Origin of the sequence: Vibrio rotiferianus CAIM 577 = LMG 21460, from assembly GCF_002741985.1 — a bacterium.
Lineage (GTDB): Bacteria > Pseudomonadota > Gammaproteobacteria > Enterobacterales > Vibrionaceae > Vibrio > Vibrio rotiferianus.
The window spans coordinates 1-91764 of sequence record NZ_APHW01000036.1 but is presented as its reverse complement, the minus strand read 5'-3'; the positions used below and the strand labels follow the sequence as shown (position 1 = coordinate 91764).

Genomic DNA, 91764 nt, shown 5'->3' with positions numbered 1-91764 from the left:
GTAAGACAAAAGCCAAGAACACTTGAATGTGTTGTATTGGTGTTTGTCTTAAAGACAAACATTGAGAACTTTACAATCAACAATAAATTGTTGATTTGTCAGCTTTCCAAATTGTTAAAGAGCTATGTTAGCTACAAGCTTTCGCTTGTGAACTATCAATCTGTGTGGACACTCATCGTGAATAATCATCGTATAAGGAGGTGATCCAGCGCCAGGTTCCCCTAGCGCTACCTTGTTACGACTTCACCCCAGTCATGAACCACAAAGTGGTAAGCGTCCTCCCGAAGGTTAAACTACCTACTTCTTTTGCAGCCCACTCCCATGGTGTGACGGGCGGTGTGTACAAGGCCCGGGAACGTATTCACCGTGGCATTCTGATCCACGATTACTAGCGATTCCGACTTCACGGAGTCGAGTTGCAGACTCCGATCCGGACTACGACGCACTTTTTGGGATTCGCTCACTCTCGCAAGTTGGCTGCCCTCTGTATGCGCCATTGTAGCACGTGTGTAGCCCTACTCGTAAGGGCCATGATGACTTGACGTCGTCCCCACCTTCCTCCGGTTTATCACCGGCAGTCTCCCTGGAGTTCCCGACATTACTCGCTGGCAAACAAGGATAAGGGTTGCGCTCGTTGCGGGACTTAACCCAACATTTCACAACACGAGCTGACGACAGCCATGCAGCACCTGTCTCAGAGTTCCCGAAGGCACCAATCCATCTCTGGAAAGTTCTCTGGATGTCAAGAGTAGGTAAGGTTCTTCGCGTTGCATCGAATTAAACCACATGCTCCACCGCTTGTGCGGGCCCCCGTCAATTCATTTGAGTTTTAATCTTGCGACCGTACTCCCCAGGCGGTCTACTTAACGCGTTAGCTCCGAAAGCCACGGCTCAAGGCCACAACCTCCAAGTAGACATCGTTTACGGCGTGGACTACCAGGGTATCTAATCCTGTTTGCTCCCCACGCTTTCGCATCTGAGTGTCAGTATCTGTCCAGGGGGCCGCCTTCGCCACCGGTATTCCTTCAGATCTCTACGCATTTCACCGCTACACCTGAAATTCTACCCCCCCTCTACAGTACTCTAGTCTGCCAGTTTCAAATGCAATTCCGAGGTTGAGCCCCGGGCTTTCACATCTGACTTAACAAACCACCTGCATGCGCTTTACGCCCAGTAATTCCGATTAACGCTCGCACCCTCCGTATTACCGCGGCTGCTGGCACGGAGTTAGCCGGTGCTTCTTCTGTCGCTAACGTCAAATAATGCAGCTATTAACTACACTACCTTCCTCACGACTGAAAGTGCTTTACAACCCGAAGGCCTTCTTCACACACGCGGCATGGCTGCATCAGGCTTGCGCCCATTGTGCAATATTCCCCACTGCTGCCTCCCGTAGGAGTCTGGACCGTGTCTCAGTTCCAGTGTGGCTGATCATCCTCTCAGACCAGCTAGGGATCGTCGCCTTGGTGAGCCATTACCTCACCAACTAGCTAATCCCACCTAGGCATATCCTGACGCGAGAGGCCCGAAGGTCCCCCTCTTTGGCCCGTAGGCATTATGCGGTATTAGCCATCGTTTCCAATGGTTATCCCCCACATCAGGGCAATTTCCTAGGCATTACTCACCCGTCCGCCGCTCGACGCCGTTATCGTCCCCCGAAGGTTCAGATAACTCGTTTCCGCTCGACTTGCATGTGTTAGGCCTGCCGCCAGCGTTCAATCTGAGCCATGATCAAACTCTTCAATTTAAGACTTTGTTCGGCTCAATGAATACTGAACATTACATAAGTAATGTTTGAATTGACTGTGCTGAGTCTTTCGACTCAATGGTCACTTCGTTTCATTGAAACCTAATTTGATACCGAAGTATCTAATTGGATTATCATCAACGAGTGCCCACACAGATTGATAGGTCTATATTGTTAAAGAGCTTTCCTATTGAGCTTTGCTCAAATCGGACGGCCATTTTAGCGAGTTAAAGTTTAGTGTCAATCACTTTTTTCAAACTTTTTTCAAGCGTTTCCGCTTGGCTAATTGGCTTGCCAACTCAACCTCGTTTCTTTCGAAGCGTTGCCGTGTCAGCGAGGTGGCATTATAGAGATTGCGATCACATTGGCAAGCCCTTTTTGACGTTTTATTTGATTTTTTTATTGTTCGAGCAAAAATCCATCAAAGGCAGTCAAAAAAGCACGTTATTTCTACAGTTCTTTGAATTTATCTGCGAAAAGAGCCACTTTTTCCCAATTGGTGTATTCAACTTCTTTGGTTGTATCGGTTTCACCACCTGTCATCGACATAATAAACTTGATCATGGTTTTGTCGAACCAACTATAACGTGGGTAATAAAGTGCACCAGCGAACACACCTATTAACGTTGGCTTCCAAGGTGACTTAATTAGGAACTTGCGAATGTAAGCGCTGCCTTCTGGCGTATCCTTTCCTTGGTCTTCTTTACGAGCAGTAAGGTTTACGCAGAAAAACGCCACTTTACTTTGCTCTAGCTGACCTAGGTTTCGCTCAATAAACTGGTATAGCTTCTTATTAAGGTGGCCATAACGAATAGAAGCTCCAATCAGTACTCTGTCGTATAGGCTAAAATCAATCGTCTCTACATTATGTAAATCCACCAGCTCACAATCGAAGTCTGGTAGTTGCTCATCTATATAGTGGAGAATTTTTTTTGTCTGCCCTTCACGGGAAGAGTATAGAAATAACGCTTTTGCCACGATTTCCCCTTAGCTACGCCAAAACGTCGGCGTAAGTAGAATAAGTAAGGTAAAGATTTCCAAGCGGCCAAACAGCATAGAAACAATCAATACCCATTTTGCTTTGTCATTCACGTCACCAAAGTGAAGTGCCACTTCCCCCAAACCTGGGCCGAGGTTGTTTAGAGTCGCCGCCACCGCCGAGAACGCACTTAGCTCGTCCATCCCAGTTGCAATCAAACCCAACATACAAACCACAAATACCAGTGCATATGCAGAGAAGAACCCCCACACCGCATCAACGACACGTTGCGGTAGCGCACTACCACCTACTTTAATGGTGTAAACCGCACGCGGGTGAACCAAACGCTTTAGCTCACGCGCACCTTGTAAAGTCAGTAGCAAAATACGGATCACTTTCATGCCGCCGCCTGTCGAACCAGCACAGCCACCTATAAAAGAAGAGAACAATAGCAACACTGGTAAGAACAATGGCCAATCAGCAAAGCCGGTCGTTGTAAAACCTGCAGTTGTAGATATAGACACGGTTTGGAAGAGCGCTTGGTCAAAAGCGTCATATGGCGAGTCATACGAGTGGTGGTTCAATAATAATAAGAAGCACACTAAAAACAGGACAACTTGTATAAAGATGAAGGCGCGGAACTCTGGATCTTTCCAATAATATTTAGGATGCACGCCGCCAGACGCAAATGCGGCGAAGTGCAAAGAGTAGTTACATGCCGAAATCAACAAGAAGACAACGGTAATCATGTTAATCGCATAGCTATCGAAATAGCCCATGCTGGCATCGTGGGTAGAGAAACCACCAATAGCAATGGTTGAGAAGCTGTGACTAATGGCATCAAATGGCGTCATGCCCGCCAACCAAAACGCCACAGCACACGCGATGGTCAAACTTAAGTAGATGTACCACAGCGCTTTTGCTGTTTCTGCAATACGTGGAGTCATCTTAGTGTCTTTGACTGGACCCGGTATTTCAGCTCGATACAGCTGCATACCACCGATACCAAGAACAGGAAGAATCGCTACCGCCAATACGATGATACCCATACCACCAAACCACTGTAGAAGCTGGCGATAAAAGAGAATCGCTTTTGGTAGTTCGTCCAGTCCGACAATAACCGTCGCGCCAGTAGTCGTTAAGGCAGAGAAAGACTCAAAAAATGCATCAGTCACAGATATATTGGGATTATCTGAGATCAGAAAAGGGATAGAGCCTGCACTACCAAGTACGGTCCAGAAAAGAACCACTATAAGAAAGCCATCACGCGCTTTTAGCTCATGCTTGTGCCTGCGGTTTGGGAACCAACATATCCCACCACACAATAAAAGCACGAAGAAAGTCGTGACAAATGGTACACCGGCACCATCCCGATAGATAAGCGCTACCAGTGCTGGTGCGAGCATTGTGACACTAAAAAGCGCGAGCAATAGCCCGACGATTCGAATAATTGAACGAAATTGCATGGATTGATTGACTAGCGAAGCTGTCCCTGTGGCTTCCTATTTTTCATTATTGTCCGTCTAGTGGGGTGACAACTGCCTTTGCACCACTTTTGTTGATGATAGCTTGGGTAAACGCGCTCACTTCACGTAGCTCAATTTCCACCACTAATACCACCTGATCGCTGTATTCAGCATCCACTTCAACCGCGCCAAACTGGGGCATGAGTGACTGTGCGATAGGCATAAACCCATAGTCTAACTCTAGTCGGAGTTTTGTGGTTATTTTTTTCTCAATTGTTTGAAGCAGCTTGAGCGCTTGTTGCACACCACCACCATAAGCTTTGACCAAACCACCCGTACCAAGCTTGATGCCGCCAGAATATCGAGTAACCACCGCGGTGATCTCACCAACTCCAGAGCCAGACAGCTGAGCGAGGATCGGTTTACCAGCCGTCCCTGATGGCTCTCCATCATCACTAAAGCCCCACTTCATCGAATCTTCTGGTCGACCAGCAACAAATCCCCAGCAGTTATGCCTTGCATCAGAGTGTTTGGTTTTGATCTGCTCAACGAATGCCTTCGCAGCTTCCACGCTGGGCGTATGAGCTAAGTAAGTAATAAAGACACTCTTTTTGATCTCTTCTTCAAATTGAGTGGGCTGGGCAGGAATCAGATAAGGCAGGTCATTCATAGGATTAGGTCACTTTTCTCTTTGTTCAAAGTCTATCACGAGACGGAATTGTGAGTCGCATAAGATCTGCACCAGCGCACAATGTTAAACACTTGTTTAAAAAATGTATTGAAATTAACCAATCCGAGGTCCAAACTAACTCCACTGGTCAAACCAGAACAACAAATATAACGACTTTCCTCTATATCTATTTGTTGCCCTACAGGCGCTCAGCCCGCATCAAATCGGTATACAGACAATCCAAGATTGTATGTCATGGAGATAGACAATGATTTACCAAGCCGAAACCCTACAGGTAAAGGAAGTACAAGATGGTATTGCAGAACTAAGCTTCTGCTCTCCAAAATCCGTTAACAAGCTCGACCTAGCGACACTAGAGTCACTCGACAAAGCCCTTGATGCACTAAAAGCGCACCAAGGACTGAAGGGCTTGATGCTCACCTCAGATAAAGACGCGTTCATTGTTGGCGCTGATATCACCGAATTCTTAGGTCTTTTCGCTAAGACAGACGCTGAACTCGATCAGTGGCTGCAATTTGCTAACAGCATCTTTAACAAGCTGGAAGACTTACCGGTCCCGACTATCTCGGTACTAAAAGGTCACACGTTAGGTGGCGGTTGTGAGTGCGTGCTTGCAACTGACATGCGAATTGGTGACAAGACCACCAGCATCGGTCTGCCAGAAACAAAACTGGGTATCATGCCGGGCTTTGGTGGTTGTGTGCGTCTGCCACGTGTTATTGGCGCCGACAGTGCGATGGAAGTGATCACACAAGGCAAAGCGTGTCGTGCGGATGAGGCATTAAAGATTGGTCTTCTGGATGCGGTTGTCGACAGCGACGCACTTTACGAGTCAGCACTCAAGACACTGACCTCCGCAATCAACGAGAAGTTGGACTGGCAAGCTCGTCGTAAGCAAAAGACATCACCACTTACGCTAAGTAAGCTCGAATCAATGATGAGCTTTACCATGGCGAAGGGTCTAGTGGCACAAAAAGCAGGTCCTCACTACCCTGCACCAATGACAGCCGTTATTACTATTGAAGAAGGCGCTCGCTTTGCTCGTAACGAAGCACTCGACATTGAACGTAAGCACTTCGTAAAACTGGCTAAGTCTGAAGAAGCAAAATCACTGGTTGGTTTATTCCTCAACGACCAATACATCAAAGGGCTTGCTAAAAAATCAGCTAAGTCAGCGAGTAAAGACACGCAACGTGCAGCTGTGCTTGGTGCAGGTATCATGGGCGGCGGCATCGCTTACCAATCTGCATTAAAAGGCGTGCCGGTGTTAATGAAAGACATCGCGCAACCTTCACTCGATTTAGGCATGACTGAAGCATCTAAGCTACTGAATAAACGCTTATCTCGTGGTCGTATTGATGGCTTTAAGATGGCTGGTATTTTAGCGTCTATCACACCGAGCCTACATTACGCAGGCATCGAAGAATCAGACGTGATTGTTGAAGCCGTAGTAGAAAACCCGAAAGTAAAAGCAGCAGTTTTGAGTGAAGTCGAATCACATGTCGGTGAAGACACAGTTATCACCTCAAACACCTCGACGATTCCAATCAATCTATTAGCGAAATCGCTAAAACGTCCAGAAAACTTCTGTGGCATGCACTTCTTCAACCCAGTGCACCGCATGCCTCTTGTTGAGATCATCCGTGGTGAACATACCTCTGATGAAACCATCAATCGTGTTGTCGCCTACGCAGCGAAAATGGGCAAATCACCAATTGTCGTCAATGACTGCCCTGGGTTCTTTGTAAACCGCGTATTGTTCCCATACTTTGGTGGCTTTAGCATGCTACTTCGTGATGGCGCGGACTTTACGAAAATCGACAAAGTCATGGAACGTAAGTTTGGCTGGCCGATGGGACCTGCATACTTGCTCGATGTCGTTGGTATTGATACTGCTCACCACGCACAAGCCGTTATGGCGCAAGGTTTCCCAGAGCGTATGGGTAAACAAGGTCGTGACGCGATCGATGCACTGTTCGAAGCAAGCAAATACGGTCAGAAGAATGGCAGTGGCTTCTACAGCTACACCATAGATAGAAAAGGTAAGCCGAAGAAAACCTTCTCTGAAGAGATCTTGCCGGTGCTCGCTGACGTTTGTGCCGATAAGCAGGACTTTGACGATCAGACCATCATTCAACGTATGATGATTCCAATGATCAACGAAGTGGTACTGTGTCTACAAGAAGGCATCATTGCCACTCCACAAGAAGCGGATATGGCTCTGGTTTACGGTCTTGGTTTCCCTCCATTCCGCGGTGGCGTATTCCGCTACCTAGATAGCGTAGGTATTGCTGAGTTTGTTGCAATGGCAAAACAATACTCAGAGCTTGGTGCTATGTACCAAGTACCACAGATGCTGATTGATATGGCGGCGAAAGGTGAAAGCTTTTACGGTGCACAACAGCAAGGTTCTATCTAAGGAGGGATTCTAAAATGACTAATCAAACAAGAAATGTTGTCGTAGTCGACTGTCTACGTACGCCAATGGGTCGCTCTAAAGGTGGTGCTTTCCGTCATACTCGAGCAGAAGATCTATCTGCGCGCCTGATGAAGGGCATTCTTGCGCGTAACCCACAGGTGAACCCAAGTGAGATTGAAGATATCTACTGGGGCTGTGTACAACAAACACTAGAGCAAGGCTTTAACGTTGCTCGTAATGCAGCGCTGCTTGCTGGCCTACCAATTGAGATTGGCGCCGTGACGGTGAACCGCTTGTGTGGTTCATCAATGCAAGCGCTTCACGACGGTACACGTGCCATCATGACAGGTGACGCTGAAATCTGCCTAATTGGTGGTGTTGAGCACATGGGACACGTACCAATGAACCACGGCGTGGACTTCCACCCTGGCATGTCAAAGACAGTTGCAAAAGCAGCAGGCATGATGGGCTTAACCGCTGAAATGCTTGGTAAGCTGCATGGCATTAGCCGTGAGCAACAAGACGAGTTTGCTGCACGTTCTCATGCTCGTGCACATGCTGCAACGGTAGAGGGTCGTTTTAAAAACGAAATCCTACCAATTGAAGGGCATGCCGCTGACGGCACGCTGTTCACTCTGGATTACGATGAAGTGATTCGCCCTGAAACATCCGTTGAAGGTCTGTCTCAACTTCGTCCTGTTTTCGACCCAGCAAACGGGACAGTAACAGCGGGCACATCATCGGCACTGTCTGATGGTGCTTCCGCGATGCTGATCATGAGTGAAGAGAAAGCCAATGAACTTGGTTTGAAGATCCGCGCACGCATTAAAGGCATGGCGATTGCGGGTTGCGATCCTTCCATTATGGGTTACGGCCCTGTACCTGCGACGCAAAAAGCGCTCAAGCGAGCTGGTCTTTCAATTGAAGACATGGATGTGGTTGAGCTAAACGAAGCGTTTGCAGCGCAATCTCTACCATGTGCTAAAGACTTGGGTCTGCTTGATGTGATGGATGAGAAGGTCAACCTTAACGGTGGTGCGATTGCATTGGGTCACCCGCTTGGTTGTTCTGGCTCACGTATCTCAACCACGCTAATCAACCTTATGGAAGCGAAAGACGCGAAATACGGTCTGGCAACCATGTGTATCGGTTTAGGCCAAGGTATTGCGACGGTATTTGAACGACCATAGTTTGTTGAAGAAACACTAGGTTGTAGTGTTCAATTCAACAATCACGAGCAAATACACCAATACTGAAAAGTTTTAGGTTTACACTTAAGGGCGGCATCTGATGTCGCCCTTTGTTTTACGCCAAACATTGCTCACATGCACAAAAAGCATACATTAAATGCTCAAGTTTCATTTTATTCATAGACAAAGAAGACATACACTTAGCAGCAGTTGATATCTTGCTGCATGTGACCCAGAGTCACGCTACCGCACAATCGGAGAACCTTATGTTTAATGCTCTAGTTCTAAATCAAGAAGACAAACGTACTATCGCTAACATCGAGCAAATCGATGAAACACAATTGCCTGAAGGCGACGTTCTGATTGACGTTGATTACTCATCGTTGAACTACAAAGACGGCCTTGCGATCACAGGTAAAGGTAAAATCATCCGTAACTTCCCGATGGTGCCGGGTATTGACCTAGCAGGTACGGTAGTAAGCTCAGAAGACGAGCGCTACCAAGCAGGCGACAAAGTTGTTCTTACTGGTTGGGGTGTAGGTGAAAACCATTGGGGCGGTATGTCTCAACGTGCTCGTCTAAAAGCGGATTGGCTAGTACCACTACCAAAAGGTCTGGACAGCAAGAAAGCAATGATGGTGGGTACTGCTGGCTTCACTGGCATGCTATGTGTTCAAGCACTGCTTGATGCAGGCATCAAACCTGAAAATGGCGAAATCCTAGTAACTGGCGCAAGTGGCGGTGTAGGCTCAGTAGCCGTAACGCTTCTAGCACAGCTTGGCTACAAAGTGGCAGCCGTGACAGGTCGTGTTGAACAAAATGGTCCGCTACTGGAAAAGCTAGGTGCTAGTCGCATCATCGACCGTATTGAATTTGAAGAGCCAGCACGTCCGCTTGAAAAACAAGTATGGGCAGGTGCCGTTGATACTGTAGGCAGCAAAGTACTAGCAAAAGTATTGGCGCAAATGGATTACAACAGTGCCGTTGCGGCTTGTGGTCTTGCAGGTGGCTTCGATCTACCAACCACAGTGATGCCATTCATTCTACGTAACGTTCGTCTACAAGGTGTGGATTCTGTTTCATGCCCATTTGAAAAACGTACTGCAGCATGGGAAAAATTGGTTGAGCTACTACCAGACAGCTACTTCGAACAAGCTTGTACTGAGGTAGAGCTAGCAGAAGCACCAAAATACGCTGAAGACATCACAAACGGTCAAGTGACTGGTCGTGTGGTTATCAAGCTATAAGCGTTAACTCTTTAATAGAATAAACAAAGCCGGGTCATCACTCGGCTTTTTGCTATTTGGATTTTAGGAAAAGTTAGTCCAATCCCATATCTTCAATTCGTTTGGCAATAAGACGGCTACATTCTTCACGAACCACGGCACGCAACCATTCTTGAGCGGGAGAGTGCTCGCAACGCGCATGCCAAATCATCGAATATTCAAACGGCGTGAATTGGAATGGTAATGGCTTCACAACTAAGTCATAGCGATCAGCAACCAAGTACGCTAAATCGGCCGGTACGGTAATGATAATTGGCAGAGTATCGACAATCGCCAGCGCCGCTTCCAAGTGATAAGCACGCAATACCATCTGACGTTGCGGTTTCTCCACCAGCGCTTGCTCAATCAGCGCTTTAACCCCATCACTGATGGCAATCATGGCATGCGGATGACTAAGATAATCATCCAGACTCATCTCTTTATCGGCTAATGGATGTTGCTTGGAGAGCATACATAACACACCGACTCGTCCTAACACTTCACTGCGTAGTGGCTCCACAGGACCTGTAGGGCGACAAATAGCTAAGTCCGCGCCTTCATATGTTAATTGATCAGACAAGCGGTCGTGTTGCAATGGCAAGAAGTTAAACGACACGTTCGGTGCTTCTTGATAAATACGTGGCAGAGCGAAGGGCAGAATGGTTTGCATCGCGTAGTCAGTCGTGGCGATATTAAACGTCTGATCGCAACTGCGTGGATCAAACTCACGTGGAGACAGCAATTGGCGTAGTGACTCCAAAGGCTCACCCAAAGAGCGATCAATTTCTAACGCTTTCTGGGTTGGGATCAAGTGCTGACCTTGGCGCGTAAACAGTGGGTCACCAAGCAGATCACGTAAACGCCCTAGCACACGACTCATAGCCGATTGGCTCAAATTCAAACGAGTGGCGGCTTTACTGACGCTGCTCTCTTCAATCAACACACGTAGTGCAACCAATAAGTTCAGATCTCTACGGTAGATGTCTTCTAATTCCACGATTTGCCACTTACCATGTTGGGGATTTAGATAAATTGTACTCTTCAGGCAAAAAAAATCCCGCCTTTCAGCGGGGAAGCCCAAGAAAAATGGGGATAGTGTCGGAATGAAGTGTCGTAAAACTTGGTGAGCGGTATATCAATGGGTTCCGATTACAGCAAGAAGCGCTAATTTTCTTGCTCAGATGCACCTGACCATTTGTGCATCTCAATCCAAATCCCAATAATGGTTGCACTCATGCCTAAAAGAGGCATCAATGAGGTTTCAGCTGGCGTTCGAAGCACTAATGCACAAAACGAGATGAAACATGAAACCGAATAGATGGTTAGTCTGTCTAACGCTGTTAACATCGTCTCTCCTTGCCAGTTGTTACCAAATTGTTAATTTAAGGTAAAACAAAAAAATTACTTTGCCAAGTGGTTATTGAATATTTTTTCAACGAAAGTAAAATTCACCGCTAAGTTAGTTACGAGAATCACATTATGAGTTTTAATCCTGAACTGGCGACCAAGACATTAGAGGCGGAAGGATTACGCTGCCCAGAGCCAGTAATGATGGTCAGGAAGACAATTCGAAACATGCAAGATGGTGAGGTATTGCTGGTAAAGGCAGACGACCCATCCACGACTCGAGATATCCCAAGTTTCTGTCGATTTATGGACCACCAGTTGGTTGCAGCGCAAACAGAACAGCTTCCATACCAATATCTAATTAAGAAAGGTTTGGAATAATCTCAGCAAGATCAAAAACGGCAGCCCAAAGGCTGCCGTTTGTTTATTCATCGTATTCTAGTGTGCGAAGTTCAGATTGTAGCTTATTTAATTGTTTTCTCATTGCACGCATCTCTTCGTGCATAGGAATAATATGCGCGACCCGAATCCATGCTTCTACCGTTAAGCCGGTAAGAATGAAGGTCCCTGCCACAATCGGCAACCACATATCAGTCAGCACCATCGCCAACAAGCACAGCGCCAAACCAAAGGTGAATAAATAACTCTGACTCTTTGGGGACATCCCCATATAACGTGTAAGCATAAACTTGCCCTCTCGCCATCATTCACACCATTAAAGTACCATGACAAGTATGGCCACTAATATGTCACCCGTCACGGTCTTGAATGATTTTGAGCCAGAGTTTGAACTCGCGCATTACTTCACTAGTTATTGATAATTCAGACCATTTTATGTGCAATGAATCAGAACAATGCCGCTCCGATGGCTAGCGCGATAAACAGGAATGCGGTCACCTTACGAATCAACCCTAAAGGCATCTTATCCGCCGAGAGTTTGCCGATTAAAACCACAGGAACGTTGGCAAGCAGCATACCGATCGTGGTACCAAGAATCACCCAACTCAATGCATCTGCGTATTGCGCACCCAAGATAGAAGTGGCGATCTGAGTTTTGTCGCCAATCTCCGCAACGAAGAAAGCAATAAAACTCGCAATGAATGGGCCTCGGTTAGAGATCTGCTCGTCATCATCTAACTTATCAGGGATCAGTACCCAAGCCGCCATAGCGACAAAACTGACCACTAGCACCCACTTAAGGACTTCTGGTGAAAGGTAATCGGCCACAACCACACCTAACCATGCAGCCAAAGCGTGGTTGGCAATCGTTGCCAAAAAGATTGCTGCAATAATTGGGATTGGCTTGCGGTAACGACTGGCAAGCAATAGAGATAGCAATTGGGTCTTATCGCCAATTTCTGCTAACGCTACAGTAGTAATTGAAATAGCTAAAACGCTCACGACATGCTCATTGGGGCGGGATAATTATTTTTAACCATAGACAAACCTCACGCCCCACCCCGGTTCGTGATGATTTGTCTAAGGTCTTGCTAAACCCATCAGGCTGATGAGTCTCGAGCGCCATGGTGATTTTGCACCAATTATGTTGACGAACGAACCGGATGAAACAGACATTTCATCGAGTAAGCTACTCCCCAAAGACAGGCGCAATTCTAGCCATGTTTCCCCACCACCTCAAGAGTGAAAGCCAGCGAAAACTCCCTTTTAGGAAAAATTCAGCAGATAAAGCGGTAAAAATCCATTAAAGGAGAAAATTGCCCACGAATTAATCAAGATTAGCTCTACTCCCATGCTCAATATCTGGGTATACTTGATCGTTATTTTATTCAACCGTCATTACTTTGAATCCTCACTGTTGAGGCTAGAAAACCCAACAATAGAGATGACTTCACAAGTAATAAGAGAATCGCGCGAACCTGACTTATGCAAAAATACGATATCAAAACCTTCCAGGGAATGATCCTCGCGCTGCAGGATTATTGGGCTCAAAATGGTTGCACCATTGTTCAACCGCTAGATATGGAAGTAGGTGCGGGTACCTCTCACCCAATGACATGTCTACGAGCACTTGGCCCAGAGCCAATGTCTACAGCTTACGTACAACCTTCACGTCGTCCTACTGATGGTCGTTACGGTGAAAACCCTAACCGCCTTCAGCACTACTACCAATTCCAAGTAGCGCTAAAACCATCGCCAGACAATATTCAAGAGTTGTACTTAGGTTCTCTAGAAGTACTTGGTATTGACCCACTTGTACACGACATCCGTTTCGTAGAAGACAACTGGGAAAACCCAACACTAGGCGCATGGGGTCTAGGCTGGGAAGTTTGGCTAAACGGCATGGAAGTTACTCAGTTCACTTACTTCCAGCAAGTTGGCGGCCTTGAGTGTAAACCAGTAACAGGTGAGATCACTTACGGTATCGAACGTCTAGCAATGTACATCCAAGAAGTAGATTCGGTTTACGATCTTACTTGGAACATCGCACCAGATGGCAGCAAAGTGACTTACGGTGATATCTTCCACCAAAACGAAGTAGAGCAATCGACTTACAACTTTGAACATGCTGACGTTGAATTCCTATTCAGCTTCTTTGAGCAATGTGAAAAAGAGTGTAAAGAGCTGCTTGAGCTTGAAAAGCCACTGCCACTACCAGCTTACGAGCGCATCCTTAAAGCAGGTCACGCATTCAACTTACTAGACGCACGTAAAGCGATCTCAGTAACTGAACGTCAACGTTACATCCTGCGCATCCGCAACCTGACGAAAGCAGTTGCAGAAGCATACTACGCATCGCGTGAAGCTCTTGGCTTCCCAATGTGTAAGAAAGAACAAGCGTAAGGGGTAGAGTAACATGGCAAAAGAATTTCTAATCGAGCTAGGTACAGAAGAGCTACCACCAACGCAACTTCGCACTCTAGCTGAAGCATTCGCAGCAAACTTCGAAGCAGAACTAAAAGGCGCTGAGCTTGCTCACGAAGGCGTAAAATGGTTCGCGGCACCTCGTCGTCTTGCATTAAAAGTAGCAGCACTAGCAGACAGCCAGTCTGACAAAGTTGTTGAAAAACGTGGTCCTGCGGTTTCTGCAGCGTTTGACGCAGAAGGCAACCCAACAAAAGCGGCTCAAGGCTGGGCACGCGGTTGTGGCATCACTGTTGACCAAGCAGAGCGCATGGTAACAGACAAAGGTGAATGGCTACTGTTCAAACAAGAAGTGAAAGGTCAGCCAACATCTGACATCGTAGTTGAACTTGCAGCGAAAGCACTAGCAAACCTACCTATCGCAAAACCAATGCGTTGGGGTAATAAAACGACTCAGTTTATCCGTCCAGTTAAGACGCTAACCATGCTAATGGGCAGCGACCTAATCGAAGGCGAGATCCTTGGTGTCGCTTCTCACCGCACTATCCGTGGTCACCGCTTCATGGGTGAGCAAGAGTTCACTATCGATTCTGCTGAGCAATACCCTGCGATCCTAGAAGAGCGCGGCAAAGTAATGGCAGATTACGAAGCGCGTAAAGCAATCATCCTAGCTGACGCACAAAAAGCGGCAGCAGCGGTTGGCGGTATCGCTGATCTAGAAGATGACCTAGTAGAAGAAGTTACATCTCTGGTTGAATGGCCAGTAGTACTAACAGCGAAGTTTGAAGAAGAGTTCCTAAAAGTGCCTTCTGAAGCTTTGGTTTACACCATGAAAGGTGACCAGAAGTACTTCCCTGTTTATGACGAAAACAAGAAGCTACTACCTAACTTCATCTTCGTATCGAACATCGAATCAAAAGAGCCTCGTTACGTAATCGAAGGTAACGAGAAAGTGGTTCGTCCTCGTCTTGCTGACGCAGAGTTCTTCTTCAACACAGACCGTAAGCGTCCACTTATCGACCGTCTGCCTGAACTAGAGCAAGCGATCTTCCAAAAGCAACTGGGTACGATCAAAGACAAAACAGACCGCATCACTGCACTAGCTGGCTACATTGCAAAACAGATTGATGCTGATGTAGAAAAAGCGACACGTGCTGGTCTACTAGCGAAATGTGACCTAATGACCTCTATGGTATTCGAATTTACGGATACACAAGGTGTAATGGGCATGCATTACGCGAAGCACGACGGTGAAGATGAGCAAGTTGCTTTAGCGCTTTACGAGCAATACATGCCTCGTTTTGCTGGTGACCAACTACCAAGCACAAACATCTCTTCAGCAGTTGCAATGGCAGATAAGCTAGACACTATCGTTGGTATCTTCGGTATTGGTCAAGCACCTAAGGGCTCGGATCCATTCGCACTGCGTCGTGCATCACTAGGTGTACTGCGTATTATCGTTGAGAATGGCTACAACCTAGACCTTGTCGATCTAATCCGCGAATCGAAAGTCCAGTTTGGTAACAAACTTACTAACGAGAATGTTGAGCAAGACGTGATTGATTTCATGCTAGGTCGTTTCAACGCATGGTACAAAGACGAAGGTTTCAGCGTAGACATCATTCAAGCAGTACTGGCGCGTCGTCCGACTAAACCAGCAGACTTCGACCAACGTGTTAAAGCGGTATCTCACTTCCGTGAACTGGAAGCGGCAGAGTCTCTAGCAGCAGCGAACAAGCGTGTTGGTAACATCCTAGCGAAATTCGACGGCGAACTAGCAGCAGACATCGATCTAGCACTTCTACAAGAAGACGCAGAGAAAGCACTAGCAGAAAGCGTTGAAGTAATGACAGAAGCGCTAGAGCCAGCGTTTGCAACTGGTAACTACCAAGAAGCGCTAAGCAAGCTAGCTGACCTACGTGAACCAGTTGATGCGTTCTTTGATAACGTAATGGTAATGGCAGACGACGAAGCACTTAAGAAGAACCGTCTGACTCTACTAAACAACCTGCGTAACCTGTTCCTACAGATCGCAGATATTTCTTTGCTTCAAAAGTAATTCATTACTCTTCGAAGTGATTAAGAAATAAGTAAAAGGGAAGCAGATGCTTCCCTTTTTTGTTGCCTTCAAACTGATGTGAGCGGCATTTATTATTCATTTTGTGAACAATACGAAAATTTGTAGGGTGAGAGGCATTTAACTTCTCGGTGCAGAGCTCGGATTGTAGAGGCACTGTTTTGCTATAACTGGGCTGTTTATTCGGGGGAAGGACACAATGAAAAAAACAATTCTCGCACTCTCTATTGGTCTACTGAGCGCCTGCAGCCAGATTCCAGAAAATGCCATCGTATTAAGTGTTGGTGACGACACTACCGTATTCGAACAAAGCTCTGAAGGACTACTTATCGCAGAGCAAAAACTGGAAAAAGGTAGCTACACCTTTACCATTGCCGACAGCAAACAGAGCTGTGGCAGTAGCTTTGCCCTAGCAGAAGAAAGCCGCATCAAATTCAATCGTCCATTAAAAATGGATAACTGCGCCACTGATGCACAAATGCCGCTGCGCATCTTCAAAGCCAATACCTATCAATTTACGCTCAATCCAACCACCAATGAGCTGACGGTAAAAATCAAACCAAAGCAGAGTCAGGACATCACCTACTCTTGCCCTGTCGCAACTGACGCGCCAAAAACCATCAACGTTGCTCAAACCTTTAATGATGGCACTGTCGTTCGTGATGCCTTAACCGGACAAGAATCCACAGTCGCCAATGGCAGCGTCACCATGCAGCCGGGTCCTATGAGCCAAGGTCTATTGCTCCTAGAAGAAGTTGAACAGCAAGCCGATAAACCGTTCAGCTGGGATAACGCGACGGTGTACTTCGTCATGACCGACCGCTTCTACAATGGCAACCCAGACAACGACAACAGCTACGGTCGCAGCAAAGACGGCAAATACGAGATTGGTACCTTCCACGGTGGAGACTTAGCGGGTCTGACGAAAAAACTCGATTACATCGAATCTCTTGGTGTGAACGCCATTTGGATAACCTCACCACTGGAACAAATCCATGGTTGGGTTGGCGGCGGCGATAAAGGCGACTTTAAACACTACGGCTACCACGGTTACTACCATCAAGATTGGACCAAACTCGATGCCAACATGGGTACCGAAGATGAACTAAAAACCTTTGTCGATACCGCGCATAAGAAAGGCATTCGCGTGATTTGGGATGTGGTCATGAACCACACTGGCTACGCGACATTAGCAGACATGCAGGAGTTCGGATTTGGTCAGCTTTACCTTGATGACCAAGAAGCCAAAGAAATCCTTGGTGAGAAATGGACCGACTGGCAGCCAAAATCGGGACAAAGCTGGCACAGCTTCAACGATTACATCAAATACGGTGATAGCGAAGCGTGGGAAAAGTGGTGGGGCAAAGATTGGCTTCGCACCGACATTGGCGATTACGATGCTCCGGGATACAACGACATCACCATGTCTTTGAACTACTTACCGGATCTCAAAACCGAATCAACTCAGAAAACCGGACTACCAAACTTCTTCCGCAATAAAGACACCAATGCGCAAGATGAACTGCAAACCCCGCGTGAGCATCTGATTACGTGGTTATCCGACTGGGTACGTGACTATGGCATTGATGGCTTCCGCGTCGACACCGCTAAACACGTTGAAATGGAAGCGTGGGCAGAGTTGAAAGCCAGCACCACTCAAGCGCTTGCCCAGTGGAAGCAAAACAATCCAGACAAAGCACTAGATGACCTGCCATTTTGGATGACAGGTGAAGTATGGGCACACAGCGTGGTGAAGAGCCCGTATTTCGATAACGGCTTCGATTCCATCATCAACTTCGAGTTCCAATCTGATGTCGCACCAAAAGCACTGAAGTGTTTTGCTCAGCTTGATGGAGACTACCGCCGCTATGCAGAACGCATCAACAGCGACACTGAGTTCAATGTGTTGAGCTACCTGTCTTCACACGATACTCAACTTTTCTGGGCGGCACGCAGCCGCAGTTTTGATGACCAAGCACGTGCAGCAAATGCTCTGATGCTGGCTCCGGGTGCAGTACAGATCTATTACGGTGATGAGATAGCTCGTGATTTTGGCATTACTGGTTCAGACGCCCACCAAGGCACTCGCTCTGATATGCCATGGGATAAGATTAATGGCGAGCGTGAAGACTTACTGCAGCATTGGCAAAAGTTGGGGGATTTCCGTAAACGCCACCCAGCGGTTGCTCAAGGCAAGCACATCACTCGCAATCAAGAAGGTTACTACGCATTCGAACGCCAATACCAAGACGACAAGGTGCTGATTGTTTACACCGGTGAGTAAGCCACACTATCTCCACCAGCAAGGGAAGCATAAGCTTCCCTTTTTTATTGCTCTTTTTGCCTTTTTATCTCGTACCTCTGGTCTGATGACACACTTTTTTCTTTTTCGGCTTAATTCACACTTTGCGTTAATTACGCATTGAGGTAAGGTCAAGGATTACTCGATAAGCCGATAAAACATCGGCACAAACATACACAAAGCAATCACAATGAATTAGGTATAACGACAAATGCAGTTCTCAAAGTTTGGTGAAAAATTTAATCAGTATTCAGGTATCACGCAGTTAATGGACGATTTGAATGATGGTCTGCGCACACCAGGTGCCATCATGCTCGGTGGAGGCAACCCAGCCGCCATTCCTGCCATGCTCGATTACTTTCGCCAAGCCAGTGAGGAAATGCTCGCCAGTGGGGAGCTCGTCGCCGCCCTCGCCAACTACGATGGTCCGCAGGGCAAAGACGCGTTCGTTAAAGCGCTGGCTCAGTTATTCCGTGAAACTTACGGCTGGGATATTTCCGAGAAAAACATCAGCCTAACTAACGGCAGCCAAAGTGGCTTTTTCTACTTGTTCAACTTGTTGGCAGGTAAACAGCCAGACGGTTCGCACAAGAAAGTGCTACTGCCTATCGCGCCTGAGTACATCGGTTATGGTGATGCAGGCATTGATGAAGATATCTTTGTCTCTTACCACCCAGAAATCGAGCTGTTGGATAACGGTCTGTTTAAATACCACGTCGATTTTGAGCAGCTAAAAGTTGATGACTCTGTTGCGGCAATCTGCGCGTCTCGCCCAACCAACCCAACGGGTAACGTACTGACAGACGAAGAAGTACGTAAGCTGGACAAGCTAGCACGTGAGAACAACATTCCGCTGATCATCGATAACGCCTACGGTCTGCCGTTCCCAAATATCATTTTTGAAGATGTCGAACCGTTCTGGAATGAAAACACCATCCTGTGCATGAGCTTATCTAAACTTGGTTTACCAGGCGTGCGCTGTGGCATTGTGATTGCGAGTGAAGAAATCACGCAAGCGTTAACCAATATGAACGGCATCATCAGCTTAGCTCCGGGCAGTGTTGGTCCAGCGCTGGCAAACCACATCATTGGTAAAGGTGATCTGCTTAAACTGAGTTCAGAGGTGATTAAGCCGTTCTATAAGCAGAAGTCGCAACGTGCGGTCGAACTGCTCCAAGAAGCGATTACCGATGAGCGCTTTCGTATTCACAAACCGGAAGGCGCGATCTTCTTGTGGCTATGGTTTGATGAACTGCCAATTACGACAATGGAACTGTACCAACGCTTGAAAGCGCGTGGGGTCTTGATTGTTCCGGGTGAATACTTCTTTATTGGTCAGAAGGACGAGTGGGATCATGCGCACCAATGCTTGCGTATGAACTACGTTCAAGACGACGAGATGATGCAAAAAGGCATTGCGATTATCGCTGAAGAAGTGGAAAAGGCTTACCGCGAAGGTAAATAGACCGATTGAACTCAGCCGCTTATCTTTGAATTGCGGCCTTGCAATAGTGGCTTTGAAAGTCCCAAACTAAAAAGAGCGCCCATATGGCGCTCTTTCTCATTCTATAACCGGGTGGTTAACTGAAGTGTCATTAGCTGACTAGCTGTTTTCAATCAGGTTGTTGCCACCGATAGCAATCTTACGCGGTTGCATTGCTTCTGGAATTTCACGAACTAAATCGATATGAAGTAGACCGTTTTCCATTGATGCACCAACGACTTTTACGTAATCCGCAAGTTGGAATTTACGTTCAAAATCGCGCTCCGCAATACCTTGGTAAACGTAGTTTTTACCTTCTTCTGCTTTACGCTCGCCCTTCACAATCAACATGTTTTCGTTTTGAGTCAAATCGAGCTGATCTTCAGCAAAACCTGCGACTGCCATAGTAATACGGTAGTTGTGCTCGTCTTTTTGCTCGATGTTGTATGGAGGGTAACCGCCAGAAGTGTTCTTCGCAGAGCTTGCTTCCATCAGGTTGAACAGACGGTCGAAGCCAATTGCATTACGGTATAGTGGTGAGAAATCTACATTACGCATAATCTATCCTCTTTTAAGCAATAGTCTTAGCCCAGATGAAGGTCATCCACGTGGCGCATTTATGCAAGAAAACGCCGAACTAAGGGATCCGATGATTCATTCCTCTGACCTACTGTTTAGGTGCGGGGACATGATGTCGAATCTAGGGTCAAGTTGTGTGCTAAAACTGAGTATCCTCTCCTGAGCGATCTCGTTTAGCGATTCCAGAGGCGCTGTTCTTCTCTTGTTGAGCAAGCTAGCCATCCCTCTTCATAACTAGATATAAGGTCGAAAAATGGGCTTTCAAGGGATCCAGTGAAAATATTTTTAGATCCCCGACTCGGTCGTTCCTCCCTCTCGAGGATGACGCCCTAACATACTGATAATGAAAAGCGACACTTACACCCACTCTTCCCATAAACGTAGAGTTTCAAAGCCAAGCCTCCCCGTCTCCACAGGGCGCAGCCCATTCTCGTTTCTTTTATCTGGTTTCTCTCACTCAATAAAAAAGCACCACCCGAAGGCAGTGCTTTTAAAATTCTATCAAAAGAAATTTAGATTCGTTTTTCCGCAGGGGGATATGCTTAGTTCTAGGAGAAGGCGCGCAGCATACAAGTGTATGTGAGCACCTTCGACAACGAAATCAGCATATCCAGCAAAGGAAAAATAGTCTAAACGTCTAGGTTTGCTACTTTCAGCGCGTTCTCTTCGATGAAGTTACGACGCGGCTCAACTTGGTCACCCATTAGCGTTGTGAACAATTGGTCTGCGCCTACCGCATCTTCAATGGTTACTTGCATCATGCGACGTGTCTCAGGGTCCATTGTTGTTTCCCAAAGCTGATCTGGGTTCATCTCACCTAGACCTTTGTAGCGCTGTAGGCTTAGACCACGACGCGACTCTTTGATTAGCCACTCAAGTGCCGATGCAAAGCTTGATACTGGCTGAGTACGCTCACCACGCTTGATGTAAGCGCCTTCTTCTAGCAGACCGTCTAGCGCTTCAGATAGATCCGCTAGCTTGCCGTACTCTTTCGAGTTCAGTAGGTCGATGCTTAGTGCGTAGTTGTGCGTCACACCGTGAGTACGTACGATGATCTTAGGTAGGTTTAGACCTAGCTCTTCGTGTTGCTCAACTTCGAAGCTGTATTGGCTTGCGCCTACTTCTTTCGCGTTTAGCTGTTCAACTAGCTGTTTTGTCCACGCTTCTACTGCTGCTGCATCGTGACATTGCTCTGCCGTTAGACGCGGCGTGTAGATTAGCTCATGAACTAGCGCGCTTGGGTAACGACGGCTCATACGATCCGCCAGTTTGATACCTGCGTTGTATTGCTGAACTAGCTTCTCTAACGCTTCACCTGCCAATGCTGGCGCTTCTGCGTTTACGTGTAGTGACGCGTTATCAAGAGCCAAAGCAACTTGGTATTGGTTCATCGCGTCTTCATCTTTGATGTACTGCTCTTGCTTACCTTTCTTCACTTTGTAAAGTGGTGGCTGAGCGATGTACACGTAGCCACGCTCGATAAGCTCTGGCATTTGACGGTAGAAGAAGGTCAACAGTAGCGTACGGATGTGCGAACCATCGACGTCAGCATCGGTCATGATGATGATGTTGTGGTAACGCAGTTTGTCCGGGTTGTACTCGTCACGGCCGATACCACAACCTAGTGCCGTGATCAGCGTTGCTACTTCTTGAGAAGAAAGCATCTTGTCGAAACGCGCTTTTTCTACGTTAAGAATCTTACCTTTTAGCGGTAGGATTGCTTGGTTCTTACGGTTACGGCCTTGTTTTGCGGAGCCGCCTGCCGAATCACCCTCCACTATGTACAGTTCAGAGAGTGCTGGATCTTTTTCCTGACAGTCTGCAAGTTTGCCTGGTAGACCTGCTAGGTCTAGCGCACCTTTACGACGAGTCATTTCACGAGCTTTACGCGCCGCTTCACGAGCACGTGCTGCATCGATGATTTTAGTACACACCATCTTAGCTTCTGTTGGGTTCTCAATTAGGAACTCAGACAGTTTTTCACCCATTGCCGACTCAACCGCAGATTTCACTTCAGATGAAACCAGTTTGTCTTTGGTTTGGCTCGAGAACTTAGGATCTGGCACTTTAACCGAAACAACCGCAGTTAGACCTTCACGAGCGTCATCACCAGAAGTTGCCGTTTTCGCTTTCTTAGAGAAACCTTCTTTGTCCATAAAGGTGTTCAGTGTACGCGTTAACGCCGCACGGAAACCAGCAAGGTGAGTACCACCATCGCGTTGTGGAATGTTGTTGGTAAAACAGTAGATGTTCTCTTGGAAGCCATCGTTCCATTGCATTGCTACTTCTACGGCAATGCCATCTTCACGTTCAAAATCGAAGTGGAAGATTTTCTCAATGATCGGTGTTTTGTTGGTGTTTAGGTGCTCAACGAACGCTTGAATACCACCTTCAAACATGAAGTGGTCGCTCTTGTCTGCTTCACGCTCATCAACCAGCTTGATAGAAACACCTGAGTTTAGGAAAGAAAGCTCACGTAGACGTTTTGCTAGGATATCGTAATGGAATTCGATATTTGTGAAGGTTTCAGCACTTGGCCAAAAGCGGATTTGTGTACCCGTTTGCTCAGTGTCACCTACTACCGCTAGTGGCGCTTGAGGCTCACCGTGGTGGTAAGTTTGCGTATGGATATGACCACCGCGGTGGATAGTCAGAACTACTTTCTCAGACAGTGCGTTTACTACAGAAACACCTACGCCGTGCAGACCGCCTGATACTTTGTATGAGTTATCATCGAACTTACCACCAGCGTGAAGTACCGTCATGATAACTTCTGCTGCCGATACTTGCTCTTCTGGGTGCATTTCTGTTGGAATGCCACGACCATCATCCGTAACTGAAACCGAGTTATCCTCATGAATTGTCACAACGATGTCTTTACAGTGACCTGCCAACGCTTCATCAATTGAGTTATCCACCACCTCAAAGACCATGTGGTGAAGACCGGTGCCGTCGTCCGTGTCGCCGATGTACATACCTGGACGCTTACGAACCGCATCCAGACCCTTTAGTACCTTAATACTCGATGAATCGTAATTTTCAGACATGAGTTTCTCTCTTCTAGTTTGACTCTATCCTGCCATGTTCCACATGAAACAATTTGCCCGTATCGTCCAACATATCGGCGATTTGGCTATCAGTGATAGAGCTTACAAATACTTGTGCGCCCGTCTCTTTTAAGCAGTCAGCAAGACGCTTACGACGTTGGCTGTCTAATTCCGACGCAAAGTCGTCAATTAGGTAAATACATTGTTTTCCGGTCATTTCGGTAAGGTGTTGTCCCTGCGCCACGCGCAATGCACACACCATGAGCTTTAATTGACCGCGTGATAGGACGTCCTCAACTGGAGTGCCATTCACTTTAATGCGCAGATCAGCCTTATTCGGCCCACTAAAGGTGTAGCCCAACGACTGATCACGCTCGAAATTTTTCTCTAGTATCTCATGATAGGGCGTGTCTTTGTCCCATCCACGATAATACTTTAATTGGATCTCAAATTCTGGCAAAAATGTCTGACAGATGGTTTCCGCTACGGTTTTCATCTGTTCGATGTAATGTGCTCGCCATTGGCTGATATTTTCTGCCAAACGTGCCATTTCCTGATCCCAGTAACTGAGTTCGCGATAACTTCTGGCAGTTTTAAGTAGAGCATTGCGTTGCTTGTTGAGACGCTTAAAGCGCCCCCATGCATCATAGAAAGCTGGCTCAGTATGAAACACGCCCCAATCAATAAATGCACGACGATGCTTTGGACCATCCGTGAGGAGATCAAACCCTTCCGGGTGTATCAACTGCAAAGGCAAAACTTGTGCAAGTTGCGCCAATTTTTGCCCAGATTGACCGCCTATTTTAACCTCTGTTGAGCCATCACGCTGCTTATTAATGCCAATAGGTAGCTCAAATTGATCCGAGTTCAAAAAACGACCATGAACAAACAGTTCATCGCACTCATTTTGGATAACTCGGCCAGTCAATGAGCTCTTGAAAGAGCGGCCATGTCCGAGCAAATAAATCGCTTCTAGGACGCTGGTTTTGCCGCTGCCATTCGGTCCGATAAGAAAGTTAAAGCCTGCTGATAGGTTAATATCACAGGCTTTAATGTTTCGAAACTGCTGAATGATGAGGCGAGAAAGTGGCATTCAGATGACTTACAGACGGATTGGCATCACCACGTACATGGCACTGTCGTCGTCTGCATTTTCAATCAACGCACTGGCGTTGGCATCTGACATCGATATACGCACATTATCGCAACGTAGGGTGTTAAGTACGTCCAGCACATAACTTACGTTGAAGCCGATCTCAATAGCGTCACCTTCGAAGGTCACGTCTAGCATTTCTTCCGCTTCTTCTTGCTCAGGGTTATTTGCAGTAATACGCATTTCACTGCCGGCAAGATTCACACGAACACCACGGAACTTTTCATTAGAAAGAATCGCTGCACGAGAAAACGCTTGGCGTAATTCATCGCAGCTTGCTTCTAGTGTTTTGGTCGTACTTTGTGGCATTACGCGGCGATAATCAGGGAAACGACCATCAACAAGCTTAGATGTGAAGATAAAGTTATTTACTTCTGCACGTACATTTGAACTGCCAATCTGTAGCACAACAGGTTGTTCTGGCGCGTCCATCAGTTTCACCAACTCTTGTACACCTTTACGTGGCACGATGATTTGCTTCTGTGCAAAGTCGGCACCCAATTGTGTTTGAGACACTGCCATACGGTGACCATCGGTTGCCACGCTGCGTAGCGTCGTACCGTCGATTTCAAACAACATGCCGTTTAGGTAGTAACGAACGTCTTGGTTCGCCATCGAGAATTGCGTTTTTTCAATCAGCGTACGTAGCTCAGACTGAGTCAGTGATACTTCAACTTCGCTTTGCCAATCTTCGATATTTGGAAAATCATTTGCTGGTAGTGTAGCTAAAGAGAAACGGCTACGGCCTGAACGAACTTGTACGCGATCGCCTTCTAGTACGAAGGTAATGATCGCATCGTCTGGTAGGCCACGGCAGATATCGAGAAACTTACGAGAAGGAACGGTAATGCTGCCCGCTTCAAAATCCCCTTCTAGAGTCACTTTGCTCACCAATTCCACTTCCAAATCGGTTGCGGTCATGGATAACACGTTCTCTTCTACTTTGATCAGTAGGTTACCTAAAATTGGCAGGGTTGGTCGGCCACCCAGAGCGCCCGAAACCTGTTGTAGCGGTTTGATTAAATGACTACGTTCAATGGTAAATTTCATGCTTGGCTCTTTACGCTGTCAGCTCAATTAGTGATTTGCTTAGAATACTGCCATTCTAACCGATTACGAGGACAGGGTGCGAATCAAGTTAGAGTAATCTTCCTTAATATCGTGGCTCTCTTCACGCAGCTGCTCAATCTTGCGACAAGCATGTAGCACCGTGGTGTGGTCACGACCACCGAATGCATCACCAATTTCAGGCAAGCTGTGGTTGGTCAGCTCTTTTGCCAACGCCATCGCCAACTGACGAGGACGCGCAACCGATCGAGAGCGACGTTTAGATAGTAGATCCGCCACTTTAATCTTGTAGTATTCAGCGACGGTCTTTTGAATGTTGTCGATCGTCACCAGCTTCTCTTGCAGAGCAAGTAGATCGCGCAGCGCTTCACGAACAAAATCAATCGTAATTGGGCGGCCAGTGAAGTTTGCGTTTGCGATTACGCGGTTCAGTGCACCTTCCAGTTCACGAACGTTAGAGCGTAGACGCTTAGCAATAAAGAACGCTACTTCGTCCGCTAAGTGGATTTGGTGGTCTTCGGCTTTCTTCATCAAGATCGCCACACGAGTTTCTAACTCAGGCGGCTCGATCGCGACGGTTAGACCCCAACCAAAACGTGATTTCAGACGATCTTCTACACCGCTGATCTCTTTTGGATAACGGTCAGATGTTAGGATGATCTGTTGGTTGCCTTCTAGCAATGCGTTGAAGGTATGGAAGAATTCTTCTTGTGAACGCTCTTTATTAGCAAAAAATTGAATGTCATCGATAAGTAGCGCATCAACACTGCGGTAGTAGCGTTTGAACTCTTCAATCGCGTTATTTTGCAGTGCTTTTACCATGTCTTGTACAAAACGCTCAGAGTGCATGTACACCACTTTTGCGTTTGGATTGTTATCCACAATCGCATTACCCACAGCGTGCAAAAGGTGGGTTTTACCCAAACCTGTACCACCATATAAGAACAATGGGTTGTAGGCTGCGCCTGGGTTATCTGACACCTGACGTGCAGCAGCCAAACCCAGTTGGTTTGACTTACCTTCAACGAAGTTATTGAACTTGTGTTTTGGGTTCACATTTGAGCGGTGATTGATGTTCGCGATAGCTTGAGCGTCGTCATCCCACGTTTTGTGTACAGGTTTGCGTGCTTGCAGCTGTGCAGGCGCTGAAGATTCAGCAGCCACATCTGCCGGCGTACGTGTCGGTGCCGGTTTTGGAGCTGCTACAGGGCGACTGCCCACTTCGAAACGCAAGCTAGGGACGTCATTACCGCAGTATTCTTGCAGTAGACGATTAATGCTGTTCAGGTACTTGTCGCGAACCCAATCCAAAACAAAGCGGTTTGGCGCGAACAGAGTGAGAGTATTGTCATTGAGCTCCGCTTGTAACGGACGAACCCACATGCTGAATTCTGTAGCTGGTAGCTCTTCTTGAAGCTGCTGCAAACATTGCAACCAAAGCGAAGATGACACGGTGCCCCCACTGAGTATTTGAATTATCGGAAAAGACTGGCAATTTTACCTGTTGATAACCAAGATCGCCAGCGATTGATCGACGATCCAGTGAATAAGATCCAAGTTATTCACAATTATTTCGCTGGACATAGCAAGATCAACACATCTTGCCCCAAGATTGCCCACACAACGATCCACATTTAGGCAAAATCAACCAGATCCAGCAATTGGTGATAAGTCTGTGAATGAATTTTCCTTCATTGTGCTTTTTTCATTGCCAATCCAGTTCATTTCGATCGTTTTTTCATCATTTATCCCAATTTATCGCCTACTATCTATACCAAATACGATCTTATTACTCTCAGGTCTAGGTTATTGCACTTGGTTATTTATTTAATTGAGCTAACTAACAGTAGTATTTCCAACCATAAAAGTATGGAGATGTATTATGAAACACTGGATTAAGGTTGCCGTTGCAGCCATTGCTTTGTCTGCAGCAACCGTTCAAGCAGCAGTCGACACTGCAGCTACGGAAGTAAAAGTCGGCATGTCAGGTCGCTACTTCCCATTCACCTTTGTTAAGCAAGACAAGCTACAAGGTTTTGAAGTAGATATGTGGGACGAGATCGGTAAGCGCAACGACTACAAGATCGAATACGTCACAGCGAACTTCTCTGGTTTATTCGGCCTACTAGAAACCGGCCGTATTGATACCATCTCTAACCAGATCACCATGACGGAAGCACGCAAAGCCAAATACCTTTTCGCAGACCCTTATGTGGTAGACGGTGCACAAATCACGGTACGTAAAGGCAATGACAGCATTCAAGGTGTAGAAGACCTCGCCGGTAAAACTGTTGCGGTAAACCTAGGCTCCAACTTTGAGCAACTGCTGCGCGATTACGATAAAGACGGCAAAATCAATATTAAGACTTACGATACGGGTATTGAGCACGACGTAGCACTTGGCCGCGCTGATGCATTCATCATGGATCGCTTGTCTGCCCTAGAATTGATTAAGAAAACGGGCCTGCCACTAGAGCTTGCGGGTGAACCGTTTGAAACCATTCAAAACGCTTGGCCTTTCGTAGATAACGAGAAAGGTCGCAAACTACAGGCAGAAGTGAATAAAGCACTTGCAGAGATGCGCGCCGATGGAACAGTAGAGAAGATTTCGGTGAAATGGTTTGGTGCCGACATCACTAAGTAACATTTCTCTTCTTTTAGGACGCTGAGTTTTATCTCGCGTCCTTTTTTAACTTAATGACAAGGTGGAACTTCGTATTCCACCTTTTCTTTTCTCAAGGTAAGTCGTATGGGATTTGATTTTAATTACATGTTGGAACTGCTGCCAATACTGCTCAAGTATCTTGGCACAACCATGGAAATGGCCACATGGGGATTGGTCTTTTCACTGATTTTAGCCATTATTTTAGCTAATATTCGTGTATTTAAGCTGCCTGTTCTCGACCAGTTAAGTCAACTTTACATCAGCTTCTTTCGCGGTACGCCACTTTTAGTTCAGCTGTTCTTGTTGTATTACGGCCTACCACAAATCTTCCCGATCATGGTCGGCATCGATGCCTTCTCTGCTGCGGTAATTGGTTTAACATTACACTTTGCCGCTTACATGGCAGAGAGCATTCGTGCTGCCATCATCGGTATCGATCGCAGTCAAATGGAAGCGAGCTTGTCGGTGGGCATGACAACACCACAAGCGATGCGTCGTATTATCTTGCCACAAGCCACACGAGTCGCATTGCCTTCATTGATGAATTACTTTATCGATATGATTAAGTCGACTTCCCTCGCCTTCACCTTGGGTGTAGCAGAAATCATGGCCAAGGCGCAGATGGAAGCCTCTTCGAGCTTCCGCTTCTTTGAAGCTTTCCTTGCAGTCGCACTGATTTATTGGGGTGTGGTGGTGATTCTGACTCGAGTTCAAATTTGGGCAGAAGCGAAATTGAATAAGGCGTATGTACGATGATCAAATTAGAAAATATTCACAAGCGCTTTGGTGATACTGAAGTTTTAAAAGGCATTGATCTCAACATCAAACAAGGTGAGATCATCGTTATTATCGGTTCAAGTGGTACGGGTAAATCAACACTGCTGCGTACCGTTAACTTCTTAGAGCAAGCGGATCAGGGACGCATCACCATTGATGACATCTCAGTGGATACGCAAAAGCATACTAAAGCAGAAGTATTAGCATTACGTCGCCGGACAGGATTTGTTTTTCAAAACTATGCCCTATTTGCTCATATGACTGCGCGTCAGAACATTGCAGAAGGCCTGATTACCGTACGTGGCTGGAAGAAAGATGACGCACTAAAACGTGCACAAGAAATTCTCGACGACATTGGTCTTGGCGATAAAGGCGAAAGTTATCCAGCGGCGCTGTCTGGAGGTCAACAGCAGCGTGTGGGTATTGGCCGTGCAATGGCCTTACAGCCGGAACTGTTGCTTTTTGATGAGCCAACGTCTGCACTGGATCCTGAGTGGGTTGGAGAAGTTCTCTCATTAATGAAGAAGTTAGCTAACCAACACCAGACAATGCTAGTGGTAACGCATGAGATGCAATTTGCCAAAGAAGTGGCTGACAGAGTGCTCTTTATGGCCGAAGGCAACATTGTTGAACAAGGTTCTCCACAGGATATTTTCGACAATCCACAAGATCCTAGATTGAAAAAATTCCTTAACCAAGTGGGAATAGAGTAAAGATCAAGCATTAGGATCAATCGATCCTTGAGATTTTACTCACACTACGTATAATCGCCCGGCCGGAATTTCATACACATGAGTCATTGACACATTATGTGAGTGTGATTACAATTCCGCCTCTTTGTTGAGAGGCGTCGGTTGTTCTTCTCTATATAAAGAGCTTCTTTATATAAAGAAAGCATATTGCCCACGCCGGGTTTAACAAGAACCTAAAACTACTGATCAGTAAAGGTAATTATCATGAAACGCACTTTTCAACCTACAGTTCTAAAGCGCAAGCGTACTCACGGCTTCCGTGCTCGCATGGCAACTAAGAACGGTCGTAAAGTTATCAACGCACGTCGTGCAAAAGGCCGTGCGCGCCTATCAAAATAATCGCTAGTTTATTTTGAACACGTACGCGTTTAATCGGGAGTTACGCTTGTTAACTCCCGAGCATTATCAAAACGTCTTCCAGCAAGCTCATCGAGCTGGCTCGCCTCATTTCACCATCATTGCTCGCAATAACAAACTTTCTCATCCACGATTAGGTTTAGCTGTTCCGAAAAAGCAAATCAAAACTGCTGTCGGTCGTAACCGTTTTAAGCGTTTGGCTCGTGAAAGCTTTCGTAACAATCAACATCAGCTTCCAAACAAAGATTTTGTTGTGATCGCGAAGAAAAGCGCGCAAGATTTAAGCAATGAGGAATTATTTAAGTTGTTTGATAAGCTATGGCATCGCCTGTCTCGCCCTTCACGTGGATAGCCATTGGGCTCGTTAATCTTTATCGCTGGTTTATCAGCCCTCTGATTGGTCCTCGCTGCCGGTTCACACCAACTTGTTCCACTTACGCACTAGAAGCTTTGAGAGCTCACGGTTTTGTAAAAGGATGTTGGTTATCAGGCAAACGTCTATTAAAATGCCACCCTTTGAATGAAGGGGGGGGTATGACCCCGTTCCACCAGTCCAAAAACAAGACAGAGATAACTAACGATGGATTCTCAACGTAATATCCTGCTCATCGCTCTGGCACTGGTTTCTTTCTTGCTGTTTCAACAGTGGCAAGTCGCAAAGAATCCAGCACCTCAAGCGGTTGAACAGGCTCAATCAAGCAGTACTCTACCTGCACCATCTTTTGCGGATGAGCTAGACCCAGTTCCTGGTCAACAGCAAGCTTCTGCAAAAACTATCACAGTAACGACTGATGTTTTAACTCTGTCGATCGACACCGTTGGTGGCGATGTGGTACATGCCGACCTGAACAAATACTCTGCTGAACTTGATTCATCAGACCCATTCGTTCTGCTAAAAGACACTAAAGGTCACCAGTTCATCGCACAAAGCGGTCTAGTGGGCCCTCAAGGTATCGACCTTAGCAGCACTAACCGTCCTCACTACAATGTAAGCGCAGACAGCTTCACTCTAGCTGACGGTCAAGATGAACTACGCGTTCCAATAACTTTCACTGCGAATGGCATCGAATACATCAAGACTTACGTATTAAAACGTGGCAGCTACGCGCTGAACGTAGAATACGATGTAGTGAACAACTCTGGTAACAACGCAACATTTGGTATGTACGCTCACTTGCGTCAAAATCTAATGGACGCTGGTGGTAGCATCACAATGCCTACTTACCGTGGCGGCGCTTACTCTACAGAAGACGTTCGTTACAAGAAATACAGCTTCGAAGATATGCAGGATCGTAACCTGTCTATCAACCTAGCGGATGGCCAAGGTTGGGCAGCAATGATCCAACACTACTTCGCTGCAGCTTGGATCCCACGCAACGAACCAGGTACTAACCTGTACACTCGCGTGATTGGTAACCTAGGCGACATCGGCGTGCGTATGCCAAACAAAACTATCGCAACGGGCGACCAAGCGAAGTTTGAAGCAACACTATGGGTTGGTCCTAAGCTACAAAACGAAATGGCAGCAGTGGCACCAAACCTAGATCTAGTTGTGGACTACGGCTGGCTATGGTTCATCGCTAAACCACTTCACTCACTGCTTGCTTTCATCCAAAGCTTCGTGGGTAACTGGGGTGTGGCAATCATCTGTTTGACCTTCATCGTTCGTGGTGCAATGTACCCACTAACGAAAGCGCAATACACGTCTATGGCGAAAATGCGTATGCTACAGCCTAAGCTGCAAGCAATGCGTGAGCGCATCGGTGATGACCGTCAGCGCATGAGCCAAGAGATGATGGAACTGTACAAGAAAGAGAAAGTGAACCCACTGGGTGGCTGTCTACCTCTTATCCTACAGATGCCTATCTTCATCGCGCTATACTGGGCACTAATGGAATCGGTTGAGCTTCGTCACTCACCATTCTTCGGTTGGATTCACGACCTTTCAGCACAGGACCCTTACTACATCCTGCCGCTACTGATGGGTGCATCAATGTTCCTAATCCAGAAGATGAGCCCAACAACCGTAACGGATCCAATGCAGCAGAAGATCATGACCTTTATGCCGGTTATGTTTACCTTCTTCTTCTTGTTCTTCCCATCAGGTCTAGTTCTATACTGGTTGGTGTCGAACATCGTTACGCTTATCCAGCAAACTTTGATTTACAAAGCGCTGGAGAAAAAAGGCTTACACACTAAGTAACCTTGATAGAAAAGCATAAGAAAGGCGGCCAAAAGGTCGCCTTTTTGTTTTTGGCTGATTACAATTCAGCTAATTAACTGGTTCTGGCTCCCTAGGTTTCAACGCCTATAGCCCAGCTCAAAAGGCAAGATTATGACTACAGATACGATTGTCGCTCAGGCTACCGCACCCGGTCGTGGTGGTGTCGGCATTATTCGTGTTTCTGGCCCTAAGGCCAATCAAGTGGCGCTAGAAGTCACAGGTAAAACGCTAAAGCCTCGCTACGCAGAGTATCTGCCATTTCAAGCGGAAGATGGCACCGTGCTAGACCAAGGCATTGCACTGTACTTCCCTAACCCACATTCATTTACAGGCGAAGACGTACTTGAACTGCAAGGTCATGGTGGCCCTGTGGTAATGGATATGCTGATTAAGCGTATCTTGGGTATTGATGGCGTGCGTGCCGCGCGTCCTGGTGAGTTCTCTGAACGCGCCTTCCTAAACGATAAGATGGATCTTACTCAAGCAGAAGCGATTGCCGACCTGATTGATGCCAGCTCAGAAGAAGCGGCCAAATCAGCATTGCAATCACTGCAGGGTCAGTTCTCACAACGTATTCAAACGCTGGTGGAATCGCTGATCCATTTGCGTATTTACGTTGAAGCCGCGATTGACTTCCCTGAAGAAGAGATCGACTTTTTGGCCGATGGGAAAGTATCTGGCGACTTACAAGCCATCATTGATAACCTCGATGCGGTACGCAAAGAAGCGAACCAAGGCGCCATTATGCGCGAAGGCATGAAAGTCGTGATTGCTGGTCGCCCCAATGCAGGCAAATCAAGCCTACTGAACGCCCTGTCAGGCAAAGAGTCTGCGATTGTGACCGATATTGCAGGTACCACCCGTGACGTACTACGTGAGCATATCCATATTGATGGAATGCCACTACACATCATCGATACTGCAGGTCTGCGTGACGCTTCAGACGAAGTCGAGAAAATCGGTATCGAGCGCGCATGGGATGAAATCGCCCAAGCTGACCGAGTGCTATTCATGGTGGACGGTACGACAACTGACGCGACGGATCCAAAAGACATCTGGCCAGACTTTGTTGATCGCCTACCTAACAGCATCGGCATGACAGTGATCCGCAACAAAGCGGATCAAACCAGTGAAGAAATGGGGATCTGCCATGTCAACGATCCAACCTTAATTCGCCTCTCTGCAAAAACAGGAGCTGGTGTGGATGCTTTACGTAGCCACTTAAAAGAATGTATGGGCTTCTCAGGTAACACCGAAGGCGGCTTTATGGCTCGTCGTCGTCACTTGGATGCACTAGAACGTGCTGCTCAGCATCTTCAAATCGGTCAAGAGCAACTTGAAGGCTTTATGGCTGGAGAAATCTTGGCAGAAGAGTTACGAATCACTCAACAGCACTTGAATGAGATTACCGGTGAATTCAGCTCGGATGACCTATTAGGCCGAATCTTCTCCTCATTCTGTATCGGTAAATAATCAAAACGCGCGGTGTTAAGCATAAGTTTAACACCGCGTTTCTTTTTGTACTGACGCTAACAGTAATGCTGACGTCAGTATGGCTCAATAAAGGAAGACACATGATCCACATTATTACAGGCAGTACGCTAGGTGGCGCAGAGTACGTGGGTGATCACCTTAGTGATCTACTGAATGAAAACGGTTTTGAAACCACGATCCACAACCAACCTGAATTGGCATCAATCGAGAACCAAGGCACTTGGTTGTTGATTACTTCAACCCACGGTGCGGGCGAATACCCAGATAATATTCAGCCTTTCATTGCTGCATTGCAGAATACGCCACCTAAGATGGCTGATGTGAAGTTTGCGGTGATTGCAATTGGTGACTCAAGCTACGATACCTTCTGCGCAGCAGGTCAGCACGCGTATGACCTACTCGAAGACATCGGTGCTACGCCTATTACAGACTGCTTGAAAATTGATGTGCTTAGCCACGACGTGCCAGAAGATGCAGCTGAAACGTGGTTAAACGAAAACCTGTCTCGATTTTCCGCTTAACTCCCCTCTCTCAGAGTCGAATCACGGCTCTGATTTTCCTCTTTGTGAACAACTCCTAGCAAAACCAATTGTTCAACCGCTCAAAAAACACTCAAACCGTCTGTGGATAAGTCAGGGAAGATCCAGTGATTTTCCTTTAGTTATCCAAATAACAACTTGGATCCAATTTTACCCCTGTGCATAACCCACACTTTTGATCCCAGGTAATCCTCGATCAGATCAAATCATGATCACAAGATATGATCCAAAGAAGATCCATGATCTTGTTGATCATTTTCTAGTTATCCACAGAAACCTGCGATCCTAATAATAGATCCAATAAAAGATCATATATATAGATCTTATATATATAGTCTTGAAGACTAAAATGTGAAAAGCGAGAAAACGATTCTCTCTCACAGATAAAAAAGGTAAAATACCGCTCTTTTTTATCTGTCCATTTAATCCTTTGAATACCTGAGGTCAGTTCATGCTTTATCACGAAAACTTTGACGTCATTGTTGTCGGTGGCGGACACGCAGGAACGGAAGCCGCGCTCGCATCTGCACGCACAGGACAAAAAACCTTACTCCTTACCCATAACATCGATACATTAGGCCAGATGTCTTGTAATCCGGCGATTGGTGGTATCGGTAAAGGTCACTTAGTAAAAGAAGTGGATGCTATGGGCGGTCTGATGGCTGAGGCCATTGACCATGCAGGTATTCAATTCCGAACACTAAATGCCTCTAAAGGTCCAGCGGTTCGAGCAACACGTGCTCAAGCTGACCGTGCATTGTACAAAGCGTATGTACGTAACGCGCTAGAAAACGCACCAAACCTTACTCTGTTCCAACAATCGGTTGATGATCTGATTGTGGACCAAGATCGTGTGGTTGGCGTTGTGACGCAAATGGGTCTGAAATTCCACGCAAAAGCGGTGGTATTAACGGTTGGCACCTTCCTTGGTGGTAAGATCCACATCGGTATGGAAAGCTCTTCTGGCGGTCGCGCTGGGGATCCACCATCGATCGCATTGGCGGATCGACTGCGTGAACTGCCATTTCGTGTCGATCGTCTGAAAACAGGTACACCACCACGTATCGATGCACGTAGTGTGGATTTCTCAGTGTTAGAGGCACAACACGGTGATAACCCAACACCTGTATTCTCATTCATGGGTAAACGTGAGCACCAGCCACGTCAAATCCCATGTTTTATTACACACACCAATGAACAAACTCATGAGGTGATCCGCAACAACCTTGATCGCAGCCCAATGTATGCCGGTGTGATTGAAGGGATTGGCCCACGCTACTGCCCGTCTATCGAAGACAAAGTGATGCGCTTTGCGGACAAGAACAGCCACCAAATCTTCATTGAGCCAGAAGGCCTAACGACGCACGAGCTATACCCGAATGGTATTTCCACTAGCTTGCCATTTGACGTGCAAGTACAAATCGTTCGTTCTATGAAAGGTTTTGAGAACGCACACATTGTTCGTCCTGGTTACGCGATTGAGTACGATTTCTTCGATCCTCGTGATTTGAAGCAAACCTACGAAACTAAATTCATCAGTGGTTTGTTCTTTGCTGGCCAAATTAACGGCACAACTGGTTACGAAGAAGCGGCGGCACAAGGTCTGATGGCTGGTTTGAACGCAAGTTTGCACAGCCAAGGCAAAGAAGGCTGGAGCCCTCGCCGTGATCAAGCGTACATGGGGGTGCTGATTGACGACTTGTCGACCATGGGTACCAAAGAACCGTACCGCATGTTCACGTCTCGTGCCGAATACCGTTTGTTGTTGCGTGAAGACAATGCCGATTTACGTCTGACAGAAAAAGCACGTGAACTTGGTTTGATTGATGATGTGCGTTGGGCACGTTTCAACGAGAAAATCGATAACATGGAGAGTGAGCGTCAACGTCTTAAATCGACGTGGATGAACCCGAACTCAGCTGGTATCGATGAGCTGAATAAGCTACTAAAAACACCAATGGCACGTGAAGCGAGTGGTGAGGATCTTCTGCGTCGTCCGGAGATCTCATACTCGCAACTGACGCAACTTGATGCGTTCGCACCTGCACTAGAAGATCAACAAGCGTCTGAGCAGGTAGAAATTCAAGTGAAGTACGATGGTTACATCAAGCGTCAGCAAGAAGAGATCGAAAAGTCACTACGCCACGAGCATACTAAGTTACCAGCCGATATCGATTACAAAGACGTAAAAGGCCTTTCCAATGAAGTTGTGGCGAAGCTAACGGAAGCAAAACCAGAAAGCATCGGTATTGCATCTCGTATCTCAGGTATTACGCCTGCAGCGATTTCTATTCTGCTAGTGCACCTGAAAAAACATGGCTTGTTGAAAAAAGGTGAGGAAGAGTAATGAGCGCACTACGTACTAGACTGGATGCTCTGATCGCCAAAACCGATTTAGAAGTCTCTGATAAACAACGTGAGCAGTTAGTTGGTTACGTCGAACTGCTCGACAAGTGGAATAAAGCTTACAACCTAACGTCGGTTCGTGATCCTCTTGATATGTTAGTGAAACATATCCTTGATAGCATCATCGTTAGCACTCACTTACCAGGTGAGCGCTTTATTGATGTAGGTACAGGGCCTGGTTTGCCTGGTATTCCATTGGCGATAATGAACCCAGGTAAGACATTTTTCTTACTTGATAGTCTTGGCAAACGCATTCGCTTTATCAAGCAAGTTGTGCATTCGCTGGGACTGAAAAATGTGACGCCAATTCAAAGTCGCGTCGAAGAGTTCCAACCAGAAGAAAAATTTGATGGCGTTTTGAGTCGAGCTTTTGCTTCAATGACGGATATGGTGGAGTGGTGTCATCATCTGCCTAAACAAGATTCTGGGGTGTTTCTTGCGTTGAAAGGACAACACCCTAAAGATGAAATAGATCTGCTTCCTGAATGGTGTTGTGTGACAGAGATCATATCTTTAGCTGTTCCTGAGTTGGAAGGTGATCGTCATCTAGTAATCTTATCGCGCAAGGAAAATTAGCGAGGTAATCGTGGGTAAAATCGTAGCAATCGCCAACCAGAAAGGTGGGGTCGGCAAAACAACAACGTGCATTAACTTAGCAGCTTCGATGGCGGCAACAAAGCGCAAAGTTTTGGTGATCGATCTCGACCCTCAAGGTAATGCTACGATGGCCAGTGGCGTGGATAAGTACATGGTAGACGCAACGGCGTATGATCTTCTGGTTGAAGATACGCCGTTTGATCAAGTTGTGTGTACGCAGACCACTGGAAAATACGATCTGATTGCGGCGAACGGTGACGTGACCGCTGCGGAAATCAAATTGATGGAAGTATTCGCTCGTGAAGTGCGTTTGAAAAATGCCCTTGCGTCAGTTCGCGATAACTATGATTTCATCTTTATTGATTGTCCTCCTTCTCTAAACCTTCTTACAATCAACGCTATGGCCGCAGCAGATTCTGTGCTGGTGCCGATGCAATGTGAATACTTTGCGTTAGAAGGTTTAACTGCTCTTATGGATACAATCAGCAAGTTAGCGGCCGTGGTCAATGAGAACCTCAAAATTGAGGGCTTACTACGTACTATGTACGATCCACGTAACCGCCTGTCTAATGAAGTATCCGATCAACTGAAAAAGCACTTTGGTAGTAAAGTTTACCGTACTGTAATCCCACGTAATGTGCGTTTGGCCGAAGCGCCGAGCCACGGTAAACCAGCCATGTACTACGACAAGTACTCTGCTGGCGCCAAAGCGTATCTTGCTCTAGCAGGCGAAATGCTTCGCCGCGAAGAAGTCCCAGTTTAACACTAACCTAAGGAATTCATCCCATGTCTAAGCGTGGTCTTGGAAAAGGACTGGATGCGTTATTGTCGACCAGTTCGTTAGCGCGTGAGAAACAGCACATTGCATCTCAAAGTCAGGCTCTATCAGCGGATGGAGAACTGGCAGATTTAGCGATAGGCCAGTTACAGCCGGGTGTATACCAACCGCGTAAAGATATGGCTCCTGAGGCGTTAGAGGAGCTGGCAGCTTCGATTCAGTCACAAGGTATCATTCAACCTATCGTGGTGCGTCAAGTGGCGAGCGGTCAGTTCGAGATCATTGCTGGTGAACGTCGTTGGCGTGCGGCCAAGCAAGCCGGACTGAAGCGCGTGCCTTGTTTGGTGAAAAAGGTTGAAGACCGTGCTGCAATTGCGATGGCGTTGATTGAAAACATTCAGCGTGAAGATTTGAATGTGATTGAAGAAGCTCAAGCACTTGAGCGTTTGCAGGATGAGTTTACTCTCACCCATCAGCAAGTAGCCGATGTGATTGGTAAATCAAGAACCACAGTAAGTAACCTATTACGTCTTAATCAGCTAGAAATTGATGTAAAAGGTTTGGTTGCAGACAAAAAATTAGAAATGGGGCATGCTCGTGCGTTGTTGGCTCTAGAAGGCGAGCAACAAGTCGAAGTCGCAGAGCAGGTCGCAAAGAAACAAATGACCGTTCGTCAGACCGAACAGTTAGTAAAAAAGTGCTTAGCGCCACAAAATGAGCAAAAAGCTCAACAAGAAGATACCGAAGCAGAGCAAATGTCGCATAAATTGAGTCGACTGCTTGATGCTAAAGTTTCTTTAGTCCGTTCAGCGAATGGCAAAGCAAAAGTGACGATAAGTATTGATGAGCCTCACAAATTGGAGCAACTAATTGCCAAGCTTGAGGCCTAGATGAGATAATTGATTTAGGTCAATTAATCAAAATAATCGAATTTTGTGTGAAAGTTGTCGGTTTGTAAACAAAACTGTAAGTTTTTGCTGCAATTTAATTGCATTCAGTTGGACTGACCGTATAATTTTCGCCAATTTCCCTGCACAGAGAGTTTAGTGCGAAGTGGATATTACTAGAGGTACGAATACATGGTAGCTGCGTTAGCTAGACCAGGACGAGAGCTCGCAAGGCAATTGTTGATGATCCAGTCTGGCGCGGTTATTTTTGTGGCTGCAGGAATGGCGATAGCCGTGAATCCTGAATGGGGACTTTCAGCGCTGGTTGGTGGGGGCATTTTTGTTGTTGCCAACGCTGTCTTTGCGTTTTGTGCTTTTATGTTTAGTGGAGCTCGCGCTGCCAAGCGTGTCGCGGCCTCTTTCTACACAGGTGAAGTTCTGAAAATTCTCATCACGGTTGTGTTGTTCTACGTAGCCTACATGTATATGCAGGTGGAACTCGTTCCCCTCAAACTAACCTATTTGCTGGTACTAGGTATTAATATCTGTGCACCAGTGCTATTCATTAACAACAAAAAATAGGATGAGTTATGGCTGCGCCAGGTGAAGCGCTAACATCGTCCGGATACATTGCCCACCACTTATCAAACCTATCTTTAGCTAAGTTAGGCTTGGTAGCGGATGAAGCAAGTTTCTGGAACGTACATATCGATAGCCTGTTTTTTTCTTGGTTTACTGGTTTAATTTTCCTAGGAATTTTTTACAAAGTAGCGAAGAAAACAACAGCGGGTGTACCAGGTAAGCTTCAGTGTGCTGTAGAAATGATCGTTGAATTTGTCGCGGAAAACGTCAAAGACACGTTCCATGGACGCAACCCACTGATCGCGCCTTTAGCACTGACTATCTTTTGTTGGGTATTTTTGATGAACGTGATGGACTTAGTCCCGATCGACTTCTTACCATACCCAGCAGAGCATTGGCTAGGTATCCCTTATCTTAAGGTTGTACCGTCTGCTGATGTGAATATCACCATGGCTATGGCTCTAGGCGTTTTTGCATTGATGATTTACTACAGCATCAAAGTGAAAGGTCTAGGTGGATTCGCAAAAGAACTTGCACTACATCCATTCAATCACCCACTGATGATTCCGTTTAACCTATTGATTGAAGTGGTATCGCTACTAGCGAAACCTCTATCACTCGGTATGCGTCTATTCGGTAACATGTTTGCGGGTGAGGTTGTATTCATTCTTTGTGCGGCAATGCTACCATGGTACTTACAATGGATGGGTTCACTACCGTGGGCAATCTTCCATATCTTGGTTATTACGATTCAAGCCTTCGTATTCATGATGTTGACAATTGTTTACCTGTCAATGGCACACGAAGACTCTGATCATTAATTTTTTAAGCTTTTTATTTGGGCACTAAGCCAACAACTATAAATTGGAGATAGTAATGGAAACTTTACTGAGCTTTTCTGCAATCGCCGTAGGTATTATCGTCGGTCTTGCTTCTCTTGGTACAGCGATTGGTTTCGCACTACTAGGTGGTAAATTCCTAGAAGGTGCAGCACGTCAACCAGAAATGGCTCCTATGCTACAAGTTAAGATGTTTATCATCGCAGGTCTACTTGATGCGGTTCCAATGATCGGTATCGTAATCGCGCTACTATTCACATTCGCAAACCCATTCGTTGGTCAACTAGGTTAATCACCTTTAACTCGGGACGAGCTCAGGCTTGTCACTGATTAACACTAAGTCCAAATAGAGGGGTAGCTGTTGTGAACATAAACGCAACTCTGCTAGGTCAAGCAATCTCGTTCGCACTATTTGTGTGGTTCTGCATGAAGTATGTATGGCCACCGTTGATGCAAGCGATTGAAGAACGTCAGAAAAAAATTGCTGATGGTCTTCAAGCAGCGGAACGTGCTGCAAAAGACTTGGATCTAGCACAAGCCAACGCTTCTGATCAGATGAAAGAAGCGAAGCGCACAGCAACTGAGATCATCGACCAAGCGAACAAGCGTAAGTCTCAAATTATTGATGAAGCTCGCGAGGAAGCTCAGGCAGAACGCCAGAAAATCCTAGCGCAAGCGGAAGCAGAACTTGAAGCTGAACGTAATCGTGCACGCGATGAGCTGCGCAAACAAGTTGCTACTCTGGCTGTAGCTGGTGCTGAGAAAATCCTTGAGCGTACTATCGATAAAGACGCTCAGAAAGATATTCTCGACAACATTACTGCAAAACTTTAAGTCTGGGGGCGCATATGTCTGATTTGACTACAATCGCACGCCCCTATGCTAAAGCAGCTTTTGACTTTGCTGTAGACAAAGACCAGTTGGACCAATGGGGCCAAATGTTGTCTTTCGCTACTGAAGTTGCCAAAAACGAACAAATGAATGAACTTTTAACGGGTTCTGTTTCAGCTGATAAAATGGCAGAAATTTTTGTTGCAGTTTGCGGTGAACAAGTTGATGCGCACGGTCAAAACCTGATTAAGGTTATGGCTGAGAATGGTCGTCTGACGGCCCTTCCTGATGTTTGTGAGCAATTCTTCTTATTGAAGAAAGAGCATGAGAAAGAAGTCGATGTTGAAGTGATTTCAGCAAGCGAACTTTCTGATGAGCAGCTAGCAAATATTGGCAGCAAACTTGAAGCGCGTCTTGAACGCAAAGTGAAGCTGAATTGCAGCGTAGATGAGACCCTACTTGGTGGGGTTATTATTCGAGCCGGAGACCTAGTCATCGATGACTCAGCGCGTGGTCGTTTGAACCGCCTGAGCGATGCATTGCAGTCTTAATGGGGATTGGAGCATGCAACTTAATTCCACGGAAATTAGCGATCTAATCAAACAACGTATCGAATCTTTCGAAGTTGTTAGTGAAGCTCGCAACGAGGGTACTATCGTATCGGTAAGCGATGGTATCATCCGCATCCACGGCCTAGCGGACGTGATGCAAGGTGAAATGATTGAATTACCGGGTGGCCGTTATGCACTAGCACTTAACCTTGAGCGTGACTCGGTTGGTGCGGTAGTAATGGGCCCATATGCTGACCTTAAGGAAGGCATGAAAGTTACAGGTACTGGCCGCATTCTTGAAGTGCCAGTTGGTCCAGAACTACTAGGTCGCGTAGTAAACACGCTAGGTGAACCTATCGATGGTAAAGGTCCAATCGAAGCGAAACTGACTTCGCCTGTAGAAGTAATCGCACCAGGTGTAATCGACCGTAAATCGGTAGACCAACCTGTACAAACTGGCTACAAATCAGTTGACTCAATGATCCCTATCGGTCGTGGTCAGCGTGAGCTTGTGATCGGTGACCGTCAGACTGGTAAAACAGCAATGGCGATCGATGCGATTATCAACCAGAAAGACTCTGGTATTTTCTCAATCTACGTAGCAATCGGTCAGAAAGCATCGACTATCGCTAACGTAGTTCGCAAACTAGAAGAGCACGGCGCGCTAGCTAACACTATCGTTGTTGTTGCATCTGCTTCTGAATCTGCAGCGCTACAATACCTAGCGCCATACGCAGGTTGTGCGATGGGTGAATACTTCCGCGATCGCGGTGAAGATGCACTGATTGTTTACGATGATCTATCTAAGCAAGCGGTAGCTTACCGTCAGATCTCTCTACTACTAAAACGTCCACCAGGCCGTGAGGCATTCCCAGGTGACGTATTCTACTTACACTCGCGTCTACTAGAGCGTGCAGCTCGTGTAAACGAAGAGTACGTAGAGCGTTTCACTAACGGTGAAGTGAAAGGTAAGACTGGTTCTTTGACTGCTCTTCCTATCATCGAAACTCAAGCAGGTGACGTTTCAGCATTCGTACCGACTAACGTAATCTCGATTACCGATGGTCAGATCTTCCTACAAACTGAGCTATTCAACGCGGGTGTACGCCCAGCCGTTGACCCAGGTATCTCAGTATCTCGTGTAGGTGGTTCAGCTCAGACGAAAATCATCAAGAAGCTATCTGGCGGTATCCGTACTGCACTAGCTCAGTACCGTGAACTAGCGGCATTCGCACAGTTCTCGTCTGACCTTGATGAAGCGACGAAGAAACAGCTAGACCACGGTCAAAAAGTTACAGAACTAATGAAGCAGAAGCAGTACGCTCCAATGTCTGTATTTGACCAAGCACTAGTAATCTTCGCGGCAGAGCGCGGCTATTTAGCAGATGTTGAACTAAGCAAACTGCTAGATTTCGAAGCGGCTCTACTATCGTACGCTCGCGGTCAATACGCTGAATTCGCAGCTGAGATCGACAAGACGGGTGCATACAACGATGAAGTTGAAGCTCAGTTGAAGAAACTGACTGACGACTTCGTAGCAACCCAAACTTGGTAATTAGGTCGGTGGCAGTTTCTGCCACCAACTAACGGAGAGTAACGATGGCCGGCGCAAAAGAGATACGTAATAAAATCGGTAGTGTTAAAAGCACGCAGAAAATTACGAAAGCGATGGAAATGGTAGCAGCTTCAAAAATGCGTCGTTCTCAAGACGCAATGGAAGCTTCTCGTCCATACGCTGAAACAATGCGTAAAGTGATCGGTCATGTGGCTAACGCAAACCTAGAGTACCGTCATCCGTACCTAGAAGAGCGTGAAGCTAAACGTGTTGGTTACATCATCGTTTCGACAGACCGTGGTCTGTGTGGTGGTTTGAACATTAACGTGTTCAAGAAAGCCGTTACAGACATGCAATCATGGAAGGAGAAAGGTGCTGAAGTTGAACTGGCGGTAATCGGTTCAAAAGCAACAGCTTTCTTTAAAAATGGTGGCGCAAAAGTTGCGGCACAGGTTTCTGGTCTGGGTGATAACCCAAGCCTAGAAGACCTAATCGGTTCTGTTGGCGTAATGCTTAAGAAATACGATGAAGGTGAACTGGACCGTCTATACGTAGTGTTCAACAAGTTTGTGAACACTATGGTTCAGCAACCAACGATCGATCAATTGCTACCTTTGCCTAAATCGGACAGCGAAGAGATGCAGCGTGAGCACTCATGGGACTACATCTATGAGCCTGAGCCAAAACCTCTATTGGACACACTTCTAGTGCGTTACGTAGAGTCTCAGGTATACCAAGGTGTGGTAGAGAACCTTGCTTGTGAGCAAGCGGCTCGTATGATTGCGATGAAGGCTGCAACGGATAACGCAACCAACTTGATTGAAGATCTAGAACTTGTGTACAACAAAGCCCGTCAGGCTGCGATTACACAAGAACTATCGGAAATCGTTGGTGGTGCATCTGCGGTTTAAGCTTAGGTAAAACGAAATAGTTTAGAGGATTAACGATGGCTACAGGTAAGATCGTACAGATCATCGGTGCGGTAGTCGACGTAGAGTTCCCACAGAGCGAAGTACCAAGTGTATATGACGCTCTAAACGTTACAGAATCGAAAGAGCGTCTAGTTCTTGAGGTTCAACAACAGCTAGGCGGTGGCGTAGTTCGTTGTATCGTAATGGGTAGCTCTGATGGTTTACGTCGTGGCGTTGAAGTGGTTAACACTGGCGCTCCAATTTCAGTACCAGTAGGTACTAAAACTCTAGGTCGTATCATGAACGTCCTAGGTGACGCGATTGATGAGCGTGGTGAGATCGGTGCAGAAGAGGTTTACTCTATTCACCGTGAAGCACCAAGCTACGAAGAGCAATCAAACGAAACAGCACTTCTAGAAACTGGTGTTAAGGTAATCGATTTGGTTTGTCCATTCGCTAAGGGTGGTAAAATCGGTCTATTCGGTGGTGCAGGTGTAGGTAAGACCGTTAACATGATGGAACTTATCAACAACATCGCACTTCAACACTCAGGTCTATCAGTATTTGCTGGTGTTGGTGAACGTACTCGTGAAGGTAACGATTTCTACTACGAGATGCAGGAAGCGGGCGTTGTAAACGTTGAGAATCCTGAAGAATCTAAAGTAGCGATGGTTTACGGTCAGATGAACGAGCCACCAGGCAACCGTCTACGTGTTGCACTGACTGGTCTAACAATGGCAGAACGTTTCCGTGACGAAGGTCGTGACGTACTACTGTTCGTTGATAACATCTACCGTTACACGCTTGCAGGTACAGAGGTATCAGCACTGCTAGGTCGTATGCCTTCAGCGGTAGGTTACCAGCCAACTCTTGCAGAAGAGATGGGTGTACTGCAGGAGCGTATCACGTCAACTCGTCAAGGTTCTATCACGTCTGTACAGGCAGTATACGTACCAGCGGATGACTTGACTGACCCGTCTCCAGCAACAACGTTCGCGCACTTGGATGCAACGGTTGTACTTAACCGTAACATCGCAGCTATGGGTCTATACCCAGCGATCGACCCACTAGATTCGACGTCTCGTCAGCTAGACCCACTAGTAGTTGGTCAAGAACACTACGACACAGCTCGTGGCGTTCAGCAGACACTTCAGCGCTACAAAGAGCTGAAAGACATCATTGCGATTCTAGGTATGGACGAGCTATCTGAAGAAGATAAGCAAGTTGTATCTCGTGCACGTAAGATTGAGCGTTTCCTAACTCAGCCTTACCACGTAGCGGAAGTATTTACAGGTGACCCAGGCGTTTACGTACCTCTTAAAGAGACATTACGTGGCTTTAAAGGTCTACTAGCTGGTGAATACGATGACATTCCAGAGCAAGCGTTCATGTACTGCGGTACGATTGACGATGCTATCGAGAATGCGAAGAAGCTATAAGGCTAACTAGGAGGCGATATGGCACCAATAACCTTTCACCTAGACGTAGTAAGCGCTGAGAAACGTATTTTCTCGGGTCGCGTAGAAACGTTTCAGGTGACCGGTAGCGAAGGTGAGCTGGGTATTTTCCACGGCCACACTCCGCTGCTGTCCGCTATTAAGCCTGGTATGGTGCGTATTGTGAAACAGCACGGCCACGAAGAGTTCATTTATGTCTCTGGTGGTATGGTCGAAGTTCAGCCGGGTACTGCTACAGTACTGGCTGATACAGCGATTCGTGGTGAAGATCTAGACGCAGCGAAGGCAGAAGAAGCCAAGCGCCGCGCTGAGGAGCAAATCCAGAATCAGCATGGTGACATGGACTTCGCACAAGCGGCCAGTGAACTGGCTAAAGCCATTGCTCAGCTTCGAGTTATCGAGCTGACCAAAAAGCGTCGCTAAGCTCAATTAGCAACGTTGCATGTAAAAGGCGGCCATTAGGTCGCCTTTTTGCTTATTTTTTAAGGGAAATTTACCTTCCTACGTTAACTATTGCTTCTTAACTGACTACAATAGTCGACAGTTTTATTTCAGTTTAAAGGTAATTCGATGAAGTTTAGCGCGGTAATTCTTGCTGCGGGTAAAGGTACACGCATGTACTCCAACATGCCGAAAGTACTGCATACCCTTGCTGGCAAACCGATGGCGAAGCATGTGATTGATACATGTGCGACTTTAGGTGCACAAAACATTCACTTAGTTTACGGTCATGGTGGTGACCAAATGCAGGCAGTGTTAGCTGATGAGCCTGTAAATTGGATCTTGCAAGCAGAGCAGTTGGGGACCGGGCACGCGGTTGATCAAGCTTCGCCACACTTCGAAGATGATGAAAAGATCTTGGTTTTGTATGGTGATGTACCTCTGATTTCAGCGGAAACGATCGAAAACCTATTAGAAGCTCAGCCAAATGGCGGCATCGCACTTTTGACAGTTATGCTAGATAACCCGATGGGATACGGTCGTATTATTCGACGTAATGGTCCTGTTATTGCTATTGTTGAGCAAAAAGATGCGACAGAAGAGCAGAAGCTCATCAAAGAATGTAACACTGGTGTGCTGGTGGCGACAGGTGGTGACCTGAAACGCTGGCTTGCTGGTCTAAACAATGAAAACGCTCAAGGCGAATACTATCTAACGGATGTTATCGCGGCTGCACATAGTGAAGGCCGAGCGGTAGAGGCTGTGCATCCGGTTAACTCTATTGAAGTTGAGGGTGTCAACGATCGTGCTCAATTGGCTCGTCTAGAGCGCGCATTCCAATCAATGCAAGCTCAGAAACTGCTAGAGCAGGGCGTGATGCTGCGTGATCCTTCCCGCTTTGATCTGCGCGGTGAGCTGCAATGTGGTATGGATTGTGAAATCGATGCCAATGTGATCATCGAAGGTAAAGTATCACTGGGTGATAACGTCGTGATCGGCGCTGGTTGTGTACTGAAAGACTGTGAAATCGACGATAACACGGTTGTCCGCCCTTACAGTGTGATTGAAGGTGCAACTGTTGGTGAAGAATGTACGGTTGGTCCATTCACGCGCCTACGCCCTGGCGCTGAAATGCGTAACGACTCTCACGTGGGTAACTTCGTAGAAGTGAAAAATGCGCGTATCGGTGAAGGCTCTAAAGCGAACCATCTGACTTACTTAGGTGATGCTGAGATCGGTCAACGTACTAACATCGGTGCAGGTACCATCACTTGTAACTACGATGGAGCGAACAAGTTTAAGACCATCATTGGTAACGACGTCTTCGTTGGCTCAGACAGCCAGCTTGTAGCGCCAGTGACGATTGCTGATGGTTCAACGATCGGTGCCGGCACGACATTGACCAAAGACGTTGCAGAAGGTGAGCTTGTGATTACTCGCGCGAAAGAGCGCAAAATCACCGGTTGGCAACGCCCGGTAAAACAAAAGTAAGCCTCAGCTGCTTTCTTTAACCGAAATAAACCAAAGCCGCTCATCTGCGCGGCTTTGTTGTATCTAGTGTTGTGAAAGAGAGAGCTTAGTGACTCGGGATCGCTATGCGTTTCTCTAACCAACGAACGGATTGAGACACCAAAAGAATCAGCAGCAGATACTCTAAGACAAGAAAGGTATAAATCTCTAACGGTAAGTACTCATTCACCACCAACTCATTGGCTCGTCTTGTTAGATCACTTAAACCAATCACGCTGACTAGTGAGCTCATCTTGAGAATATAGACAAATTGATTGCCCAGTGGCGGTAAGATTTGGCGAAATGCTTGGGGAAGAATCACCAATCGCATTTTTTGCCAGTAGTTTAGCCCAAGCGACTCTGCTGCTTCATGTTGTCCGCGGCTTATGGCTTGGATTCCTCCTCTAAACACTTCCGCCATAAAGGCACTTTCTGCAATGGTTAATGCGATCACACCTGCCCAAAAATGATTCAGCGATACATCAAGCAGCGTTGGCATGCCGTAGTATACCCAGAGTAGCAATACTAAGACTGGTATCGAGCGGATTATCTCGACATAGATTCTGTTTAGCCACTTAAGTGCAGGTGAATCAGATAAGGCTGGAAGGGCGACCAATAGCCCTAGACTCATCGCAAACAGCATGCTGAGTAGAGACACTTGGATCGTGTCATTAAAGCCTGCTATTAGAAACTTGATGTTGGTTAATCCCTGCTCCGTAGAAGGGTCAAGTATGTACCACCCCCATTGATAGTCAGAGCAACCTGTCAGTAATAGAGGGAAAAAGAGCCACAGCGTTCGATTATTCAACCTTCATTTCCTAACTTGACTAAAAAATGCCACTTGTTACTGCTATGTTATCAAGGTTGTGTTTGTAAATCTTGAATCAAAATAAGTATATAAGGAAATACAATGAAAAAGCTTATGTTTGCTGTTGTTCTTTGGTTATCGGCGATTGCTCAATTTGCTCATGCTGAGAGCCGACTGCATGAAATACTGGATAGTGGCGTGTTACGAGTAGGGACGACTGGCGATTGGAACCCGATGACGATGAAAGACCCCGCTACCAATAGTTATCGTGGTTTTGATATTGACGTTACCACTGAGTTGGCCAAAGATCTCGGTGTTAAGGTGGAATACATTGCGACGGATTGGAAAACGCTAGTTAATGGCATTACTGCCAATAAATATGATGTTACTGGTAGCGCTTCATTGAATATGTCGCGTGCCAAAGTGGCCGGTTACAGCCAGCCATACTTCTATCTTGCGTTTGTACCCGTGGTACAAAAGAAAGATTTAGCTAAGTTCTCTGATTGGGCGGATTTTGATAAACCTGAAGTGAAGGTCGCTGCTACGCTTGGTACCGTGCAAGAGAAGATGGTCAAAGACTTCTTCCCATCCGCGCAGCACATTGTAATTGAAGCGCCAGCACGTGATTTCCAAGAGTTATTGGCTCGCCGAGCTGATGTTTCTGTGACATCTAATGTAGAGGCGGCAACGCTGGTGGAGAAATTCAAACAGTTGGCGATTGTCCCAGTCAAAGAGCCTCGCAAGCCAACGCCTATTGCGATGCTGCTGCCTCAAGACGACCAAGTCTGGATTAACTATATTAACCACTGGGTTGAGTTGAAGAAAACCCAAGGCTTCTTTAAACGAGTGGCTGAAAAATGGGGCTTACAGAGTATGTAAGTACTCTCTTTTGTATGCACATATAAAAACAAAGAGCCGCATAACGCGGCCCTTTGTTTGCTGTTCTACTGAGATTGGCAGAACTAAAGTTCGTCTTCACTCACCACGCGAGCATTATCTGGCGTCGTGAAGTGCTTGGATAATTCACGGTTAGACAGGATGTACCCCATCCACAGACCACCCATACAGATGATGATAGCGACGCCCGTTACCATCTGAGCTTGGCTTGCCATCGCTGCTACTAGTGCGCTTGATAGGCTGCTCACGGTAATTTGTAAGCTGTTTTGCAGACCAGCAGCGGTAGCTGGGCTTTGCTTTGCACTTGCCAAAGCACGGTTTACCACGATTGGGTACAGCGCACCATTCGCTACTGCGATCAGACAGAAAGGCGCTAAAATTGGCCAAATTGACGTCAATTCCCACTGCGAAGCTATGAAAATTAGTAGTGCAGCAACGCTAAATAGACCAATTAACTGACGCAGAATCTTCTCGTCACCGTATTTGCGAACGCCAACCTTACCTAAGTAACCACCAACCATGAAGGCGATAGTTTGTGGAATAAAGCTCAAACCAATGTCTTTCGCTTCATAGCCAAGTTGAGACATGATTTCTGGCATACCTGTTAGGTAAGCAAAGAAAGCCGCAGACGCTGTAGCAAACATAAACACATTACCTAGGTAAGTTTTAGAACCTAGTAGTGATTTGATGTCTGAAGACATGCTGGTTTGTTTTACTTCTACTTTTTCATTTTTTTGCGCCATTGTCGCAACGACCAACAGCACACCCATAAGCGTTAGTGCAACGAAAATACTGTGCCAACCAAAGCTGTCAGCCAGTAGTACACCTAGCTGAGGAGCGAGCGCTGGAGACAGTGCCACCAGCGGCATGATAGTGGCAAAAATCTGTTGGCTCTGGCTTGAGTGACGTTTGATTACCATCGCTTGCCAGATTACAGCAGGAGCACAGACACCGATTGCTTGTACGAAACGCAGTGCCAATAACTGCCATACTTGTTCACTGAACGCTAAACCAAACGAGGCGATAGTGAATATCACTAGACCTGCCGCCAGCGTATTGCGGTGGCCGAATTTGTCTGAAGCTAAGCCCCACATCAACTGACCAAAAGCCATACCAACAAGAAATACAGTTAAAGAAAGTGCGATTTGTTCTGGACCAGTGGCAAAGTCTATTTCCATTGCTTTGAACGCTGGTAAGTACATATCCGTGGCAATAAAGCCAAGCATAGATAGGGCTGCTAGATAAACAAGCTGTAGTTTTGAGATTTTCATGATTCAACCAATCAAATTATTTAATCACTTTTTAGTCAATATCCGTTGGCGCCAACCCCGATTTATTTACCCTTCCATTCTATTTTTCGATTTTGAGAAAATAAAACGCTAAAATTATTAGTTATCAATCAAATTTTTTGAAAGGTTACAGTCGTGTTCTCGAAGTCTTCGTTGGAAATGCTCGATACCGTTGCTCGTTTAGGAAGCTTTACAGCTGCTGCTGAGGTTCTGCATAAAGTACCGTCAGCGATCAGCTATGGCGTTCGTCAAGTCGAACAGGAGTTAAACGTGGTTTTGTTCCGCCGATTACCAAGAAAAGTTGAGCTGACACCTGCTGGTGAGTTGTTTATCGAAGAAGCTCGTTTACTACTCAGACAAATGGCTGAAGTTAAAGCGCAAACCCGCCGCGCTGCGCATGGCTGGCAATCGACACTAAAACTCACTTTGGATAACGTGGTTAAGCTCGACAAGCTTAAGCCTTTGGTCGAAGACTTCTATCGTGAGTTCGAATTTGCAGAGCTACAAATCAACATGGAAGTGTTTAACGGTTCATGGGAAGCCATCGCTCAAGGGCGTGCTGATATTGTTGTAGGAGCGACATCTGCGATTCCTGTGGGAGGTGACTTTGAGGTCAAAGACATGGGCGTGTTGGATTGGGCATTTGTGATGTCTCCTGCTCATCCTTGTGTTCGTCAGCAAATTCTAACTGAAGAGTTTGTCAGTCAATTTCCGGCGATCTGTCTTGATGATACATCGAACGTGCTGCCAAAGCGTCACACGGGTCATTACCCTAAGCAGCGTCGTTTGTTATTGCCTAACTGGTACAGTGCAATAGAATGCTTGAAGAATGGCGTTGGAGTCGGGTATATGCCTCGTCATATTGCAATGCCACTGATTCATGAAGGAACACTGGTGGAAAAGGTACTACAGGATGATATGCCAATCAGTCAGTGCTGCTTGGTATGGCGTAAAGATGACAATCACAAGCTGATCCAGTGGATGGTGGATTACCTCGGCGCACCGAATAAACTGCACCAAGATTGGCTTCAATATTGATAGAAAAGCCACTTTCATGGAAAGTGGCTTTGATGGCTCTAGGACAAGAAAAACTTATACGACGGGTTGTCTGTTTCGTCTTTGCATTGATAGCCAAGTTCGCGTAAATGCGCAGAAAACTGAGCTAAATCGCTTTCATCTAACTCGAAACCACATAGAACGCGTCCGTAATCAGCACCGTGGTTACGGTAGTTGAACAGGCTGATATTCCAATGGGTACCGAGTGTGCTCAAGAACTTAAGCAGTGCACCTGGGTACTCCGGAAACTCAAAGCTGTAGAGGCGCTCTTTGAGTGGCTTAGACGGTTTGCCACCAATCATGTAGCGCACGTGTAGTTTTGCCATCTCATCGTCTGAGAGATCAACAACAGGATAACCCCCATCACGCAGGTCACGAATAATGTTTTCCAGCTCTTCTTGACCTCCTTGCAAACGCACCCCGACAAAGATATTTGCTAATGCGTCGTCGTTGTAGCGGTAGTTAAACTCCGTTACGGCACGGCCGCCAATCAAGTTACAGAACTCAAAGAATGCCCCTTGACGCTCTGGGATCGTGACCGCAAGCAGGCCTTCACGTTTCTCACCAAGCTCACAACGCTCTGAAACATAGCGCAAACCATGGAAGTTGGTATTTGCGCCAGACAGTACCGTGCCTAGGTTTTTGCCTTCTAGCTTGTTCTGCTCGGCAAACTTTTTCAAACCAGCCAGAGCAAGTGCGCCCGAAGGTTCAGCGATAGCTCGAGTATCTTCAAAGATGTCTTTCACTGCTGCGCAGATTTCATCACTGGAGACCGCAATATGGCCATCAATGTACTTTTGACACAGACGGAAAGTCTCTTCACCAATACGTTTAACTGCGACGCCATCAGCAAACATGCTGACTTGATCAAGCACAACTGGCTCACCCGCATCCAATGCCGCTTTTAGGCATGAAGAGTCTTCTGGTTCAACCGCAATCACTTTGATTTCTGGCATCAACTGCTTCACAAGAACCGCTACGCCAGCCGCTAAACCACCACCGCCGACTGGGACGAAGATATAATCAAGGTGACCATTTTGCTGCAGCATTTCCATGCCGATAGTGCCTTGACCTGCAATCACCAGTGGGTGATCGAATGGTGGCACAAAGGTATAACCGTGTAACTCTGAAAGACGTTCAGCTTCCGCTTTTGCCTCATCAAAGTTACTGCCGTGCAATACCACATTGCCACCAAAGCTGCGTACCGCATCGACTTTGATGTCGGGTGTGGTTTTAGGCATTACGATGGTGGTTTTAATGCCCAGCTTAGTGCCGGAAAGCGCCATGCCTTGAGCATGGTTACCTGCTGATGCAGCAATCACACCTGCGGCTTTTTGTGCTTCTGACAGGCTTGCTACCATGTTGTATGCACCACGTAATTTGAACGAGTGCACTGGCTGGCGATCTTCACGCTTGATCTGCACATTGTTACCAATACGCGCAGTAAGGCGAGGCATCTCTTGCAGTGGTGTCACCGTCGCCACTTCGTAAATAGGAGCGCGAAGGATTTGGCGCAGATAATCTGCGCCAGTTTGTGATGTCAGAGTCATAAGCTAGCCCTCTAGCTTAGATTTGTCTCGTACTGCACCTTTGTCAGCACTGGTTGCCATGCTTGCGTAAGCTTTGAGTGCAAATGAAACTTCACGTTGGCGGTCAACAGGTTTCCAGCCTAGTTCGTCTTGTTTCGCACGGCGCTCAGCGAGTTCTTGTTCAGACACTTGGAGTGAAATCGAACGGTTTGGAATATCAATCGCGATCATGTCGCCTTGCTTAACCAAGCCAATAGCACCGCCGTTGGCTGCTTCAGGAGAGGCGTGGCCGATAGACAGACCAGATGTACCACCAGAGAAACGACCGTCGGTTAGAAGCGCACACTCTTTACCAAGACCCATCGATTTTAGGTAAGTGGTAGGGTAAAGCATCTCTTGCATGCCCGGACCACCTTTAGGGCCTTCGTAGCGAATAATTACCACGTCGCCCGCTTTAACTTTTCCGCCTAAGATGCCTTCAACGGCGTCTTCTTGGCTCTCGAAAACCACGGCAGGACCAGTGAACTTAAGAATGCTCTCATCAACGCCTGCGGTCTTAACGATACAGCCGTCTAATGCGATGTTGCCTGATAGAACTGCTAGACCACCTTCTTGGCTAAAGGCGTTATCTTTGGCACGAATACAACCTTCAGCGCGATCGTCATCAAGGCGATCCCAGCGACAATCTTGTGAGAAAGCTTGAGTGGTACGAATGCCAGCAGGACCTGCTCGGAAGAACTTAAGTACGTCTTCGTCTTCTGTTTGAATGATGTCGTATTTCGCCAGCTGCTCTTTCATTGAAAGGCCAAGTACGGTGCGAGCTTGGTTATGCAGTAGACCTGCACGGTCTAACTCACCAAGAATCGCCATTACGCCACCAGCGCGGTGTACATCTTCCATGTGATATTTCTGGGTAGATGGTGCCACTTTACATAGGTGTGGTACTTGGCGAGATAAGCGATCGATATCTTCCATATCGAAATCCACTTCGCCTTCTTGCGCTGCAGCTAACAGGTGCAAAATGGTGTTGGTTGAACCACCCATTGCAATATCCAGTGCCATCGCGTTTTCGAACGCATCAAACGTAGCGATGTTGCGTGGCAGTGCTGATTCGTCATCTTGCTCGTAGTAACGACGAGTCAGTTCAACGATACGACGACCTGCATTAAGGAACAGTTGTTCACGATCAGCGTGCGTTGCCAGCATAGAACCGTTACCTGGTTGAGAGAGACCTAGTGCTTCCGTTAGACAGTTCATTGAGTTTGCAGTGAACATGCCTGAACACGATCCACACGTTGGACATGCGCTGCGTTCGATCTGCTCACTTTGCTCATCAGACACTTTTGGATCCGCGCCTTGGATCATTGCATCAACAAGGTCTAGCTTGATGATCTGATCAGAAAGCTTGGTTTTACCCGCTTCCATTGGACCACCAGAAACAAAGATAACAGGGATGTTAAGACGCATAGATGCCATCAACATTCCCGGAGTGATTTTGTCACAGTTAGAGATACATACCATGGCATCGGCACAGTGCGCGTTGACCATGTATTCTACTGAGTCTGCGATCAGTTCGCGTGAAGGTAGTGAGTACAGCATGCCGCCGTGACCCATTGCGATACCATCATCAACCGCGATGGTATTGAATTCTTTAGCGATGCCGCCGGCTTTTTCGATTTCACGTGCTACAAGCTGACCCATGTCTTTTAGGTGTACGTGACCCGGAACAAATTGAGTAAACGAGTTTACGACGGCGATGATTGGCTTACCGAAGTCTTCATCTTTTACGCCTGTTGCACGCCACAGTGCTCGAGCACCCGCCATGTTACGACCATGTGTGGTGGTAGCTGATCTATATTTTGGCATTTCCTAATCCTTCTTACTTCTGTTCTGGGTACACATAGTCTAACCAGCCCCACTTATCTTCCGTGGTGCCGTTAAATAGGCCAAAGTAGGCCGCTTGTAGTTCTTTAGTGATTGGGCCGCGTTTACCGGTGCCCACTTCAATTTTGTCGATGGTTGCTACTGGCACAACTTCGGCTGCCGTACCTGTCATAAAGACTTCATCGGCAAGGTAAAGTGCTTCACGCGCAATGTTCGCTTCGCGCACTTCATAACCTTTATCGCGTGCGATGGTCATGATTGAATCACGAGTGATGCCCGGCAAAATTGCACTGGTTGCTGGTGGTGTGGTGATCACGCCGTCTTTGATAACAAAGATGTTTTCACCAGCCCCTTCCGATAGATAACCGTCTACGCTCAGTGCGATACCTTCGTCGTAACCGTGACGACGAGCTTCACCACCGACTAGTAGCGAAGATAGGTAGTTACCGCCTGCTTTAGCCGCCGTTGGGATGGTGTTTGGCGCTGCACGGTTCCAGCTTGAAATCATTGCATCAACGCCAGATTCTAGCGCTTCTTCACCCAAGTAAGAGCCCCAAGGGAAAGCGGCAATGATTAGGTCCATCTCTGTGCCAACTGGAGGACATACGCCCAAGCCAACATTACCGACAAAACCCAATGGGCGAATATAAGCACTATCGAGTTTGTTCTGGCGCAGGGTTTCACGCGTCGCTTCCATGATTTCTTCCACAGAGAACGGGATCGGGAAGCGGTAAATCTTGGCAGAGTCTTTTAAACGCTGCGCATGCTCGCGGTGACGGAAGACAATTGGTCCTTTCGGCGTGTTGTAGCAGCGTACGCCTTCAAATACAGAGGTGCCGTAGTGCATCGCGTGAGTCAAAACGTGAACGTTCGCCTCTGCCCATGGAACCATCTCACCATTAAACCAAATGAAATCTGCAGTTTTCGTTGCCATTTATTGCCTTCCTTATGCACTCACATGTTGTTGTAAGTTGTGATTTGGGAGCTCATCGCTGCGGATTTTGAGTACCTCAACGGTGCGAATATCCCACAACTTCTCAATTTGATTGACCAAAAACGAGATAGGTCGATCGCTGTCGACGATGATCTCTACGCTGGCTACTTTGCTTTCGTGGTTTTGGGTAGCAGCGACTTGTTTGATCACAAAGCCTCGGTGACGAATCACACGAAGAACGCGCTCCAACAATACCGGTTTATCGTCGGCTTTGATGTCGAGTAAATATCTGTCCATGCGATTGTCTCCTAAGTATTTTCCAACATATCACTGTTTGATGCACCAGGTGGTACAAGTGGCCACACGTTCTCTTCTTCATCGATTAAAACGTGAAGCATGTAAGAAGTCTTACTTTCTAGCATCTCTTTGAGAGCCGGTTCGACTTCTTCCTTCTTGGTGATGGTTTTACCCGGGATATCGAACGCTTTGGCAAGCATTACGAAGTCAGGGTTGTCATCAAGAATGGTTTCGCTGTGGCGGCCATCAAAGAACAGCGACTGCCATTGGCGAACCATGCCAAGACGTTGGTTGTTAAGAAGGACAATCTTTACTGGAATCTGACGACGCTTCAGCGTGCCCAACTCCTGCACGTTCATCATAAATGAACCGTCACCTGTAATAAGGATAGACTGATCATCAGGACGTGCGACTGCAGCGCCCATCGCCGCGGGTAGGCCAAAGCCCATAGTGCCAAGGCCAGCAGAAGTGATGAAGTTTTGTGGATCGCGTGGTTGGATATGTTGTGCTGCCCACATCTGATGCTGACCTACGTCGGTCGAGACAATTGAGCTATCCGGCATCATGTCAGACAGTTGCTTAAGTAATAGCGGTGCGTAGATCAATTCGCCTGGATGGTCGTAGCGCCATTTAAATCCGCTGCGCAGGCTTTCACTGTGATGTACCCAAGGGGTGATATCTTGAGTTAGCTCTAGTTGAGGAAGAATCTTGCTGATCTCACCACGAAGAGGTGCATTGGCGTGGCGAAGCTTATGGATTTCAGCTGCATCGATATCGATATGAATCACTTTCGCATGCGGTGCAAACGTGTCGAGCTTACCTGTAACGCGATCATCAAAACGTGCCCCAACTACAATCAAAAGGTCACATTCTTGAACCACTAGGTTTGCGGCTTTGGTGCCATGCATGCCCAGCATGCCTAAGTAGTGCGGGTCGTGACGTTCAATGGTGCCCAAACCTTTTAGTGTGCTTACTGCAGGCATAGGGTTTAAACGTAGGAACTCGCGTACTGAGTCGGTTGCTTTTGCTAGCTGTACGCCACCACCGACGTATAAAACTGGGCGAGTTGAAGCGGCTAGTACTTCTTGAGCGCGCTGGATATCGGCATCACTGACTTGTGGAGCGGTTGGTGGAACAAAAGGAGGTAGAAGCTCTGTCGGTGCTTGAGCAAGCTGAACATCTTTGGCGATATCAACAATTACCGGACCAGGTCGACCTGTTTTTGCTACTTCGAACGCTTCGGCAAGCGTTGGGGCAAGGTCTTCAATCTCAGTAACTAGATAACTGTGTTTGGTACAGGCTAGAGACATTCCGATTACATCCATTTCTTGGAACGCATCGGTACCGATATGAGAGCTAGCAACCTGACCTGTAATGGCCACTAGAGGAACGGAATCGAGGAAGGCATCGGCAAGGCCAGTAACAAGGTTGGTGGCACCTGGGCCGGAAGTGGCCATACATACGGCAACATCTTGCGTCGCGCGGGCCATCCCGATGGCGGCCATTGCAGCCCCTTGTTCATGACGGCATAAGATGTGTTCTACACCTCCGTCATACAACGCATCGTAGATTGGCATGATGGCTCCACCAGGATACCCAAACACCGTCTCGATGCCTTGCTGTCTTAAAGCGGCTACGACTAGTTCTGCACCGGTCATCGTAAACCTCCTTTGCTACGTTGTGGCTCGTAGCTATCGCCATGTGTTTTGCACTTCATGTGCACTCCCATTCTTCCCGTTAAGCTGTCTAAGGGTTAGACAGATGACAACTTGTAGTTGTAAAAAAACCCCCGGACTTTTCAGTGCGGGGGTTTTTTGTAATTTGTGGTTATCTTTCGCCCACAATACCCCGCGCGGTGCCAATAATGACCACGATAATCAGGGCTAGCAGTGAGTTGATGTGAGCGAATAAGTTCATCTGTCTGTCGTTCTTTTTTCGTTAATAAGTATTGTGTAATGTTCTACGAAAATGTTTGCGTCACTAGTGGTAACACACAAATCTGCTGCATGACAAGCAAAAAGTCATTCTTTTTTCACATTAAGTACCATTCTGGACAGGCTATATAACATATCCATATAAAAAACGTCTGGTTAGATTACGTACAAGAATTTGAGGAAATTATGGGGCTGGCAATCATTCATAGTCGCGCAAGTGTGGGTGTACAAGCGCCGTCGGTAAGCGTGGAAGTCCACATCAGTAATGGGATGCCGGGCTTTACCTTGGTGGGGTTACCTGAGACCACAGTAAAAGAATCCAAAGATCGCGTACGAAGTGCGATCGTCAATTCCAACTTTCAGTTTCCGGCGAAACGAATCACGGTCAATTTGGCTCCTGCGGATTTGCCCAAAGAAGGCGGACGCTTCGATTTGCCGATTGCATTAGGAATTTTGGCCGCTTCAGAACAAATCGCGACAGATAAGCTCAAAAACTACGAATTTGTTGGTGAATTAGCTCTTTCTGGTGGATTGAGAACGGTAAAAGGCGTGCTGCCAGCAGCGTTGGCCGCGAATAAAAAACAGCGTTGTTTAGTGGTGCCTCATGCCAATGGTGATCAGGCCGCACTTGTCGGTAAAGAGTTGCATAAATCTGCCCAATCACTATTGGAAGTTTGTGCAGAGCTTTGTGGTCAACATCAATTGAATTTGTACCAAACGCCCAAGAAGAAAGAACTCAAAGAACACGGTCGTGACTTGCAGGATATCATTGGTCAACAGCAAGGAAAGCGCGCTTTAGAAATTGCGGCAGCTGGCAATCACAACCTGCTATAGTTATGTCAATTACCTACCAATGTGTTTTACAAAGCTATAAGCGTTTTTTAGTAATGATTCGTGACTTTCTAGTTCTATCTTTTAGAGATAATGAGTTTTCTAATTCGTTTGCACGTTTTGGATCGATTTTTCTTAGTTTTGCTATAGCAATACGTGCCTTGTCATTTGCACCGTGAAGCTCTGTGTTTGTAGATTCAATATCCATAACTAAATCGTCAAGTAAAGATTGTTGTTCTTCTATTCGTTCTAAAAGCTTTGGTTGTGCTGATTTAAGTTTTTTTTCTAACAGATCTCTTATGTTTATATCTTTTCTTAGTTTTGAATTTTTAATGGTTAAGAGGTGTTCTTTAACCATATCTGATTGGGCTATTTGTTGAGTTTTTAATAGTTCCGATTTTGCTTTGCTTTCTAGTAAGTCTCTTTTTTTTCTATTATTTTTCATTTCAATCTCCTTTTTAATTTATATATATTAAAATTAAAAACTTGCAAGGAGACGCTAATTTTAAAAAAAGCCAGTTATAAATATAACTGGCCTTTTGGGTTTACTTTTTGTATTGACTTAACTTTAAGTTCATTAAATTACTTATATACTTTTCCATATATTCGTAGTCTGGTTCTTTTTTATTATTTATAGGAAGTATGATTTTTTCTCTTGATATTCTCGGATCGTTGATCTCTCTGTTGAAATTGTATTTTTCAGCAAGACGTGATGTTTGAGTTGCAAGAAATAAGTAAGAATAAATAGATAAATTGTCATTTTTTAAATGGGTTACGTGATCACTAGCAACAAAATCATAAGGGTGATAAAAACTTGCCCCAACGCTTCCACTATTTGCAATAGTTAAACAATTAGAAAATATCCTAACATCTTCTTCATTTGATATAAAATTATCTACGCCATTATTGGACGCTGTTGATGATACATATGGCTTATCACCTGGTTTTTGGTTTGACTTTGTTAATCTTTTTCCTCTTTGTATTGTTGTAAATATATCGGTTAAAAAGAACTCATCCCATTCTTTTTCTTCGATATTTGGTATTTTATAAGAATGGTGTTTTAAATTTATATTATCAAATAGATTGGATCTATTTTTCATTATCATTGAAAACTCAAAGGATAAATAATCAGAAACAACTTTTTCAAACTCTGAAGAATTAGGTATATTATCATTAAAATAATAGAAGCTATGCAACCATTCATCAGTATCTTTAATAGTAGTATTTACACAAAAACGAGTTTCTGCTTCTATTCGTTCGAACCATACATCTAGAAGGTGCTGATTCTTATCTTTTGCTTGTTCTGTTTCCACTAGGCCTATATGTGCATTAACTTGATAACCATCTTCTTTAAAATCTACAAATTTACATATTTTTTCTTTAGGGTGAGGTTCACCAGCCGTGAATACTGCTATACAAGGAACAATACCAACACCATAAAAAGTATCCTTATTTAACATAATTACACCATCTAAGGTGTGATGCTTAAGAATGTTCTTTTTAATGGCTTTTTCTTCTTTGCTTTTTCCTGTAACTGATGACTGTGGGATGATAACGACAGCTTTTGCCCCTTCAGTTAAAGAGTTTAATAGATGTTCTGTAAATGCAATCTCATATAGATCTGGATTTTTCTTAGAGCCTTGTGAATAGGGAGGATTCATCATCCCTACAGTAGCTTCTTTTAATTGAAGCTTGTGGTGATCTTGTTTTAAAAAATTCTCATTAATGAGATTGCTTTTACCATCGCCCCTTAAGATCATATTGGTCGTGGCAATAGTAAACATATAAGGCTGTAATTCTAAACCGTGTAATTGTTTTTGTCGTATGCTTTTACGTTGTGCTTCATTAGTCGTTTGGGCTAACATATGATGCATTGAAGATATAAGAAATCCAGCAGTACCTGCACAAGGATCAAGAACAATGTCATCAGGTTGAATATTTACTAAATCACAAAAAAGATCGCATATATGTTTGGGTGTTAAAACTATTCCTAACGTTTGACCGTCACCACCAGAATATGACATAAATTCGCCATAAAAACGGCCTAAATAATCTTCAGATGATGATGTGTACTTAATACTATTATATATTTTCTCATTAAGAAACTCAGTGTAGTGCTTTAACGGAGTTTTGTTCAGTGTCTGATTTACTTCATTAAGGATCTGCGTATCTTTAATTATAGAAAACTGGCTAAGAATCTTATCTCTTTTCACTTCAGGTGCAACACGAGATCTTGTTAAATTTGACTTTATAGCATTATAAATTTTATCGCCGTCTGTGGATATATCATCTCCTGTCAATTCATCTATAGAAAAGCTTTTTGACTCAATCTCTCTTAGTGCTAATAAAATACCAGAAACAATTAGTGGTTTATCTATATCTTTTAAATTGCCATAATTTCTTAAATCTTCGTGTAAGTCAGACGCATCTTTTAGAATCTCAGCTAATTCCTTTTCTTTACTTGTTTCTTCGTTTAGAATTTCTCTTGTATAGTATTCGTTTATGTTTTTGTCATTGAATGAAATAAAAGATTCTACTTCTGGAAGTTCTCGATAATACTCTGTTTCATCAATGTATAGTGGGCTAATTTGATGTTTTTTTTCATCTCCAGAAATGCCAAAAGCAATAACTTTCTTGTAAGTGGTATTTTTAGCCAAATGTTGTCCATAAAATAGCGCACCATTTACAGCAAAATTAACAATATCCTTAGGGTCATTACTAATTAATCCATTGATATCGTGCTTCAAGTGATTAGATAAATCGGCTTTATTTTCAATGACTATAATAAAGTCTTTTACAACCCCCACATATTCAGGGAAGCCTACGTTACCAGATCCATTTTTTGAGGCGGTTTTTAGGGCTTTATCAATTTCAACAATGGTGCTACCTTGAGGCTCAAGATTTACTCCCGCTTCATTCAATAAACCGTGAACCCATAGATCTGTTTTTGCTTCTTTTTTTGCCATTATTAACCCCTCTAAGATTTTCTCCATCATACCATAATCGTGTGTTAACAGGGTAATGGGGTGTTAAGTAAGAAAACTCGCATTACTTCGTGAGCCTTGGCGAGAGTAAAACTCGTTTTACGGGTGAGGTTGTACCGAACGGGTCTGGGGTTTCCCCAGCCTTCGGAGAACACACCAGCTACGTAGTGGCTGTTTTAGTGTGCTAAAACAGTGTTTCACACAGTTAAAACCTCACAGCTTTTATATAGTTCCCACAGTTTATTTTCACAGTTAAAAAAATATCTCACAGCTTTTTTTCCACAGTTCTAAACACTGTGGAGATTATTTTCTCACAGCTTCTTGATTAACTTTTTTTATATGTTTCTTTGTTTATATAACAAGGAGATTTTAAAATGGATAAAAATTATTGTGCAGTAAATACAAAGTATTATAAAAATAGTAATGTTGGTGAAATTGATCACGTATTAAGAAATATGGTTGAAAATATTAATGCTATTGAATGTTTAACAAAAAATAATTTTGGTTATTCTTTTGGTGATAGTGATATTAAAAGTCATTATGAAAATAAATTAAAAGCAGCACGTTTAGCAAATAAAAGAGGTTTACAAGAAAATAGCAATACTTTTATTGATAGTGTTTTAATATTTGATTCTCAAAAATTCAACGAATGTTTAGAGAATGGAAAACAAGCTGAAATCGAGCAAGCAACAAAAGACTTTATGTTAGATTTTAAAGAAAATTATGGATTTGAGCCGATTGGTTTTGAGTTTCATCTTGATGAAGGAACAATTATTGACGCTGAAAAATTAATAGAATTAGATGAAGAAGAACAAAAAAAATATGTTCCTATTGATGATCCTGATGAAGATTTTACAACTGAATATATTAAACATAATGTTCACGCTCACGCTGTTTTTTTAAATTATAACTTTGAAAAAAATAAATCCTGTTTAAGAACAATGACAAAAAATGACTGGAGTAAAAGCCAAGATTTATTGCATAAACACTTTGAAAAGTTTGGCTTTGATCGAGGTGAAAAGAAACAAACTAATAAACAAGATCATAAGACAAAAGCTGATTATGTAAGAGACTTAGAATTAAAAACCATTGATCTGGTTGAAAATCACACTAAAAATTTGCAAGACCAAGATCAGCTACTGGACCAGATAATTGATTATCAAAATGACATAGACAGATTTGAAAAACTTGGAGAATACGCTGGAAAAATTAAAGATTTTGTTATGGATTTCACTGATAAACATCCGAAAATCACTAAGCAACTATTGGATTTGCCTGGTGCGACTAAAGTTAAAGATATGGTTTTTGAGATTTATGAAGCTCTAACCAAACGACCAACAGCACCAGAGCAAGAAAATGTATTAGATAAAGTAGAAGTTGATAAAAAAGAAGAAGTTAAAAAGGGTATTGAGGTTCAAAAAGTCGAGAATGTGAAGAAAGAAAAAGAAATTGAAGATAAGAAAACAAAGGTTAAAAACATTAAAAACCGTAGGAAACACGGTAGAAAATCACAAGCAACACTTCGACCAGCTCCACCTAAACCACCAGAATATTAATCAGCTCGATTTTTGGAGAAGAACAGCTTTATCGTTCTTTTTCAAAAATGAGTATCAATCTCTGATTGGAGATTTTGTTCAACTCAAACTTAAACAAAAGATAAAGGATTTTTAAACAAAAAAAAGATTAGTAGCTACTAACCTTTTTACTCGAATTTTGTTTTTACAATTAATTTAACAGTTAAAACCTGATTGTCTAAGATATTCATCTAAATTATCTTCCAAGTGTTTTTCTATATCACATAGATTCTTATATTTATCATATTGTTTTTTGCTTAATGAACTAATAAAGTCCATTTCTTCTTCGTGTAAAATAGCATAACCAGAGTATCTATATTTATTATTCCTTGCTTCTTTTAATTCTTTGTTTAACTCGATATATTTTTTATCGGTTTCCATAAAATTACCAAGTTTTTCTTGGGCATCAACCCACTCCCAATATTCATCATTATCATACATTATTTATTCTCCTGTTTATTTTTTCTATTTTGTTTAAGTTCCTGTATTTCTTGCTCTGGTTCATCTGAACTAACCAATATAACTAATTCTTCAAACAATTCCTGACGTTCTTTTAAAAAATTATCATACGCTATCTTTTTCTTCTTCATTTGTAAAACCTCTTATTTCATTCAATTTTTTTATAGCCTCATTTCTTTTTTCTTCATTAATTTCAGTTTTAATATACTCAACTAACGCATCAACATTTATTACTTCTTTACTATTTTTTCTATACAAAACAGTCAATTTATGTATATCTCTTTTGTTGTAATTTTCTACCCATTTTCCTTTTCCGAAAAGGTAAGGGTTAACTTCAAAAGCTCCTTGTTCTTTTTTACCATTCTCATCAATAATTGAAAATAATATACCTGATTTTTTAAGTTTAGTTATTGCATTATCTACTTGCTGAACTCTTTTTAAGCCTAGTTCTTTACATATTATTGTCTTGTCATATTTTGTGATTGATATTACATAATTCTCATATCTCATTAATTTTAACAAGCAATATAAAATATCTTTATTTGCTGATTGAATACCTTTTAATGTAACAACATCTTTAAGATACAGTTTAATAAAATCTGGTTCACTAGGAATACTACTTGTTGCTGTTTCTGTAGAATTAATAATATCACCAAACTCATCTAAACTTACTTTCTGAAAAAACTCTTTCTTTGTCTTTTGATGTTTAAGCTCTTCTGTATATCTATCATCAAACAAGCTATTTAAGTGTTTATTTACCTCTTGGTCTTTTTTTCCTCTGTTTATTTCTGTCATAATATATTTCCTTTTTAAGTTTTATAACTTCAATAAATCATATTCTAATGTTTTGTCAATAGTAAATTATAACTTTTTTAGTGTTATACTTTTATTTTATCAAACGTTGAGATCCTAACTACTGTAGTTAGATTAAATAATATTCTAAGTATTAGTTAAAAACACATAAAATATAACCCTAACTACTGTAGTTAGAATGTATAACTACAGTAGTTAATATGTATAACTACTGTAGTTAGACTTAATGGGTATCTTAATTATTAATAAAACCAGTGATAGTAATGCTTTCAATAGATAACTTTTAAAATAACATATCTCTTCTTATCTATTATGTGGAGTCTTGTTATATACAATTGTATTTAATTTGATTGGCATTTGTTTTTGAGTTGCAGGGGGGCTTGTCCCCCCCCTGATACCCCCCCCGAAGATGCCCTTACGGGCGCTCTGGTTATCCGTTTTGAACTTTGTTTAATAACTTAGTAGCTTTTTCTATTTGGAAAAGAACTTGATTAAACAATTCGATTTCTTGATCAATAATTATTTTGCTGATTAGTTTATTTATTCTATTTAGATAATTGTTTAACTTCTTATTATTTAACCCTTTGCAACTTTCAATCAATATTAAAAAGTTTTGTTGTATCTGCCAAATCATTTCATCTATCGGTGTCCGATCACCATTTAACCGCTTATATGTCATATTGTTATTTGGTAATGAACAACCACCAAAATTATATTGTTCATCAATCATAACCGTATGAACGTGTTTATCTTTCATCTTAAACAAAATGAAATTACTATAATCATTAAATAAATAAGCTGATTCTATTTTTTTGGATAAATAACTGTTATAAGTCATTCTATTAGATGATAGTAAAACAGAATCTTTTTCAAGAATTACATTTTGATATAGATCTGAATATGTATAATCTGGCTTGAAAGTCAAAATTTTGTTTTCAAGTTCTTCAATTTCTGATCTGTATCGCTCAATTTCTTTTGATAGTTCTCTTGTTTTTTCTCTGATCGTGGGTATTGAAAAATCTTCTTCCAACAAAAAACTAAGTTTAGATTCTGCTTTTTCGTTAAGATCTTGAAGCTTTGAAAGTCTTAGGTTTAAGTCTGTTGGTGCTTCTGGTTTGGGCATAAAGCCGTTCTCTGTCGTGAGGTGCAATAGCATTAGCTCTAATGGTAAATACTTGTAGTGCTTATTGTGAGAGCATTTACCACCCCTTTTAGCGTTAGAGCAAGTTAAGTATTTACCACCTCTTGAACCATCGCCTTTGTCTACATATTCAATTTTTCCATCACAATAGCCACAACGTAAGATATTACGATATAGGTTAGAAAACTTGTTGCGGTTGACCTTGCCACGACCTATAACTCTGCTTTTTCTAGCAATTTGAGCCTTTAAAAATGTTTCTTCATCAATAATCTGAGGGTAGTAATCTGGGATGGGATCACCTAACGGTTTGCGTTTATTCTCACCGATCCCATTATGTTTACCAACGTGAGGCTGATATTCACCTAATACAGATCTATCTGTAAGAATGCGTGAGAGGCTTGTCCTTGCCCATAGCTTGCTTTTATGGGTTGGAGTGGGGAATTGGGTCAAGTTCTCGTTTAAGTGTCTTATAAGCTGTGATACGCCCATCCCATCAATTGATTTTTGATAGATATACTTAACAATTTCTATTTTGTCTTTCTTTAAGTGAAATTCTGTTCGATCTTCTGATAATTCTAACCAATGAGGGATTAAAGAAGTTAGTTTTTTACTATTGATATTCTTTCTTTTTGAGTCCCAACTTTCTTTTAATCGTTTCTTTTTTGTGGCTGATTCTTCATAGGCCCGACTCATAACGATCAAGCTTGTCATAACATCTAATAGCTGAGTATCACTATCAACATCATCATTTTGAGAGTATAGCTTTTGGTCTTGTAGCGTGTATATATCAACAAAATCAAGCAAATGTAGAAACTGACGCATTGCTTTATTGATTTTTTTGCGTGATAGACGATCAAGGTTTTCAACGATCAGCAATGAACCTTTTTCGACTTTGCCTGTTTCACAATCATCAATAAATCTTTTAAGGTTTTCCTGATCTCCATCTACACCTGAAACGCCAAGCTCTTGATAAACGGCTAGTTCTGTATCAAGCTCATATCCATTCTTATCACAATACGCTTGTGTTGCTGAAAATTGTCGTCTAAAGCTATCACCCTTGGCTTGTTGCGGTGATGAGTAGCGTATGTATGAGTAAGCTTTTTTCATTGCTAAAATCCGTTTTTATGGCTTTGGTAGGATTATAACATAATCAGCTTTTCCTTGGCCCTCCAGGTACTGGCAAAACCATGTTGGCTTCTCGATTATGCGATTTGTTACCTGAGATGAGTGATGAAGAAGCGATGGAAACGGCTTCTGTGGCGTCACTGACTCAAAGTGAAATCAATGAACACAACTGGAAGACGCGGCCGTTTCGCGCCCCGCATCATTCCAGCTCAATGGCGGCTTTAGTTGGTGGTGGGTCTGTGCCGAGACCGGGTGAAATCTCTCTAGCGCACAACGGGTTATTGTTTTTGGACGAGATGCCGGAGTTTGATCGTAAGGTGCTCGACTCTTTGCGTGAGCCATTGGAGTCCGGTGAAATTATTATCTCTCGGGCGCAAGGTAAGACGCGTTTTCCTGCTCGGTTCCAAATTGTAGGGGCGCTTAACCCGAGTCCGACAGGGTATTACGAAGGCAACCAAGCTAGAACGAATCCGCAAGCCATCCTGCGTTACCTCGGCCGATTATCAGGCCCACTTCTCGACCGCTTTGATATGTCATTAGAAATTCCCGCATTGCCGAAAGGAACCCTCTCTGAAGGCGGCGATAGAGGAGAACCAACGGCTGTCGTCAAAGAGCGGGTGAATCAAGCGCGTAACAGTATGCTGACTCGCAGTGGTAAGGTGAATGCATTATTGGGCAGTCGTGAGATTGAAGCCTTCTGCCCACTGCAAAAAAGCGATGCGGAGTTTTTGGAAAATGCGCTGCATCGTCTTGGATTGTCGATTCGTGCTTATCACCGCATCATCAAAGTTGCGCGTACTATTGCCGACCTGGAGGGCTCGCCGCAAATTGAGCGAACGCACCTAGCAGAAGCTTTGGGCTATCGAGCAATGGATAGGTTACTTAAACAGTTAACCGCGCAAGCTGTTTAAGGGATACTGGAACCGCAGAGATCAGAGCGACTTACTGCGATTCCAACGCTTAGAAGTTGTAGTTCATACCAACTGAAATTAAATATTCTTTCTCATCGTAGAAAGTGATATTCGAATCGGTATTGCTGTAGCCAGTCAGAGAAATGAACGACCAGTTTTGCCAATCAAATATGTTTTCGTATTCGTATGCCGCAAACAGAGTCAATGTGTCGTCGTTACGTGTTTTACCAAAGGTATCGCTCGACGATTGGTAGTCTTTCATGGTGTAGCCTGCGGTTAAGGCAAAGCGATGACGATTCATAAATTGGAACCAGCTTAAGTCTAAACCATAAGAATCATATGATTCGGCATCACCAACCGCATCTTGATAAATGTAGGTAAAAGCAGGTTGCAGCATCGACGTACGATTGAGTGGAATGCGGTAATCACCTTTCACGTAGTAGACTTTTGCGTCACGAGCTAAAGTGCGGTCTGTGACTTCATCTTTTTCCACATCTTTGTCTGCGTACGCCAAATCAAGGTTAAAGTTGTCATCTAAGAGGCGCTTGATTTGGAAGCGGTACGCGTTGCCACCTTCATCGGTGGTTTGTCTTGCTGAGCCTGTTTTATATGGGTTACGCCACGTTTCTCCTTTTAAAACGGTGGGAAGGTAAGAGACGTCTAATATCGTGCCTGATGGCAACTGGTACTGATAACCTAATTGGAACGCTAAAGTACCCACTGCAATATCGGCACGGGTAGTACCAATGTATGCTTGCTGGTTAAGCTTGCTACCAAAGGTATAAGCAATATTGCCTAGTGGTGCGGCAATAAAGGAACTGTCACTCTCTGCACTTTCATTGAGAGAGTTGATGGTACTGCTGTTATCAGTATTAAAATGAGATTCTGATGAAACGAAGCCGGCATTGAGCGAAATTTCACCACTAAAACCTGCAGTCTCTGCAAGTTGAGCTTGAGCTGAACTGACGATAAAAGCCAAAGGCAGTATGGCTAGCCTTGGATTCATTCGCTTTCTCCTTATTTGTCGAATGAAAGATGTTATTTGAGCGTTGGTCCAGTTTTACAGTGAAACAAATCTGACCATTCTTACAAATGTTTCAATGTGGCAACGGATTCGTATAATTACACGCTGTTTTATTCTTCACGCGCACTAGTTACTGATTGGTTACCATGTTGGCATATTTGTTACTCATTTTTAACGCTTCTTTTGTGATTATAAATTCTGCGGTTTGTTCCATTGCAATTTGTATCATCGCGATTTTTAAGCTGTTGCTTCCAACCGCGAAGCTCAAAGCCAAAGGCACCGAAGCTGCCAACAACATGATGTGGGTGTGGGCAACCGTCAATGCTGGCATTCTCGCGCTTTCCAATCGTGTTGAATGGGATGTTCAAGGCGGTGAAAACCTAAAGAAAGATGGCTGGTACCTGCTGATCAGTAATCATCTTAGTTGGACTGATATTGTTGTACTGTGTTGTGTGTTTAAAGATCGCATTCCGATGCCAAAATTTTTTCTGAAGCAGCAATTACTCTATGTGCCTTTTATAGGAATGGCTTGCTGGGCATTAGATATGCCGTTTATGCGTCGCTACTCTCGAGAGTATTTGATCCGTAACCCACATAAACGCGGTCAAGATCTGCAAACCACGCGCCGCTCGTGCGCTAAATTCAAACATACGCCAACAACCGTAGTGAACTATGTCGAAGGCACTCGCTTTACTGTAGAAAAGCAACGCAAGAGTCGAGCTGGTTACCAATATTTATTGCAGCCTAAGTCTGGCGGCATCGCTTATACATTAGCGGCGATGGGTGAGCAGTTTGAGAATATTATTGATGTGACACTTGCTTACCCTGACAACACCAATCAGCCATTCAAAGACATACTAATGGGGCGCATGACTAAAATAGTTGTGCGCGTGAATGTCTTACCTGTTGATGAGCGTGTATTGGGTGATTACTTCAACGACAAACCATATAAGCGTCAATTTCAACAATGGCTTGGCGATGTGTGGCAAGAGAAAGACCAACTTCTACAAGACATTCACAAATAAAAAGGGGAGCAATAAGCTCCCCCTTTTTAATACTGACCTGAATTACTTCAGTGTTAGCAAGTAGTTTACTAGTTCGAAATACTCGTCCATCGATTTGATGCCTTGTGCTTGAACTAAGTACTTATTGTTGACGATAACCGCTGGAACGCCTGTTAGGCCGCTGTTTTCAAATTGCTTATCCATACGACGAACCATTGAATCTACCGCGAAACCTTTGAATGCTGCGTCGAACTTCTTCGCGTCTACACCTTCATCTAAGAAGATCTGACGAATTTCTGCATCATCACGTGGTGCCTTACGCATATTGTGGATGCGGTTAAACATCACTGGCACCATTTTGTCTTCAACTTTAAGTGCTACCATCGTTGCGTAAGCTTTACTCATAGAAGGCCCCATGTTGCCCCCCCCATAAATGACACGTGGTTTTTTTGTAGCTTCACGCCTTCAGGTAGCTGCTTCTTAAGCTGCTGGATGATTGGCTCAAACGTATTACAGTGTGGACAGTAGAAAGAGAAGAATTCGGTTACTACAGGTTTTTTTGATGCCTCTAGATCCAGTACTTTGTAATACTCACCTTCTTTGAATTGCGCTGCATGTGCCGACAGGCTTAGCATCAGCATAGAAAACAGTGCGAACAGCTTTTTCATTTAAATATCTCCATTTTTAATTGTTCGGCCTGACTTACCATTGAGGCATTAAAGACAGTGGTGCTTCTTCTAAGTTGGCAATCTGCTCTTTAAATGCAAGGACCTGACCTTCCCAGTATTTTGGCTCATTGAACCATGGAAAAGCGAGCGGAAATGCCGGGTCATGCCAACGTTTTGCTAGCCATGCCATATAGTGCACCATTCGTAGACCGCGAAGTGGTTCGATTAGTTTCAATTCTGCCGAGTTAAAATCGCAAAACTCTTGGTAACCTTCTAAAACAATATCCAACTGCATTAGCTTGTCTTGGCGCTCGCCATTGAGCAGCATCCATAAATCTTGTACTGCAGGGCCATTACGTGAGTCATCCAAATCGACAAACATTGGGCCATCGCGCCATAAGATATTGCCCGGATGGCAGTCGCCATGCAGACGAATAGTGTTGAAGCCTTCTTGCCAGTGACTTTCAATGGACTTGATCAGCATATCCAAATCATTAAAGAAGCTGTTCTCCAAATGCATCGGAATCATGTTGGCGTTTTGTAGTATCTCTCTTGGTTGATAGAGATACTCTTGCAAGCCAATGGTTGGGCGATGTTGAAATGCTTGGCGGCTACCCACTTTGTGGATACGTCCTAGAAAACGACCGACACCTTCGAGTTGATCTAAGTTGTCGACTTCATATTGACGGCCGCCGACACTCTCAAATAAAGCAAAGCCATAGCCTTGATAGTGATGCAGCGTTTCACCGTTGATGAGTACAGGTGGTGCAACTGGGATTTCGTTATCAATCAACTCGAGCGTAAAGTCGTGCTCTTCTTGAATTTGCTTGTCGCTCCAACGCTCTGGGCGATAGAACTTTACCACGTAGCGCTGGCGTTCTTCGTCAGTGAACTGGTAAACGCGGTTTTCATAGCTGTTTAGAGCAAGAAAGCCCGATTCTGCTCGAATACCGATGCTCTCTAACGCGTACCACATAAAGTCGGGTGTGAGGGCATCAAAGTTAAAAGTACCTTGGGACATATAAATAAAAAGGCTCATTGCTGAGCCTTTTTCCATTGGTCATCGAAGTTATAGCTTCTTGATAAATCGGCTTTCTACTTCAATGGTGAATTCGTTGCTCTTATCGGTGAGTATAAACTGAATTGTTGTGATCGCAGAGTCTAGCTTGTCAGGATCTGCGCCAAGACTCATTGGTAAGTTCAATACCTCACCAGGTTCAACTTGGATGGTTTGTTTACCATACCAACTAACGTCACTTAACCCTTCTACATCCAAGTTGTATTCTTTAACTTGTTGGGTCTTGTTGATGACTTTGAGAGTATAGGTGTTTTCCACTTCACCTGAGCTATTCACTCGGAACAGTTGGTTGCGGTCACGAATGACGCTCAACCCAGCTGGGTCAACAGCCGCTATCTGGGCGAAGAACAAACCAATCATCATCAACAATACTGCCCCATAACCAAGCAGTTTAGGTCGCATCACTTTGGTGTGTTTACCTGATAGACGATGCTCCGTGGTGTAGTTGATCAAACCTTTTTCATAACCCATGCGATCCATCGTTTGGTTGCATGCGTCAATACAAGCGCCACAGTTGATGCATTCGTACTGTAATCCATCACGAATATCGATTCCTGTTGGGCATACTTGAACACACAAATCACAGTCGATACAGTCACCTAAACCTAATTGCTTTGGGTCGGCCTTACGTGAACGTGGACCACGTTTCTCACCGCGTTTAGTGTCGTAGCCAACGATGAAAGTATCCTTATCAAACATAGCGGATTGAAAGCGTGCGTACGGACACATGTGAAGGCAGACAATAGAACGCATCCAACCAGCATTTGCATAGGTACAAACCGCAAAGAAAAGAACCCAAAAAACCGGCCAGAAGCTGGCGTTAAAGGTGAAAAAGTCTACCACTAGGTGTTTGACTGGAACGAAATAGCCAACAAAAGTAAAGCCAGTGGCAAGCGCAATAGCAAACCAAGCTATGTGCTTGATGGTTTTTCGCATCGCCAGATTCGCAGTGATCTTATTCGAATCTTGTTTGCGGCGCTTATTCGCACTTCCTTCAAGTTTTTCTTCAAACCAAATATACATGAAGGTCCAAACTGTCTGGGGGCATAAGTAACCACACCAAACTCGACCTAAGAAGGTAGTAATAAAGAATAATCCAAACGCGGCAATCATAAACAGCAGCGCAAGTAGGGTCAGGTCTTGTGGATAAAGAGTCGTTCCAAAAAAGTTAAACTGTTGGTGGCCAATATCTAAGAGTATTGCTTGGCGCTCTCCGTACGGAATCCACGGAACCAGTGCAAACAACAGCAACAAAAACCAACCACCATAACGGCGCAACTTTTGGAAGGTGCCTTTGCTTTCTCGTACGTAAATTCGATTATTGGGGTTGAAACGATCCCCTTTTCCTTTATGGGTCTTTGGGTTAAAGGTTTTTGGAGTCACATCTTTGATATCGATCTTGTCCTGACTCATGTATACATCCTTCTTTAGGCTTTTATAATGTACGGCGACACTTCTATCGATGTCGCTCGATGACATTGCTGCTTTGTTCATGTCATATGTTATGACGGAACATAATTATTTTAGTAAATACTGATGAACGGCGATTATACAATCAATAACAATTCCGTTTCTTTAACGTAGTCAACGTTTAACAACAAAAGTCAGTACAGTTAACCTAATAAATGACTGAACAGTTATAACTAGCTTTTGAACTGTTTGGTTTAGTTATAAAAAAACGACTCAAAGGAGTCGCTTAGGAATACTAGGGTGCTGATTCGTTTACTTGATGATGCCACGTGCGCGTAGGATTGCGGTTTTAAAATCATCTTCTTGGTCTTTCTTTAGACCTGGGATCATTTCGTCTTTGCCGCTGTTACGCATTTTAAGGTGGTAGATCAGTACATCGTCGGTTAGATCTTCCAGTTTACCTTCATAGCCTGCTTCATTTGCTAGCTTCATGATGAACTGTAGCAAGTTCATTTCTTGGTCTTTGTGCCACTCAGGCTCTAATAGCTCAAGCAACTCTTCAATACGATGACACTTCATTTCTTTCTCCACAGAATTTATAGGTGTTATTTGCTTCTAAAGGTATCAAATTGCATGTCGAACACCAAATAGGAAAAGGCTGGAAAGAAAGAAAAAAGCGCGGTGAGTGCCGCGCTTTTTAATTAAGCTGCTTTAATAACTTTGTTTGGAACACTCGGCATAATCGCTGTTTTCTCAACCAGAGTCATTGCTGGCGCAACTTGTTTTGCCTTAAGCGCAGTAGTGAAACCACTGCGACGGCGCATTGCACTACGATTAGTGTGTGCGAACCTGACTGTTGTTGGGCGCATTTAATTACCTAACTGCCAGGCATATCCATTGCCAATGTAATGGCCTGATGCATTATGAGTTGAGCTTCAACTGCTTGAAGGGTGGCTCTTTTGGCTCTCGCCAATCCAAATAATGAACCAGGAATAATGATATGCATGCATATCATGTATAGGTTAGCACTCCTGCTATAATTGGTCGATACTTGAGCAATTGAAATTGTTCAATTTTGCTATTTTCTTTCGAAGAACTGGGGTGAAAAGTTTGTTTTACAATCATGATCAACAGTAGTATGAGATCTCGACAAAGGAGGTGCGTATGTCATTTTTGAAAAAGACATTGGCGAGTTTTGGAATCGGCAGCGCCAAGGTAGATTCAGTTCTTAATCAGGATGTCCTTTATCCCGGTCAAAGTGTTGATGTATCAATTCATGTCTATGGTGGATCCAGTGATCAGGCGATTGATAACATTGATTTGAAGTTATGCTGTCGATACATCGCAGAAGTCCCTGATGATCGTGGTGCTCGTGAAGGCCATAGCTTACGCCGTCTTCCGCAAACCCATGTGCTAGCGAGTTGGAGTTTACCTTATGCTTTTACCCTACACCCAAGTGAAGAGCGTACTTTTGAAGTAAAACTTGATGTACCTTGGAATACACCAGTCACTATTGGTGATGCCAAAGTCTGGCTAGAGACTGGTTTAGATGTTGCGATGGCTCTCGACCCAACCGACAAAGATATTCTCACAGTTAGGCCCGATCCACTGATGGATGCCATTTTGTCTGCCTTTGAATCGCAAGGTCTGCGCATCCGCCAAGTCGAGTGTGAAGAAGTGAAAGGTTTTGATCTGCCATTTGTACAAGAGTTTGAGATGGTACCAACAGATGGGCCATATCATGGTGTATGGCGCGAGTTAGAATTTGTTGCTCATCGTGACGAGAACACTCTTAAGCTTTGGTTTGAAGTTGACCGAACTCGAAGTGGGGCGAGTGGTATGCTAGCGAGTCTATTAGGTAGTGGTAAACTCAAACGCGAGCTTTGTATCCCAGTGAATACTAAATTGGAAGAAGTCGGTCCGCTGGTTCTTAATTATCTTGAACAAACCACCGCTGCTCACGAACTCTAATTTAAGCTTACACGTGTACGCTTAATGTGCCATACTAGAGCGAATATTCAAACTCTAGTATAGGCACGTTCATGTCTTCACCTCAGAAAGCACAATACAGTCAGGGCGAAGAACTGGCCAACTCCATCACCCATGGTATCGGAATGATTTTCGGTATTGTAGGCTTGGTTTTACTACTGGTTAAAGCGATTGATCATCAAGCGGACACGCTGACCATTACCAGTATGGCAATCTACGGCTCTAGTATGATTGTGCTGTTTCTGGCTTCCACGCTTTATCACGCCATTCCATACCCGAAAGCCAAACGTTGGCTGAAAACCTTCGATCACTGTGCCATCTACCTTTTGATTGCAGGCAGTTACACGCCATTTTTATTGGTGAGTCTGCGTACTCCATTAGCGATTGGGCTGATGATTGTGATTTGGACCATTGCGCTGATTGGCATCATCATGAAAGTCGCGTTTGTCTATCGATTCAAAAAATTATCTTTGATGACGTATCTGGTGATGGGGTGGTTATCGTTGATCGTGATTTATCAGTTGGCGATAAATCTCGATATTGGTGGTCTGACACTATTAGCAGCGGGTGGATTGGTGTATTCAATCGGGGTGATTTTCTACGTTGCTAAGCGGATCCCTTTTAATCACGCAATTTGGCACGGCTTTGTGTTGGCGGGTTGTGTGTGTCACTTCTTCGCGATTTATTACTTTGTCGAGCCTATCTAGCTGATAGAGATAAACCCGACAAAGCATGTCGTATCGTATTAGCGAGTTTTCACTTCTAATACTTCTGCTGAGAACTGGTATTGTTGCGACTGTGGCACTGCCAGTTTGATCGCTTTACCTTGCTCGGCTTGTTGTGGGCGAAGGTAAGTATCAGCGATACGCTTAATGGATTGCCAAACGGTCACGTTCTCTTTCACTAACTGCTTACCAGACGTATCAAATACCTGAACTTCTACTTCTACCTGAATGACTGATTGTGAACTTTGGTTGGTGATAGACGTTGGAAAGATAAGTTCACCGTCTTCGTAGCTTGCAGAACCAATCAAGACATCAACACCCGAATCAGACAGCTGCATGGTTGGCTTCCTCGCGTTTACCACTACTGTAGTTCCGACTTTCTTGTTTACGACGGGAATTGTCGCAATCTCAGGTGCTTTAGTGGTTTGCGTGGTAACCGGTTCTAAGGCAGTTGTCGATGCAGCAACCGCCGACGCTTCTACCGCTTCGACTTTTTCTAGTGTGGTTTCTGTGGTGTTCGGCATTGCCTTTTTCACAACGTATTCCCACGTAAAGTCGTCGTTCAGTTTTACTTCGCGTCCATCCGCCAGTTTCACGACCTCTGCCGCGTAAACCGATGAAGTGGCGAGTAGGGTCGCCAGAGTGATCCATGTTTTCATTGTTATACCTTTTGTTTGAGTCTGTTTAACGGCGCCAAAACGCAGGGAAGAACAGGACAAGAATAGTCAGAATTTCCAGACGGCCCATTAACATACCAAAGCTTAATAACCACTTTGCAGTATCTGGCAGCGGTGCAAAGTTACCTGTTGGGCCAATCACACTACCCATGCCAGGACCTACGTTTGCGACTGCGGTAATCGAACCAGAAATACTAGTTAGCGGATCAAGGCCGAGTGCGCTTAAGCAGCCTGCAATAAATATGATGGTGATAAAGAACATCAAGCCAAACGCTACGACAGAGCGAACGATATCGTCGTTCACAGGGCGTTGGTTGTAGCGTTGAACGAACACACCAGATGGGTGAATCAGCTTCATGATCTGCTTGTTAAGCAGCGTCATTGCGATCTGAAAACGGAAGATCTTAATTCCGCCTGCGGTTGAGCCTGAACACGCACCAGCCATCATCAAGAAGGCAAACAGCGTGGTAGGTAGAGCACCCCATGCAGTGAAGTCCTCTAAACCAAAGCCCGTAGTGGTGACGACTGAGACGATGTTAAACATCGACACGCGTAGTGCATCCAAAATGGTGTAGCCATCGCGGATAACTAACCAAGCAGACACAACCAAACTCGAGAACAAAAATAGATAGGCAAAGCCGCGAACCTGCGCATCTTTCACCAATACATCGATACTACGTTTGCGTAATGCGACGACGAAAAGTAGAAATGGCAACCCACCAAGGAACATAAAGGTAGTGGCCACCCAATGAGCACCGTTAGAGAAGTGGTTCATTGAACCATCAGAAGTCGAGTAACCACCCGTCGACAGCGTCGTAAAGGCGTGATTGATCGCTTCAAATAGATTCATGCCTGTCAGCAAGTAGCCAATAATACACAAGCCAGTTAGCATCAAATACACCAATACGATGTTCTTCGCGACGGTTTTCGCTCTCGGGCTGCTTTTATCAGACCAATCAGAAGATTCGGTTTGGAACAGCTTCATACCACCAACGTTAAGCATTGGTAGGATGGCTACTGCCATTACGATAAAGCCAATACCACCAAGCCACTGCAAGATGGAGCGCCATAGCAATATACTTGGTGCCATGTCGTCCAAGCCACTTAACACGGTAGAGCCTGTAGTGGTGATGCCAGACATGGTCTCGAAGTAGGCGTCGGTAAAGCTGATGTGGTTAATGAACACAAACGGCAATGCAGCAAACGCACTGGCGATGGTCCATACCAAACTGGTGATAAGGAACATATCACGAACACTGAGCTTGAACTTAGCAGTTCGACCGATCGTCAAACAGATGAATGCGGCTAGGTGGGTGATCACTACGGCTTGAGCGAAATCGAGGAATCCGCCTGTACCTGTGAAAAACGCGACCAAAGTCGGCACGTACATAAAAAGGGCTAGTTTGGATAAAACCAGCCCGATAACAAACAGTACGGGACGTAAGTTGACCATAGGAAAATCCTAGAGGAAGAATGGACTCGGCTGGAACAGCGCTTCGACGTCTGGTACATACTTTTTGTCGACCAGGAACATCACGACGTGGTCATCTTGTTCGATGACGGTACGATCGTGTGCGATAAGGACTTCTTCGCCACGAACGATAGCACCAATGGTGGTTCCTGGTGGGAGTTTGATATCGCCAATCGCACGGCCAACCACTTTAGACGTGGTTTCATCACCGTGTGCAACGGCCTCGATGGCTTCTGCAGCGCCACGACGCAGAGAAGATACGTTAACAATATCAGCACGACGAACGTGCGTCAGTAGAGCTGAAATAGTTGCTTGCTGAGGTGAGATCGCTACATCAATCACGCCGCCTTGTACAAGGTCGACATAAGCGCCGCGTTGGATCAATACCATCACTTTCTTCGCGCCCATGCGTTTTGCCAACATCGCTGACATGATGTTGGTTTCATCTTCGTTGGTTAACGCAATGAATACATCTACTTGGTCGATATTTTCTTCGGTAAGCAGTTCTTGATCAGCCGCGTCACCACAGAAAACGATGGTGTTTTCTAGTTGCTCAGACAGCTTCTCTGCACGCTGATAGTTACGCTCGATCAGCTTCACGCTGTAAGTTTGCTCAAGGCGTTTGGCTAAGCTAGCACCGATGTTACCACCACCGACAATCATGATGCGGCGGTAAGGTTTCTCAAGGCGCTGAAGTTCACTCATTACCGAGCGAATGTGGTTACTTGCAGCAACGAAGAACACCTCATCATCAGCTTCAATGATGGTAGTGCCTTGCGGACGAATCGGACGACCTTGACGGAAGATAGCAGCAACACGAGTATCGATGTGTGGCATGTGCTCACGCAGGGCAGACAGCGCGTTACCCACCAGAGGGCCACCATAGTAGGCTTTTACCGCTACTAGGCTGACTTTCTGCTCGGCAAAGCTCACCACTTGTAGTGCGCCTGGATATTGGATGAGGCGTTCGATGTAGCTGGTTACCAGCTCTTCTGGTGCGATAAGGTGATCAACAGGAATGGCACCGGATTTAAATAGGGCTTCTTTTTCTGCCAGATATTCTGGAGAACGAATACGTGCAACACGGTTTGGCGTATTGTACAGAGTGAAGGCTACCTGACAGGCCGCCATATTGGTCTCGTCGGTGTTGGTTACCGCAACTAGCATATCTGCATCTTGTGCACCCGCTTCATGAAGTACGTCTGGGTGGCTGGCGTGACCGTTAACCACTCGTAAGTCGTATTTGTCTTGCAACTCACGCAGTCGGTCGCCATTTTTATCGACGATGGTGATGTCGTTATTCTCACCAACTAGGTTTTCCGCCAATGTGCCGCCAACCTGACCTGCACCAAGAATAATGATTTTCATACTCTTTACTCGTTATCTGAAAAAGGCGATTGAATTCACTTCAATCGCCCTATTTAGCATGCTGTTACGCGTGTTTTTTTGTTAGCACTGCGTAGTAGAAACCATCCATATCTTCTTCACCTGGCAGAATCTGACGACCAGGTTGCTTTGGATCGGAGTCCATCAATTGCGCATCAGCAGTACGTGCTAAGAATGCTTTTACCTGTTCCACGTTTTCTTGTGGTGTGATTGAACAAGTTGCGTAAACCATGGTGCCGCCAGGTTTCAGTTGCGTCCACATTGCGTCGAAAATTTCGCTCTGTAGCTCAGCAAGTGCGGCAATATCATCAGCACGACGTAGCCATTTGATGTCTGGGTGGCGACGAATTACCCCCGTCGCAGAACACGGTGCATCTAACAAGATGCGATCAAATTGTTCGCCCTGCCACCATTCTTGAGGATTACGCGCATCGCCGCAAACCACTTTTGCCTGAAGGTTGAGACGCTTCAGGTTTTCGTGCACACGTTTAAGACGCGTGTCATCGCAGTCGATGGCAACCACTTCGCTGCCAGACGTACGCTCAAGAATGTGCGCTGTCTTACCGCCCGGTGCTGCACAGCAGTCTAGGATTAGCTCGCCATCTTTTGGTTCAAGGTAGTTAATCGACAGCTGTGCCGCCGCATCTTGCACCGATACCCAACCTTTTTCAAAGCCCGGTAGTTTCATTACATCGCATGGCGCCGCCAATTTTAGGGCGTCCATTGCTTGTGAGTGTGGCGTGCTATCAATGTTTTCATTTTTGAGTAGCGCAAGGTAGTCATCACGAGTGTGGTGCTGGTGGTTTACACGCAGCCACATTGGCGCTTTTTGGTTGTTGGCTTCAACAATGCTTTCCCACTGCTCTGGGTAAGCTTCTTGCAGCAGTTTAAGTAACCAGCTTGGGTGGCCGTACTTGCCCGCATTGTTGCTGACCGCCATTTGGTCTAGCTCTTCTTGGTTGCGCTGATAGTTACGTAATACGGCGTTAATAAGACCACGCAAGCGGGGGCCTTTCAGCTCTTTAGTACCTTCAACCGTTTCACCCACTGCAGCGTGCGCAGGAATACGCATGAAGCTCAATTGGTAAATACCAACCAAAATCAGGTGATGGAAAACACGTTGTTTGCCTTTTAACGGCTTATCCATCAACTGGTTTGCAATCATTTCTAGGCGAGGGAGGTAACGTAGAGCACCGTAACAGATCTCTTGTAGAAGAGCGTGGTCACGTGGTCGTACGTTTTGTTGAGCCGCTGGAAGAGCGCTTGAAAGTGAGTGGCCCTTGTCGACGACAAGATACAAGACGTTGGCAGCCGCAGCGCGAACATTCATGATGAGTACCTTAAAGTAAAGGAGGGCATCTCTGCCCTCTAAAAGTTCGTATTATTGGTGTGTGACACTATTGCCTGGTTTTTAAACCAGTTGAGTGCCAACTTCAAACCAAGATGCACGTGAGTTCAGAATATCTTGAACTGACATGGCTTTTTTACCCGGAACTTGCAGTTGTTCCAGCACCAATACGCCGTTGCCTGTCACAACATAGATACCGGTCTTATCTGCTTGCACGATGGTGCCCGCAGGTTTGTCGCTGGTTTGCTCTGCAACACGGCTTTGCCATACCTTGATGCTGTTTTCAGCAGCTTCAAAGTGGCTCATTGGCCATGGGTTGAATGCGCGAACGCAGCGTTCAATGTGTGCCGCGTCATCATTCCAATCGATGCGCGCCTCTTCTTTGCTTAGCTTCTTCGCGTAGTTTGCTAGCTCGTCATCTTGCTTCACTGGCTCAGCTTTGCCAGCGGCGATATCCGCTAGACAGTCGATCAGGGCATCTGGGCCTAAGCCTGCCAGTTTCTCGTACATCGACGCACTGGTGTCACTTGCTTCAATCGGCAATGTCGCGATTTTTAGCATGTCACCGGTGTCCAGACCGATATCCATCTGCATGATAGTCACGCCAGTTTCGGCATCACCAGCCCAAATTGAACGTTGGATAGGGGCTGCGCCGCGCCAGCGAGGAAGAATCGAACCGTGTACGTTGATACAACCTAGTTTAGGTGTGTCTAGTACAACTTGTGGAAGTAATAAGCCGTACGCAACAACTACCATGATGTCGGCGTTCAGATCGGCAAGTTCTTGCTTTGCTTCGTCTGATTTGAAGTTTTCTGGTTGGTATACCGGAATGTCGTGCTCAAGCGCGATGGTTTTTACTGGGCTTGCAGTAAGCTTCTTACCACGACCCGCTGGGCGGTCTGGTTGAGTGTAAACCGCAATTACTTCGTGCTCCGAAGACAACAACGCCGCCAAGTGACGGGCGGCGAAATCCGGAGTACCTGCAAAGACAATACGTAAAGACTGACTCAAGGTAGGCTTCCTTCTAATTAAATTGTATCGAGATTAAGCGCTTTGCTGTTTCTCGTTAAAGCGTTTGATTTTTGCTAGCTTGTCTTGAATACGCTTACGCTTCAGTGGCGATAGGTAATCCACGAACAGTTTGCCCATTAGGTGGTCCAGTTCGTGTTGAACACAGATTGCTAGCAGATCGTCGGCTTCAAAGGAGTATTCTTTGCCATCGCGATCTAGCGCTTTAACCGTAACTTCAGCAGCGCGAGGAACAAGTGCACGTGCACCTGGTACCGATAGACAGCCTTCTTCGATGCCATCTTCGCCACGCTTTTCTAGAATCTCAGGGTTGATAAGCACCATAGGCTCATCACGAGTTTCAGAGATATCAATCACTACGATACGTTTGTGGATATCAACTTGTGTTGCAGCCAAGCCAATACCTTCTTCGTCGTACATGGTTTCAATCATGTCATCGACGATTTTTTGAATCTCAGGTGTCACCTCTTCTACAGGTTTTGCAACGGTACGCAGGCGATCATCTGGGAATGTTAATACTTGTAATACAGACATATTCACTCGAAATATTGAACTGTGCCGTAACAGCACAAACCTTGTTGGCTCAATTCTAGACATTTTATGACCTAAATGACAGCATCCTGATACCAATTTCCATTCTGGTAACTGCCTAACAGACCAAGGACGAGGGTCATGAATCGAATTTTCCGCGACGTTTTTCGCATTACGTTGCCGTTACTTTTCTCTTTCAGCGCCGTAGCAAATACGGATTCCCAACCACTTACTGTCAAAGATGACGCACCGCAAACCTATGTAGTGGTGAAAGGAGATACATTGTGGGATATTTCTGCTATGTACCTCGACAGCCCTTGGTTATGGCCGCGTTTGTGGCAGGTAAATCCAGAAATTGATAACCCGCACCTTATCTATCCGGGGGACAAGTTATCGTTAGTGTGGATTAATGGTCAGCCTGTCTTGAGCCTGAAACCAGTCAAAAAACTTAGCCCTAAAGCACGTATTACTGAGAAAAAAGCGGTTCCAACGATCGCAGAAGGTTTGGTATTACCTTACTTGAACTCAGACCGATTAGTTCTGGATAAAGATCTGGAAAGTGCGGCTAAAGTAATGGGTAGTAGTAAAGGTAGTAAGTATTTAGTTGGTGAAGATGTTCTTTATATAAGCGGAAAGCAGGCCGAGCAATATTGGGCTATTTATCGGCCTGTAAAGACATATGATAGAGAGGATACCTCTCAGTCGATAACCGCTTTAAAAGTGGTAGCTCGGGGAAATTTAGTCTCTTCTCAGACAGACTTCTCTGGAATAAAAATAACGACTCAACTACAAGAAATTGAACGTAACGACATTGCTTTACCTCTCGAGCAGGAAGAGAAATCAGACCTTTCAGTGGTTTTTTACCCACAGCCAGCTCCAGCAGACGTATCTGCCAAAATTTTAGGCAATATTGAGGGGATGAGATTTAGCTCCACTAATCAAGTTGTCGTCTTAGATTTAGGCTCGAAAGACAACTTACGACAGGGCAGTATGTTAAATCTGATGGAAGATGCTCATGCTCTCTATCAAAATAGTGATGGCTATACAAAAGAGGGGAGTTTGTTTGATTCAGAGGTGGTATTACCTAAGAGTAAAGTGGGTGAGTTACTTGTGATTCGCCCTTATGAATATTTCAGCCTTGCTTTGATTACTAATAGCACCAAGCCAATCAACAAAGAGGTATCCGTGGTTTCTCCTCTGGCTGAGGAATCAACCACTAATGAAACCACACAATGATACTGATCTCGCTGCCTGGTTAAAGCTTAGCTGCTTACCGGGCATTGGTGGGGTCAAGATGAATAAGCTGCTCAGTAAAGATACGCCGAGCAATATTGTCCAATACTCGACAGAGCAGCTTCAGCTTTTAGGCTTAACGGCAAAACAGTTGCAAGCCTGGTCGCAGGTCGATAAAGAAGTCGATGCTTGTCTGGCTTGGGTTGCTGCATCTTCTCATCATCATATTCTTACTTTGGCGGATGCTTTGTATCCGCCACTCCTTAAACAAACGGTCGCACCGCCTCCTTTACTCTTTGTAAAAGGAGAGGCGAGTTGTTTGTCTCAACCTCAAATAGCCATGGTTGGCAGCCGTAATGCCAGTGTGGATGGGCTACAACATGCAAGAACTTTTGCATCTGATTTGGTGCAACACGATCTGATCGTCACCAGTGGCTTAGCATTGGGTATTGATGGTCATGCTCATGATGGTGCGCTGTTGGCTGGAGGTAAAACCATCGCAGTGCTCGGCTCGGGATTAGAACAAGTATACCCAGTAAGACACCGAGGTTTGGCGCAGCGAGTGACCGAAAATGGAGCGCTTGTTTCAGAGTTTCGTCCAGATGCTAAACCTCGCGCAGAAAACTTTCCACGGCGCAATCGAATCATCAGTGGCTTGTCGCTGGGTGTGTTAGTGGTAGAAGCGGCTGAAAAAAGTGGCTCCTTGATTACGGCGCGTTATGCTTTAGAACAAGGTCGAGAAGTTTTCGCTCTGCCAGCTTCGATTAATGCACCCAACGCCAGTGGCGGTAATCAATTGATTCAGAACGGGGCTTGTCTCGTACAAAATACTCAAGAGGTGCTGAATGAAATACAGTCTTTGCTCGACTGGTCTATTAATCAGAGCTTAGATTTATTTTCTGCGCCAATTGATGAAGAAGAATTGCCATTTCCTCAGCTGTTAGCTAACGTAGGAAATGAGGCTACACCAGTTGATATTCTTGCAAGCAGGACCAATATACCTGTCCAAGAAGTCATGATGCAGCTCTTAGAGCTTGAGCTTTCAGGGCATGTTGTTGCAGTATCCGGTGGCTATATTCGAAAGGGGAGGGGCTAGCTATGATGATGGATATACTTATGTATCTATTCGAAACCTACATCCATAGCGATGCAGAGTTACAGGTCGAACAAGACGAGTTGGAAGATGAATTGCTTCGTGCAGGCTTCCAGCAAAAAGACATCTACAAAGCCCTTGTCTGGTTAGAAGAGCTGGCGGCATTGCAACAAAGCGATGAACATTCAGCCATTTCAACCTGCATTGCATCGGCATCGACACGTATCTATACCGCATCTGAGATGCAGCGACTAGACCTCGAATGTCGTGGTTTTTTGTTGTTCCTAGAGCAAATCAATGTTCTGACCACAGAAACGCGTGAGATGGTCATCGACCGTGTGATGGGGCTTGAAACCAATGAGTTTGAGCTTGAGGACCTTAAATGGATCATCCTTATGGTGCTGTTTAATGTTCCAGGCAACGAAAACGCCTACACGCTGATGGAAGAGCTGCTGTACACCAAGGAACAAGGTATTCTTCATTAATATCTTCGTTTGAGCGGTGAGTATGAGTAGTAAAATCGATCACAACCTTTTCTCGGCACACGAGCATGCGCTTGAGCGCGAACCTTGCCCTAAATGCGGTGGGGAAGTTTCGCTTAAGCACGGTAAGCACGGTCCTTTTTTAGGTTGTAGCCAATACCCAAGTTGCGATTACATTAAGCCGCTACACAGCAATGACGGTCACATCGTGAAAGAGCTGGGTGTGCCTTGCCCTGAGTGTGGCAATGAATTGGTACTCCGCCAAGGGCGCTACGGTATGTTTGTTGGTTGTAGCCATTACCCAGCATGCCATCATATTGAGTCGATTAACCAACCTGAGCCACAGCAGCAAGCGAAAGAGCAACATGCTTGCCCCGAATGTGGCAAAGGGCATTTGGTTGAGCGTAAAACCCGATTTGGTAAAACATTCTACGCGTGTGATAACTATCCGAAGTGCAAGTTTGCGGTGAACTCGCCGCCTGTAAGAGGCCGCTGTGAGGAATGTGGATTTACCTTGTTGGTAGAAAAGAAACTTGCCGGCGGGGTTAAACTGCAATGCGCGAGCCGTAAGTGCCAGCATACACAGTCACAATAAATCTCAGTCAACATTAAAAAGGGTCGCATCATGCGACCCTTTTGCTATTTATTCCGATGCTTTTCTAGGCTTGCCACTGCTTGGCAAATTGGTGCACAGCAGGGAAAGCCTGTTCATCCAAAACATCTGCTAATGCACAAAGTTTGCGATTAAGTTCGCCAGTGTAGTCACCACATACGTTGATGTGGCCCATCTTGCGACCCGCACGTTTTTCTTTGCCGTACCAATGAATGTGGCAACCATCCATTGCTAGCAATGCTTCTGGTAGTGTGTCTTCACCAAGAATATTAATCATCGAGGTTTCACGAACCAGTTTCGTGCTACCCAAAGGCATGCCACACACGGCGCGTAGGTGGTTCTCAAACTGACAAGTTTCTGCACCCTGTTGAGTCCAGTGGCCAGAATTGTGTACGCGTGGTGCGATTTCATTAACCAGCAAAGTGCCGTCAACGTCGAAGAACTCCAGCGCTAGCACGCCAACGTAATTCAAGTTGTGTGCAACGGCCGTGAACATCTGTTTCGCTTGATTTTGCAACTCTGGCGCATCAATCGCAGTAGAAAGGCTCAATACACCATTGGTATGGATGTTTTCTGCAAGTGGGTACACTTCAACGCTGCCATCTTTAGCGCGAGCACCAACCAGTGAAACTTCGCGGTTAAAAGGGACAAATTCCTCAGCAACAATCGCTTGAGTTGGTGTTGCTGCGATACACTCTGCCATCTCTGCCCAAATGTCTTCGACTTGAGAAGTTTCTTTTAAGCGCCACTGGCCTTTACCATCGTAACCACCCAAGGCGCTTTTCAGAACCATTGGCATACCAACGTACTCAATGGCGCGGTCAAAGTCTTCACGAGTTTCGATGACGTAGTATTTCGCGTTACGCACGTCAGCATCATCAAGCAATGCTTTTTCAATACGGCGATCACCACCTGCTTTGATGGCTTGCGTACTTGGTAGGAACTTGCCGCTCACCTCGCAAACATCGAGCACATCATGTGGGATATGCTCGAACTCAGCGGTAATAACGTCGACTTGTTCAATCGCATTCTCTAAGCCGTTGCCGATCACGTGCTGAGTCAGTGGATGCACGATATTACCGCTGCCCACGTCGTAAGCTGAGATTTGAATATTCAGTGGCGCACCAGCCAGAGACATCATACGAGCCAACTGACCCGCACCAAGAACCAGTACATGCATCTGATTAATCCTCAGCAGGGTTTGGGTTCGCCAATACGGTTTCCGTTTGTTCGTTACGGAACGCTTCGACTTTTGCCATGATCGTTTCATCATGTGTACCAAGGATTTGAGCTGCTAGGATGCCAGCGTTTGCTGCGCCTGCTTCGCCAATCGCCAATGTACCAACCGCAATACCTTTTGGCATCTGTACGATAGAAAGCAGTGAGTCCATGCCTTTCAGCGCACGAGACTGAACAGGGACGCCAAGTACCGGAACGCTAGTAAACGCCGCCGCCATACCTGGTAGGTGAGCAGCACCGCCCGCACCTGCGATGATGACTTTAATGCCGCGTTCTTTAGCACTGCTTGCGTAATCAGCCAGTAATTGAGGAGTACGGTGAGCTGACACCACCTTTGTTTCGTAAGACACGCCAAATTGATCCAGCATGTCTGCTGCTAGTTTCATGGTTGGCCAATCTGATTTAGAACCCATGATGATACCGACTTTCATCTCAAACTCCTTCAAGCTGCAAAATTAGGTGAGCTGATAAATTTGTGCGCATTATACGGGGATTTTTACCCCAAGCAAACGTTTGCGTGTGTTTGTAAATGCTATTGATACATTTTATAAACAAATTGCTTTAGTCTCTGAGAATGAATATTTGTACACTTAGTACAAACACAACAGAAAAGATTATCAGGAAGTATCGGTGGAGAACTTTGAACAGGTGCTAAAAGCACTACAAACAGGTGAAGTGATTGCCTACCCAACAGAGGGGGTGTTTGGTGTTGGATGTGACCCAGATAACCCGGAAGCGATTCAAAAACTGCTAGAGCTAAAACAGCGTCCAGTAGAGAAAGGTTTAATCCTTATTGCTGCGAGCTATGAGCAGCTTCTGCCTTATATTGACGAATCTCAGCTGACTCAAGAGCAATTAGATAAAGTCCATGCAACTTGGCCAGGGCCATACACGTGGATCATGCCTGCAAGTGACAAAGTTTCTCACTGGGTATCGGGACAATTTGATTCAATCGCAGTGCGTGTGACGGATCATCCTTTAGTACAAAAGATGTGTAATGCGTTCGGAAAGCCGCTAACCTCTACCAGCGCGAATCTTACTGGTCTGTCTCCTTGTATGACGACGGAAGAAGTTGAAGAACAGTTAGGCGATAGACTTGTGGCGATCTTACGTGGTGAAACCAGCGGTCGTGACAAGCCTAGTGAAATTCGTGATGCTAAAACCTCGCAAATATTAAGACAGGGCTAACCCTGCTAGTCAGCAATTAATAGGTACTACACGTATGTCAGCAATCGATAAGCACGCCGTAAAGCAGTTCTTGATGTCCCTTCAAGATTCCATTTGTCAGCAGTTAGAACAAGAAGATGGAAAGGCCGTCTTTGTCGAAGATGCATGGCAACGTGAAAAAGGAGAGCGTCTTGGTGGCGGTGGCCGTACTCGCGTATTGCGTGATGGTCATATCTTCGAGCAAGGAGGGGTGAACTTCTCCCATGTAGAAGGTAATGAAATGCCAGCATCAGCGACGGCACATCGTCCAGAGTTAGCGGGTCGCCGTTTTGAAGCAATGGGTGTTTCCTTGGTTATTCACCCTAAAAACCCTTATGTACCGACTTCGCATGCCAATGTTCGCTTCTTTATTGCAGAGAAAGATGGCGAAGACCCAATCTGGTGGTTTGGTGGTGGTTTTGACCTTACGCCTTTCTACCCATTTGAAGAAGATTGCCAATCATGGCACGACACAGCAAAACAGCTTTGTGCGCCATTTGGTGACGACGTTTACCCAGAGCACAAAGCGTGGTGTGACAAATACTTCTTCCTTCCACACCGAAATGAAACTCGTGGTGTTGGTGGCCTGTTCTTTGATGACTTAAACCAGTGGGAATTCGACAAGTGTTTTGACTACATCAAAGCGGTTGGTGAGGGATACTGCCAAGCGTACTTACCGATTGTTTCTCGTCGTAAAGACATCGAGTTCGGTGAGCGCGAGCGTGAGTTCCAACTGTACCGACGTGGTCGTTACGTAGAGTTCAACCTAGTGTACGATCGCGGCACGCTATTTGGTCTGCAAAGTGGCGGTCGTACAGAGTCAATTCTTATGTCGATGCCACCACTTGCACGTTGGGAATACAGCTACGAACCACAGGCGGGTTCTCCAGAAGCTGAACTTTACGAGCGATACCTAACGCCGCGAGAGTGGTAAGCGCTGAATCTCCTTTTCTATATAGATAGATAGTGATAGGGTCATCGGTAATCAGATGGCCCTGTTTTCTATATAAAGGTAAGGAAATGACTCAGCAAATTGATCGTTATGCCGTGTTTGGTAATCCTATTGGACACAGCAAGTCGCCATTCATTCACACCTTGTTTGCTCGTCAAACCAATCAGTCGCTGGTGTACACCGCAGAAACCGCCCCTGTTGATGGCTTTGTTGAAGCTGCGAAAGCTTTTTTCGCTGACGGTGGTAAAGGGTGTAACGTGACATTACCTTTTAAAGAAGATGCTTATCGATTTGCTAACCGTCTTACTGAGCGAGCGGAGTTAGCTGGTGCAGTGAATACGCTGAAGAAGTTGGATGACGGAGAAATCATTGGTGACAATACTGATGGCGCGGGCTTGGTACAAGACCTACTGCAACATCAAGTTGTATTGGAAGGTGCGCGAATTCTGATCATTGGCGCTGGTGGTGCTGCGCGTGGTGTAATTAAACCACTCCTAGAACAGAAGCCTGCTTCTTTGACTATTACTAACCGTACTTTTAGTAAAGCACAACAGCTTGCAGACCTATTCGAGTCACACGGCTCTATCGTAGCGAAAGATATGACGACAATAGAAGAAGCGTACGATGTGATTATTAACTCAACTTCTGCTTCATTAAGCGGCGAGTTGCCCGCGATCTCTTCTGCTATCTTTTCCACTAACAGCACTAGCTACGACATGATGTATGGCAAGGGGTTAACAAGCTTTAACCTGTGGGCGAAAGAACACGGTGCGGCTCATGCTTATGATGGTCTTGGAATGTTGGTCGGACAGGCGGCTGAAAGCTATATGTTATGGCGTGGCTTGCGTCCCGGCGCAAAACAAATTCTCAGAGAATTAAGAAAGAACCTTGAAGGTCTATAAGCGATGAACCAATCTATTCTATTCCCAGACATGCAGTCGTGGGATGAAGCATCTCAATCGGTAAACTTTGCTGCTCAACAGTCTGGCGCATTGATTGAGTGCTACGTAACCAAACAGAAATTAGAAAAGTTGAGTGGCTCAGCGATAGGTGATGAGCAAGCAGCCATTGAGGCTTTCGTCGATTTTCGCTTTGATCTAGAAGAAATCGCAGAAGAGTTAATAGAAGATGAAGCCTTCAACGAAGAAGGCCATATCATTATCGACTAGCTGTTTAGTTTTAACTAACCTTGGATGTTTTCGACTTCAGTTAAGTAGTCATTTTTGTTTTGTACATAGTTGTTGGCAGACTTTTGTAAGAAAGTTCGCTCTTTCTCTGATAAAGGGCGAGCTTGTTTCACTGGGCTTCCCACATATAGATAGCCGCTTTCCAGTCTCTTCCCTGGCGGAACTAAACTGCCAGCTCCTATCATTACATCTGACTCGATAATCACATTATCTAAAACTATCGCCCCCATACCGACCAGTACACGATTGTGAATCTCACAGCCGTGCAACATCACTTTGTGACCAATAGTAACGTCATTACCAATAATTAGTGGATAGCCGCTTGGGTTCTCGGCATTCTTATGAGTTACATGAAGAACACTGCCATCTTGGATATTAGTGCGTTCACCAATATGGATATGGTTTACATCACCACGAGCCGCCACAAGTGGCCAAATACTAGAATCGTTGCCAATCCGGATATCACCAACTAAAACAGAGGTTGAGTCTACGTATACACGCTCCCCCAGTTGAGGGCGTATTCCTTTATAACTTCTAATTGAACTCATCTTTACTCCTTATAAAGCGCTAACTACGGTGATATCTAATGAGAAGAGTAGCAAAAACTCGCCTTTTAGAACAAAAAACATTCAAACAATAAAAAAAACAAAAAAAACGTCAAAAAGGGCTTGCCAATGTGATCGCAATCTCTATAATGCCACCTCGCTGACACGGCAACGCTTCGAAAGAAACGAGGTTGAGTTAGCAAGCCAATTAGCCAAGCGGAAACGCTTGAAAAAAGTTTGAAAAAAGTGATTGACACTAAACTTTAACTCGCTAAAATGGCCGTCCGATTTGAGCAAAGCTCAATAGGAAAGCTCTTTAACAATATAGACCTATCAATCTGTGTGGGCACTCGTTGATGATAATCCAATTAGATATTTCTTTCTTAACGGAAAGTGGTATCAAATTAGGTTTCAATGATACGAAGTGACCATTGAATCGAAAGATTCAGCACAGTCAATTCAAACATTACTTATGTAATGTTCAGTATTCATTGAGCCGAACAAAATCTTAAATTGAAGAGTTTGATCATGGCTCAGATTGAACGCTGGCGGCAGGCCTAACACATGCAAGTCGAGCGGAAACGAGTTATCTGAACCTTCGGGGAACGATARCGGCGTCG

Annotated in this window: 83 protein-coding genes, 2 rRNA genes and 4 pseudogenes; 48 read left to right on the top strand and 41 right to left on the bottom strand. The window is 45.2% G+C overall.

Going from position 1 to position 91764, the window contains the following annotated elements:
* Positions 1-193: 193 nt before the first annotated feature.
* The 4 genes from B853_RS15405 to B853_RS15385 form a co-directional block, all read right to left on the bottom strand.
* Positions 194-1747 (bottom strand): 16S ribosomal RNA (locus tag B853_RS15405).
* A gap of 450 nt (positions 1748-2197) precedes the next feature.
* Positions 2198-2725 (bottom strand): menaquinone-dependent protoporphyrinogen IX dehydrogenase, encoded by a 528-nt coding sequence (gene hemG, locus B853_RS15395; protein ID WP_038885257.1) that lies wholly within the window; start codon positions 2723-2725, stop codon positions 2198-2200.
* A gap of 9 nt (positions 2726-2734) precedes the next feature.
* Entirely contained in the window at positions 2735-4192 is a 1458-nt protein-coding gene (locus tag B853_RS15390; protein ID WP_038885256.1) for a TrkH family potassium uptake protein, read from the bottom strand.
* Between the two features lie 46 nt (positions 4193-4238).
* Entirely contained in the window at positions 4239-4862 is a 624-nt protein-coding gene (locus B853_RS15385) for a YigZ family protein (RefSeq protein ID WP_038885255.1), read from the bottom strand.
* 268 nt (positions 4863-5130) lie between these two features.
* Here B853_RS15385 and fadB point away from each other — a divergent pair, with 268 nt between their 5' ends.
* From fadB to acuI, 3 genes are all read left to right on the top strand, one after another.
* Positions 5131-7302, top strand: coding sequence for a fatty acid oxidation complex subunit alpha FadB (fadB, locus tag B853_RS15380; RefSeq protein WP_038885254.1), 2172 nt, complete (start codon positions 5131-5133; stop codon positions 7300-7302).
* A 14-nt stretch (positions 7303-7316) separates the two neighbouring features.
* Complete coding sequence (gene fadA / locus B853_RS15375; RefSeq protein WP_005426042.1) at positions 7317-8492, top strand: acetyl-CoA C-acyltransferase FadA; 1176 nt, start codon at positions 7317-7319, stop codon at positions 8490-8492.
* A 266-nt stretch (positions 8493-8758) separates the two neighbouring features.
* Positions 8759-9739, top strand: a complete 981-nt coding sequence (acuI, locus tag B853_RS15370; protein WP_038885253.1) for an acrylyl-CoA reductase (NADPH) — start codon at positions 8759-8761, stop codon at positions 9737-9739.
* Between the two features lie 73 nt (positions 9740-9812).
* Here acuI and B853_RS15365 read toward each other — a convergent pair whose 3' ends face one another.
* Both B853_RS15365 and B853_RS15360 read right to left on the bottom strand, forming a co-directional pair.
* Complete coding sequence (locus B853_RS15365; protein ID WP_009708063.1) at positions 9813-10754, bottom strand: LysR family transcriptional regulator; 942 nt, start codon at positions 10752-10754, stop codon at positions 9813-9815.
* 167 nt (positions 10755-10921) lie between these two features.
* Positions 10922-11104 carry a hypothetical protein gene (locus tag B853_RS15360; protein ID WP_038885252.1) on the bottom strand — a complete coding sequence of 61 codons (183 nt, stop codon included), beginning with the start codon at positions 11102-11104 and terminating at the stop codon, positions 10922-10924.
* A 132-nt stretch (positions 11105-11236) separates the two neighbouring features.
* Here B853_RS15360 and tusA point away from each other — a divergent pair, with 132 nt between their 5' ends.
* Positions 11237-11485 carry a sulfurtransferase TusA gene (gene tusA, locus B853_RS15355; protein ID WP_010444805.1) on the top strand — a complete coding sequence of 83 codons (249 nt, stop codon included), beginning with the start codon at positions 11237-11239 and terminating at the stop codon, positions 11483-11485.
* A gap of 43 nt (positions 11486-11528) precedes the next feature.
* Here tusA and B853_RS15350 read toward each other — a convergent pair whose 3' ends face one another.
* A complete protein-coding gene (locus B853_RS15350) occupies positions 11529-11789 on the bottom strand; it encodes a hypothetical protein (protein ID WP_038885251.1) in 261 nt (86 codons plus the stop codon).
* Between the two features lie 161 nt (positions 11790-11950).
* Entirely contained in the window at positions 11951-12505 is a 555-nt protein-coding gene (locus B853_RS15345) for a TMEM165/GDT1 family protein (RefSeq protein WP_010444803.1), read from the bottom strand.
* Positions 12506-12988: 483 nt separating this feature from the next.
* On the opposite strand from B853_RS15345, the gene glyQ reads away from it, so the two are divergent.
* From glyQ to B853_RS15325, 4 genes are all read left to right on the top strand, one after another.
* The gene (glyQ, locus tag B853_RS15340) at positions 12989-13906 is read left to right on the top strand and encodes a glycine--tRNA ligase subunit alpha (RefSeq protein ID WP_038885249.1); all 918 of its coding nucleotides are present in this window, start codon (positions 12989-12991) and stop codon (positions 13904-13906) included.
* Positions 13907-13919: 13 nt separating this feature from the next.
* Positions 13920-15986 (top strand): glycine--tRNA ligase subunit beta, encoded by a 2067-nt coding sequence (gene glyS, locus B853_RS15335; RefSeq protein WP_038885248.1) that lies wholly within the window; start codon positions 13920-13922, stop codon positions 15984-15986.
* Between the two features lie 217 nt (positions 15987-16203).
* Positions 16204-18288 carry an alpha-amylase gene (locus tag B853_RS15330; RefSeq protein WP_128826912.1) on the top strand — a complete coding sequence of 695 codons (2085 nt, stop codon included), beginning with the start codon at positions 16204-16206 and terminating at the stop codon, positions 18286-18288.
* A gap of 229 nt (positions 18289-18517) precedes the next feature.
* Positions 18518-19771, top strand: a complete 1254-nt coding sequence (locus tag B853_RS15325) for a valine--pyruvate transaminase (protein WP_038885246.1) — start codon at positions 18518-18520, stop codon at positions 19769-19771.
* 138 nt (positions 19772-19909) lie between these two features.
* Here the strand turns inward: B853_RS15325 and B853_RS15320 are convergent, their stop codons facing one another.
* From B853_RS15320 to dnaA, 5 genes are all read right to left on the bottom strand, one after another.
* Positions 19910-20347 carry an Hsp20 family protein gene (locus tag B853_RS15320; protein ID WP_005426066.1) on the bottom strand — a complete coding sequence of 146 codons (438 nt, stop codon included), beginning with the start codon at positions 20345-20347 and terminating at the stop codon, positions 19910-19912.
* Between the two features lie 650 nt (positions 20348-20997).
* Entirely contained in the window at positions 20998-23415 is a 2418-nt protein-coding gene (gene gyrB, locus B853_RS15315; protein WP_010444796.1) for a DNA topoisomerase (ATP-hydrolyzing) subunit B, read from the bottom strand.
* A 13-nt stretch (positions 23416-23428) separates the two neighbouring features.
* Positions 23429-24508 (bottom strand): DNA replication/repair protein RecF, encoded by a 1080-nt coding sequence (gene recF, locus B853_RS15310; protein ID WP_010444794.1) that lies wholly within the window; start codon positions 24506-24508, stop codon positions 23429-23431.
* A 9-nt stretch (positions 24509-24517) separates the two neighbouring features.
* Positions 24518-25618: a DNA polymerase III subunit beta gene (gene dnaN / locus B853_RS15305; RefSeq protein ID WP_010444792.1), complete on the bottom strand. Its 1101-nt coding sequence runs from the start codon at positions 25616-25618 to the stop codon at positions 24518-24520.
* 63 nt (positions 25619-25681) lie between these two features.
* Positions 25682-27088, bottom strand: coding sequence for a chromosomal replication initiator protein DnaA (gene dnaA / locus B853_RS15300; protein ID WP_010444790.1), 1407 nt, complete (start codon positions 27086-27088; stop codon positions 25682-25684).
* 430 nt (positions 27089-27518) lie between these two features.
* Between dnaA and B853_RS15290 the strand changes: the two genes are divergently transcribed.
* The 23 genes and pseudogenes from B853_RS15290 (at position 27519) to glmU (ending at position 47770) form a co-directional block, all read left to right on the top strand.
* Entirely contained in the window at positions 27519-28280 is a 762-nt protein-coding gene (locus tag B853_RS15290) for an amino acid ABC transporter substrate-binding protein (RefSeq protein ID WP_038885244.1), read from the top strand.
* A 105-nt stretch (positions 28281-28385) separates the two neighbouring features.
* A complete protein-coding gene (locus B853_RS15285) occupies positions 28386-29057 on the top strand; it encodes an amino acid ABC transporter permease (RefSeq protein ID WP_038885243.1) in 672 nt (223 codons plus the stop codon).
* Positions 29054-29791, top strand: a complete 738-nt coding sequence (locus tag B853_RS15280; RefSeq protein WP_038885242.1) for an amino acid ABC transporter ATP-binding protein — start codon at positions 29054-29056, stop codon at positions 29789-29791. The genes B853_RS15285 and B853_RS15280 overlap by 4 nt, the downstream gene beginning before the upstream one ends.
* Positions 29792-30034: 243 nt before the next feature.
* Positions 30035-30169 carry a 50S ribosomal protein L34 gene (gene rpmH, locus B853_RS15275; protein WP_005378825.1) on the top strand — a complete coding sequence of 45 codons (135 nt, stop codon included), beginning with the start codon at positions 30035-30037 and terminating at the stop codon, positions 30167-30169.
* 46 nt (positions 30170-30215) lie between these two features.
* Entirely contained in the window at positions 30216-30539 is a 324-nt protein-coding gene (gene rnpA, locus B853_RS15270; protein ID WP_009699098.1) for a ribonuclease P protein component, read from the top strand.
* Positions 30506-30765, top strand: a pseudogene (yidD, locus tag B853_RS15265) (membrane protein insertion efficiency factor YidD). The gene rnpA and the pseudogene yidD overlap by 34 nt, the downstream one beginning before the upstream one ends.
* A 2-nt stretch (positions 30766-30767) precedes the next feature.
* Positions 30768-32390, top strand: a complete 1623-nt coding sequence (yidC, locus tag B853_RS15260) for a membrane protein insertase YidC (RefSeq protein ID WP_038885241.1) — start codon at positions 30768-30770, stop codon at positions 32388-32390.
* A 132-nt stretch (positions 32391-32522) separates the two neighbouring features.
* A complete protein-coding gene (gene mnmE / locus B853_RS15255; protein WP_038885239.1) occupies positions 32523-33884 on the top strand; it encodes a tRNA uridine-5-carboxymethylaminomethyl(34) synthesis GTPase MnmE in 1362 nt (453 codons plus the stop codon).
* 101 nt (positions 33885-33985) lie between these two features.
* Entirely contained in the window at positions 33986-34426 is a 441-nt protein-coding gene (gene mioC / locus B853_RS15250; RefSeq protein WP_038885238.1) for an FMN-binding protein MioC, read from the top strand.
* A 469-nt stretch (positions 34427-34895) separates the two neighbouring features.
* Entirely contained in the window at positions 34896-36791 is a 1896-nt protein-coding gene (mnmG, locus tag B853_RS15245; RefSeq protein ID WP_010444761.1) for a tRNA uridine-5-carboxymethylaminomethyl(34) synthesis enzyme MnmG, read from the top strand.
* Complete coding sequence (gene rsmG, locus B853_RS15240; protein WP_010444760.1) at positions 36791-37426, top strand: 16S rRNA (guanine(527)-N(7))-methyltransferase RsmG; 636 nt, start codon at positions 36791-36793, stop codon at positions 37424-37426. Before mnmG ends, rsmG begins: the two co-directional genes overlap by 1 nt.
* 10 nt (positions 37427-37436) lie before the next feature.
* Complete coding sequence (locus tag B853_RS15235; protein ID WP_010444758.1) at positions 37437-38210, top strand: ParA family protein; 774 nt, start codon at positions 37437-37439, stop codon at positions 38208-38210.
* Positions 38211-38233: 23 nt separating this feature from the next.
* Positions 38234-39115, top strand: a complete 882-nt coding sequence (locus B853_RS15230) for a ParB/RepB/Spo0J family partition protein (protein ID WP_010444756.1) — start codon at positions 38234-38236, stop codon at positions 39113-39115.
* A 189-nt stretch (positions 39116-39304) separates the two neighbouring features.
* A complete protein-coding gene (locus tag B853_RS15225; RefSeq protein ID WP_010444753.1) occupies positions 39305-39694 on the top strand; it encodes a F0F1 ATP synthase subunit I in 390 nt (129 codons plus the stop codon).
* Between the two features lie 8 nt (positions 39695-39702).
* Complete coding sequence (atpB, locus tag B853_RS15220) at positions 39703-40515, top strand: F0F1 ATP synthase subunit A (protein ID WP_010444751.1); 813 nt, start codon at positions 39703-39705, stop codon at positions 40513-40515.
* Between the two features lie 55 nt (positions 40516-40570).
* Positions 40571-40825, top strand: a complete 255-nt coding sequence (atpE, locus tag B853_RS15215; RefSeq protein ID WP_002540812.1) for a F0F1 ATP synthase subunit C — start codon at positions 40571-40573, stop codon at positions 40823-40825.
* A 71-nt stretch (positions 40826-40896) separates the two neighbouring features.
* Positions 40897-41367, top strand: coding sequence for a F0F1 ATP synthase subunit B (gene atpF, locus B853_RS15210; protein WP_005451032.1), 471 nt, complete (start codon positions 40897-40899; stop codon positions 41365-41367).
* Positions 41368-41381: 14 nt separating this feature from the next.
* Positions 41382-41915 (top strand): F0F1 ATP synthase subunit delta, encoded by a 534-nt coding sequence (gene atpH / locus B853_RS15205; RefSeq protein WP_010444722.1) that lies wholly within the window; start codon positions 41382-41384, stop codon positions 41913-41915.
* A gap of 13 nt (positions 41916-41928) precedes the next feature.
* Complete coding sequence (gene atpA / locus B853_RS15200; RefSeq protein WP_005451027.1) at positions 41929-43470, top strand: F0F1 ATP synthase subunit alpha; 1542 nt, start codon at positions 41929-41931, stop codon at positions 43468-43470.
* Positions 43471-43514: 44 nt separating this feature from the next.
* The gene (gene atpG / locus B853_RS15195) at positions 43515-44381 is read left to right on the top strand and encodes a F0F1 ATP synthase subunit gamma (protein WP_010444718.1); all 867 of its coding nucleotides are present in this window, start codon (positions 43515-43517) and stop codon (positions 44379-44381) included.
* Positions 44382-44416: 35 nt separating this feature from the next.
* Entirely contained in the window at positions 44417-45820 is a 1404-nt protein-coding gene (atpD, locus tag B853_RS15190) for a F0F1 ATP synthase subunit beta (protein ID WP_010444716.1), read from the top strand.
* 18 nt (positions 45821-45838) lie between these two features.
* Positions 45839-46261: a F0F1 ATP synthase subunit epsilon gene (locus B853_RS15185; protein WP_005429758.1), complete on the top strand. Its 423-nt coding sequence runs from the start codon at positions 45839-45841 to the stop codon at positions 46259-46261.
* Positions 46262-46408: 147 nt separating this feature from the next.
* Positions 46409-47770, top strand: coding sequence for a bifunctional UDP-N-acetylglucosamine diphosphorylase/glucosamine-1-phosphate N-acetyltransferase GlmU (gene glmU, locus B853_RS15180; RefSeq protein ID WP_038885237.1), 1362 nt, complete (start codon positions 46409-46411; stop codon positions 47768-47770).
* Between the two features lie 85 nt (positions 47771-47855).
* Here the strand turns inward: glmU and B853_RS15175 are convergent, their stop codons facing one another.
* The gene (locus tag B853_RS15175; RefSeq protein WP_038885236.1) at positions 47856-48596 is read right to left on the bottom strand and encodes an amino acid ABC transporter permease; all 741 of its coding nucleotides are present in this window, start codon (positions 48594-48596) and stop codon (positions 47856-47858) included.
* Positions 48597-48698: 102 nt separating this feature from the next.
* Here B853_RS15175 and B853_RS15170 point away from each other — a divergent pair, with 102 nt between their 5' ends.
* On the top strand, positions 48699-49475 hold the full coding sequence (locus B853_RS15170) for a transporter substrate-binding domain-containing protein (protein WP_038885235.1): 777 nt from the start codon (positions 48699-48701) through the stop codon (positions 49473-49475).
* Between the two features lie 83 nt (positions 49476-49558).
* On the opposite strand, the gene punC is transcribed toward B853_RS15170, so the two are convergent.
* Positions 49559-50764, bottom strand: a complete 1206-nt coding sequence (gene punC / locus B853_RS15165; protein WP_038885234.1) for a purine nucleoside transporter PunC — start codon at positions 50762-50764, stop codon at positions 49559-49561.
* A gap of 153 nt (positions 50765-50917) precedes the next feature.
* Between punC and punR the strand changes: the two genes are divergently transcribed.
* The gene (gene punR / locus B853_RS15160) at positions 50918-51820 is read left to right on the top strand and encodes a DNA-binding transcriptional activator PunR (RefSeq protein ID WP_038885233.1); all 903 of its coding nucleotides are present in this window, start codon (positions 50918-50920) and stop codon (positions 51818-51820) included.
* A 38-nt stretch (positions 51821-51858) separates the two neighbouring features.
* Here the strand turns inward: punR and ilvA are convergent, their stop codons facing one another.
* The 5 genes from ilvA to ilvG are packed head-to-tail and all read right to left on the bottom strand — an operon-like array spanning position 51859 to position 58140.
* Positions 51859-53388 carry a threonine ammonia-lyase, biosynthetic gene (gene ilvA / locus B853_RS15155; protein ID WP_038885232.1) on the bottom strand — a complete coding sequence of 510 codons (1530 nt, stop codon included), beginning with the start codon at positions 53386-53388 and terminating at the stop codon, positions 51859-51861.
* A 3-nt stretch (positions 53389-53391) separates the two neighbouring features.
* Entirely contained in the window at positions 53392-55233 is a 1842-nt protein-coding gene (gene ilvD / locus B853_RS15150; RefSeq protein ID WP_038885231.1) for a dihydroxy-acid dehydratase, read from the bottom strand.
* 13 nt (positions 55234-55246) lie between these two features.
* Positions 55247-56185 carry a branched-chain-amino-acid transaminase gene (gene ilvE / locus B853_RS15145; protein ID WP_038885230.1) on the bottom strand — a complete coding sequence of 313 codons (939 nt, stop codon included), beginning with the start codon at positions 56183-56185 and terminating at the stop codon, positions 55247-55249.
* A 12-nt stretch (positions 56186-56197) separates the two neighbouring features.
* On the bottom strand, positions 56198-56482 hold the full coding sequence (gene ilvM / locus B853_RS15140; RefSeq protein ID WP_005429819.1) for an acetolactate synthase 2 small subunit: 285 nt from the start codon (positions 56480-56482) through the stop codon (positions 56198-56200).
* Between the two features lie 11 nt (positions 56483-56493).
* Positions 56494-58140, bottom strand: coding sequence for an acetolactate synthase 2 catalytic subunit (ilvG, locus tag B853_RS15135; protein WP_038885229.1), 1647 nt, complete (start codon positions 58138-58140; stop codon positions 56494-56496).
* 462 nt (positions 58141-58602) lie between these two features.
* Here ilvG and B853_RS15130 point away from each other — a divergent pair.
* Positions 58603-59247, top strand: a pseudogene (locus B853_RS15130) (magnesium chelatase domain-containing protein); the annotation flags it as partial.
* Positions 59248-59284: 37 nt separating this feature from the next.
* On the opposite strand, the gene B853_RS15125 reads toward B853_RS15130, so the two are convergent.
* On the bottom strand, positions 59285-59692 hold the full coding sequence (locus B853_RS15125) for a hypothetical protein (RefSeq protein WP_128826910.1): 408 nt from the start codon (positions 59690-59692) through the stop codon (positions 59285-59287).
* Between the two features lie 100 nt (positions 59693-59792).
* A complete protein-coding gene (locus B853_RS15120; RefSeq protein ID WP_128826909.1) occupies positions 59793-62213 on the bottom strand; it encodes an N-6 DNA methylase in 2421 nt (806 codons plus the stop codon).
* Between the two features lie 392 nt (positions 62214-62605).
* Here B853_RS15120 and B853_RS15115 point away from each other — a divergent pair, with 392 nt between their 5' ends.
* Positions 62606-63787 (top strand): plasmid recombination protein, encoded by a 1182-nt coding sequence (locus B853_RS15115; RefSeq protein ID WP_128826908.1) that lies wholly within the window; start codon positions 62606-62608, stop codon positions 63785-63787.
* Positions 63788-63961: 174 nt separating this feature from the next.
* Here the strand turns inward: B853_RS15115 and B853_RS15110 are convergent, their stop codons facing one another.
* From B853_RS15110 to B853_RS15100, 4 genes are all read right to left on the bottom strand, one after another.
* On the bottom strand, positions 63962-64246 hold the full coding sequence (locus tag B853_RS15110) for a hypothetical protein (RefSeq protein ID WP_128826907.1): 285 nt from the start codon (positions 64244-64246) through the stop codon (positions 63962-63964).
* Entirely contained in the window at positions 64246-64395 is a 150-nt protein-coding gene (locus tag B853_RS26040) for a hypothetical protein (protein WP_170001020.1), read from the bottom strand. Before B853_RS26040 ends, B853_RS15110 begins: the two co-directional genes overlap by 1 nt.
* A complete protein-coding gene (locus tag B853_RS15105; RefSeq protein WP_128826906.1) occupies positions 64370-65059 on the bottom strand; it encodes a hypothetical protein in 690 nt (229 codons plus the stop codon). The genes B853_RS26040 and B853_RS15105 overlap by 26 nt, the downstream gene beginning before the upstream one ends.
* Before the next feature lie 448 nt (positions 65060-65507).
* Positions 65508-67325: a recombinase family protein gene (locus tag B853_RS15100; protein ID WP_128826905.1), complete on the bottom strand. Its 1818-nt coding sequence runs from the start codon at positions 67323-67325 to the stop codon at positions 65508-65510.
* Between the two features lie 38 nt (positions 67326-67363).
* On the opposite strand from B853_RS15100, the pseudogene B853_RS15095 reads away from it, so the two are divergent.
* Positions 67364-68254 (top strand): annotated as a pseudogene (locus B853_RS15095) (YifB family Mg chelatase-like AAA ATPase); the annotation flags it as partial.
* A gap of 49 nt (positions 68255-68303) precedes the next feature.
* Here B853_RS15095 and B853_RS15090 read toward each other — a convergent pair.
* Positions 68304-69260, bottom strand: a complete 957-nt coding sequence (locus B853_RS15090; RefSeq protein ID WP_038882821.1) for a DUF2860 domain-containing protein — start codon at positions 69258-69260, stop codon at positions 68304-68306.
* 164 nt (positions 69261-69424) lie between these two features.
* On the opposite strand from B853_RS15090, the gene B853_RS15085 reads away from it, so the two are divergent.
* Complete coding sequence (locus B853_RS15085; RefSeq protein WP_050568914.1) at positions 69425-70303, top strand: 1-acylglycerol-3-phosphate O-acyltransferase, YihG family; 879 nt, start codon at positions 69425-69427, stop codon at positions 70301-70303.
* A 42-nt stretch (positions 70304-70345) separates the two neighbouring features.
* On the opposite strand, the pseudogene B853_RS15080 reads toward B853_RS15085, so the two are convergent.
* The 5 genes and pseudogenes from B853_RS15080 to B853_RS15060 all read right to left on the bottom strand — a co-directional run bounded on the left by B853_RS15080 (position 70346) and on the right by B853_RS15060 (position 74307).
* Positions 70346-70950: pseudogene (locus B853_RS15080) on the bottom strand (thiol:disulfide interchange protein DsbA/DsbL).
* Positions 70951-70984: 34 nt separating this feature from the next.
* The gene (locus B853_RS15075; protein ID WP_038882836.1) at positions 70985-71971 is read right to left on the bottom strand and encodes a serine/threonine protein kinase; all 987 of its coding nucleotides are present in this window, start codon (positions 71969-71971) and stop codon (positions 70985-70987) included.
* A gap of 48 nt (positions 71972-72019) precedes the next feature.
* Complete coding sequence (ccoG, locus tag B853_RS15070) at positions 72020-73441, bottom strand: cytochrome c oxidase accessory protein CcoG (RefSeq protein WP_010444692.1); 1422 nt, start codon at positions 73439-73441, stop codon at positions 72020-72022.
* A 309-nt stretch (positions 73442-73750) separates the two neighbouring features.
* Positions 73751-74017: a YihD family protein gene (locus B853_RS15065; RefSeq protein ID WP_005429763.1), complete on the bottom strand. Its 267-nt coding sequence runs from the start codon at positions 74015-74017 to the stop codon at positions 73751-73753.
* Between the two features lie 122 nt (positions 74018-74139).
* Positions 74140-74307, bottom strand: a complete 168-nt coding sequence (locus B853_RS15060; RefSeq protein WP_010444690.1) for a hypothetical protein — start codon at positions 74305-74307, stop codon at positions 74140-74142.
* A gap of 295 nt (positions 74308-74602) precedes the next feature.
* On the opposite strand from B853_RS15060, the gene B853_RS15055 reads away from it, so the two are divergent.
* Both B853_RS15055 and trhA read left to right on the top strand, forming a co-directional pair.
* Positions 74603-75409, top strand: coding sequence for a sporulation protein (locus B853_RS15055; protein WP_010444688.1), 807 nt, complete (start codon positions 74603-74605; stop codon positions 75407-75409).
* Between the two features lie 71 nt (positions 75410-75480).
* A complete protein-coding gene (trhA, locus tag B853_RS15050; RefSeq protein WP_010444687.1) occupies positions 75481-76134 on the top strand; it encodes a PAQR family membrane homeostasis protein TrhA in 654 nt (217 codons plus the stop codon).
* A gap of 38 nt (positions 76135-76172) precedes the next feature.
* On the opposite strand, the gene B853_RS15045 is transcribed toward trhA, so the two are convergent.
* The 6 genes from B853_RS15045 to def form a co-directional block, all read right to left on the bottom strand.
* On the bottom strand, positions 76173-76811 hold the full coding sequence (locus tag B853_RS15045; RefSeq protein WP_038882823.1) for a DUF3157 family protein: 639 nt from the start codon (positions 76809-76811) through the stop codon (positions 76173-76175).
* Positions 76812-76836: 25 nt separating this feature from the next.
* Positions 76837-78282 (bottom strand): TrkH family potassium uptake protein, encoded by a 1446-nt coding sequence (locus B853_RS15040; RefSeq protein WP_010444685.1) that lies wholly within the window; start codon positions 78280-78282, stop codon positions 76837-76839.
* Between the two features lie 9 nt (positions 78283-78291).
* Complete coding sequence (gene trkA / locus B853_RS15035) at positions 78292-79668, bottom strand: Trk system potassium transporter TrkA (RefSeq protein WP_010444684.1); 1377 nt, start codon at positions 79666-79668, stop codon at positions 78292-78294.
* Positions 79669-79732: 64 nt separating this feature from the next.
* Positions 79733-81016 carry a 16S rRNA (cytosine(967)-C(5))-methyltransferase RsmB gene (gene rsmB / locus B853_RS15030; RefSeq protein WP_010444683.1) on the bottom strand — a complete coding sequence of 428 codons (1284 nt, stop codon included), beginning with the start codon at positions 81014-81016 and terminating at the stop codon, positions 79733-79735.
* Positions 81017-81097: 81 nt separating this feature from the next.
* The gene (gene fmt / locus B853_RS15025; RefSeq protein WP_038882824.1) at positions 81098-82045 is read right to left on the bottom strand and encodes a methionyl-tRNA formyltransferase; all 948 of its coding nucleotides are present in this window, start codon (positions 82043-82045) and stop codon (positions 81098-81100) included.
* A gap of 33 nt (positions 82046-82078) precedes the next feature.
* Positions 82079-82597 carry a peptide deformylase gene (def, locus tag B853_RS15020; protein ID WP_038882825.1) on the bottom strand — a complete coding sequence of 173 codons (519 nt, stop codon included), beginning with the start codon at positions 82595-82597 and terminating at the stop codon, positions 82079-82081.
* Between the two features lie 138 nt (positions 82598-82735).
* On the opposite strand from def, the gene B853_RS15015 reads away from it, so the two are divergent.
* From B853_RS15015 to B853_RS15000, 4 genes are read left to right on the top strand one after another with little or no spacing between them, the layout of a single operon-like run.
* Positions 82736-83830: a LysM peptidoglycan-binding domain-containing protein gene (locus tag B853_RS15015; RefSeq protein ID WP_038882826.1), complete on the top strand. Its 1095-nt coding sequence runs from the start codon at positions 82736-82738 to the stop codon at positions 83828-83830.
* Entirely contained in the window at positions 83814-84923 is a 1110-nt protein-coding gene (gene dprA / locus B853_RS15010; protein ID WP_038882827.1) for a DNA-processing protein DprA, read from the top strand. The genes B853_RS15015 and dprA overlap by 17 nt, the downstream gene beginning before the upstream one ends.
* A gap of 2 nt (positions 84924-84925) precedes the next feature.
* Positions 84926-85405 carry a DUF494 family protein gene (locus B853_RS15005; protein ID WP_005429833.1) on the top strand — a complete coding sequence of 160 codons (480 nt, stop codon included), beginning with the start codon at positions 84926-84928 and terminating at the stop codon, positions 85403-85405.
* Between the two features lie 22 nt (positions 85406-85427).
* Positions 85428-85997: a DNA topoisomerase family protein gene (locus tag B853_RS15000; protein WP_038882828.1), complete on the top strand. Its 570-nt coding sequence runs from the start codon at positions 85428-85430 to the stop codon at positions 85995-85997.
* A 64-nt stretch (positions 85998-86061) separates the two neighbouring features.
* On the opposite strand, the gene B853_RS14995 is transcribed toward B853_RS15000, so the two are convergent.
* Positions 86062-87195, bottom strand: coding sequence for a 5-(carboxyamino)imidazole ribonucleotide synthase (locus tag B853_RS14995; protein ID WP_038882829.1), 1134 nt, complete (start codon positions 87193-87195; stop codon positions 86062-86064).
* 4 nt (positions 87196-87199) lie between these two features.
* Entirely contained in the window at positions 87200-87685 is a 486-nt protein-coding gene (gene purE, locus B853_RS14990) for a 5-(carboxyamino)imidazole ribonucleotide mutase (protein WP_005429815.1), read from the bottom strand.
* A gap of 199 nt (positions 87686-87884) precedes the next feature.
* Between purE and tsaC the strand changes: the two genes are divergently transcribed.
* From tsaC to B853_RS14970, 4 genes are all read left to right on the top strand, one after another.
* Positions 87885-88442 carry an L-threonylcarbamoyladenylate synthase type 1 TsaC gene (gene tsaC / locus B853_RS14985; RefSeq protein WP_038882830.1) on the top strand — a complete coding sequence of 186 codons (558 nt, stop codon included), beginning with the start codon at positions 87885-87887 and terminating at the stop codon, positions 88440-88442.
* Positions 88443-88476: 34 nt separating this feature from the next.
* On the top strand, positions 88477-89394 hold the full coding sequence (gene hemF / locus B853_RS14980; protein WP_038882831.1) for an oxygen-dependent coproporphyrinogen oxidase: 918 nt from the start codon (positions 88477-88479) through the stop codon (positions 89392-89394).
* An 86-nt stretch (positions 89395-89480) separates the two neighbouring features.
* Positions 89481-90314, top strand: coding sequence for a shikimate dehydrogenase (aroE, locus tag B853_RS14975; RefSeq protein ID WP_038882832.1), 834 nt, complete (start codon positions 89481-89483; stop codon positions 90312-90314).
* Positions 90315-90317: 3 nt separating this feature from the next.
* On the top strand, positions 90318-90581 hold the full coding sequence (locus tag B853_RS14970; protein ID WP_038882833.1) for a DUF1488 family protein: 264 nt from the start codon (positions 90318-90320) through the stop codon (positions 90579-90581).
* Between the two features lie 14 nt (positions 90582-90595).
* Here the strand turns inward: B853_RS14970 and B853_RS14965 are convergent, their stop codons facing one another.
* Positions 90596-91147, bottom strand: a complete 552-nt coding sequence (locus tag B853_RS14965) for a gamma carbonic anhydrase family protein (protein ID WP_038882834.1) — start codon at positions 91145-91147, stop codon at positions 90596-90598.
* A 507-nt stretch (positions 91148-91654) separates the two neighbouring features.
* Between B853_RS14965 and B853_RS14955 the strand changes: the two genes are divergently transcribed.
* A 16S ribosomal RNA gene (locus tag B853_RS14955) occupies positions 91655-91764 on the top strand; the annotation flags it as partial.

What these genes read in the sequence shown, in the direction of transcription:
- punC (WP_038885234.1), bottom strand. Translation starts at nt 50,764, where the DNA reads ATGAAAATCTCAAAACTACAGCTTGTTTATCTAGCAGCCCTATCTATG.
- B853_RS15390 (WP_038885256.1), bottom strand. Translation starts at nt 4,192, where the DNA reads ATGCAATTTCGTTCAATTATTCGAATCGTCGGGCTATTGCTCGCGCTT.
- B853_RS26040 (WP_170001020.1), bottom strand. Translation starts at nt 64,395, where the DNA reads ATGAAGAAGAAAAAGATAGCGTATGATAATTTTTTAAAAGAACGTCAG.
- def (WP_038882825.1), bottom strand. Translation starts at nt 82,597, where the DNA reads ATGTCTGTATTACAAGTATTAACATTCCCAGATGATCGCCTGCGTACC.
- B853_RS15110 (WP_128826907.1), bottom strand. Translation starts at nt 64,246, where the DNA reads ATGTATGATAATGATGAATATTGGGAGTGGGTTGATGCCCAAGAAAAA.
- purE (WP_005429815.1), bottom strand. Translation starts at nt 87,685, where the DNA reads ATGAAAGTCGGTATCATCATGGGTTCTAAATCAGATTGGCCAACCATG.
- B853_RS15055 (WP_010444688.1), top strand. Translation starts at nt 74,603, where the DNA reads ATGTCATTTTTGAAAAAGACATTGGCGAGTTTTGGAATCGGCAGCGCC.
- B853_RS15065 (WP_005429763.1), bottom strand. Translation starts at nt 74,017, where the DNA reads ATGAAGTGTCATCGTATTGAAGAGTTGCTTGAGCTATTAGAGCCTGAG.
- B853_RS15385 (WP_038885255.1), bottom strand. Translation starts at nt 4,862, where the DNA reads ATGAATGACCTGCCTTATCTGATTCCTGCCCAGCCCACTCAATTTGAA.
- glyS (WP_038885248.1), top strand. Translation starts at nt 13,920, where the DNA reads ATGGCAAAAGAATTTCTAATCGAGCTAGGTACAGAAGAGCTACCACCA.
- atpH (WP_010444722.1), top strand. Translation starts at nt 41,382, where the DNA reads ATGTCTGATTTGACTACAATCGCACGCCCCTATGCTAAAGCAGCTTTT.
- atpE (WP_002540812.1), top strand. Translation starts at nt 40,571, where the DNA reads ATGGAAACTTTACTGAGCTTTTCTGCAATCGCCGTAGGTATTATCGTC.
- ilvD (WP_038885231.1), bottom strand. Translation starts at nt 55,233, where the DNA reads ATGCCAAAATATAGATCAGCTACCACCACACATGGTCGTAACATGGCG.
- ilvG (WP_038885229.1), bottom strand. Translation starts at nt 58,140, where the DNA reads ATGACCGGTGCAGAACTAGTCGTAGCCGCTTTAAGACAGCAAGGCATC.
- B853_RS15230 (WP_010444756.1), top strand. Translation starts at nt 38,234, where the DNA reads ATGTCTAAGCGTGGTCTTGGAAAAGGACTGGATGCGTTATTGTCGACC.
- rsmG (WP_010444760.1), top strand. Translation starts at nt 36,791, where the DNA reads ATGAGCGCACTACGTACTAGACTGGATGCTCTGATCGCCAAAACCGAT.
- B853_RS15000 (WP_038882828.1), top strand. Translation starts at nt 85,428, where the DNA reads ATGAGTAGTAAAATCGATCACAACCTTTTCTCGGCACACGAGCATGCG.
- B853_RS15100 (WP_128826905.1), bottom strand. Translation starts at nt 67,325, where the DNA reads ATGAAAAAAGCTTACTCATACATACGCTACTCATCACCGCAACAAGCC.
- atpD (WP_010444716.1), top strand. Translation starts at nt 44,417, where the DNA reads ATGGCTACAGGTAAGATCGTACAGATCATCGGTGCGGTAGTCGACGTA.
- B853_RS15360 (WP_038885252.1), bottom strand. Translation starts at nt 11,104, where the DNA reads ATGTTAACAGCGTTAGACAGACTAACCATCTATTCGGTTTCATGTTTC.
- B853_RS15330 (WP_128826912.1), top strand. Translation starts at nt 16,204, where the DNA reads ATGAAAAAAACAATTCTCGCACTCTCTATTGGTCTACTGAGCGCCTGC.
- glmU (WP_038885237.1), top strand. Translation starts at nt 46,409, where the DNA reads ATGAAGTTTAGCGCGGTAATTCTTGCTGCGGGTAAAGGTACACGCATG.
- trhA (WP_010444687.1), top strand. Translation starts at nt 75,481, where the DNA reads ATGTCTTCACCTCAGAAAGCACAATACAGTCAGGGCGAAGAACTGGCC.
- B853_RS15185 (WP_005429758.1), top strand. Translation starts at nt 45,839, where the DNA reads ATGGCACCAATAACCTTTCACCTAGACGTAGTAAGCGCTGAGAAACGT.
- gyrB (WP_010444796.1), bottom strand. Translation starts at nt 23,415, where the DNA reads ATGTCTGAAAATTACGATTCATCGAGTATTAAGGTACTAAAGGGTCTG.
- B853_RS15290 (WP_038885244.1), top strand. Translation starts at nt 27,519, where the DNA reads ATGAAACACTGGATTAAGGTTGCCGTTGCAGCCATTGCTTTGTCTGCA.
- B853_RS15040 (WP_010444685.1), bottom strand. Translation starts at nt 78,282, where the DNA reads ATGGTCAACTTACGTCCCGTACTGTTTGTTATCGGGCTGGTTTTATCC.
- hemF (WP_038882831.1), top strand. Translation starts at nt 88,477, where the DNA reads ATGTCAGCAATCGATAAGCACGCCGTAAAGCAGTTCTTGATGTCCCTT.
- B853_RS14965 (WP_038882834.1), bottom strand. Translation starts at nt 91,147, where the DNA reads ATGAGTTCAATTAGAAGTTATAAAGGAATACGCCCTCAACTGGGGGAG.
- atpB (WP_010444751.1), top strand. Translation starts at nt 39,703, where the DNA reads ATGGCTGCGCCAGGTGAAGCGCTAACATCGTCCGGATACATTGCCCAC.
- B853_RS15085 (WP_050568914.1), top strand. Translation starts at nt 69,425, where the DNA reads ATGTTGGCATATTTGTTACTCATTTTTAACGCTTCTTTTGTGATTATA.
- B853_RS15325 (WP_038885246.1), top strand. Translation starts at nt 18,518, where the DNA reads ATGCAGTTCTCAAAGTTTGGTGAAAAATTTAATCAGTATTCAGGTATC.
- rpmH (WP_005378825.1), top strand. Translation starts at nt 30,035, where the DNA reads ATGAAACGCACTTTTCAACCTACAGTTCTAAAGCGCAAGCGTACTCAC.
- B853_RS15285 (WP_038885243.1), top strand. Translation starts at nt 28,386, where the DNA reads ATGGGATTTGATTTTAATTACATGTTGGAACTGCTGCCAATACTGCTC.
- atpA (WP_005451027.1), top strand. Translation starts at nt 41,929, where the DNA reads ATGCAACTTAATTCCACGGAAATTAGCGATCTAATCAAACAACGTATC.
- ilvA (WP_038885232.1), bottom strand. Translation starts at nt 53,388, where the DNA reads ATGACTCTGACATCACAAACTGGCGCAGATTATCTGCGCCAAATCCTT.
- tusA (WP_010444805.1), top strand. Translation starts at nt 11,237, where the DNA reads ATGAGTTTTAATCCTGAACTGGCGACCAAGACATTAGAGGCGGAAGGA.
- recF (WP_010444794.1), bottom strand. Translation starts at nt 24,508, where the DNA reads ATGCCACTTTCTCGCCTCATCATTCAGCAGTTTCGAAACATTAAAGCC.
- mioC (WP_038885238.1), top strand. Translation starts at nt 33,986, where the DNA reads ATGATCCACATTATTACAGGCAGTACGCTAGGTGGCGCAGAGTACGTG.
- acuI (WP_038885253.1), top strand. Translation starts at nt 8,759, where the DNA reads ATGTTTAATGCTCTAGTTCTAAATCAAGAAGACAAACGTACTATCGCT.
- B853_RS15280 (WP_038885242.1), top strand. Translation starts at nt 29,054, where the DNA reads ATGATCAAATTAGAAAATATTCACAAGCGCTTTGGTGATACTGAAGTT.
- B853_RS14995 (WP_038882829.1), bottom strand. Translation starts at nt 87,195, where the DNA reads ATGCATGTACTGGTTCTTGGTGCGGGTCAGTTGGCTCGTATGATGTCT.
- mnmE (WP_038885239.1), top strand. Translation starts at nt 32,523, where the DNA reads ATGACTACAGATACGATTGTCGCTCAGGCTACCGCACCCGGTCGTGGT.
- B853_RS15125 (WP_128826910.1), bottom strand. Translation starts at nt 59,692, where the DNA reads ATGAAAAATAATAGAAAAAAAAGAGACTTACTAGAAAGCAAAGCAAAA.
- dnaN (WP_010444792.1), bottom strand. Translation starts at nt 25,618, where the DNA reads ATGAAATTTACCATTGAACGTAGTCATTTAATCAAACCGCTACAACAG.
- rsmB (WP_010444683.1), bottom strand. Translation starts at nt 81,016, where the DNA reads ATGAATGTTCGCGCTGCGGCTGCCAACGTCTTGTATCTTGTCGTCGAC.
- ilvM (WP_005429819.1), bottom strand. Translation starts at nt 56,482, where the DNA reads ATGGACAGATATTTACTCGACATCAAAGCCGACGATAAACCGGTATTG.
- fadB (WP_038885254.1), top strand. Translation starts at nt 5,131, where the DNA reads ATGATTTACCAAGCCGAAACCCTACAGGTAAAGGAAGTACAAGATGGT.
- trkA (WP_010444684.1), bottom strand. Translation starts at nt 79,668, where the DNA reads ATGAAAATCATTATTCTTGGTGCAGGTCAGGTTGGCGGCACATTGGCG.
- B853_RS15115 (WP_128826908.1), top strand. Translation starts at nt 62,606, where the DNA reads ATGGATAAAAATTATTGTGCAGTAAATACAAAGTATTATAAAAATAGT.
- aroE (WP_038882832.1), top strand. Translation starts at nt 89,481, where the DNA reads ATGACTCAGCAAATTGATCGTTATGCCGTGTTTGGTAATCCTATTGGA.
- B853_RS15075 (WP_038882836.1), bottom strand. Translation starts at nt 71,971, where the DNA reads ATGTCCCAAGGTACTTTTAACTTTGATGCCCTCACACCCGACTTTATG.
- mnmG (WP_010444761.1), top strand. Translation starts at nt 34,896, where the DNA reads ATGCTTTATCACGAAAACTTTGACGTCATTGTTGTCGGTGGCGGACAC.
- dprA (WP_038882827.1), top strand. Translation starts at nt 83,814, where the DNA reads ATGAAACCACACAATGATACTGATCTCGCTGCCTGGTTAAAGCTTAGC.
- ccoG (WP_010444692.1), bottom strand. Translation starts at nt 73,441, where the DNA reads ATGAGTCAGGACAAGATCGATATCAAAGATGTGACTCCAAAAACCTTT.
- B853_RS15120 (WP_128826909.1), bottom strand. Translation starts at nt 62,213, where the DNA reads ATGGCAAAAAAAGAAGCAAAAACAGATCTATGGGTTCACGGTTTATTG.
- B853_RS15320 (WP_005426066.1), bottom strand. Translation starts at nt 20,347, where the DNA reads ATGCGTAATGTAGATTTCTCACCACTATACCGTAATGCAATTGGCTTC.
- B853_RS15060 (WP_010444690.1), bottom strand. Translation starts at nt 74,307, where the DNA reads ATGCGCCCAACAACAGTCAGGTTCGCACACACTAATCGTAGTGCAATG.
- glyQ (WP_038885249.1), top strand. Translation starts at nt 12,989, where the DNA reads ATGCAAAAATACGATATCAAAACCTTCCAGGGAATGATCCTCGCGCTG.
- B853_RS15225 (WP_010444753.1), top strand. Translation starts at nt 39,305, where the DNA reads ATGGTAGCTGCGTTAGCTAGACCAGGACGAGAGCTCGCAAGGCAATTG.
- B853_RS15005 (WP_005429833.1), top strand. Translation starts at nt 84,926, where the DNA reads ATGATGATGGATATACTTATGTATCTATTCGAAACCTACATCCATAGC.
- B853_RS15170 (WP_038885235.1), top strand. Translation starts at nt 48,699, where the DNA reads ATGAAAAAGCTTATGTTTGCTGTTGTTCTTTGGTTATCGGCGATTGCT.
- B853_RS15015 (WP_038882826.1), top strand. Translation starts at nt 82,736, where the DNA reads ATGAATCGAATTTTCCGCGACGTTTTTCGCATTACGTTGCCGTTACTT.
- B853_RS15105 (WP_128826906.1), bottom strand. Translation starts at nt 65,059, where the DNA reads ATGACAGAAATAAACAGAGGAAAAAAAGACCAAGAGGTAAATAAACAC.
- B853_RS15045 (WP_038882823.1), bottom strand. Translation starts at nt 76,811, where the DNA reads ATGAAAACATGGATCACTCTGGCGACCCTACTCGCCACTTCATCGGTT.
- B853_RS15350 (WP_038885251.1), bottom strand. Translation starts at nt 11,789, where the DNA reads ATGCTTACACGTTATATGGGGATGTCCCCAAAGAGTCAGAGTTATTTA.
- ilvE (WP_038885230.1), bottom strand. Translation starts at nt 56,185, where the DNA reads ATGGCAACGAAAACTGCAGATTTCATTTGGTTTAATGGTGAGATGGTT.
- atpG (WP_010444718.1), top strand. Translation starts at nt 43,515, where the DNA reads ATGGCCGGCGCAAAAGAGATACGTAATAAAATCGGTAGTGTTAAAAGC.
- yidC (WP_038885241.1), top strand. Translation starts at nt 30,768, where the DNA reads ATGGATTCTCAACGTAATATCCTGCTCATCGCTCTGGCACTGGTTTCT.
- B853_RS15090 (WP_038882821.1), bottom strand. Translation starts at nt 69,260, where the DNA reads ATGAATCCAAGGCTAGCCATACTGCCTTTGGCTTTTATCGTCAGTTCA.
- B853_RS14970 (WP_038882833.1), top strand. Translation starts at nt 90,318, where the DNA reads ATGAACCAATCTATTCTATTCCCAGACATGCAGTCGTGGGATGAAGCA.
- fadA (WP_005426042.1), top strand. Translation starts at nt 7,317, where the DNA reads ATGACTAATCAAACAAGAAATGTTGTCGTAGTCGACTGTCTACGTACG.